The organism is Mycobacterium sp. Dal123C01 (assembly GCF_052566995.1).
The window spans coordinates 3,413,127-3,526,795 of the sequence record NZ_CP199580.1; the positions used below are offsets into that span (position 1 = coordinate 3,413,127).

Below are 113,669 nucleotides of genomic sequence, written 5' to 3' on the forward strand. Positions count from 1 at the left end.
TCTCCTACTGCGGTGAATTGGTGAAACATCGGCGCAAGCACGGGCTCACCGACGACATTCTGTCGGCGTTGCTGGCCGCCGAGGTCGACGGCGAAAAGCTCAACCGCGACCAGCTGAACGAGTTCTTCCTGTTGCTGGCGATTGCCGGCAATGAAACCACCCGCAATACGTTGAGCCACGGCATCTTGGCGCTATCCGAACACCCCGAGCAACAGGCCCTGCTCGCCCGCGACGCCGACGCCGTCAAGCCCGCGGTGGAGGAGCTGCTGCGCTGGGCAACGCCGGTGATGCACTTTCGTCGTACCGTCACCCGCGACGTCGATATCCGCGGGCAACACATCCCCGCCGGTGACTGGGTACTGCTGCACTATCTGTCGGCGAATCGCGACGAGGAGGTGTTCGATCGCGCCGACGAGTTCGACGTCACCCGCCCCGACGCCGGTCACGCCGCATTCGGTGGCGGGGGAGTGCACTTCTGTCTCGGCGCTCAGCTGGCCCGTCTGGAACTGCGTGTCCTGCTCGAAGAGCTGTACCCGAATGTGCCGGGCCTGACGGTCACTGGGCCTCCCGTCCGGCTACGCTCCTCGTTCTTCCACGGCATCAAACGTCTGCCCTGTAGTACCGGGTGACTCACCGGGCGAGGTCACGCTTTTCCAGCCACGAATGAATTCTTTCGGCCACAGCGGCCCAGCCGGGGTCGAGCATCATGTCGTGGCTCATTTTCGGGAAGAATTCTGCTTCGGTCCGGTATGCCGTTGCGGTCGAATGGACTTCCCGTTGCGTGAAGCAGAAGTCGTCTTCGGCCCCGAGAACCAACAGCGGGGCGGTGACAAGCTTTGGCTTGGGCAAGTTCAGCCACAACATGTCGAGTGCGATTTTGAACGCATACTCCTCGTCAAGCAGCGCGGTGTAGCGCGCCACGTCGGCGTCGGGAGCCAATGCCGAGAAGAAAGACTCGCGGGCCAATTCGGGCGTACCGCCAATACCGCGCAATGATCGCGTTCTGGCCAGGGCTGCCCCGGTGAGCCACGGGTGGCGTTTGAACCGGCGCAGCAAGAATCCGGTAATCCCGCTCGGGGGTGCGGAGGCGAGCAGGACAGCGGCCGGAGTGTCGTGCGATTCCAGATACTTTTGCACCACGAAGCCGCCCAGGGAGTGGCCGACCACGACCGGTGGTTCGGGAAGGCTGTTGGCAACCGATGCGACGTCGTCCACGAAGTCCGCGATTGAACACAACCGCATGAACTTTGGTGCAGAGCTGTTTCCGTGGCCGCGAAGGCTCAGCGCCAACGTCCGATAGCCCTTTTCGGCGAAGAAATCCAAGAAATATTCGTCCCAGCACCAGGCTCCGTGCCAGGCGCCATGCACGAACAGCACCGGCGGTTTTGCAGAATCGCGGCCCGGTCCCTTGTCGATCACCTCAAGCATGGGCAAACTCCTTTGTCGCGCGCTGAGACTAGCCCGTGGCCACCCCTAGCGAGGTAAGAAGGACGATACTGGCAGAGCGCCGCCGAACCCGAGGAGTTGCCCGACGTGACGGTGGATTCATCCGAACAGCGCACACTGGTCCTGACGGCCTTTCCCGCCGAGGCCGATGCGATGCTGTCCCACACCGCGCTGGATCCCAATCCGGTGGTGGTCGCCGAGCGTCGGCATTTCTATCTCGGCTCGGTCCGCGGCAGAAAAGTCATCGTGGCGATGACCGGCATCGGCATGGTCAACGCCACCAGGTTCACCGAGACCGCGTTAGCCCGTTTCCCCAGTGGTATTGACGCAGTGGTGTTTTCGGGTGTCGCCGGCGGTGCCGGGCGGACCGGTCTCGCCGATGTGGCCGTACCGGCGCGCTGGACACAGGACAACGGCACGACATTCCACCCGGTCGATCCCGGCATGCTGGCCGCTGCCGAGAACCTTGCCGTCGCACTGAAAAGCATCAGAGCCAGCTGGCACCAGCCGCAACTGGTGTGCGGCGGCGACGGCTGCAGTTACGACAACAACAACGGGCAAGCATTCCCGTGTATCCCCCACGGCGGCAAAGTGTTTGGTTGCCAGCCCCGAAAGGCGCCCGACCGCTCATTTTTCTACACCGGTAACTTCTTCCAGGCAGCGTGGCCGTGGCTGAAGCACGGTCTGATCAGTAACGCGAAGATCGTGTCGTCCGCGGATCCGGCCTTCGACGCGACGGACAACGAGACCGCGGCGGTCCAGGCCGTCGCCGACGCGCATGGCGTCCCGTTCCTCGGTATCCGCGGCATGTCGGACGGGCCGGGTGATCCGCTTCACCTGCCCGGCTTCCCGTTTCAATTCTTCGTCTACCAGAAGGTCGCCGCGGCCAACGCCGCGCGAGTGACGGCGGCCTTTCTGCAGAACTGGTCCGGAGTGTGACGTGCTCGCTATTCGGGGCCGCGCGCGACGGCGTGGCTCGGATCCGCAGACCACTCGGACCACGACCCCGGATACAGCGCCGCCTCGCGACCCATCGCCGCCAGCGCGGCGATCGCGATGGTGGCGGTAACTCCTGAGCCGCAGTAGGCGCCCAACGGGCCTGCCTGGTCGAGGCCGCGGTCGGCCAACTGCTGGGCGAGCGCGTAGTCACCCAAAAATGTGCCATCGGCCGCCAGGACGGAACCGCTGGGCAGGTTCCGCGCACCGGGGATGTGACCGGCCACCGCGTCGACAGGCTCAACGTCGCCGCGATAGCGTTCCGGTGCTCGCGCATCGAGCAGCGTCACGGCGCCCGCGCCGGCTTGTTCGGCCGTCAGGGTGGGCCGAGCTCCGGCATACAAATCATCATGCGGCACAGTCACATTCCCCGCCTGCGGGGTGACCGGACCCGTCTCGAGGGTTCGCCCGGCCGACCGCCACGCGCTCAGTCCGCCGTCCAGGATGCGTACCTTTGAGAGCCCAGCCGCGGTCAATACCCACCATGCCCGAGCAGAACCGGCACGATTCCAGTCGTCGTAGACCACGACCAGCGAGTCTTGCCGAATACCCCAGCGACGCGCCAAGGCCTCAAGGCTTCGCCCCGACGGCAACGGGTGACGGCCACGGCCGGCGACGGTGTGATCGCTGAGGTCCTCGTCGAGTGACACATACACCGCACCGGGTAGGTGACCTTCCAGATACGCCGGTTGACCGTCGGGCTCATCGAGTCGCCAACGGACGTCCAATATGGTCAGCGGATCGCCGGCCTCGATCAGGTCGGCCAGCTCCGTGGCGGTGATCAGCACTTGGTCGCGCGCTTCCACCGGCTCACCTCCTTGTTGTCTGTAACGAGCCTAGCCGCCTGATGGAAAGCGTTTCCGCGCAGCAAAGGGCGGCGTAATCTCCCGGGTAGGGGCCGAGCAAACAGGGAGTCGGCGTGGGTGGTGCATCGTGATGCGACGGGTTCTCACGGGGTGTCTCGTGGCGGGCGTCGCACTCGCTGCCGTCACGGCGATCCCGGCCAATGCGATGCCAAATACGCAATGCACGTTAGTGACACCCGTGCGGGAAGTGCACAGCATTTCTGAACTGCCGCCGACGCTCCTGAAACTGTTCCCGTCGATCGCGGACGTCGGTGCACCGTTCAACGCCACGGATGCGGTCAACGATCCGAGCCTGCCGTTCCGGCGGCTGATCCGTGCCGGTAATCGGGACGCGGACTGGTTCGTCTGGTACGAGCACGGTGGTGCCGGGTATTTCTGGCAAGCGGTGGTGGCGCGCGTCCTACCGGGTGGCGCGCCGACGGTGCTGGCGAACGCGGGAACCATTACCGACACACTGTGCAGTCTCACCGATGGCGCCTTCGCCGGCCACGTTCCGCCATATCCGCCGGGCGCTTGGGTCGCCTCCGACTTCTAGCGCCGACAACGAAGGTATGCCAACGGGTTTCGGGCCTATGCGGTGTGCTCGGAATCGTCTTCCGGTCCGCCGATGATGGGCCCTAACGTCGCCAGCATGCCGGCTGCGGCCCGCTGCCAGGTGAAGTTCTCCGCGCGGCGCCGCGCGCAGGTCCGGCGGTGATATTCGGGCAGGCTGATGACTGTGCCGACCGCCCTGGCGATGTCCTCGGGGTGGTTGTCGGCCGAGGCGCCGCTGTCCGGCGTGATGATCTCGGTGAGCGCGGAGGTGCGGGAAACCACCGCAGGTGTCCCGCATGCCAGCGATTCCAGCGCGGCCAACCCGAACGTTTCGTGCGGCCCCGGTGCCAGCGTGACATCCGCGGAAGCCAGCAGTCCGGCGACGGTGTGCCGGTTGGTGATGAACCCGGTGAAGTCGATGGGTAGCCGGGCGGCCTGTCGCTGCAGCTTGGCTCGCATCGGCCCTTCGCCCATGACGACCAGTCGGGCATCGACGCCGGAATCGCACAACGCGGCCAGCGCGTCGATGCTGCGGTCGACTCGCTTCTCCACCGACAACCGGCCGCAGTGGACCAGCAGGAGCTGCTGAGGGGTGGCCCATTCCCGACGAAGCAGGGGAGAGTGCCGGCTCGGATGGAAGGTCTTCAGGTCCACGCCCAGGGGCACGGTGACAACGTTCGTTGCACCGATGCGGTCGAATTCCTCGCGCGCGAATCCGGTGGTACACACCACGGTGTCGTAGTCGGCGGCGGTGCGGCTGTTAGCAAAGTCGGCGAGGCTACGCGCCGGTCGGCCCGGAAGTACTTGGCCGGCAAGGCGATCCAGACGCTCATGCGAGATCATCACCGTCGTGGCGCCGTGTTCGCGGCCCCACCGCCCCAGTGATCTGAGCGTGAGCCGGTCGGAGACTTCCAAGGCGTCGGGTTGCAGGGCTTCCAGCAGCGCCTTGACCGGACCCGGCATCACCGCGCGGTAGCCGCCGGTGAAGGGAATCAACCACGCCGGCATGGTGATTCGCACCACACCCGTCGGCAACAGGGCGCGTTCTGCACGCGGACCGGGAACGATCAAAAACACGTCGTGCCCGCTCGCGCAGTATTCCGCACCCAATCGATCCACCGCGGTGCGAAGGCCGCCGGACCGAGGGCCGTAGAAATTCGCGACCTGTACAACGCGCATAAGCAGAGGACACGCGGCGCTTGTGTGCAGTCAACGATGCAGACCTGACGCATGCCTTAACAGTCCATGAATTCCCCTGATTAACAGCCGTCTTCGCTTCGCTGGCCGCCTTCAGCTTTGCTGATCCGCTCGGAGAGGCCGTCTCCGGAAAGCTGCGCATCGAGAAACCCGCCGGAGGTCGGCAAGCTCAGATGCAATTGTGAGGCACCGCTGACCGCGGCCTGGCCCTCCTCGAGGGTGAAGTCGAGAACATGGCCCCCGCCAGTGCGCTCACTGTTGAGGAAGTGCAGGTGGTATCCGGCCACGGAAATGCCCTGTTGGAATTGTGGGGTCCGGAATCCGACCAGAACCCCGGTCACATCGGTGAATCGTTGTTCGGCCTGGCCTTCGGTCGCTTCCGTCAGCGTCGGATAGGGCCGCTGTTGCTCCATCACCGTGCGGGTGCGCAGCTCGGAAAAGCGCCCAGTGACCCGGATCGCATAGATCAGGTTGGCGCTTTTGATCTGGTGGTCGATCGCGCTGAGTACCTCCGCCTGGCGGGTGGGGGTTTGGATGCCAATGTCGAAATCGGTGTGAAATCGGGTCACCGCAGCGAACGGAGTGCGGTCGGTTGGCGCTGCGCGAGTGGCGGTTCCGTCAGCACGCAAGCGGTAGCAAATGTCGTCGAGGATGACCATCTCGCCGTCGAGGTGGTTGAAGGTGCCCAGACCGAAGTCGCCGTGGCGCAGGATCTCGGCGACGGTGACGTCGCCGTCGTAGACGCCCTCGAGGAGGGCGCTGATCGTCGAAAACTGGTAGACCTCGTTGTCGCGGCCTGCTTCCTCCTGTTGGCGGGTGTGCTGGTGTGCGAGAAGTGTTGCGGCCCAGTGGCGAAAGTGGTCGTACGCGTCCGATCTGCTGCTCATGGTGTTTGGCCTTCCCGGCTTATTCGAACGCGTCGTCGTGCAAGTGGGCAGCGAGTTCGGTGTTGCGGCTGTAGTCCACGGGGACATCGATCAGGGACGGGCCGTCCTCAGCCAGTGCTTGACGCAACGTGGTGATGAATTCGTCCAGGGTATTGACGCGGTAACCGTGGGCTCCGAATGCCGCTGCGTAGGAGACGATGTCGTAGTCGCCGAGCTGCACGCCGGACTTTCGCCCGTACTTCATGACCTCTTGAAAGCCCACCATGTCGTAGGTGTTGTCGCGCAGGATGATGTGGGTGAAGGTCAAGCCGAGACGGGTTGCGGTTTCGAGTTCCTGGGCGGAGAAGAGGAATCCGCCGTCGCCGGAGACAGACACCACGGGTGTGCCGGGCCGCACCAAGCACGCGGCGATCGCCCAGGGTAACGCGACGCCCAGCGTTTGTTGGCCGTTGGAGAACAACAGTCGTCTGGGTTCGTAGACCCGGAAGTGGCGGGCCATGTAGATGTAGACCGAGCCGACGTCGCAGGTGATGGTCGCCTCGTCGTCGAGTTCGTCGCGCAGCGCAAGCAGCACGGCAACCGGGTTGAGTCCGGGGCCGTCGGGGGTGTGGTTACGCTCGACTATATCGATGTCCGCCAACGCGTTTCGGTGCCGCGCGATCTCATCCTGGTAGCCGCTCGTCAGCGTCAGGCCGGTCAGGTTGTCGTTCAATGCGTTGAGGGTGGCCGCGACGTTGCCGAGCAGCTCCAGCGTCGGCTGATAGTGGTTGTCGATGTCAGCGGGCACCGAGTCGATGTGCACGATGGTGCGCTCGACGTCGTCGTTGTTCCACAGCACGGGGTCGTATTCGACGGCGTCGTATCCGACGGTGATCAAGACGTCGGCGTAGGCGAGGACGACGTCGCCGGGTTGGTTGCGGAAAAGACCCACCCGGCCTAAGAAGTTGTCCTCCAGCGCACGGGATATCACGCCGGCCGCTTGGAAGGTCTCCACGACGGCTAAGCCGGTTGCCGCGACCAGCGCGCGAAGTGCCCGCGTGCTGTCTTGGTCGGCGCCGCGGATTCCGACCAGCAACGCCGGGCGCCGCGCGGCGCGGATCAGCTCGCCTGCCTTGGCAATCGCCGCCGTTGGGGCGCCCCCCAGCGGGGGGACTGGCATTCGGGCCGCGATTCCCGCGGTAGTGGGTGCGGCCAGGACGTCGACAGGTAGCACGACGGCGGCCGCTCCGCGAGGCTGGCTGCTAGCGGCGCGGAAGGCGCCGACGATGGCCTCGGCGACGTTGTCGGGGTGGTTGACCTCGCCGGTGAACTTGGTGACCGTCCGCAGCACCGCCGCGGCATCCATTGACTGATGGGTGCGCTTGAGCCGGTCCTTGCGGCCGACCGCCCCGCACAGCGCGACGACGGGATCTTGTTCGGTGTTCGCGGTCAGCAGGCCGGTAACCAGATTGGTGGTGCCCGGACCGGACGTCACCAGCACGACACCCGGGGTGCCAGTGAGGCGACCGATCGCACCGGCGATGAACGCCGCGTTCTGTTCATGGCGGCACACCACCAGCTGCGGGCCGCCATCGACCAGGGCGTCGTATACGGCGTCGATCTTGGCGCCGGGCACACCGAAGATGTATTCGACCCCCTGGGCTGACAGCGCGTCGACAACCTTTTGCGCGCTGCGCACGGGCTTACCGGGGTTCGTGGACTCCATGCAGGCCAGTCTGGCCGTTAACGCTACTTTGCGCGAGGATCGCCGAACCAGCGCTGCAGCGCGGCGTGCAGACCGGCTTCCTCGGCCGTCCCGAATGTGTCCGTCGCCCAAGCGATGTAGCCGTCGGGACGGATCAGCATCGCCGCGGCCGGCGGGTCGGTGACTTTGGCGCTGACGGCATCGACACGATCGGTCCAGCCGTGCAGCGCGGGCGTGACGCTACCGTCGAGGTCGAGCAACACTGGACGGGCGTCGTGCAGCAGCTCGGCGACCCGTCGGCCGTCCTCGAGCGTCAGGTCAGGCACCAGGTGACCCGACAGCGGATGGTCGTCGCCCGTGTCGTACCTCACGTCGGAACCGGCCAGCAGCGCGGCCATGTGCTGCTGCGCGTCCGCGCTGGCGAAAAGTTCGCCCAACAGTGTTCGGAGTGCGGCGACTTCGGGCCCCGGCGACATGAGTGCGATTTGCGCCAGCGAGTGCATCATGACGCGCTGGCCCACCGGGTAACGCTCGGACTGGTAGCTGTTGAGCAATCCGGTCGGGGCTGTGCCGTTGATTTGGGCAGCCAGCTTCCAGCCGAGGTTCATGGTGTCTTGCAGGCCCAGGTTCAAACCGGGGCCACCCAGCGGGCTGTGCACGTGCGCGGCGTCGCCGAGCAGCAGGACTCGGCCGTCGCGGTAACGCTCGGCGATGCGGGTATTCTGCCCATTGATCCGGCGAAGGGCATGCGGCCCTGGGCCTTTCGGCTCTTCGAAGGGGATGTCGACATCCAGCACGCGGCGTGCGCTTTCGCGCAGTTCGGCCAGGCTCATCGGAACTTCCGCGACCGGCGGGCCGAATTCGATCGTGCCGAGCATCGACCGGCCCGGCTCGAACTCGGCGTAGATGATGCCACCACGGTCAAAGCAGCTGTGCCCGAAGGGAAGCAGGCCGAATCCCGGAATCTCGATGCTGCTGTTGGGTCGGCGGAGTTCATCGGGGATATGCACGTGGGCGAGTCGGCTGATCATCGGCGAGGTGAATCCGGGGAAGTCGACGCCCAGTATCTTGCGGACCAGGCTGCGTCCACCGTCGGCGCCGACGGCGTAGTTGGCTGCGATGCCGTACTCGTTCTCCGGCGAGGACACCGTCAGCGCAACGGATTCCGAGTCCTGCCGCAAGCCGACGAGTCCGTGCCCCCAGCGCAGGTCTACCCCGAGGTCGCGCGCACGCTTTTCCAGCAGTCGCACTAGCCGGGGTTGCTGCATGCGCAGCGCGTACATCGGATTGTCGGGAACGCCGGCGAAGTTCAGCGCCATGGCCGCGAACATCCACCCGGGGTTGGGTTGCGGCGGCCGGTCGTCGCCGGTGAACGCCTGATACAGGCCACGCATGTCGAGCAGCCGGACCACTTGTCCGACAAGGCCGTTGGCTTTCGGCTCGGCGCTGGGGCCGGGAAGCGTGTCGAGGACAACGGGCCTGACGCCGGCCAGTGCGAGCTCGCAGGCCAACAACAGCCCGTTGGGCCCGGCGCCGGCGATCACGACATCGGCATGTTCGTCAGCCATGGTGTGCCTTCTTTCGCGAGGGCTCGGGCAGTCCGGCGCTGACGGCGGCAAAGCCCGAGCGGATCAGTGTGGTGATCGCCACCGGCGGATCGGCACGCGCGTAGGCGTCCGCCGCGGCGTCGCCGACGGCGCGCACGACGGCCATCACCAATCGCGGGTACAGGTCGCGGTCCGGGTCGGTGCCGGTACGTTCGGCGATAACCTGGAGCAACTCGTCGAACAGGCTATGCGGCACAGAGTTTCGGACTTGCGGGTGCATGACCAGTTTCCGGACCTCGACGAGCTCCTGGCGGCTGGGCGCGCGGTTCTCGTCGCCGTACACATCGCCGAAATCGGCCGCCAAGGGCTCCAGCACGGCGTGGGTGATCGCCGTCCACAGCGGCTCGTCGGCGGGGCGCTGCCGCAGCACGGCGATGCTGCGGCGCACGCGTTCGGCTTGCCGGTAAGCCAGCGCCTCGTATTTGCCGCTGAAGTAGTTGTTGAATGTGCGCACCGAGACGCCCGCCAGGTTGGCGACGTCTTCGCGCGTCACGTTGTCCAGCCCGCGCTCAAAAGCCAACTGCAACGCGGCATCGCTGAGCGCGCGTTTGGTGTCGGCCTTCTTACGCTCGCGCAACCCTGTCATAGCTTCCAACATACGAGAATATTGCCCGGTAGGCAATATTGCCCGCTAGGCAATGTTCCGCCGAGTGTGCGTTCAGGGCGTTGAGCGTGCACCCAGGGTGGCGACACGCCGCGCGGCGCCGCCCAGGACGCACACTCAAGGGCGAGGTCGCACAGTCAACGCCCTAGCGCTTGCCCCAATCCCAGCGCGGCGTCGTCAGCAGGTCCTGGCCGGTGATGCGGGTTTCGCCCCAGTCTTTGTAGAGCTCGATCTCGACGGCTCCATCGGAATCGGCGTCGGTGACCGGCGCGGTGTCGAGGAACTCCAGCAGCGACCCTGAGTGGGTGACGACCACAACTTGAGTCTGAGTGGCCGCGGCACGGATCAGCGAGGCGAGCGGTCCGACCAGGTCCGGGTGCAGGGAAGTCTCCGGCTCGTTGAGCACCATCAGCGAGGGAACTTGCGGGCTCAACAGCGCGGCGGCCCACAGCAGGAACCGCAGTGTGCCGTCGGATAATTCGGCCGCGCGTAATGGACGCAGCATGCCGCGCTGGTGCAGCTGGAGGTCGAACAACCCGTCGTGAATGGCGACCGAGATCGTGGCGCCGTCGAATGCGTCGGCGACCACCCGGCTCAGCTCATCGGCCCCCGACTCGAGGATCGTTTGAATCGCGGCGGCCAGGTCGCTGCCGTCGTCGGAGAGCACCGGAGTGCGAGTGCCCACCTGCGGGTGCCGGGCGGGCGCTCCGCTGTCAACGCGAAAGCCGTCGTAGAAGCGCCACCCGCGTAGCCGCTCCCGCACGGCCGCGAGTTCGGGCAGGGCGTGCGGGTGGGCGTACTCGGCCAGCACGCTGCGATACAACGGCAACGACCGGCACAGCTCGTCGAAACCGGTGCCCGAGTTCGCCGACGCTTCGGCGAATACCCGTGACCGGCGCACCAGTGTCGCACTGGGCCGCAGCACCGGCCCCGCGAACAACACCTCCCGTTTGATTTCGGGATCGCGGACGAAGACCGACGGCCCGGCCGACTGCGGCATGCCCAGGTCGACGAGGTAGCCGAAATCGTCTGCAGCGAAGCCCATTTCGAGTGACACGGGCCGGTTGCGAAGGGTGCCCTCGGTCTTCTGCGAGCGCCGAGCGCCGCCGAGTGTCTCGGGCCCGGCCCACAGCACGGATTGCAGCCCACCCTCGCGGGCGAGCGAGCCGATCACCTCGCCGCGGCCGCAATCCGCCAGCAGCCGCAGCGCGCGGTACACCGACGACTTTCCCGCGCCGTTGGCGCCGGTAATGATCGACAGTCGGCCCAGCGGCAGGATTACCTCGCGCAGCGAGCGGTACCCGCGGATGGCGACCGTCTGCAACATGTCGCCGACTGTACGGTCGGTGTCTGACTGGTTATTCGCTGTCGGCTGTGTCGAGAAGTTGCACTTCCTCGAGATCCATCTCGCCCTGCAACTCGCGGAGCACGATGTCGTCGATGATCTTCTGATTCCGAAGCGACAGGATCTCGCGGCGCTTGTGCTCGAGCACCCGGAGACGTACTTGCCGCACTAGCTCGTTGCGTTTGGCCAGGCCGTGGACCCGGGAATCGTCGTCGTCGGCCATGATGATCGCGGCGTGTTCTTCGTATTCCTTTCGAATACGCCCCAATAGTTCGTCGCTGACCCCTAGTTCGGCGGCGATCATCGGCAAGGCCTCAAGAGCGGCCTGCGTACCCCGGCACCGCGCCAGTTGCACTTCTTCGGCGTAGGCAACGTCTTCGGGCATGTTCGCCCAGCGGACGACTGCCGGCAGCGTGCTGCCCTGGACGAGCACCGTCACGAGAATGACGAAGACAACGATGAAGATGAGGAGGCTGCGGTCCGGGAAGGGCGCGCCGCTGAGCGTCATCGTCGGAACGGCCAGCGCTGCGGCGAGCGACACCGCACCGCGGAAGCCTGCCCACGCGGTGACGACGCGCGCTCGCCAGCTGACCCGGCGGGCGCGCTGCGCCTCGCGTCGGTCGATGAGACGCAGCAGCAGGGTGGTGGCTTCGCCCCAGAAAATCCGGGACGCGATGACGACGCCGGTGACGGCAAGAGCGATGAATACGGCGTGGCGCACTCCGCCGTCGAAGCCGGCGATCCCGTGCAGTGCGCCCGGGATCTGGACTCCGACAAACACCCACAACGAGCCGTTGATCAGGAATGTCGCCATGTCCCAGAACGCGTAGGCCTGCAGTCGGGAGCGGGCCCCGATCACCACCGGCCCGGAGTAGGTGAGGATCAGGGCCGACACCAAGACCGCCACCACGCCGCTGGAATCCATACTCTGCGCCAGCAGGAACGCCGCGAACGGCGTCAACAGGCTCATGGCGCCTTCTTCGAGCGGTGAGTCGATTCGCTTACGCGCCAGGGTGACCAATCCGCCAATCAGCAGCCCCGCGACGATGCCGCCGAGATAGGAGCCGATGAACCGGATTACCAAATCACCCGGGCTGATCTCGGCTCCGCCGATTGCGACGTGGACGGTCACGGCGAACAAGACCAGCGCGGTTCCGTCGTTGATGAGGCTCTCGGCGCGCAGCACGGTGATGGTTCGGCGCGGCAACTTTTTCGCCAGACCGGCCACGGCGGCGGCGTCGGTGGGGGAGAGCACGGCACCCAGGACCGCCGCCGCGTGCGATTCCATGCCCAGCGCTCGGGCCGTCCACGACACCGCCACCGCGGTGACGATCACCAGGACGACGCTGAGCAAAACGATGATCCGCGCATTCGCTCGGATCTCGCGGATGCTTGCGTTCAGGCCCTCCCAATACAGGATGGCCGGCAGGAACAGCAGCAGCACGATCTCGCCATTGATGTGGACATGACCAAAAGCGGGGATCAGACCCAGCCCCGCGCCGAGAAAGATGAGCAGTACCGGGGGGCCCACGCGATAGCGCCGGCCCAGCACCGTCCCGATGATGACGGTGGAGACGAGCGCTACGACGAGAACGAGGCCAAACACCTGCCCATCCTGCCGTACGAGCCGGTGTCTAGCTGCGCGGGCCGAAACACGTCACAAAGACGTAATGGCGCAACGACTTCGATTGACGGCGTTACGTGCAGTCGCAGTCGCAGCAGTCTCCGCAGTCGCAGCAGCAGTCGCACCCATCGCAGCAGCAGATGCAGCTGTTGCCACCCCGGCCGCCTTTGCCCTTCGCGCCGGGGTCGGGTGTTTCGCCTTCGGGATATTCGCCCCCCGGGTTCGGGTAGCCCGCACCCATTGCTTGGTTGCCGAAGTTGATGGGGTCCTGCTGGCCGTGCGGTGTCCCGCTGCAGGTGGGATGGCCGGACCGGTTGAAGGTGCGCGAGATCGCTCGCCGCACCTCGCGGGTCAACAACTGCTGCGGCAGCCGGCCGTCGGTGAACTCCACGTCGGCCAGGGCCAGCTCGATGCCCAGCGCCGCATCGTCGCACAGGACGCGGGCTTGCTCCATTGGAGTTTCGGTGGCGGCCAACGGATTCCACTTGCCGCGCGCCAGGTCGTCGTCGTAATCCTCGACCGCGTCGAGCAGGTGCGCCACCCGCCCGAACAGCTGGCCCACTTCGCGCAGCGGCACCTGGTTACCCGGACGGCCGGCCAGCACCGCGGTGTAGGCGAATGCTTCGGCCACCGCGGTTTCGGTGGGCTCGGTCACCAGCAGCAGTGAGCTGCCCGGTCCGGCCGTCGCCTCGAGTTCGGCCTGCCGGTCCATCGCGGCGACGAGCACGCCGGTGTCGAATCCCAGCGTGTGACCCCTGTCGGTGCCTTGGCGCACCCAGCGCTCGGCGATCCGGCGGGCGGCCGGTCGCACGCCGGCCACACCGACCATGCCGTCGTGGTCGTCGACGTGATCGCGCACCCGGGCCGCGGCCAGGGCCAGCGACACCACGGCGGCCAGTCGTACGCAGTCGCCGGTGGCTACGTCGGCGCGCCGCATGCCGCGCAGCGGGCAGCGCCCGGCCTTGCGGCGGGTGGGCTGCCCGGGTGACTGCGCTTCGACCAGAAGCGAGACCACGAGGCCGTCATAGTTGGTGGCGATGCGCGCCGACTGGCCATAGTCGTCGCGCAGTGCCAGACAGAGTCCGCATAATTGGGCGGTCCAGGCTGCTGCGAGCTCGCCGCCAAGTCGATGACGGCAGGGCCGGATGATGCCGAACATGCACAGAAGCTACCCGACCCACAGCAAACGCGTGCCCGAAACGACGAGCTAGATCGCGCCCGTCTTCAGCACGCTGCGGCTAACTGCCCCGAACCGGGGCCGACCTGGAATTTCGGCCGCACGCCATAATGGAGGTGATGACTTTCGTGAAGATCAGGCTCTTGGTGACCGTTGCGATTCTCGTCTCGTCGATGTTGGTGGGCTGCCACTTCGAGAGCAGGAACCCGCCGACGTCCAACACCCTCGTGGTTCCGATGGAACAGGTGCTGAAGCAGAACAACATCACCCAGAACATCACTCTCACGGTGGGGAACACGCTGAAACTGCAGTTGGGCTCGAATTACAGCACCCCGTTCCGGTGGATGGCGGACACGAAGATCGGCGATCCATCCGTCGTCAAGCAAGACAGTCACGAGTATGTGCAGCCCAGCACCGACGCGCGGGGCGCGCCCGGCACGGAGGTGTGGACGTTCGCGGCGCTGAAGCCGGGGACGACGACGATTTCCACGTATTACTCCAGCTTTGTGGGCAAGAACAGCACGCCGGTGTGCCAGTACACGGCGATCGTGACGGTGCAGTAAAACACTGCGGCTGGGCGGCGCCTCAGCTACCGTCTGGCTGTGCTTGGCTTTCTCCGTAAGTTGTCGCAGTTGACCAATGTGCCTACCGAGCTTCACGAACAGCTCGAGGCCGAGGGGCTCATTTTTCTGGCCCCCAAGGTCGGCGTGGTGCGACACTTCAGCGGGCATGTTCCGGGTGTCTTTTCGGCCTCGGGTGTCTCGCGTTATCAGGGTGCGTTCGCGTTCAGCGCGGCGCGGGTTGTTGCCACGTTCCCGACGCGTGGGGACACTAATCTGCGGTCCATCGACTGCACGTGGGACGCCAACAAGGGTCCGGCCTCGGCGACGATCTCCAAGAAGGGTCTGCTGATCGATATCGACCTCCATGGCGTGGACCGTGCGTTCAGCGGCTCGATGAAGCTCCATTACAAGAGGGCGATTCCGGACGACGTGCTGGCGAAGCTGCCGACCACGACATTGCGGTTTCCGGTAGCGCCGGTGTTCGTGTATCGCGCGGCGGGAGTGCGTCCGAAGTCGGACTCCTGATGATCAAGGTTTTCGGATACCTGAAGCGTAAGTCCGGCCTGTCACCGCAGGAGTTCGCCGACTACTACGAGCACAATCACCTACCACTTGTGCTGAGCAAGGCATTCATGCCAATGGTCTACAAGCGCAACTACATCCAGCGGGGAGACGCCTTCAACATCGAAGGTGAGGAGATCGGCTTTGATTGCATGACCGAGCTCGTCTTCGCTGACCGGGACAGCCTGTCCGCCTGGATGGCCAGTCTCGGCGGCGATGAGATTGCGCGCGACGAAGAGAACTTCATCGATCGAGCCGCAACTCGGGCTTACGTGGTGGACGAGCGAACCAGCGCGGGCTGAGCGCCGTCACCGACGCAGCTGGCGGGCGACCTCGCCATACCGGCTGAAGCGCTCGTCGTCGCCCAGAGCGTTGTAAAGGGCGACGCGCGTGGCGATTTCGCCGTACTTCTCGGTCAGCGCGTCGGCCAGGCCGTCCCACGTCGACTCGGTGGCGAACGCCGCGATGTGCTCGTCGGTGATCTGGGCTGCCATGCCCTGGAAATCGCCGGCCTTCTGCTTTTCGCGGATGCGGGCGGTCGTGCCCTCGAAGCCGGCCTCGTCCCAGATGAACGCGTAGTTGGGGGTGCTGCCGTAGAAGGCCATGCTGGTGCGCACCGTGTCGCGTTGGGCGTCACGCTCTTCGTCGCTGTCGCCGACGATCGTCATCGCCGGCACGATGACGGCGATATCCGACACCGCACGCCCGGCCTTCTGGGCACCGGCGGCGACGTTGGGCAGCACGTGACGTTTGATATAGCCGAGCTCGCCCAGCGGATGGACGTGCACCCCGTCGGCCACTTCGCCCGCCATTCGCAGCATCCACGGATTCACTGCTGCGACATCGACTTTGGGATCGGGCGCGTCGATAGGACCCGCGCTCCACTGCGGCGTGATGAAGTCGAGGTCGTAGAACTCGCCGTGGTGATCAAGCTTCCCGGTGCGAAACGCCGAGAAGCACGCCTTGACCGCGAGTACGTAGTCGCGCAGCCGCGGGCCCGGGCGTTCGAAGGGGACACCGTAGCGGCGCACGACGTGCGTGCGGACCTGCGTGCCCAGGCCCAGCCGGAATTTACCGTCGGTCGCCTCCTGAAGCTCCCAGGCCTCGGCCGCGGTGACGAAGGGGCTACGCGGAAACGCGACCGCGACACCGGTGGACAACTCGAGCCCGGGTGCGGCTTGCGAGGCCACGGCGGCGTTGAGGTAGGCCGTGCGGCCGGTCTCGGTGAACAGCAGGCCGGAGAATCCCGCGGCCTGAGCGCGCTGGGCCAGGCCACCGATCTGACCCAGCGGTTGCGGGACCACCATCACGTCAATGTGCACGGCGCAACCCTATTCCTTGGGCAGCCGGCCGAGACTAGTGCGCCGCGAGCGCGGTGTGCTGGGGAACGTGCGGAATCTCGGCGGCAGGCAACGGGGGACAGAAGAAGTTGCCTTGTACGGCGTCGCAACCGTATTCCTTGAGCCGTTGGGCTGTTTCCTCGTCCCCGACGCCCTCGGCGACCGTGGCGATGCGGAATGTCGTGGCTAACTCGATCACCGATCGGACAATCGTGGCGGCGCGGTAATCGTGCAGAATCGGCGCGATGAATTGGGTGTCGAGTTTGACATCGTCGATGGGCAACTCGCGCAGATAGGTCAGTGTGGCGTAGCCGCTGCCGAAGTCGTCGATTGCCACCCGGATGCCGGACTTGCGGAGCCGATTGAGCACCGTGCGGGCCTTCGCGAGGTTGGCGACCAACAGGTCCTCGGTGATCTCGATCGTGAGCGAACTGGCGGACATGCCGTGGGCGTCGAGCACGGACATGATGCGGTCGGGCAGGGCGTCTTCGTCGAGGGAGGTCGCCCACAAGTTGATCGCGACGGGGATAGCGGCCCCTGCTGCGTACCAAGCCGACGCGTCGGCGACCGCCTGTGACAGCACCAGGTCGGTGACGGCGTCCATCAGCCCGTGTTCACGGACCAACGGCAAGAATTCGCTCGGCACCAGTGTGCCGAATTCGGGGTGCTGCCATCGCACGAGCGCCTCGGCACCACAGACGGAGCCGGTCGCCATGTCGAATTTCGGCTGGTACAGCAGCGTCAGCTGGCCTTCGTCAATCGCACGACGCAGTTCGCCGAGCAGTTGCAGACGGGCCATGCTGACGTCGTATGTCGGTTGCCTGTCGAGCCGAGCATCCATGTCCGGGGTGAATGTCTGCACGTTGGTTGAGCTCCCCTGTTGGGCCCAGCTCCGGGCCGCCTCGGCCTGCTCGAGAAGTTCACCCGGCGTCAGCAGGGATCCGGGTGTCGACGCAGCCGTGGCCAAGCCGATGTTGAGATGTACGTGTAGCCGGTGATTCTCGAGATCGAGAGGCTCGTCGAAGGACAGGGCCAACCCCTTGGCCACCCCTGCTGCGACCTCGGGGCGGTCTTCGACCAGGATGGCGAATTCGTCCCCGTTCATCCGCGCGACGGAGTCGTTGGAGCGGATGTTGCCCTGGAGCCGCTCCCCGACGGTGCGTAATAGTTCGTCGCCGACGACGTAACCGAGCGTGTCGTTGACCATCTTGAAGTCGCTGATATTCAGCGCAATGACGCTGACCGGGACAGCGTGGTAAATGTGCAACCGAACCGCATGGGCCAGCCGCTCACCAAAGAGCCTTTGGTTGGCTAACCCGGTGAGGGGGTCCCGCAGGGCGGCGTCAGACAGCGCGGCAAGGAGACGTCCCTTTCGGTCAAGGAGTACCAGGTGGCGGATCACCGTGGTGACGACCATCGCTACACACACGGCGAAGATGAACGCCTCGCCCGGGTACACGGGCCAAAAGTGCACGGCGCCAACGACAATCGCCAACAACACCGGCAGGTACGGCAGCCACAGCGATATCCTTGACGGCTGAGTAAAACCGAGGTCGAGATCCGGTCCCGGCCGAGACGCAAGGCCGGACAGCGCGACGAAGTAGATTCCGACGGCCCATCCCAGGATGACGAGGGCATTGGGCGTTTGGTCGGGGTGGCCGCCACCGATGCTGACGACCCCGGCCGCCCCGATCGCCACCCATCCCAGCGTCATCAGCGTCGGGGCGAGTTTGCGGCCCGGCTCGGCCTTCCGCACGGTGATGAACGACAGGACGACAAGCCCCAGGTACACGGCGGTGGCGGCGATTAACAACATCTGCGGAACGCTGACTGTTCGTTCCGGTTGTCCCGGGTGTCCCAGCGCCACGATGGCCAAGACGACCAACAACGCCGCTGCGACGACGATGCCGTCAAGCAGCAGCCCAACCCCAAATTGCGTGTCATCGCGGCTGGGGATGGCAACCGCGCAGCCCAACGCGCACAGCGGCAACACCAGGTAGCCCAAGTAGGCCGCCGAGAAATTCGCGATCGGCGGAATGCCGCCGAGGCTGACGTAACACCACACAAACTGGCCGGCTGTCCAGGCGGCCAGCCCGATACTCAACACCATCCACGCCAGACGCTGACGGCCTCGTCCCATGCGGGCGGCGTGGACCACGCAGCAGTTGGCGAAAATACTGAGAAACCACAGTCCTACCGGGACGGCTATCGGGCGACCCGAAGCCCCGCTTCTGGTGAACACCACCACGGCGAATACGAGCAAGCCGACAGTCGCCAACACGGCCACCGGAGTTCGGCGTCGTGTCAGTAAGAACATTTGCTGCCCTGTCTGCGCGGTTGTCGAGTGCAGGATAAGCCACAGGGCGAGCTGGCGTGCTCTCTGTAGGTGACTGTCCGACAATTTCGCCGAAACGTCTTCGGGTCGTTATGGGGTGGTTTCTTAGCTATACCCAACTGCGCGGATGCTAATAATCCGGTAAACGAATCCGAATCGGTGATGCCGACATGCCCAGGCGGTTGAGTTTACTGAGGTGCCACGGTGGCGAGCGCCTCGGAAAGGATGTCGGTGACGACGTCTGGCCGGGTGATCAGTGGTGCGTGATCGACCTGGTGGGTATGGGTGCGGGCATGCATGCGTTCGGCCATGAACCGTTGGGTGTCGGGGTTGATCATGCGGTCTTCTTCGGCGACGAGATACCAGGTCGGTAGGTCTTTCCAGCCGGGTCTCGGGACGGGCTGCTGAATGCACGGGACGGCGATCGGTCGTTGAACCGCGGCGAGCACGGGGTGTTCTTCGGCCGTGGCGTGGTGGGCGAATGCGTCGCCAAAGGCATTGGTGGGCAGCCAGATCCAGCCTTGGTCGTCGGGCTTGAGTTCGGGTGCCTGCGGATGCGGGGGATTGCGGTAGAAGACGTCGGCGACGGTTTCGCCCTCATCGGGAGCCAGGGCGGCGATGTACACCAGGGCCTTGAGGCGCGGGTGGCTGGTCGCGCCGATCACGCCACCGGCATAGGCGTGACCTGCGAGGACGACGGGTCCTTCGGTGCGGTCGATGGTTCGTTTCACCGCTTGCACGTCGTCGTCGAGCGTGGTGAGCGGAATGGGCGCGGCGACGACGGATATCCCAGCTTGCTGCAGGTCAGCGATGACGCGGCGCCAACTTGACCCGTCGGCCCAAGCCCCGTGGACAAGAACAACAGTGGCTTGGCTCGCTGAATTGGGATGCACAGCCCAAAATGCTGGCACGCCTGCGTCGGTGGGTCAACCGTTGCGCTCACTCTGCCGCGAAGACAACACCCGGGTTGAGAATCCCGGCCGGGTCGAAGCTCTGTTTGATTCGGCGGAGCAGGTCGATCGTGACCGGGTCTTCGAGCTCGAGCCAATAGGGGGCTTTGGCGCGGCCGAGGCCGTGTTCGCCCGAGATCGCGCCCCCCAATTCCATTGCCAGCGCGAAAATGTCCGTCAAGAGTTTCTTACGGGTGCCGGGATCCTGGCAAAAGATGGCCAGGTGCACATTGCCGTCGCCGGCATGCCCACAGCCCACCGCGCCACCCCCGACCGCCGTGGCCAGTCCACGCACGGCGGTAAGGAACTTCGGCATGGCGCCGCGCGGCACGACAGTGTCGATGAGGTCGTCGGCGCCGACCGCCTTCAGCGTCCAAAACGCGTTCTCGCGCGCCTCGATCAGCTTGCGTGCCGAACCGCCTTCGAGCACATAGGCGTCCAGGGCGCCCAACTCGGCGAGCAGCTCACCGGCTTGCTCGACATCCTCGTCCAGCCGTTCCTCGGTCCGGTTCTCAAGTCCCACAACGAGATACGCTTGACAGCTGTCGCGGATCTGGTCGGGAATGCCGAGTTCGAGATTCTGGGTGTGGACGAGTGCGGCCATCGTCACGTTGTCGATGTATTCCAGGATGTAGGGCCCCAGGCCGCTGGCGATGACCCGCGGCACCGCCTCCATGACCTGGTCGAAGTCGGCGAACGGGGCGAGCACAGTGGCGCTGTGGCCCAGCCGCGGGTGCAGCTTGACGATCACCTCGGTGGCCAAGGCCAGGGTGCCTTCGGAGCCGACGATGAGCTGGGTCAGGTCGTAGCCGGTGGACACCTTGGCGATTTTGCCGCCCGTGCGGATGATTTCGCCGGTCGGCAGCACCGCTTGCAGCCCGAGCACGTTGTGGCGGGCGATCCCGTACTTGACCGCACGCATGCCGCCGGCGTTGGTGCCGACGTTGCCGCCGACGCTGGAGGACAGCTCGCCGGGTTGGACCATGTAGCGCAGTCCGTCCGGGGCGGTCGCGGCATCCAGCTCGATCAGCGTCACGCCCGGTTGAACGACGGCGACCTGATTGGTCGTATCGACCTCCAGGACGGCGTTCATCCGCTCGAAGGAGATGACCAGCCCGCCCTCGCGCGGTGTCGCCGCGCCCGACAAACCGGTCCCGGATCCGCGCGCGGTCACCGGAATCTGGTGTTCGGTGGCCGCTTTCAGCAGCTGTGCCACTTCGTCGGCGGTGGCCGGTTTGGCGACGTAGGCCGGCTGCTGCGGCGGATGCGTCAGCTCCTCGTCGTGCCAGTAGTCGTCGGGGATCGCGTCGCCCGTCAGCAGGTTGTGGTTCCCGACGATTTCCGCGAGCCGCGCCGTGATGTCGCCCATGAAGGCACTGTAGGACTTGGTGGGCTTCGCGTGAGCCGACGCACGTTACGTCGACGCCGAAACGGGGAACCCCGCGGGCTGACCATCCTCGAATTGGCGGAAGGAAACTCGTTGTTCTCGTACCGCTCGCGGCTCGGCACCCGGTTGGGGCCCTACGAGCTGCGATCACTGCTCGGCACGGGCGACACGAGTGAGGTATTCAAGGCCTACGACACGGTTAACGACCGGATGGTGGCATTAAAGCTGGTGCGTGCGAAGATCGCGAGAGATTCTGGTTTCCAGCAACGCTTTTGGCGAGACATTCCGTTAGCGGCGCGATTGCAGGAGCCGCATGTCATCCCGGTGCAGAACTTCGGCGAGATCGACGGAGTGCTTTTCGTCGATATGCAGCTGGTCGAGGGGGGCAGCCTCAGGGACCTGCTGCGCGAGCAGGGTGCGCTGGAGCCCTCGCGCGCGGCGTCGATCGCCGGGCAGGTCGCGCGTGCACTAGATGCCGCGCATGCAGGCGGGCTGGTGCACGGCGCTGTGGCGCCGGAACATGTGCTGCTCACTCGCGACGACTTCGCTTACCTCGTCGACTTCGGCGTTGGGCGTTCGGGCTCATTGGCTTACACGGCGCCAGAACGGTTCAGCGGCGGGTTTGGGCCGCAGACGGACGTCTACTCCTTGGCGTGCGTGCTCTACGAGTGCCTCACCGGTCAAGCGCCGTTCGAGGGGGCGGAACAGGAGGTCAGGGACGCGCACCTGTTTTCGCCGCCGCCTCGGCCCAGCATCATGCGCCGGGGGATCGGCCGGGGTCTCGACGACGTCATCGCCGGCGCCATGGCAAAGCGGCCCGGGGCGCGGTATTCGTCTGCGGGGCAGTTCGCCCGAGCTGCCAGAGAAGTAGCGTCCCCGGCCTACGAGCCGGCGCCTGCCGGGGCTGGTGGCGGCCTTCCTCGGACGCGGCCGTTCCCTGCGATCTATCCGAATCCGGACGACTCGGGGTACAGCCCGTATGCGCCTTCGGAGGCTTCCGGACCAGCGCGTCGTGTCGTCCGGGTCCCTGTGCCGGTGGTGGTAGGCGCCGCGGCGGTGGTGGTGTTAGTCGCCGGTTTGATACTGGCGGTGATATCGGTCTTCGGCACTGATCACCATGGGTCGCCGCCCCAGACGCCGACGGCCGCACCGCCGGCTCCATCGGCTTCGCCTGCGCCCAAGACTCCGACGCTGTCATCACCCGTGCGGGGTGCCGACGGGCTGGGGTTCGTCGGCGAAACGGCCCGGTGCGACCCGGGGAATCCGCCGGCCGCTGTGGTGCGGACCGGCAAGTCGCTCGCCGTGGTGTGCCAAAACCTGAGCGGCACTTACTACTACCGCGGGGAACGCATTCGCGATGGCGCCCACATCGAATTGTCCAACGCGGAACGCGTCGCGGATGGATTCGATGTCACCAACCCGGTCGACGGCGTGCTCTACGAGATCCGTCCAAATCGGCTGCGAATCCTCAGCAACGGTCACGTCGATTCGTCAGAACGTGTGTTGCAGTACGCGACGGCGTCGTAACTACCACGGGCACAACGTGTTACGGCTGCGGCTGCTCTAACAACCGCAAGGGGTGCAAGCCATCGACTGCGCCGACGAACGGCGGATGGATGCTGTAGCCGATCATGCGTTGAATGTCATCGGAGACCGTTCGCGCGACGTCTCGCGGTATCGAGAGGGTGAAGGCCTCCATCGGTCGCAGCCACGGTTGGCAGTACTGGGCGGTGACGGCAAGCCGCGCGTCCTCGGTGGTGTTGGCGCCGCCGCCGTGCCACAGCGTTCCCACGAAGAAGACGCACGAGCCGGCGGGCATGACGACCGGCAGCGCGGCATCCTCGGGGCCGGGCGGACGTGCTTCCCAGCGATGGCTGCCGGGGAACAGCACCGTGGCGCCGTTGTCGGCGGTGAAGTCGTCGATGGCCCAGATCGTCGCTGCGGTCAATGGCGCCCGCGGCCGCGGAATCGGGTAGAACCCGTCGTCATGATGGGGCAGCTGCGCGGCCTCCCCGGGCTGAACGTTGATGGCCTGCAACGCCGAAAGCTGGTAGTTGGCCATCAGGAGCCGATCGAGCAGCGCCAGCACCCGCGGATGATCGACAAGTCGGTCGCACACGCGCGTCCTGCTCAGCACGCTGTAGATGCGCTGGGTGCGCCGTCCTTCAAAGGCGTTGCGTCCGGTATGACCGAGCCAGGGGCCGACCACCTCGCGGATCTGCTGACAGTCGTCCGCGCTGAGCAGGTTCTCCCAGATGACGTAGCCGTCGCGGTCGAGGGCCGCCATGTCGGCGTCGACGATCGCGGGGTCGACTGAGGCGCCGCTGCTCGGTGTCCACTTGTGCCGGCCCGCCAAGTCGCTTTTGAGGTCGTCCAGCGTCGTGACGGGGTCGTCATCGATGCTCATGTATTCGACAGTGGACCCAACTGAACCAGTGGTCAAGTGACGTGGCTTTGGGCGATGGCATGCTTCTCAACATGGCGACCGTCCCCGAAACGGTGTACGCGCGAGACGGCGATGCTCATCTCGCGTATCAGATCGTGTCCGACAACGGTCCAGATCTTCTCTTCATCCCAACCGGCAGCTTCCCGATCGACTTGCTGTGGGACGACCCCACCGTCGCCGGCCACCTGCGCCGGCTGGCATCGTTCAGCCGGCTGATCATGACCGACCTGCTCGGGGTCGGAAGCTCGGATGCGGTGCCTGTCCACGACCGTCCGGCGATGCAGGTGTGGACGGATGGGCTGGTCGCGGTGCTGGATGCCGTCGCGAGCGAGTGTGTGTCAGTGTTCGCGATGGCCGAGTCGGCGCTTCCTGTCATGCTGCTGGCCGCGAGCCATCCGGAGCGGGTGCGATCGTTGGTGTTGTGGAGTGCGTACCCGCGGTTTCTGCGAGCCCCCGACTATCCCGACGGGATGCCCGAACCGGCCTTCACCCGGTACATCGACTCCTTCGGCAACAACGCCGGGACTGGTGCATTGGTGGATTACTTGGCGCCCAGTTGGACAGGCGACGCCGTCAAGCGGCGCTGGTGGGGGCGTGGGGAGCGCCTGGCGGGCGGCCCCGGTTACTTCAAGGACATCCTCGACCTGTACCTGCGCACCGATGTTCGGCCTGCGGTCGAGAGCATTCAGGCGCCGACGCTGTTGCTGCGCCGCCGCGGTGACCGCCACGTGCTTGGCGGCCACGCTCGGTACCTCGCCGACCGCATCCCGCAGGCGCGGTTGGTGGAGCTCGACGGGGACGACGACATTTGGTTCGCCGGCGACGCCGACCAGGTGCTGGACGAGATCGAATCGTTCGTCACCGGCGCCCGTGCGGCCACGCCGACCAACCGCGTGCTGTCGACCGTGTTGTTCACCGACATCGTCGGGTCGACCGAACACGCCGAGGCTCTGGGCGATAAGGCTTGGGCGGCCGCGGTCGAAGCGCACAACGAGATCGTGGCCAAATATGTGGCCAGCGCGCGGGGCGAAGTCGTCAAGTTCACCGGTGACGGCGTGCTCGCGACCTTTGACGGGCCAGCACGAGCTATCAACTGCGCGTGTGCGATTCGAGACGCGGTGCAAGACCTCGGGTTCGAGATTCGCGCCGGCCTGCACACCGGTGAGGTGGAGATGGTCGACGGTGACGTGCGCGGGATCGCGGTCCATATCGCCGCGCGCATCATGGCGCTCGCGGGGCCGAAGGAGGTGCTCGTGTCGGGCGTGATTCCGCCGCTGGTTCTCGGGTCGAGGATCGCGTTCGATGACAGAGGCAGCCATACGCTCAAGGGCGTGAGCGATCCCTGGCCGGTGCTGGCGGTCGTTTAGCCTCGCTTGGCTCCGGGGGTGAAGGTGACCGGCAGCTCGCCCAGCCCCGTCATGCTCGGATTGCCCACGTATTGGCGAACGTTTTGGACGTCGACCTCGTAGTCGGGGATGCGGTCAAGGACCGCCCTGACCATCACTTCAGACATGAATCGCGCGAGATGCGAGCCGATGCAGCGATGCGGACCGAGACCAAAGGCCAAGTGGCGGTTGGGTGTTCGATCCAGAATGATTTCGTCGGGTCGCTCGAATTCTTTGTCGTCGTGGTTGGCCGCAAGCCAGCTGATGATGACCTGATCGTTTTTGCGTAGTTGTTGGCCTTTGAGTTCGACGTCTTTGGTGACCGTCCGACTCAGAGACGTGTTGACCGTGAAGTAGCGCAGGAATTCGTCGGTGGCGGTGCGGTAGAGCTCCGGGTGATCGATGAGTTGTTGTCTCAGGTCCGGGTGAGTGCCGAGATGTCTTAGCGTGAGCGCGGTTTGGGAGGTCGTGGTGTCGACGCCGCCGGCGATCAGGTTCCACAGAATGTTGAGCAGCTGGGCGTCGTCGAGGCGCTTGCCGTCGAATTCGAACTGGATGAGGAAGCTGGTCAGGTCTTGTTGTTCGTCGGCCCGGCGGGTCGCTGTGTGTTGGAGAACTTCCTCCATCATGGCCGGGACTTTGGCGATGGCGTCGGCGTATTCGGGGCTGTCCTGGGAGACGGCCATGACGGAGTGAAAGAGCTTGGCGTAGAGCTGCCAGTTGTCGAGAGGCAGGCCCATCATTTTCATTGTGAGGATGGCCGGAACCGGGCTGGCGTAGTCGAGGACGAGATCCATGTGGCCATTTTCGATGTGCTGATCGAGGAACTCCTGGGCTTTTTCCTCCATGAACGGCTTGAGTTTCAGGACAGCGCCGGGGGAGAAGAACGGGGCCAGCGCGTGCCGTAGGGCCAGGTGGTACTCGCCGTCGACCTCGCCAATACCGAGCGCCGGTTGGCCTTCCGGGCGGGGGACGCCCATCTCGCCCTGGTAATCGACACCGTCTTCAGCGTTGGGTTCGTATCTGTGGGAGAACGTGGCGTCATCGCGGGCCGTTTGGCTCACGGCGTCGTAGCTGCTGAGGTACCAGAACCCGTCGTAATTCGTGTTCCAGGCGACGGGGCAACGTTGCCTGACCTCGGCGTTGACCATCTGCTGGTGGAGATTGAAGGCGTCGGAGTGGTGGTCGAAGTCGACGATCGCGTCGTGCGCGATGCCGGGGCGTGTCGTCATCGAAAAGCCTTCTGGTGGCGGGGTCTCTGCATCAGCAGTGTGGTCGCTTATTAAGCTAACTTTGCAATTATTACGCTTTTGACTCCGCCGAGGCTACAGAGGTTGTAATGACTGATTACCGAACGGTTTTCAACCACGTTGGCTTATGCGTCGCGGATCGCGAGCGGTCGCGCCGGTTTTACGAGGGTGTGCTCGGCTTCCAGTTCTGGTGGGAACTGGAACCGCCGGACAATCTCACCGCCCAGGTGGTGCAGCTTCCCGAGCCGCTCGGGGTGCACGCGACCTATCTGGTGCGCGACGGCTTTGTGCTCGAACTCATCGACTACTCGAAGCGTGAAGTGCACGCCGGACCGGAGCGGGTCATGGATGCGGTAGGGCTGACCCATATCTCATTGTCAGTGTCCGACCTCGGTGCCGTGTTGGCGAAGGTTGTGGAGTTCGGAGGGACGATCATCGATGCGGCGGTGTCGGAAGCGATGGCGATGATCCGGGATCCGGACGGGCAACTCATCGAGCTGGTTACGGATGGATGGCTGGCGGCGTTGCCGCCGCGGCCGTAGGGCGAGTTACTTTAGCGCTGTGGCCGCGACGCTTTCGTGGCCATCTCGTCGCTTGCGAGCAACGACTAGTAGTCGGTCTGTGGCCGGAGCGGTTCGCGGGCCTGGAATCTTGGCCCGGTCGATTGTCGAACCCTTCCTACTCGGAATGCCTTGGTTCCAACGATTGGAAAAACTCGTACTCAACCGCGACATCTTCGACAGTGCGCAGTGTGACCGCCACCCCGAGTGAGTTTTCCTTTAGTAGCTCGCAGAGCCGGTCGCCGTCGATCAGGTCGATCGGTGGAGCGCCGTCACGTCTGGATTCTTTCCGAGCATCGCTTGTAAACGTCCCCGTGGTGATCAGCAGGCCTTTGTCGCCGCGACCTGCCATCGCTCCGCGGAAATCGCGAACGGCGGATGCACTGACACTGCCTGAGTAACGCTTGCACTGGAAGAACACTGGAAAGCTGAGTAGTGAAATTTGGTATACCCCAAGGCCATCGATTCCGCCGTCGCCGCTCCGACCTGTAACCACGGCGCTCGAGAAGCCTGACTCGCGGAGTAGCCGTTGTGTCAGATGCTCGAACGCTGATGGGGACATGGACAGCAGGGTCTCCAGCAGTTTGTCCTTCCAGTCGACCTCAGCCTCCACCTCAATCTGGTCGATCTGGTCACCTATATCGCGCTTTGCGTTAGATTTCCTGACCTTCGATTTCTTCCGGTTTTCGGCCACCAGTTCAGCATGTAAGGGCTTGATATCCGCCTCGGTTACCTCGCGGCCGTTCTCAGTGACGCTCCATACCGCCCGCTGGCTGTTAGTGAGTAGCCCCATCCCCTTGAGGTAGGTGCGTGCCCAAGCCAACCGGTACTGGATCTCGGTCGACGGGCCATCGCCATGGAGCACTCCTTGTACCTCTAGCGAGAAAGCTTCTCGGTCGGCAACCACCGCATCCAGTTCACCAATAGAAGCCGAGCCGCCTAATTCGATGACTGCCTGGAGTGCAGGCCAGAGTAGGTCGTTGTAGGACGGAACCTGAATCGGCAACATAGGGGCAGCATGCCAAAGGCCGAAGACCCGCTCTCATCGACCGGTAGATTCAGAGGTCGAGTCTGGCGGGCGTAGGTCGCACCCACTGTCGAGCCGGCCTGCGACAAACGATCTACACTTCACGCCGTCCCGCCTCCTCCAGTTTTGAGACCTCGATTTGTAAGCTGGGCGAGTCCGAGTACGAGCCCGTTGGCGGGAAGAGTTGGTGCGAATGAGCAACCGCGACGCGCCGGGCGGCGCCAGGATTTCCACCCGATCGATACTCCGCGCGAGCAATGGCAACCAAATCAAAACCCGCACCCGAGTGCGTGACCTCGCCGAGGTCTATACGCATGAGCGCGAACTCAACGCAATGCTTGACCTGATTCCGGACGTGTTCCCGTCAAGCGAGGACCCCGCCAACCACGACAGGACCTTCCTCGAACCGGCCTGCGGCTGCGGCAATTTTCTAGAGGCGATACTTCGACGCAAGCTCTGCACCGTTACCACGACGCGTTACGGCTGTGGAGAGCGTTACGAGCACCGTGTCCTTCGCTGCTTGGCCTCGATCTATGGCATCGATATTGATCAAGAAAACGTGCTGGAGGCTCGTGACCGACTGCGAGCTACCATCGTCTCCCACTTCTTCGAGGACTTAAACACGCAGCTGTCGCCCGAGCTAGCCACGGCGGTGGACGCGATCCTGAACACCAACATCGTCCGGGCCGACACCCTTGCTGATGCGCACAAGCTCGAACTCGTCGCCTACCATCCGGGCATCGGCGGCACCTTCACCCGTGAGTGGTCCTGCCTCGAAGAGCCCGAAGGTCAGCTTGATCTATTCGGCATTAGCCGCGGCGAGCCAGAGAGAGATGCGGTGCCCGTCCACTACCGCGACCTGGCCGCCCACCCAAAGCCCACGGTCGTTTCTGGAAGGTGACAGTGACCGGCGCGCTGCACACGAAGTTCGGGCCGCATGTCCCGGATATCCTCGACTGTCTCGCGCAGTTGTCGAATGACGAGGTGCCGACACCGCCTAAGGTTGCTCGGGCGATGCTGGACATCCTTCCGACAGAGGTGTGGGGTGAGCCCAACTACCGCTGGCTCGATCCGTGCTGCAAGTCGGGAGTTTTGCTTCGAGAGATCGCGGCGCGGCTGCTCGACGGGCTATCCGGTTGGCAGCCTGACTTTACGAGACGTCGCGACCACATTTTCCGCAACATGGTCTTCGGAACTTCGATCACGGCGATGACCGGCCATATCTCGCGTCGCAGTCTCTACTACTCCCGTGACGCTTCCAGTGACGTTTCGATCGTCAAGTTCGCTACCGAGTCGGGGAACATTCCATTTGTTCCGGCTCAGCACACATTTGTTAACACGCGTTGCTCGATCTGCGGCGCCCCTGACAGCCTCGAGCGTGAAGATCGAGAGAACTACGCGTACTCGTTCATTCACCAGGCGTACCCAACCAAGGAGCTGAAAGGCATGAAGTTCGACGTCATCGTTGGCAACCCGCCGTACCAGATCGGCACGGAGGGCTTTGGGGCCACGGCATCCACCATCTACCACCGGTTTGTCGAAGCTGCGATAGCCCTTGAGCCGCAATACGTTTTGATGATCACCCCTTCGCGTTGGTTCTCCGGCGGAAAGGGGCTAGACGACTTCCGCAATCGCATGATCAACGACCGACGCCTTGCAAAGATGGTCGACAACCCAAAGATCTTCGATTGCTTTCCAGGGGTCAAGATCAGAGGCGGTGTCAGCTATTTCCTGTGGGACCGCAATCACAGCGGCGACTGCGAATTCTCAACGCGGATTGACGGGAAAGTTGTGTCTGTTGAGACACGCGACCTGCGTGGGGGTGACGGCGTACTTCTTCGCGACAACCGCGCAATCGGAATCATCGAAAAAGCGACGTGCGGCGCGAGTGAGCGGGTAGAGGCTCGCTGCACGGTGACTAAGCCATTCGGTCTGACAATGCGTTCGAACTATCCTGGCAGCGTTACGGAGCCGTTCGACGGCGCGATTCCGCTCATATACGGAAACTTTGTCGGGTACAGCCGAACGGACCAGATTCAGCGCAATCATCAGTGGATTGACCGCTGGAAGGTTCTTCTGCCGCGAGCGTCGAGCGGCGACACCCCTGTCGATGACCAGGGACGCATCGTGGATGTCGTCCTTGGAGAGCCGATCGCTCTCGCGCCGGGCTCGGCGTGCGTGCAGACCTATTTCATCGCAGGCATGTTCGATACCAGGGAGGAGACGGAGAATTACGCACACTACCTGGCGACGAAATTCGTGCGATTCCTCGTCCTCCAGCGAAAGACCACCCAAGACGTCACCCCAGAATGCTTCCGTTTCGTCCCAATGCTCGACATGACGAAGCAATGGACGGACGCAAATCTCTACGACCACTTCAGTCTGACGGATGAAGAGATCTCTTACGTCGAGGCGAGCATCAAGCCACGGTCGGTCAACCTATCCCTCGGCTCGCCCATACCAGCATCGCATCTCCCGGGGGGGCACAAGTACCGCGTCACCACCGAGGAAATATCAGCCGAGGAAGAGGTCGACGAGTGACGACGGTGCCCGGGGAAGCCCTGCCGTCGGAGGAGATCGAGACGGTTGGCTCCGCAAGTGTCCCGCGCCGCATCTACGCCTACACGTTGCCGGGCAAGGACAATACGCAGTGGCAGCGGACCGTCGGGCAGGCCCACGTCACCGGAGTAGGGCTGATCAAGGTTGGTGAGACGACCAAGCCCAACGTCCTGGATCGCATAAAGCAGCAACTCGGCACCGCTTACCCGAATCTCGACGGCGTGAAAATATTGCTCGACACGGAGGCCAAGACAAACGGCGACGCCTTCTTTCGGGACCATGATGTCCATCGCGCCCTCGTCGCCAAAGGCATACGCAAGGACCATGAGTGGTTCGAAGCGACGCTGGATGAGGTGCAAGCGGCGGTAGTGGCAGTCCGTAACGGCACATCCTTCGATTCGAACCGGACCGCGGACTTCGGGATGCGTCCAGAGCAAGAAGAGGCGGTCGCGCGCACCGCCGGGTATTGCCGCTCCCATGCCCCAGACGAAATGCCTCCAAAGTTCCTGTGGAACGCCAAAATGCGCTTCGGCAAGACCTTCACTACCTACCAGCTCGCCCGTGAGATGGGTTGGACGCGTGTGCTCGTTCTGACCTACAAGCCTGCCGTACAGACAGCATGGAAGGAAGATCTGCTCTCGCACGTGGACTTTGAGGGGTGGAAGTTCGTTGACCGCGAGAGCTCCGGCACCGAACGGGACAATGCAGCGGACGATCCCGATCCCCTCGTCTGGTTTGCGTCCTTTCAAGACCTCAAGGGTCGGGATGCCGACGGGAAGATCAAAGAGCACAACGAGGCAATTCACCTGATCGATTGGGATTGCATTGTCTTGGACGAGTACCACTTCGGCGCCTGGCGAGACTCGGCCCGCGATCTATACGACCCCACTGACACGGCCCTTGCAGAAGAGGAGGAGCCGGAAGAGAGCGTCACCGAGGAAGACCTTGGCCTGAGGAGCGCCCACTACCTTTACCTCTCCGGCACGCCGTTTCGGGCCATCACCAACGGTGAGTTCACCGAAGACCAAATTTTCAACTGGACTTACACCGACGAGCAGCGTGAGAAAGAGGAATGGGACCCGTTACAAGGCACGAATCCCTACATCGACCTACCCGGCATGCAGATCTACTCGTACCAGATGGGCGACCAGGCCGAGGAATGGGCAGCGGACGGAGAGTTTAACGGCTTTGGCCTGACGGAATATTTCAGGGCGAAGAAGGTGAATCCCACCAGTCGGTCGACTGGTCCGGGTGCGTACGTCTTTGAGGACGAGACTCGTGTCGCCGACTTTCTAGAAATGCTCAGGGGAAAGCTGACGGACCAGATGAAGGTCCAGATCATCTCAGGTCAAAAACCACCGTTCCCGTACGAGGCACCGGTTTTCGCCAAGGCCACCACCCACTCGGTCTGGTACATGGCCGATGTCGCTGCTTGCTTTGCCCTGCGCGACGCGTTGGAGAATCATCCGTACTTCAGCGGCTTCGAGATTGTCGTCGCGGCTGGCAGCAGGGCTGGCCAGGGCGCCGCCGCCAAGCCACCGGTCGAGGACGCGATCGACAGAGCCACTAAGAACCACAGGTCCGGGTCCATCACACTGTCATGCGGCAAGTTAATGACCGGGGTGACGATCCGCGAGTGGGGCGCAATACTTATGCTCCGGTCACTGAAGTCACCGGAGTCCTATTTTCAGGCCGCGTTCCGCATACAGTCGCCGTGGGCCTACCGCCGGCCTGACGGCTCCGTGGATGTGCAGAAGGAGACCGTTTACGTTTTCGAGTTCGACCCGAACCGCGCGCTATCGCTCGTAGCCGAATACGGTATGCGGCTCGGCGCGCTCGGCGACATCACTCCGAAGGATGCTGTCGGACAGCTCCTCAATTACCTTCCGATCTTCGCCTTCGCCGGTGGCGCGATGACTCGGCTTGACGCGGCCGAAGTGCTCAACTGGGCCACCGCCGGCGTCGGCGCGACTGCGTTGGCGCAGCGGTGGAACTCACCCGTCCTCGTGAACATCAACGAGCACACCCTCGCTGCGCTCCTTGGACAGCAGAGTCTATTAGACGCTCTGGAGCAGATAGAGGACTTCCGGAACCTGGCACAGACTGCCCAGCAGGTCGTCACATCGTCCAAGTTGTTGAAGCAGGTCAAGAGGGCACAGGGGGGCAACCTTACTAGGCAGCAGAGGCAGGAGCAGACCGAGACCGCCAAGCGACGGAAGGAGATTCGGGAGAAGCTGCAGAAGCTGCTCGCCAAGATCCCAGTCTTTATGTATGTGACAGACTTCCGCGAGCAGGCCTTGAAGGACATCATCTTCGGCGCTGACAGCGCCCTCTTCGAGCGCGTCACCGGCATAACTGTGGATGACTTCGAGCTGCTCAACAGTATCGGCGTCTTTAACCCGATCCACATGCACTCCGCGATCTACCAGTTCAAAGCATTCGAGGACAGCAGCCTCCAGTACGCAAACGAACCAGGTGCCGCGGTCGAGAAAAGGCCAATCGGCCTGTGGGACAAAGTGCTCCAGCCTGGCGAGTTGTTGGAGAATGCGCTCGGCGACAATGATGCCGCAGCGGCCCCGTGACCGTGGGCGGCAATCTGCTCACGCATCGTGGGCAGCGGTCGCACCGTGCGCTTTATCGACAGAGCTGATCCGCATCCTGCGATCCAGAGGTTCGAGTCTATCGACGTAGATGTAGCGCGTCATTGAAATCTCCTTTCAATGCTTGTGTCCTGCCCTGATGCGATATCGGATGTTGAGCAGAGCGTTCGCGGTTCGCGGTCATCTGCCGCTGGAACGCTTCGGAAATATCTTTGGACACTTCGCTGACTACAGAAGAGTCGAGTCGCGATTTGGTTCACCGTGAAGCCACCGGCACGTAGTTCAAGTGCTTCCTCGGCGCGACGCGACGAATTGTGTTGTGGGGCAACCGATGTGAACGCGGACGCGATGATGTCCCGATCGCCGGGGCGAGGCCCCCGTACCAGCCAAAACGAACTTCTGGGTCTTCGAGTGTCGTCCCGTAGGCCAGGCACCCGAGCCGGACGGGACATCTGCTTGCTCAGCTAGTCATGCACGTACTCGAAGATCATCGTCGTCCCTGTCATGCTTTGCGAGATTCTGGCGCGCGCGTCGTATCACCAAATCAGTTGTATGCGGTGCTTCCCGCGACTGGATGAGTTGTGCTGATGATTTTGGCGGCGCAGTGATCTCGATCAAATCCCTGGCTTCTGCACCATGCCAGCGCACCCGCGGAGTCCTGAAATGTAACGCCTGCCACGGTGACCCAGAAGTCTGGCCCCGAAAAGGTCGACCAATCGCCCGACCAGAGCAATTTCACGCCCGGGTAACGCTGCCGGAGCTGCAAGTGTTCCTGCAGCGTCAGCGCGTTGTCCCATACGACACCGTTGTCGACGACCCCGGGACGCTTCGAGCTAAGTTGGGGGACCCAGCGGTCAGCGAGATTGGCGTATACAAATGGGCGGTCGTCACTGGCGATCTGCCGCAGTTGCTGCACGGGATCTCGGGGTGCAGATGTGACGGTGGTGGGCATTTGGGCCGGCCGCGTTGATGACGACGGCGTCTCGTACGCGGTTGGTACGGGGTTGGAGTAGGGCACCAGTGACGATGTTGATGGCTCCGAACTCGAATTTTGATTGGCGAGAAGGCCGATCACCACCCCAACACCGCCCAGCACAAGTGCTGCAGTGATTCCGATAACGGTCACGATTACTAACTGTCTTGAGCGCCCGTCTTCACCAGTGCCCACAGCGGTCGGACCTGTTGCCGGAGCCTCATGTTGGGCGTTAATGGGAGGGTAACTGGCTGGCCCGCTAACGTATTGAGGGGCAAGCAGTGTATCTGCCTGGGGCAGCGCGGGTCCTGATGAAAGTGCGCGCTTTGCGGCGCGTCCCAGTGCTCCGGCACTCCCGTAGCGGTCGTCAGGATGTTTTGCCATGCCGCGAGAAATGACGTCGTCAAACGATGACGGAATGCGAGCATTTACTGCACTGGGACGCGGGGGCTGTGATGACAGGTGAGCGCCGATAACTTGTTCTGCGCTATGAACCGGAAACGGTTTGGCGCCTATCAGCGCTTCGTAGAGCACGCAGGCCAGTGAGTAGACGTCGACAGCGGACGTCGCTTCCCCATCACCGAATCGTTCGGGAGCCATATAGTCAAAGCTGCCAACTTGATAACCCGCCATCGTCAAGCGCGTGTCACCCGTGAGCTCTGCAATACCAAAGTCCACCAAATATGCGAAGTCATCTGGCGTCACAATAATATTCTGCGGCTTCACGTCGCGATGGATTAGCCCTTGGGCATGAGCAGCATCCAGCGCCGCCGCGATTTGCCCGATGATTGCCACCGCGCGCTCAGGATCAAGCACCCCGGTTTTGATCAGGTCATGTAAGGTCTCGCCCCGGACCAGCCGCATGTCGATGTAGAGAACATTGTCGATTTCGCCCCAATCGTGGATTGGGATGACATGAGGCTCTTGAAGAACTGCGGCAGCACGCGACTCGCGCAAGAAGCGAGCGCGATACGCCCCGTCCTCTGTGTACTGATCCTTCAGGAGCTTCAATGCGACGGTTCTACCTTTGTCTGCGTCGTACGCCTCGTAGACCTCACCCATCCCGCCCCTGCCGAGTAGGCGCCTAATTTCGTACTTGCCGAACGTCCCGCCGACGAGCGACTTCACCGCACCTGATCCCTTCTTTGGTGCAGTCAGTATCCGACGAATGGCTCGGCTGCGCAGACGTTTGCCCAAGAAGGCTTGTACACATGTGGTGGGTGTGACGGCCACGTTGCGGTTGTGGCCGGCGCGTCCTCAAGGCAAACAGGCAAACTGTTGTGCGACAGTCATTCTGCGAGATACCCGGCGATCGCGCAGTCGGCGACTTCGTAGGCACTTGTGGTGTGCACCCCGGCAGCGGCGAAACCCGCATCGAGGCGTCGGCGGATTCCCACCCGCGCGGGAACTGAATAAAATTGTGCCCGTCGAGGTCGGAATGGGTGATGAGAGCTGCACTACTAACCCGCTCAATATTCGATTGTGTGCTCTCATGTCCCTGGGCCCAATCACGTGGGGAGTATGCAGTGGCGCTATCTGAATACGAGCGAGAACAACTCAAGAAGGTCGCCGCGCACAAGGAGCGCACCCTCAGGCGTAAGTCGCGTCGACTATTTCCCGTCACATTAGACGGCAGGGCTCCGAGGTTGTTCGGCAAGGTAGCGAAGCTGCCGGGCCTTCGCGAGGCGAAAGACCAGGGCGCGGCATTGTTGGACGCAACGGCCACGGGTGCGGGCAAGTTCATGACCAGAACGGCTCAACTGACGACTTCTGATACTCACGTCATCGGTGTCTATGCGAGGAAAGGTCATTCGGTAGCTCTTCTCGAAGACATCAGCAAGCTCGACCTGAGGACGATCGACGAGGTGGCTTCATTCGCTCTCCTGCATCACGCCTACTCGATATCTGCAGCGCTAGAAGGTGCAGCGGCTGGTCTCGCCATCAACAGCGGCGAGGTACTAGCCACTGCCGGTGCGGTCGCAACTGGCGGAGTTGCGGCTGCGCCGGGACTAGGAAGCGTCGTTGCGGCGATGGGTGTGGATGCCGCAGCGCTTTTGACCGCGTGTACCGGTGTAGTGGCGCGGGATGCTCTCTACTACGGTTACGACCCCCAGGATCCCGCCGAAGAGATCTTCATGATGCAAGTCATCGGGTTAGCGCTGGCAACGACAGCGCCAGCGAAAGCCGCTGCCTACCAACAGCTTGCGAAATTGACGGAAAGCCTTGCTCGACACGAGGTTTGGCATCAGCTCGATCAGCAGACGTTCGACAAGGTGGCTCAGAGGTTCGCCGTGGAGTTCAGCCACAAGCTGATGGAGAAAAGGCTTTTTCAGCTTGTCCCCGTCGTCGGCGTCGGGATTGGCGCCGCCTTGAACTGGAAGACGGTCGCCGAAATCGCCGATGCTGCGTACTGGGTGTACCGCGAGCGCTTCTTGTACGAAAAGGGCGGCGGTGTCGAGCCCATCGCGATCGATGTTGATGTCACCGGCGATGGCGAAGACTCTGACGACGGTGCGATTGATGTCATCGACATCCTGACGTCGGAAGGCGTCCAGATCGAAGGCGTCGATACCGACGAAGAGTGACCAAGCGAACGAAGGACGGGCGCACATGGACCCCATTGCAACGGCGGACGCGATTGCGGCCGAGGCACATGCGGGCCAGGTCGACAAGGCCGGTATGCCCTACGTGGGACACGTCCGCAGGGTGGCGTCCTACGTGGATCCCGCCGACACCGATGCCGTGGTGGCGGCGTTGCTGCACGACGCCCTTGAGGACACTGGCATCGACGCGGCGGAACTGAGCGATCGCGGAATCCCGCATGTTGCGATCGACGCGATCGAGCTGCTCACCCGCCGCAGTGACCAGCCCTCGGCCAGTTACTACCAGCGCATCAGCGAGCACCCGACCGCCCGGGAAGTGAAGCTCGCCGATCTGGCCGACAACACCGATCCCGATCGCCTGGCCACCCTGACCGAGTCCGACCGCGCCCGGCTGACGCAGAAGTACGGGGCGCTTACGCAGCGCTCGGCGCCGACTTCGACGACGGGGCCCGACGCAGATCCCCTGCAGCGCACTGATTTTCAGTTCTCGACGTAACGGGCGATGGTGTCGACGAGCGCCTTGACGGCGCCGGTCTGCGACTCGGCGGAGGCCAGATACAACGTCCACGTCAGCGCCGGGCTCAACGGTATGTCCTGACTTGGCTCACGATTTGGGGTTGGCGGTGGTCGCGGTGGGTTGACTTGAACGTCCGCACCGTGAAGACCGCTAAGGCGCATGACGATGTGGATCGTGCGCGGTCGAGCACTTCTTGGCAGTTGATGACCGCCAATTCCCGGCACGGTTTGGGCGGCCGAGATTTGTCGTACCCGGCTGCGATGATGAGGTCATGTCTGGGACCGCATCGTCTAGCGCCGTTGTATCGCGCCCTGATGAGCGGCTTGAGGTGTTGTTCGACGAGTTGGCGGAGTTGACCGGTCAGCGCAACGCCATCGACGGGCGCATCGTGGAGATCGCCGCCGAGATAGATCGCAACGAGCTGTGCGGCGCCACCGGCGCACGGTCGGTGGCGGCGTTGATGGCCTGGAAGACCGGCTCGTCATCGGCAAACGCGCACACGATCGGCACCGTCGCGCGCCGGTTGGCGGAGTTTCCCCGCTGCGCGCAGGGCATGAAGGAGGGTCGACTGTCGCTCGATCAGGTCGGCGTCATCGCGGCGCGGGCGGGCGAGGGATCCGATGCGCACTACGCGCAGCTGGCCGACGTCGCGACGGTCAGCCAGCTGCGAACCGCGGTCAAACTGGAACCGCGACCCGAACCCGATTCTGCTCGGCCGGACCCGCAGGCCTCGATCACCAAGACCTCCGACGAGGAGTTCAGCTGCTGGCGGATCAAACTTGCGCACCCCGACGCGGCGAAGTTCGACGCGGCACTGGCGTCTCATCGTGATGCCCTGATCGCCGAGTGGAAGCGCGATCACGACAATCGTGGCCGCGCCTGCGATCAGGTGCCCCCATTGCCGGGCACTGTGGAGGCGTTTATGCGCCTGGTCGAGACGGGATGGGATACGGAGGCGGCCCGCCGGCCCCACGGGCATCACACCACCGTGGTGGTGCACGTCGACGTTGAGCAGCGCGCTGCGGCGCTGCATCTGGGCCCGCTACTCAGCGAGTCTGAACGCCGATACCTGAGCTGTGATGCCACCTGTGAGGTGTGGTTCGAACGTGACGGCGAGGTCATCGGCGCCGGGCGAGCGACGCGGCTGATCAACCGGCGGCTTCGCCGCGCGCTGGAGTACCGCCACCCAACGTGTGCGGTTCCCGGCTGTGGCGCCACCCACGGTCTGCACGCACACCACGTCCGCCACTGGGAAGACGGCGGTCTGACCGAGTTGCCCAACCTGGTACTGGTGTGCCCCTATCACCACCGGTTGCACCATCGAGGCGTCATCACTATCACCGGACCGGCAGACGACCTCATCGTCACCGACAGCTCCGGCCGACGACTCAGTCCGGGATCGCTCGCGCGTCCGCCGAACCTTTCCCTGCCCGATGTCCCACCGTGCCCCGGGCCCACCGGCGAACGCGCCCACTGGTGGTGGTACGAACCCTTCCAGCCCCAACCACCACCAACCAACTAGGTAGCTCACCGCCGCCGTCATGACCAGCACCTGATCAAAGCTCAAACGGGTTGGGGCATCAAGAAATTCGTTCGCGATACGCGCAGCAACCGCATCTTGAAATTCAAGACTGACAACCAGACCGCACCGCCGCTGAACCGGTATCCAAGGCCCTCATCACAATCCGCGCCGACGTGTGTACTAGCGTGAGCCAACTCGGGCCGACTTTGACGCCGGGGCTCGGCGCAGATCTCATGCGGCACAGTGATTTTAGTTGTCGACATAACGACTGATCGTGTCGACAAGTGCCTTGACGGCACCCGTCTGAGACGCCGCGGAGGCCAGATACAGCGTCCACGTCAGCGGCGGGTCCAAAGGAATTACGCGTAAATCCGGAAACCGGTTGGCCGCGCTGATGGGCAGAACGGTGGCTGCCAGTCGGTGCCGAACAAGCTCGGCGGCGATCGCATAGTCGGCGACTTCGTAAGCACTCGTCGGCTGGACTCCGGCAGCGGCAAAACCCGCATCGAGGCGCTGGCGGATTCCCCACCCCCGCGGGAAGTGAATGAAGTCTTGCCCGGCGAGGTCGACGAGTTCCACGCTACGGCGATGCGCCAGCGAATGGCTGGATTCGCAGACGAACACCATGTGTTCGTGGGTCAGTTCCCGCACGGCAACCAGCCGCGACGGCGATGAGGAGATCGAGACCAGGGCCAGATCCATTTTGCCGTCGGCAATCGCGTCCAGATGTCCGGCCGACCCGGTGAGGCTTTGCCGCAGCTGCACAGTCACCAGCGGGTGCAGGCGACGGAACTCCTCCAGGACGGCAGCCAGGTCCAACGCCCCCCACGACATCAAGGTGCCCAGGGTGACGGTGCCGGTCAGCTGATCGCGGTAGTCCGCCACCGAGGATCGCGCCCGCTGAACAGTGTGGATGACTTCCCGCGCGTGCTGCAGAAAGACCTCGCCGGGCGCGGTGAGCACGATTTGTCGCTTCGACCGGTCGAACAGCTCGACACCCAGCTCCTTTTCCAGCCTGGCCACCGACGCCGACAGTGCCGATTGCACGACATGGATTCGCTGGGCCGCCCGGGAGAAGTTCAGCTCGCCGGCCACCGCAACGAAGTACTCCAGCTGCCGCAACTCCATCCGAGCAATCTATCGCGAATCACGATTGTTCTGATCGATTTCTGCCGTTGGACGCGATCGGTCTTTGGGTGTTGTGTTGAGGGCAGTAGCGGATGAGCATCAGTTCACAGGAGGACCCAAGATGAGGGCTTTACGCTTCAACCAGTTTGGTGACCCGGATGTCCTGCACATCGCGGATCTGCCCGACCCGCACGCCACAGCCCAGGAAGCGGTGATTCGCATCGAGGCCGCATCGGTCAACCCCTCCGACGTGAAAAACGTTGCCGGCCAAATGGACTGGACGGTGCTGCCGCGCACCCCCGGACGGGACTTCGCCGGGGTGGTCGTCAGCGGGCCGGCCGAATGGCAAGGCGCAAAAGTGTGGGGCACGGGCGGCGACGTCGGGTTCACCCGCGATGGCTCGCACGCGGAGCTAATAAAGGTGCCGGTCGAAGCGCTGGCCCGTAAGCCGGAAAAACTCACCTTCGACGAAGCCTCCACCGTCGGCGTCAACTTCGTCGTCGGCTGGCACGGCGCGGTCGAGACGGCGCAACTCAAAGCCGGCGAAACGATCGCGATCTTCGGCGTCTCCGGGGGAGTAGGCGGCGCCGTCGCACAGATCGCGCACGCGCTCGGCGCCACGGTGATCGGCGTGGATCGTCGCAAACCCGCCCCGGAAACACCCGCCGCGAGCGTCATCGACGACTTCGTCGTCTTCGATCCCGACGCCGACGTCGCTACCGAAATCAAACGACTCAACAACGGGAAAGGTGTCGAGGTCGTCTACGACGCGGTCGGCGGCGTGACCACAAAGGCGGCGCTCGCCTCATTGGCCCACCGCGGCCGGCTGGTGGTTATCAGCGCCGTTGGCTCGCCGACAGTCAACATCGATCTAAAAGATCTGTATCACAACGAAACTCGGATCCTGGGCGCCGACAGCGGCAAACTCAGCGTCGTCGACTCTGCGCAACTATTGCAGAAGATGTTGCCCTACTTCGAATCTGGAGAGTTCCGGCCGCTTCCCATCGCCGCCCGGTATCCCCTCGACGAGAGCGCAGCCGCCTACGACGCGGTCGCCGGCCACCTCGCCGGCCGCGTCGTGATCAACCCCTGAATCCTCAAGAAAGGCAAGGACATGTCGAGCAATCTGACCGAACAAACCATTACCGAGGCCGTGCAACGGACCTTTGACACGTCCAGCGACGAACGCTTTAAGCACCTGTTCGTCAGCCTGGTGCGGCACATTCACGACTTCGCCCGCGAGGTGCGGCTGACCGGAGATGAGTGGTTCACCGCGATGGACTTCATCGAACGGCTCGGCAAAATCTCCAGCCCGACGCGCCAAGAGGTGGTGCTGGCCTCCGACATCCTCGGTCTGTCCATGCTGCTGGACACGATGAACGAGAACCCCGGGGGATCGGCCACCGACTCGGCCCTGCTCGGCCCGTTCTACGTCGAAGGCCGCCCGACGGCGAACAACGGAGACGACATCTCCAATGGCGTTGCGGGCACACCGATGTTCGTCACCGGCCGAGTCGTCAACGAGCAGGGCGAACCGATCGCCGGCGCCCGCGTCGACACCTGGCACAGCGACGGTGAGGGGTTCTACGACGTTCAGCAGACCGAGCAGCTGCACAACGAGTTGGCGATGCGCGCCCTGCTGACCACTGATGACAAAGGCGAGTTCTGGTACCGCTCGATCACGCCGCGCTATTACCCGGTGCCCACCGATGGCCCCTGCGGGGAGATCATGCGCGCGGCAAATCGATCCGTCATGCGACCACAACACGTGCACTTCTGGTTCCACGCCGACGGTTACCACTCACTGATCACCCAGCTGTTCCTCAAAGACGATCCCTACATCGGGCGCGACGCGGTGTTCGCGGACCAGACCTCGCTGCAGGCCGACTTCGTGCGCCGCGAGCCGGGCATCGCGCCGGACGGAACGAACGTCGACGAACCCTTCGTCACGCTGGACTGGACGTTCACGCTCGTCGCCGAGTGAAAGGATTGCAACCATGACACGCATCGCGCTCGCCGACCTCGAACAGCAGCCCGACTCAATTCGCGAGTGGGCGGGCCGTCGCGGCAACCTCAATGTCTTCCGGCTACTGGCCAACGCGCCCAACGTGTTTCCCGGGTGGTCGCACATGGTCGACGAGCTATTCGCCAGCCCCACCTTCAGCGCGCGCATGCGGGAAGTGATCGTCCTGCGAGTGGCCCACCTGCAGGGCTCAGCCTATGAGCTCGCCCAGCACGTACCGCTGGGCCGCGCGGCCGGGCTCACAGAGCAACAGCTCGACGCCCTCGCCACCGGTGATCTCGACGGCGCCGGATTCAGCGCCGACGAAACCGCCGCCCTCGACGTCATTGCCGAGTTGTGCACCACCCACCACCTGCGCGACGAGTCCTTCGCCGCCGCCCGGGCCGCCTTCGGCGACGCGGCGCTCACCGAATTGCTGATGATCGTCAGCTGCTACTACGGGCTGGCATTGGTGCTCAACGCGGCCGACTTGGACATCGACACCACAGCCCGGTTCCAGGCCTAAGAGGGGAAGACGATGACTCGCATTCCGTACCGCCGGCCCGAAGACATGACCGAGCAGGCCCGCGAATTGACCGAGGAGCGCGGCAATCTCAACGTCTACCGCGCGCTGGCGAACGCGGAGAACGCCTTCACCGGCTGGATGCTGGCCGGCCGCGACGCCCTGACCAGCCCGGTGCTGTCGCGGCGGCTGCGCGAACTGGTGACCCTGCGCACCGCATACCTGATGGACTGCGCCTACGAGCTGGGCCAGCACCGAGACGTCGCGCGCACGGCCGGTGTGAGCGCCGACGAGATCAACGCCGTGACCACCGAGTCCGATTGGCAAACCGGCTATTTCGACTCGACCGAACTCGCGATCCTGCAACTGACCACCGAGCTTGTGACCACACGCGGGGTCGCGGCCCCGCTCGTCGATCAGGTGCACAAGGCCCTGGGCCCGGAAGCCACCGTGGAAGTGCTGATGGTCATCGGCAGGTACGCCGGTCTGGCGTTGATGCTCAATGCGCTCGACGTCGACCTCGACGAAACCGCGCGGCTACCGACGATCCCCAGCGACACCCGGAGTTAATTTCGCACAGGTCTAACGACGCGGTGCCGATTAGTCGTAACGTTACGACGTGGCCTCGCGGAATCCCTCGACGCGTCTCACCGCTGACGACTGGTTACAGGCCGGGTACGCCCTGCTCGCCGAGGAGGGGGCCCGCGCACTCAAGGTCGAGCGGCTCTGCCAGCAAGTCGGTGCCACCCGCGGGAGCTTCTACTGGCATTTCGAGGACATGGACAGCTACCGCGCCGCGCTTGTCGAATCGTGGAATGCGTTCCGGGATCAGGATAGGCAATCCTTGGCCGAGATCGACATGCTGCCGCCCCGGGAACGGCTGTCCGCCATGATGATTGCCTTAGTCGGGCCGCAACACTGGATCCTCGAACGTGCGATGCGGGAGTGGGCCCGCACCGACGAGGCTGCCGCCGCCAACATCCGCGACGCGGACCGACGCCTGCTTCGCTCCGTGGGAAAGGCCTACCGCGACTGCGGCTTCAGCCCCGACGACGCCAAACTGCGCGCGGAGCTGACCTTCGCGGCCGGAATCGGACTACTGCACCTCACCGGCTCGGCCAGCCAGGCGCAGAAGGCGGCCCAACACGAGCGCTTTCTGGACCTGATGCTGGCCGATCCGAAGTAGCGCACTCACACCATCGCGATCGGCGAAATCTTGGCTCCAATCGCCAACGCCCCGGCCAACTCCCGGCTCACGTCGTAGTCGAACACCACGTGGCCCGCGGCGATGTCCACATCGCGCTTGGCGCGTTGCAACGGGCTCGACAAGAAGTGTGCGCTGGCACCGGCGGCCTCCATCAGATCGGCGATGATCGCCCGGCACTCGTGCACGGTGTGCGCGGCCGCCAGCCGTGCGTTGGCCCGCACCGATCGCCGCACGCGTTCACCGCTGACGACGAGTTCGTCGATCCCCTCGGCGGTCTCGGCGATCAGCGCACGCAGCGCGCGCAGCCGCACCGTCGCATCGCCGAGCCTGATCTGCGCGGCGGGCTGATCCTTCTGCGCCACACCGCTATACGCCAGGACCCGGCCGCCGAGCCGCTCCGCGAAGAGCTCGGTCACCCGTTCGGCGGCGCCGAGCACCGGCATGGACGCCGTCAGCGCCAGGGCGGGCACCAGGGGCCACCGATACGTGGACACCCCATGGGCCGCCGCTCCCGGGGCGGTACCGCCATAGATGTCGGCCACGCTGGCGATGCGGTGTTCGGGGACGAAAACGTCGGTGACCAGGACATCGTGGGAGCCGGTTCCCCGCATGCCCGCGGTGTGCCACACGTCGTCGACCTCGACCCGGTCGGCCGGCACCACCACGAGCGCCGGAACGATGTCATCCGGTCGCTCGATCAGCGCGCCCACGATCACCCACTCGGCATCCATCGCGCCCGTCGCCCATGACCACCTGCCGGTCAGGCGCACGCCGCCGTCGGCCGCACTGCCATGTCCGGTCGGGGCCAGCGGAGCCGGCGCCAGCACCGGGCCCGAGGCGAAGACCTCCTCCTGAAGCCGCGGATCGAACAACGACAGCATCCAGTTGTGCAGCGCATAAAACCCCAACGTCCACGCACTCGACGCGCAGCCATGCGCCATCCGCCGAATCGGTTCCAGCACTTCGGGAAACGATGCTTGGATACCGCCGAACTGCGCGGGCAGCAACAGCCGGAACAGGTCCGTCTGTCTGAACTCGCTCACCGTTGCCGCGGGTAGCCGGCGCAGCCGCTCGGCCTCCTCGGCGCGCTGCGCTAACCGCGCGATGAATTCGTCGGTGATTCCGTGCAGCGGGCGGCTAGCAACCGCGGACATGCGGTCACCGTAACATACTATTTAGTATGGCAGCTTCCGTTACGAAAGGAGCTGGCACAGCGCAAAACAGGCAGCAAAAAGGCGGGCCGCAGCGAAGTGGGGTTCTTCGCCGCGGCCCGCCGATGTCGGTGCGGTTAGCTCGGCTTGATCAAGCCGAGCTGCTTAGTTGCCGAAGTTGCCGCCGCCAGGCGCGTGCGCGACTGTGGCGGGTCCGGCGGGTGTTGCGTTGATCTGGTTGGCGGCGAAGCTGGCGCCTTTGTCGATCCAGCTTGCGTCGTCGGCGTAGACGTTGTGGGCGGAGAAGTTCATGCCGTCCGAGCAGACCGGGTCGTCGGTGGCGCAGACCTTGATGGTCTTGGCTTGGTAGGTCGGTCCGATGACGACTTGCGGTTGGCCCAGGAAGTTCATCGCCCGCGTGTTGGGCGTGCCGAAGAGCACGACGGCGGCGACGTGGTCGGCGATCTCGGGGGCCAGTGGTTTGGGCACGGTGGCGGGGTCAACGCCATCGGGCACTGCTGCTGAGGTGACGAAGCCCATCACGGCTGCGCCTTGGGAGAAGCCGCTGAGCACCATCTTGGTTTTGGGGCAGCTGCCGGCCATCGAGATGACGTGGTTACTGGCGTCGCGGATGCCGTCGACGCCGGTTTCCCAGTCGTTGCTGGCGGGGTAGTTGACCGCATACACATCGACGGACTTTCCGGCCTCGCGCCCGCGCAGGTTGTCGATGAACGCTTGTCCGGTCGGGCCGACCCCCGGGTCCTCACCCGTGCCGCGGGCGAACACCACTTGAGCGTCCGGACATGGCTCGGCCGACGCCGTCGGGGAGACCAGGAGAGAAGTACCGAGGCCTAAGGCGGCTACTGCCGCCGGACCAACAAGACGAATGACGTGACCGGTGATCATGTCGCAATTAATGCCCATCGAAGCCCATCCCAAACTTATGAGTTCCTAGACCAGTTCACCACCATTGCCGAAGACCACAAAATCGACACGCAGACGATCAGAAGTGATCTTATTTGGCCTGTATCCCCGGTCAAATACCGAACGTTCGCTGGCCCTGTCCCGAAGTCGTGCCATAAGAATCAATCGGCTTGATGCCCAGGGTAGCAGGGTGATTGTTACCATCGCGCGGTGAGCGATCCGCCGGTGCCAGGTGCGTGCGGCCGGCCGAAATCTGTTTCTAGACGCGAAGTCTTGAAACGTGCCGCTGTCGTGCCGGTGCTTCTGGGCATGACAACGCTTGATGTCCCTCGCGCATCTGCCGGCGTCGCTGGAGCATCCGTCTTCCTCGACGCGGGTCACAACGCCGTCAACGACGCTTCGATAAACCAGCAAGTTCCGAATGGTCGGGGCGGCACGAAACCGTGCCAAACGTCGGGCGCCGCCACGAATAGCGGCTACCCGGAGCATGCGTTCAATTGGGCTGTCGTCGGACTCGTCAACGAGTCGCTGCGACAAATGGGCGTGAACACGGCGCTGTCTCGTGACAACGACAACTCTGTTGGACCCTGCATCGACCAGCGTGCTGCGCAAGCCAATGCGATGCACCCCGATGCGATCGTGAGCATCCACGCCGACGGTGGTCCTGCGTCCGGCAGTGGATTTCACGTCAACTACTCCAGCCCGCCGTTGAACGACGTCCAGGCTGTCCAGAGCGTGCAACTGGCGCACACGATGCGTGACGCCCTGGTCCAGGCGGGTTTTCACCCGTCCACCTACCTCGGGGCGGACGGCCTCTACGGCCGCGACGACCTCGCCGGGCTGAACCTGGCCCAGTACCCGGCGGTCCTCGTCGAGCTGGGCAACATGAGAAACGCGGACGACGCCGCGCGGATAGAAAGCGCGGACGGCCAGGCGAAGTACGCCGCGGCCGTCACGCGGGGGATCGTCGCGTTTCTGAATGCGAAAGCGCCGACCGGCTAGCGGGCCGCGGAGTTTTGGCCTGGGACAGCTTCTTTCGTGCGGCCGACTCGACTAGACCAGCTGCGCGACCGTGGCCATGACGATCAGCAGCAACGTTGCTACCCCGACGCTGAACACCTGGCGACGAGCAGTGATGCGCGCCGGGAGCGGTCGCTGCTGCAGTGTTTGTTGTCGCTTGAACGCGATCAGGTAGGTACACAACGCCGCGGCCAGAGCCAGGATCGCCGGGATCAGCGGCGTCAGCCCGTTCGCGCCGTGCACTTCTTTGATGGTCAACAGCACGCCGTTGGCCAGGAACGCGAACGACGTCCGGCTCCACGCCAGCGTGGTGCGTTCTGCCGACAACGTGCTCGACGACGGGTTGCGGGCCGCCGCCTGGGTCAACCCGAGACCGCCTTGAGAATGACCAACCCGAGCGCGATGAGCCCGACCAGGCCGAGGCCGACCGCGAGGTAGGCCGGTGAGGGGTGACGGGGCAACGGGTCGCCGCCGCGCATGGCGTGATCGGCTTGTTGCCAGCGCAGCAGGCCCATCCCACTGGTGAGGACGGCCAGCACCGCGAGCCCCACACCGAGCAGCCGGCGGGCGCCGGGCACCGTCATCTCGGGAACTAGCTGTTCCAGGGCGACCGCCGCCGCGAGCAGCCCCAGCGCGGTGCGCTGCCAGGCCAGGAAGGTCCGCTCGTTGGCCATGGTGAAGCGGTAGTCGGGTTCGGACTCCGCGCTGTCGGCCTGACCTGCGCCGGCGCGCGTGATGGTGTGATCGGCCACTGGATACCTCGCAAGGAGTATGCAAACAATAATTTAGATAGCCATGATTTTAACTCACCGCATGGCGCCGGCACGGCGCGGCCCGGAGCCTGACGGCATGATTGAGCCTGTGGTTAAGGCGTTGTTGTTCGACGTGCAGGGCACTGCGACCGATTTCCATTCGACCGTCTGCGGCGAGGCGCAACGAATCAGCGCCGGGCGTCACACGGGTATCGATTGGTCCGACCTGGTCCGGCGCTGGCGCGCCGGTTACTTCACGGCGCTGGAGGCTGCGCGAAGTCGCCACGACGGATGGGTGTCGGTGCACTCGGTGTATCGCGACGCACTGGAAACCGTCCTGCAGGAGTCGGGCATCACGGACTTTTCCGACGCCGAGCGCGAGGAGCTCACCCTGGCCTGGCAACGACTCGAGCCCTGGCCGGATGTGGCGCCCGGGCTGTCCTGGCTGAAGAGCGAGTTCACGTTGGCGACGCTGTCGAACGCCGACGTGTCCGCGGTCATCAATATCTCCAAGCGAGCGCGGTTGCCCTGGGATGCCATCTTTGCCGCGGAGATGGCCGGGGTGTTCAAGCCCGACCCGGCGATCTATCGGATGGCCGCGACCTACCTGGGCCTGGATCCCGGCGACATCATGATGGTGGCAAGCCACAAATACGACATCCGCGCGGCGGCCGGCCTCGGCTTTCGCACGGCCTTCGTCGCGCGCCCGCTGGAATTCGGGGCCGACGGCGACGCCGACGTCGCCTATTCCGACGAGTTCGACATCAACGCGTCCGACTTCCTCGACCTTGCCGATCAGCTGGGCGCGCGGTGGCCGTCGTAAAGCATCAGCGATGGGCGGACCCGGTCAGCGGTTGACCGTTGGCGGATTGCAGCAGGCAGATCAGGGTGCTCGGGGTCGGATCGGCTCCGGTGCGATCCTGGTTCGAGTCGATGAGATACGTGATCGAAAACGCGCTGCCGTCCAGGGGTTTGCCGGTGTAGGGAGCAAATCCGGCAGTGCAGTCCCGATTGGCGACGTTGGAGATGGCGGTGTCCACGGCCATCGGCGCGCGCAGATAGACCTCGGCCAAATGCGCTGTGGTGCAATCGATAACGGTGACCGTCACCCGGCTGAGATCGGCCGGCGGAAGGTCGGCGACGCAATCGCCGACTTGAAGGCTGATCCACTTCTCGGTGTGTGAGCCCAGTGGTGCGGCTTTGGCGATGGCGCCAGCGCCCAGCAGTGCGACGGCGGTCAGGCCGCAGACCGCATGAAGGCGTCGCATTCGCATGGCGGTCTTAGCCCGCTTCGCTGAACGCCGGCGGCGCGGTATTGGTCAGCGCCGGGTCCGGCTTTTCCGACGCCATCGACAGCAGCCCGCGCACACAGCGCGCGGCCAGCAACCAGTTCGACGGCTTCTTCATGTTCAGCCCGCCCAGCAGCTGCTTGATCATGGTCAGCGTGTCGAAGTAAATGCGTTCGGAGACAAGCGTTTCCGCGTCGTCGAAGACGAAGTAGGCGGTGATGCGGACCCGGAACCGGCTGCCGGTGGGCGGAACCTTGCCCAGATAGCCCCGATGTGTGCCCATCAACCAGAACTCGGCGATCACCGCGTCGGCGCTGTGCCGCAGCGCGATGATTTCGTGGTCCTGATCGGGGAACGCGGTGCGCGTGTAGTCGTAGTAGCCACGCACCGCGTCGTTTCCGTCGTGGATGACCATCTGCGGGATCAGCTCATAGTGGGGGTGCGGGAACGTCGACAACACGTCGTCCCAGTCTTGGCGGACCTCGTCATGGAAGTGGTCGAGCACGAGTTTCTGGCGCGCCGCCAGCACCTCGAGAGTGGGAAACGCGGGAATGGTCACGGTGTTCACGATAAGCCGCCGTTGCCACACGGCGGGTGGAGTCATCTCGGAATTCGATATCGCATGCGATATCGAGTTTGAAAGTGCAGCGTCCTTCCGGACAGCCACGACGGGAAGGGCTACCCGCCGCCGATGACTTCGGTAGCGGCCCGTTCACCGGAGCGGATCGCGCCGTCGATCCAGCCGCACATTTGCGGCGAGGTCTCGGTGCCGGCCCAGTGAATACGGCCGCACGGTTCACGCAGCGCATGGCCGAACTCGGTGAGCACCCCGGGCGGCGCGTGGCTGAGCATCCCGCCGCCGGAATACGGTTCGCGAGTCCAGTTCTGTTCGTGGTATTCGACGGGCTTGCCGGCCTTCGCGCCGAATCGCTCGACGAGGGCGTCGAGTACCGCTTGCCGGCGTTCACCCTCGTCGAGGCGCTCGTATTGCCGGGCGATGGGGCCCTCGATGATGACGCACAGGATGCCCGGCGTCCCGGTGTCGGTGCAGGCGTCGATGGTCACCGTCGCGATCGATCCCGGCGCCGCCGACTGGCCGCACAAACCGTCGGCCCGCCAGAACGGCTCGTCGTACACGATCGAAACTTTGACAATTGCGCCACTGGGCATCCGCTGGTGCAGGAATGATCGATCGGTGGGAAGCATTGGCTCGTAAATGATTTGGCTGGCTATCGCGATCGGGACCGCGACGATGGCGCGTCGCGCCCGGATGCTGTCAGTTTCGGACCGCACGGTTACCCCGTCGGCGTCCTGCGTGATGTAGCGGACCGGTTGCGAGAGCTGGATCGCATCGCCCAACTCGGCGGCCATCGGCTGGTAGATCGCACCCATGCCGCCGACGACGCGGGAGTCTTGCGAGGCGTCCTTGCCGCCGAGTACCCAGCTGGGACCGCCGGCGGATCCCATCTGAAAAAGCATGAACAGCATCGACACCTCGGAGGACGCCGACGTGTAGCAACCGGAGATCGCCGTGTCGAGGAGGGCGTGCGCCGCCTTGGAGGCGATGTTCTTTTCCAGCCACTGGGCCAGCGTCATGCGATCCCACTTCTGGGCATTCTTGGCTTCCCAGGGCGCGTCCAGGGGGATTGACTTGCACATCTGGCCCAGCTCGAGCATCGCCGCGCCCAGATTCAATGAGGCCCACGGGCTCATGGTCCAGGGGATCATGCCGCCGTAGCGATGCTGTTTGCCGTCGACGACCATCATGGCCTCGCCTTCGTGGTACTGCTTGAAGGTCTTGGCGCCGAACTCGTCCATCATCGCGTGGATCCGGTCCTGCGTCGGCCCGACCCAGGCGCCGCCCCTGTCGATCCACGACCCGTCGTCGCGGGGCACGGTGAAGGTCCGACCGCCGACCCGATCGCGTGCCTCCAGCAACGCCACCGAATGCCCGGCCTGCTTGAGTCGAAGCGCGGCAGTCAGACCCGCGAAGCCGGCACCCACCACGCACACGTCAACGTCAGTCATGCTGAGAATGCCTACCCGCAATCAACAGAGCAGTCAATCGAAAAGTTTGCTCAACCGCGGGTGTCAGGCCGGGGGAGTCCAAGCGACCGGCAGGCTCTTGATGCCGTGAATGAATTGCGACAGCAATCGCGCTGGTTTGCCGGTTACGCCAATGTCCGGGATTTCCCGGCGCAATTCGTCGAAGAGGACCCGGATCTCACGACGAGCCAGGTTGGCCCCCAAACAGAAATGCGCGCCTCCGCCGCCGAAGCCCAGGTGCGGGTTGGGGTTGCGTGCGACATCAAAAGCCCATGGATTGGCGAACTTTGACTCGTCGCGGTTGACCGAGTTGTAGAACATCGCGACCTTGTCGCCGGCGGCCATCTTGACGCCGCTCAACTCGAAGTCTCGGGTCAGGCTGCGGCGCATGTAGATCACCGGGGTGGCCCACCGCACGATCTCCTCGACCGCGGTGGGTGTCAGTTCCTCGAAGTTGGACCACCACTTCTTGCGTTGCTCGGGGAAGCGGGACAACGCCAGCACGCCGTGGCTGATCGCGTTGCGCGTGGTCTCGTTGCCGGCCACCACCAACAGGATGAAGAACGACGCGATCTCCTGGGAGGTAAGCCGGTCACCGTCGACCTCGGCTTCCACCAGAGCGGTGGTCAGATCGTCGTGATGATTGGACCGGCGGTCTTCGGCCAGCGCGGTGGCATAGGTGCCGATGTCCATAGACACATGCATGAACTCTTCGAAATCGGTGGTCAGATCGGGGTCACCAAACCCGAGAATCACGTTGGTCCAGTGGAAGACTCGCTGATGGTCCTCCTCGGGAATCCCCATCATGTCGCAGATGACCTGCAGCGGCAGCGGCCCGGCGAGCTCGGTGACGAGGTCGGCTTCGCCGTCGGGATGGTTGGCGGTCAGAGAGGCGACCAGCCGATGGGCCCGCTCCCGCACCGACGTCTCAATGCGGGCGACCACTTTCGGGGTGAAGGCCCTGCTGACGATCGCGCGCAGCCGCTGGTGTCGCGGGTCGTCGAGCACGATCATCGACCCGAAATACTCGGCCAAATCCGCTGTCTGGTCGTTGACGGTGATGCCGCCGGCGGAGCTGAAGATGTCGGGATGACGGCTGACGAAGTGGACGTCGTCGAGCTTGGTCAGCGCCCAATACCCGGTGCCCGATTCAAACCCCTCCATCTCGATCGGGGGCCAGAACGAAATCGGGGCTTCCCGGCGCAAGGTGGCGAAGGCGGCGTCGCGGATGTCGTCGTTCTGCACCCAGAAGTCGAGCGACTCGAGATGGATATCGGCAAGTGGGATCTCGGGCGGTGGCGTCCCATTCGGTCGCGTCGTAATGCCCGTCGTGAGGCTCACTTGGCCCTCCTTCGCCCTTGAAGAGGTGACACTGGCGTGCCTAGACCCGGATCAGTGCGTGCACGCGGTTCTGGCGGGCACGCCCGTCGTCGCCGTCGCGGCGCTCACCACGTTGCCGTCGACGAAAATCTTGCAGGTGAGGGGACCCGGCCCCTGCGCGCTGAGGGCGAACACCTGGCCCCCGAAGCCGGTGAACTCAATCGACCACGGCAGGGGCGCATTGACCTGGTGCAGCTGACCGGCCTCGGTCTGGTAGTAGATGAATTGGGCGACCGCGGGCCCATTGACCTCGTAGCGGACCTGAGGCATCTCGGGCAGGGCGTGGGCGATGCCGCAGGCATTTGCCAACCCGATACCGATAGCAAACAGGGCCGCGGGTCCGCTGAGATGCTTCGTCATGATTTGCATCGTGTCACTGCGAGCGTCCGTAGGGAAGCGGTTCGCACCTAGACGTTGGGCGCTAGGTGCACCGATTCCACGGTGTAGAGCTGCGGTTCGAAGCTCGTCGCGATCTCGGCGGCCACGCTCATGTGTTCACGCGCTCTCGGATCTTCGAACATCGCTTGGTACGCCTCGACGCTTTGCCACTGCGCGTAGTTGGCCACGCGGGTGCCATCGGTGCTGACGTGGATGTTGGCCGAGATGAAGCCGGGGACGAACCGCATCGTCTCTTCGGTGGCCCGGCCCAGCAGTTCAGCCAGTTCCGACGCGCGCTCGGGTGCCACGGTGAAGACATTGATCAGGGTGGCGATGGGGGCGTGCTCTTGGATCGTGGTCATGGTCGGACCTCTCGATTGTCAGGAACCTTACAATCCACCGTAACATGATGTAAGGTTCCTGTCATGAGTCAAGCGCCGATCGAGAGTGGCGCAGGCTATTTGGTGAAGCGGGTTCAGCAGGCGCTGCGACGCCAGTGCGACGCGGCGCTGAAAGCCACCGGGTTGTCGATGTCGCAGTACGCGCTGTTGCGTGCTCTGCACGATCATCCCGACGCGTCGGCCGCCGAACTCGCGAGGCTGTGCTTCGTCACTCGTCAGTCGCTGGGTGACGTTTTGAGCGGGCTGCGAACCGGGGACCTCGTTGCCCCGTCGGATGCGCAGGGGCGGGGTCGCGCCCGCGCACTGGTCCTGACCCCGCTTGGGCTGGCGCGCCTCAAGAGCAGCCACGCCGCCGTCGAGGACGTGGAAGCCGGGATGTTGCAGGGGATGTCAGCCGCGCAGCGCCGTGAGCTCGCCACCCTGTTATTGCGATGCGCGCAAAACCTGGAAGCGGTGCCGAACTACTGAGGGCTTAGTGTGAATCCCGGAGCGGGGGGCTGCTGATCGAGAAAGTGAGTTTCGAGAATGGGCAAGCCGGAACATGGCTCAAAGCGGGTAGTGGTTTATGGCACTGGCTTCGTCGGCAGGATGGTGATCCCCGAGATCGTCAAGCACCCGCTGTTTGAGTTGGTCGGCGTCGGCGTCAGCAACCCGAACAAGGTTGGCCGCGACGTCGGCGAGATCTGCGGCTTGCCCGAACCGGTGGGCGTTCTCGCCACCGACGACGTCGACGCGCTCATTGCTTTGAAGCCCGACGCGTTGGTGCACTACGGCCCGACGGCGATGCACGCCAAAGAGAACATCTCGCTGATCACCCGTTTTCTGCGGGCCGGGATCGATGTGTGCTCGACCGCGATGACGCCGTGGGTGTGGCCGACGATGCACCTGAACCCGCCGAACTGGATCGAGCCCATCACCGAAGCCTGCGAGCTGGGCGAGTCGTCCTGCTTCACCACCGGCATCGACCCCGGATTCGCCAACGACCTGTTCCCGATGACGCTGATGGGCCTGACCTCGGAGGTACGGAGCGTCCGGGCATCGGAGCTGCTCGACTACACCAACTACGAGGGCGACTACGAATTCGAGATGGGCATCGGCCGCGAGCCCGAATTCAAGCCGATGCTGGAAGACCGCGACGTGCTGATCTTCGCGTGGGGCGCCACCATCCCGATGATCGCGCACGCCGCGGGCATCATGCTCGACGAAATGACCACCACCTGGGACAAGTGGGTGACACCCACTGAGCGCAACTCCGCCAGAGGTGTCATCAAACCCGGTCACGTCGCCGCCGTCCGGTTCACCATCAATGGCGTCTACAAGGGCGAAACCCGCATCCAGCTCGAGCACGTCAACCGCATCGGGCTTGACGCCGCCCCCGATTGGCCGACGGGCCACGACAACGACGTCTACCGGGTGGACATCGAAGGGACGCCGAGCATCTTCCAGGAGACCGCGTTCCGGTTCACCGACGGCTCCGGCCGGGACGCGGCCGCGGCCGGGTGCCTGGCGACCGGGCTGCGGGCATTGAATGCCGTGCCGGCGGTCAACGACTTGCCGCCCGGCTGGGTCACGCCGCTGGATCTTCCGCTGATCGCCGGGGCCGGCAGCATACGGTGACCAGCGCGGACAATGTGGCCGATTCGTTACCCAGCTGGCGCATAGCCAGCGCAGAGATTGGCTATAGGTATAACCGACAAAATTGGGGCTAAGCGGGTGCGGGGGCATTCCGCTCGATAACGGGGATTGGACCATGTCAGACGGAGCTACGCCCGCGCTGGGGCTCGCGATTGGCGCGACCAACTTCGCCGCGGTCACCGCCGACCACGCCATCACCCGTAAGCCCGTCATGACGCTCTATCGCGACCGCGTGCCCGAGCTCGGGGTGCCGTCCGAGAACCCCCGGTTGGACCAGCCGGGCCTGGTGATCACCGACTTCGTGGACCGCGTCGGCGATCCGATCGGCATCGTGGCGGCCGACGGCTCCGTGCACCGCAGCGAGGTATTGGCCGCCGACGGGTTGCGGGCACTGGCCTACGCCGCCACCAACGGGGGCGCGCTGCCGGAAAACGTCGCGGTGACCCACCCCGCGCACTGGGGATCGAACGCGGTCGAGGCCCTGGGTTCCGCGCTGAGCCGGGTGCCCGAATGGTCACATCGCGCCCCGCCGCTGACCTTGATCCCGGATGCGGCCGCGACGCTGTTCGCGGTGCGGGCCAACCCCGGCATACCGGCGCGGGGGACCGTGGCGGTATGCGACTTCGGCGGCAGCGGCACCAGCATCACGCTGATGGACGCCGCGGGTGACTATCAGCCGCTCGCCGCGACCGTGCGGCACCTCGACTTCTCCGGTGACCTGATCGATCAGGCGCTGTTGACGACGGTTCTGGCCAACCTGCCCAGCGCCGATTCCTTTGATCCGTCCGGCACTTCGGCGATCGGACCGCTGAGCCGGCTGCGGACCGGATGCCGAAACGCCAAGGAGCAGCTCTCGTCGAGCACCGTTGCCACGCTCGCCGAGGAGTTGCCGGGGATACCCGGCGAAATCCGGATCACCAGGAACGAACTCGACGACGCGATCCGTGCGTCGCTGGCCAAATTCGTGGCGGTGCTGGATGAAACGTTGGCGCGCAACGGGATTCGTGATCTGGTCGCGGTGGTTTCGGTCGGCGGAGGCGCAAGCATCCCGGCGGTCACCACGATGCTGTCTGGACATCTGCGCGTTCCGGTCGTGACGACGCCGCGTCCGTACCTGGCCCCGGCCATCGGCGGGGCGTTGCGCGCGACGCGTGGGCCGGGGGAGACCAGCGCGACCCTGCTGACCCCGGCTGCGCTCGGAGCGGGGGCAGTGGCGGCGGCGGTAGCGCCGGTGGCGGTAGAGGAGCGAAAGTCGGTGCTGACCCAGGCGCCGCCCTCGGAGCCGGTGTCCAGCCTGATGCCGGCGCTGGCCTGGTCGGAGACCGACGACCATTCGCACGCGATGCCCATCGCTGCCGCGCAGGCCCCGAATCATGGCGGCGGGTCCGGCTATACGTCGGCGCGCCCCGCATTGAATTTCCAACAGCCCGCGCAGCCACGCCGGGAGAAAAAGGAACCGGTCATTCCCTGGTATCGGGTGCCGGGCCTGTTCATCATCGGCACGGCGGTCGCGGTGCTGCTGGTGGGCATCGCGTTGGCGATCGGCCTCTCCGACGACAAACCGGCGCCGGCCCCGGGCGTGAGCACGACTCCGGCTTCCGCACCGCCGGCCAATGGTGGAGCTCCGCAACCCGCACCGCCGAGCCAGGCGCCGATCACCGGCCAGGCCGCGACTCCGGCTCCGGCCGCGCCGCCGCAACCGGCTGACGCTCCTGCTCCTGCTCCTGCTCCCGCTCCCGCTCCTGCTCCCGCTCCCGTAGATGTGCCTCCGCCCGCGGCCGTGGATACGCCGGTCCCCGAGGCGCCCCCGCCGCCCCCGGTGGAGGCTCCGGCCCCGCCGCCGGTGCCCCAAATACCAGCTCCGGCACCTCGCGGCCCGGGAATTCCACCGATTCCGGGCATTCCGCCCATCCCGCGTATCCCTGGATTCAGCTTGCCAATTCCCGGTTTTGGTGGCCCGTAAGGGCTAATCGGCGCCGGGTCCCTTAGTGCCGGGTCCGCGCTTTTCGCCCTTGTTTTCCTCGGCCGCGAGTTCCCGGAGTTTGTCGTTCAGAGCCATGTCTTTCTTGACTTGCTCCTGCTTGTCTTCGTCGTCGCGGTCGGAGTCTTCGCTGTTCTTCGGACTGCCGTCGTCGTCCAGCCACGCACCGATCGCCGTGCCCGAAACAGCCCCGCCGGAACCGGGGAGCACCAATGTGGGCTTGTCCTCGTAGGCCGTCATCATTTCGGCGGCTTTTTCTTTGGCGCCGTCGTCCGGCTCTGGCTTCTCGGTGAGTTGCTGATCGCCGTCTGCGCGATCGTTGTCGTCTTCTCGACCAGCTGTCTCGTCTTTCTGACCAGCTGTTTTGTCGTCCTGCACGCTCATTTAGCTACCCCCTGTTGAGTTGCAGCTTCGACTGCAGCTTGCTGACGGTTACCCCCTGCCGCGCTGTGTCGAAACTCTCGTTACCGCAATCTTTTATGCCTGACCAGCGGTCACAAGGAGGGTGAGACGGGAAAAGCTGTGTGCCAGTTGCTAGTTGGGCCCCGGATAGCCGGTACCGGCGAGCTTTTCGGAAATCTCCCACAGCCGCCGGCAGTCATCGTCGTTGCGAGCACGCTTGGGCGTGCTGGCTACTTTGACACCGCCGCCGGCGAGCTCCATGAATCCGCGTGGTCCATAGAATTCGCCGCCGTCGGCCTGTGGCGTCGCGGCCGCATAGAGAGCGGGCAGGATCCCTTCGTTGATGTCCTGCCACAGGAACGGCGTGAAACGCCACGACGCCTTGTACAACCGCTCCATCAGCGCCGGCTTTTCGCGCCCGTAGGAAGGTCCGCTGACCTGCAGGTTGGTCTTGGTCAGGCCGGGGTGCGCCGCATTGGCGACGATGCCCCAGCCACCGGCGCGGCTGCGCTTGTCCAACTCGCGAGCGAACATCAACACCGCCAGCTTCGACTGGCCGTAGGCCGCCATCGGCGCGTAGGACTTCTCGAACTGAAGGTCGTCGAAGTGGATCTTGCCGCTTTGGCTGGCCGCGAGGCTGCTCAAGGAGACGACGCGGGAACGCTGCGCGGCGCGTAGCAGCGGCAGCAGATGCGCCGTCAGCGCGAAGTGCCCGAGATGGTTACTGCCGAACTGCAATTCGAAGCCGTCGGCGGTGGTGTCGCGTTCCGGCGGCGTCATGACTCCGGCGTTGTTGATCAGGATGTCGATCGGGCGGCCCTCGGCGTTGAGCTGTTCACCCAGCGCGGCGACGGAGTCCAGCGACGACAGGTCGAGGGACTTGATGGTCAGCTTCGCGTCGGGCACGCCGCTGCGGATCTCGTCGATCGCCGCCTCGCCCTTGGCCCGATTGCGGATCGCCATGACCACATCGGCGCCGGCCGCCGAGAGCCGCTTGGCCAGACCGAAACCCAGACCGCTGTTGGCTCCGGTGACGATCGCCAGCTTGCCGGACAGGTCTGGCACGGTGGCAACGAGATCGTTGGCCATGCGTATCACTCCTTCTTAGGTATGAGTTCCGTCCTAGTGTGCTCTTTGTGTCGCCGTCAGCGAACCCCCTCGGCAGATTGCGTCGCTGGCACGGAGGTGGCTCGCAGTGACACACTGCGTGGATGAGCAGCAGACGGCGTGCGAAGATTTCGCTGACTGCTGCCGTCGTGATGATGATCGTGTCGGTCGGCGGTTTCATCTTCGCGTTGGTGCTCAACACCTTTTTCCTGGACAAGTACAACGCGTACGGCGAGGTGCCGATCCCGGGGTCGGGCAGCCTGTACTTGCCCGCCGGTGAAGTCACCGTCAGCTTGCACACCGTCGTGATCAGCGGTCCCGACGGCGGCGGTCTGCCAGTGCCGCCGCTTGGGGTCACGATCACCCCGCCCGACGGACTGGCGCAGCCGACGATGAGCGAAAACATCGGCAGCACAACAACAGTCAACAATGACGCGCACGTGCGGGTGTGGGTGGCTCAGATCCCCACCGCGGGAACGTACAACATCACCACAGACGGACAGGTCAACGGATTCATCGCGCCTCGACTGGCCTTCGGTCACTCGAGTTCCCATGGCTATCTGGTGTGGTTGTTCGTGGCGATGTTCGTTGTGGGCCTGGTCGATTCGATCGTCTCGGGGTGGTGGCTGGCCCGCACCCGGCGCAAGGCGGGGGCCGCGGTGGTGCAGGCGGCTCAGGCACTAGCGCCCACGGTGGTGCCGGTCGTGCCGGTGCCGTCGCCCTATACGCCGCCTGTCAGCGCGCACGAACCCACCGACGAGGGCGTCCGGCTCGAGCGGCTCAAAACGCTGGCGGCGCTGCGGGATTCCGGAGCGTTGACCGAGCAGGAGTTTCAGACCGAGAAGCAGCGGATCCTCGAAGGGCACTGAGCGCGGGTCAGTGACCCCGCGCGTCAGTGGCCCCGCGCCACGAGCAGCTACCCGCGAGCCTAACGTGGCTGCGAATTTGGCCGCCGAATTTCGCAGTGGGGTTAGATACGCGAGCGGGCGACGCGAGCGGGCGACGCGAGCGGGCGACGCGAGCGGGCGACGCTCGGCCGCCAGCTGAGGGCGGGTCAGTGACCCCGCGCCACCCACTCTTCGTAATGCACAATCTCGTCGCCGATGGTGGTGGTGTCTCCGTGGCCGGTGTACACGATCGTGTCCCCGGGTAGCACACCCAGTCGCTCCGAGATGGAGTTCAGGATCGTCGGGAAGTCGGAGTACGAGCGTCCCGTCGCGCCGGGGCCACCGGAGAACAGCGTGTCGCCGCTGAACACCACTCCCAATTCGGGGGCGTACCAGCACACGGATCCAGGGGAGTGGCCCGGGGTGTGCAGTGCCTGCAGGGTGGTGCCCCCGACGCTCAGCGTGTCCCCGTCGGAGTAGGGACGAAAGTCCTTGTCCGGATGCGTCATTCGCCACAACACCTCGTCGCCCGGGTGCAGCAGCACCGGTGCGTCCAGTGCCTTGCCCAGCTCGGGAGCGACGGTGACGTGATCGTTGTGGCCGTGGGTGCAGACCACGGCCACCACATTGCGACCGTCGACGGCCTCGATGATCGGCTCGGCGGTGTGGGCGGCGTCGAAGACCACGACATTGGAGTTATCGCCGATAAGCCAGATGTTGTTGTCGACTTCCCAACTGCCACCGTCGAGTTCGAAGGTTCCGTGGGTGACGACTTTGTCGATGCCGGTCACTTCAACACCACCACCGAGCGCAGCACCTTACCGGCATGCATCTTCTCGAACGCCTCCTCGATGTCGTCCAGCCCGATGCGTTCCGAGACGAACAGCTCCAGCGGAAGCCGGCCCTGCAGATAGAGATCGATCAGGGTGGGGAAGTCGCGTTCGGGCAGGCAGTCGCCGTACCACGACGACTTCAGCGACCCGCCGCGGGAGAAGAAGTCGACCAGCGGCATGTCCAGGCGCATATCGGGTGTCGGCACACCCACCAGCACCACGGTGCCGGCGAGATCGCGGGCGTAGAAGGCCTGCTTCCAGGTTTCGGGGCGACCGACCGCATCGATCACCACGTCGACGCCGCAGCCGCCGGTGAGGTCCTGGATGGTCTCGACGACATCGAACTCGCGGGCGTTGAGGGTGTGGGTGGCCCCGAACTTGCGGGCCCAGTCCAGTTTGGCGTTGTCGGTGTCGACGGCGATGATCTGCTTCGCGCCGACCAGCGCGGCCCCCGCGATCGCGGCATCCCCGACGCCGCCGCAGCCGATCACCGCGACGGTGTCGTTACGGTCCACGGCGCCGGTATTGATCGCGGCGCCGATCCCGGCCATCACGCCGCAGCCCAGCAATCCGGCGACCGCGGGGTCGGCCTCGGGGTTGACCTTGGTGCATTGGCCGGCGGCCACCAGCGTCTTGTCGGCGAAGGCCCCAATGCCCAGCGCGGGCGTGAGCTCGGTGCCGTCGGTCAGGGTCATTTTCTGGGTGGCATTGAACGTGTCGAAGCAGTAGCTCGGCTTGCCGCGTTTGCATGCCCGGCACTGGCCGCAGACCGCGCGCCAGTTGAGGATGACGAAGTCGCCCGGCTCGACCGCGGTGACGCCCGGCCCGACCGCTTCGACCGTGCCGGCGGCCTCGTGACCGAGCAGGAACGGATACTCGTCGTTGATGCCGCCATCGCGGTAAGTCAGGTCGGTATGGCATACCCCGCAGGCGATGACATCGACGAGGGCCTCTCCGGGGCCGGGATCCGGGACGACGATGTCCACCAGTTCGACCGGTTGGCCCTTCTTGCGTGAAATCACTCCGCGCACTGTCTGACTCATGGGTTCCAACCTACTGTTCGCCGCCATACATCTCTTGGCGGCCCGTCCACCCATCGGCCTGCGTGTAGCGTCCGTGGGCGTGACGGCTTTAGAGACTGCCGAACAATTCGCCGAACGATTGGTCGCGACCCTCGACGGCGCCAGCCTGGTGATCCTGCTGAGCATCGGGCACCAGACCGGCCTGCTGGACACGATGGCCGAACTCGGGGCATCCACCAGTGCGCAGATCGCCGAGGCCGCGGGCCTCAACGAGCGCTACGTCCGGGAGTGGCTGGGCGGCATGACCACCGGGCACATCGTCGACTACGACGCCGACTCCGGAACCTATTCGTTGCCCGCCCACCGCGCCGCCCTGCTGACCCGTGCGGCCGGTCCCGACAACCTCGCGGTGGTGGCCCAGTTCGTCCCATTGCTCGGCGAGGTCGAGCAGAAAATCATCGGCTGCTTCCGGGCCGGCGGCGGCTTGCCCTACAGCGAATTCCCGCGCTTCCACAAGCTGATGGCCGAGGAGAGTGGCGCGGTGTTCGACGCCGCGCTCGTCGACGTCGTGCTGCCATTGGTCGACGGCCTTCCCGAACGCCTGCGGTCGGGAGTGGACGTCGCCGATGTCGGCTGTGGCAGCGGCCATGCCATCAACGTGATGGCGCGGGCCTTCCCGGCGAGCCGGTTCACCGGTATCGACTTCTCCGACGAGGCCATCGCCACGGGCGTGCAGGAGGCGGCACGCCTCGGCCTGACGAACGCGACCTTCGAGAGCCACAACCTGACCGAGTTGGCCAAGGCCGACAGCTACGACGTGATCACCGTGTTCGACGCGATCCACGATCAGGCCCAGCCGGCCCGGGTGCTGGAAAACATGCATCGCGCGCTGCGGCCCGGCGGGGTCTTGCTGATGGCCGACATCAAGGCATCGAGCCGACTCGAAGACAACGTCGACGCCCCGATGAGCACGTACCTCTACACGACCTCGCTTATGCACTGCATGACGGTGTCACTGGCGTTCGACGGTGCCGGGCTGGGCGCGGTGTGGGGACATCAGCTGGCCACCTCGATGCTGAGCGACGCCGGGTTTGCCGACGTGCGGGTGGCAGAGATCGAGTCGGACCCGATCAACAACTACTACATCGCCACGAAGTGACGAGCCCGAACGCTCTGGACGTCCTTGTCGATTGGCCGGTGGCCAATGCCGCCGCCGCGGTGATCGGACCCGCCGGCGTGCTGGCCACGCACGGCGACACCGAGCGAGTGTTCGAGCTGGCGTCGGTCACCAAACCGTTGGTGGCCCGGGCCGCGCAGGTCGCCATCGAAGAGGGCGTCGTCGATCTGGACACCCCGGCCGGGCCGCCCGGATCCACGGTCCGGCACCTGCTGGCGCACGCCTCGGGTCTGGCGATGCACTCCGATCGGGTGCTGGCCGCGCCCGGCACCCGACGCATGTATTCCAACTACGGCTTCGCCGTGCTGGCCGAGACCGTGGAGGGGGAGTCGGGCATCGAGTTCGGCCGCTACCTCACCGAGGCGGTCTGCGAGCCGTTGCGCATGGGTTCGACCCGGCTGGACGGCGGCGCTTCGACCGCAGGTTACGGGGGCACCTCCACGGTGAGCGATCTGGCGGCGTTCGCGGGCGAACTGCTGCGTCCGGCGCTGGTCTCGGGGCAGATGCATGACGACGCGACGACCGTGCAGTTTCCCGGGCTGGACGGGGTGCTGCCCGGCTACGGCGTGCAGCGGCCCAACGACTGGGGGCTGGGCTTCGAGATCCGGGATTCGAAATCGCCGCACTGGACGGGGGCGCGCAACTCGGCGCGGACGTTCGGGCATTTTGGCCAAGCGGGTGGCTTTATCTGGGCCGATCCCGACGCTGAGCTTGCCTTTGTCGTGCTGACGGACCGCGATTTCGGCGACTGGGCGCTGGATCTGTGGCCGGAAATCTCGGACCGAGTGCTCGGTGAGTGATTTTAAGGAAAATGCACACTAGCGCAACACAGGCATCACAGGGCACAATAGACACGCAAGACACAAAATTTGATGCGAGCATGCCGCTCGTCGGGTTCACCAGGTCGTTGGGGAAGACGTCCCTCGTGGAACCGAAGGAGCAACAATATGCGTGCGACGAATCAATTCGCCGACGTGACGGCTGGTGTGGTGTACGTCCACGCCTCGCCCGCGGCGGTATGCCCGCACGTTGAGTGGGCGCTGTCGTCGACCCTGCAGTCCAAGGCCAACCTGGTCTGGACACCGCAGCCGGCGATGCCCGCACAGCTGCGCGCTGTCACTAACTGGGTCGGTCCGGTGGGTACCGGTGCCCGGTTGGCCAATGCGCTGCGGTCCTGGTCGGTGTTGCGGTTCGAGGTCACTGAGGATCCGAGCCCCGGAGTCGACGGTTTCCGGTTCAGCCACACCCCGCAACTGGGCTTGTGGAGCGGCGCGATGAGCGCCAACGGCGACATCATGGTCGGCGAGATGCGGCTGCGGTCGATGATGGCGCAAGGTGCTGACACTCTGGCCGCCGAAATGGATTCCGTGCTGGGAACCGCGTGGGACGAGGCGCTCGAGGTCTACCGCGATGGCGGCGACGCCGCCGAAGTGACCTGGCTCAACCGGGGCACCGGCTAAACGCCGATCAAACGGTTGGCGGGTTCGCCGGGGCGGCAGACACCGGCATATCGACGTTGCCTTTACACGCACCGCTGGTGATATCGGTATGAAAGACGCCGGTGAGGACGCCGTTCAGCCCCGGGGTATACGCCGTGATGGATTTCGCCGCGTCGTATTCAGTGGTGCCGTCGGCTAGCAGGCAGTCCCATTTCCAGGTCATCTCGCGCACCCACTGCGCCCCATTCCAGGTGAATTCGACTGACTGCGGCATGAACTGATTTTTGGGAGGCGGAGGGTCGTTCACCGTGGCGGTGCACACGCCCGCCGAGCACTTCGAGGTAATCGAATAGCTGGCCCGGTGGGCGTATTCCGGCTGGCTGGCCGCGATGCTGGTCCCGTTCTTTGCGTTGGCGGACAGCGTCAGGACGTACTGCCCGTTCCAGAGCGGGTCACCGGCGAACGCCGTGGGGGCGAGCGCCAACGAGCCGCCCAGCGACATGGCCGCCAGGGTGATAACCGCGGTGTTGCGGCGACCCGACATCGTTCCTCCCAGGGCAGCGCTCGGACGGCGCGTCTGCCCAGATGTCGCGTTTGTCGGACGAGTTGTTACACAGCCCGCAGAATCTGCAATGCCCCAGGTACCGTGCCCCTTCCCGAGCAGGTGCGCCGTCCGCTAGCATTTATCTAAATGCGTTTGTGAAAATAAAAGTAAGTGTGGGATGACGTGGCCGAGGACGTACTGGGGTATCGCACCGAGCTGCGCGCTGCTGAAGACATCGTCGACCCGGAGACGTGGGCCGGCGGCTTAGAGGACAAGCGGGCTATCGCGCCCCGGCTGCGGGTAGGCCGGGACAAGTGGTTCAACCTACTGTGGCTGATTCCCATTGGATTCGCCGTACTGGTAGCGGCGGTGGCCGTGGGCAAAGGCCTGCACAATATGCCGTCCGTACAGGCATTCATCCAGCGTCATCCGGGTACCGAGGTGCCTTCCGGGGCCACCCCGGGCATCCCCGCGTGGATCGGGTGGGCCCACTTTTTCAACCTGTTCTTGATGACGTTCATCATCCGGTCCGGGATCCAGATCCTCTGCGATCATCCGCGGCTCTACTTCAGTCGCAACGCGACGCCCGGCAAGGACGAGTGGCTCAGGGTGGCCAAGCCGGTCCCGGACGACCCACTGTGGACGGCCAAGGACGATTCGGTTGGGCTACCCGGTCAGTTGGGATTGCCGGGGCTTCGCCATTCCATTGGACTGGCTCGGTGGTGGCACCTCGGCGTCGACGTCTTGTGGCTGCTCAACGGCGCGGTCTTCTACGTCCTGTTGTTCGCTACCGGGCAGTGGCGCCACATCGTGCCGACCAGCTGGGACGTGTTTCCCAACGCGGTATCGGTGGGCATTCAATACCTTTCGCTGGATTGGCCGACCGACAGTACGTGGGTGGCCTATAACGGCATGCAGTTGCTGGCGTACTTCGTCACCGTCTTCATTGCCGCACCGCTCGCGGTCATCACCGGGCTGGGGATGTCGCCGGCGCTGTCGATGCGCCTCACTGTGATCAGTAAGCGCTTGAGCATCCAGGCCGCGCGCTCACTGCATTTCCTGGTGCTGGTCTATTTCCTGTTCTTCATCGTTGTCCACGTCACGCTGGTCTTCGCCACCGAGGCGTTGCGCAACCTCAACCACATGTTCGCCGCCCGCGACGACAACAGCTGGGTCGGGTTCTGGATCTTCGCGGCGGCCATGGTGGTGGTGGCTGTCGGCTGGGTGGCCGCCACCCCACTCACCTTTCGCCACCCACGGGTGGTGCAGCGGGTCGGCTACGCACTCGTCGGACCGCTGCAGCGGCTGTTCGAGTACACCAACCCGAAGCCGGGCGCGTTCACCGAGAAAGACATCTCGCCGTACTTCTGGCACAACGGCACCTACCCGGAAACCGTTGAGTACAAAGAGTTGGAGAAGAACCACTTCGTGGATTGGCGGCTACGGATCTACGGCCTCGTCGAGCACCCAACCGAGTTCTCGCTGGGCGAGTTGCATGACCTGCCGTACCACGAACAGATCACCCAACACTTCTGCATCCAGGGCTGGTCGGGTGTCGCCAAATGGGGTGGCGTGTCGATGCGCACGATCATGGACATCGTCGAACCGCTGCCCGATGCCAAATGGGTGGTGTTCTACTCCCTGGGCCCCGGCGCCGACGGCGGGATCTACTACGTCGCGCACCCGATCGAGCAGATGAACAACCATCTGACCATGCTGGCCTACGACATGAACGGCGAACCGGTGAGCTACGGGCACGGGGCGCCACTGCGGCTGCGCAACGAATTACAGCATGGCTTCCGGCATATTAAGTGGCTCAAGGGTATTGAGTTTGTGGCGCACTACTCCGAGATCGGTAGCGGGTACGGTGGTTACAACGAAGACCACGAATTCTTTGGACGCCACCAGACCATCTAAGGCCCGGATCGTCAGCGGCCGGGACGCAAAATCTGCAATGCCCCAGGTACCGCGGAGAGTTCGGCGGGCAGCGGACACGCGAAGTCGCCGTCGGCGTAGACGTTGATACCGGGGCATTCGACGTGGATGGTTTTGGCGCGCGCCGTGGTCACCTCGTCGCGCTCGACGTGGGTGCCTTTCAGCACGGTCGGAAACAGGCGGATCAGTTTCGTGCGGGATCCGCTGTGGGCCATGGTGATGTCGAGCAGGCCGTCGGTGTAGTCGGCGTTGGGACAGACCAGCAGCCCGCCGCCATAGCTTCGGGTATTTCCGAAGGCCGCCAGCGTGATATCGGCATCGATCTCCTTGGTGCCGTCGAGTACCAAGCGGAACGGCAACATCCGCAGTTGCGAAAGCTCGGCGAGCATCGCGACGTAATAGCGCAGCCGCCCATGCGGCCAGCTCATCCGGTTGGCGCGATCGGTCACCAGGGAATCGAATCCGGTGGCTGCCACGGTGCCGAACCACTTGTCGACACCGTTGGCATCCCGGATGCGGCCCAGGTCGATAGTCTGGGTCCAGCCGTCGGCGACGATGTCCGCGGCGGCCTCGGGATCCTTTGTGGGGATACCGAATTCACGCGCATGATCGTTGCCCGTGCCGGCCGGGATGATGCCCAGCGGAACGTCGGTACCCGCCAGGACTTGCAGCGCGTTGGAGATGACGCCGTCGCCGCCGGTGGCCACCAGCGCGTCGGTGCCGCGTTCGAGGGCCGCGGCCGCGAGATGACGGGCGTCTTCGGCGTCGTCGCCGATGATCTCGACCACCTCGATGCCTCGAGCGTGTAGCCGGGCGATGGCGGCCTGCGCCGCGTGGATGGCGGTGCCGTGCCCCGACAGGGGATTGGTCAGCACGGTCACCTTGCTGATCTCGCGCCGGCGCAGTTGGCCTGCCGCGGGTGTCACGGAATCAGCTTGCCGGGGTTGAGGATTCCCGCCGGATCCAGAGTCGCCTTGACCGCGCGCAACACCTGCACGCCCAGATCGCCCACCTCGTCGCGCATCCAGGGCCGGTGGTCGGCGCCGACCGCGTGGTGATGGGTGATGGTGCCGCCGGTGGCGATGATCGCGTCGGATGCGGCCTTCTTGGCGGTGTGCCACTGCTCGATCGGATTGCCGCGCTGCCCGGCCACGACGGTGAAGTACAACGACGCGCCGGTGGGGTACACGTGCGAAATGTGGCACATCACCAGCGCCGGTGTCCCGGTTTCTGCCAACGCGGTGGTGAGTGCTTCGGTGACGGCGGCCTTGAGCGTCGGAATGTTGGACCAGTCGGTAGCGGTCTCCAGGGTCTCGCAGAGCGCGCCAGCGGCCAGCAGCGAGTCGCGCAGATACGGCGCGCCGAACCGGCCGCGCTCCCAGGCCTGCGCGGGACCGTCACCCAACGACGTGCCGCCCTGGGCCGCCAGCAGTGCGCTGGTCTCGGCGAGCCGGCTCTCGACGTGTTCGGTGGAGCCCTCGAACACGGTGATGCCCAGACAGCCGCCGGTGATCTGGTTTTCGCCGATCGACTCGGTGGTGGCCAGATTCACCCCGGTCTCGACCTCGTCGGAAAGCCGAACGACGGTGGGGCCGGTCGCATTCTGGATGATCGCGCGCAGGGCCGCCGCGCCGGTCGTGAAATCGGGGAACGACCAGGCTTCGTAGCGCACGGCTTCGGGTGCCCGGTGTACCCGCAGCCGCACCTGCGTGATGACGCCGAAGGTGCCCTCCGACCCGATCAGCAGCTGGCGCAGGTCGGGGCCGGCGGCCGATTCGGGTCCACGGCCCAGGTCCAACGTTCCCGCCGGAGTGATCATCCGCAGCCCGCGGACCATGTCGTTGAACCGGCCGTAGCCAGCCGAGTCCTGACCGGAGGAACGGGTCGCGGCGAAGCCGCCGAGCGTCGCGTATTCGAAGCTCTGCGGGAAATGCCCGAGCGAGAAGCCGCGTTCGCCGAGCAGACGTTCGGCGTCCGGGCCGGTGACTCCGGCGCCGAAGACCGCTTGCCCCGACACTTCGTCGAGCGAGACGAGCTGGTCGAAGCGATGCAAGTCGAGTGAGACCACGGCGCCGAAGTCGCCGCGGGTGGGATTGAGGCCGCCGACGACATTGGTGCCGCCGCCGAACGGGATGACGGCAATGCCGTGCTCGGAGCAATAGCGCAGGATCGTGGCCACGGCATCGTCGTCGCCGGGCAGCAGGATGGCGTCCGGTGCGTCTTGGATGCCGGTGTCCTTGCGCCGCAGCAGGTCGATGGTGGATTTGCCGCCGGCGTGCAGCAACCGATCGCGATCGTCGGTGCGGCAATACTCGGCGCCGACGATCGCGGCGAGCGCGTCCTGATGCGCCTTCGGTAGCGCCGACGGGCGCAGCTGTACCTGGTCCGGGGCGAGTTCGCCGCGCGCCGAATCTTCCAGTCCGACAGCCTGTTTCAACAACGACCGGATGCCTTCGGAGAGTGGTTTGGCGCTGGCGGGATCTCCCCACGCGTTCCACTTCATCGGGGGAAGGAGTTGCTCGGGCTGCGTCATGCGTTACAGTATTACACATGCTGTCAATCAGTAACGCAGGATTGGACGTCGGCGACCGGATCCTGGCGGCGGCGGCCAGTTGCGTCGTCGACTTCGGGGTGGACCGGGTGACCCTCGCGGAGATCGCGCGGCGCGCGGGGGTGAGCCGGCCGACCGTGTACCGCCGCTGGCCGGATACGCCGTCGATCGTGGCGTCGCTGCTGACGCAGCGCATCACCGATGTGATGCGCGATGCGCCGTTGCTGGGAGATGACCGCGAATCGCTGGTGCGCCAGATCGTTGCCGTGGCCAACCTGCTGCGTCGCGACGAGCTGATCATGTCGGTGATGCACTCGCATCTCGCGCCGATCTACATCACCGAACGCCTCGGTTCCAGCCAGCAGATGTTGATCGAGGCTCTTGCCGACCGGTTGCGGGCGGCCCAGCGCCACGGCAGCGTGCGCGCGGGTGACCCACGGCAGATGGCCACCATGGTGTTGCTGATCGCCCAGTCGACCATTCAGTCCGAGCAGATCGTTCGCCCGATCCTCGATGCCGACGCGCTGGCCACCGAACTCGCCTACTCGCTGAACGGATACCTGTCCTGATGACCGCCTTGAACGCCGCGCGCCGCACCGCCGACCTGAACGCCCTCGCCGACGGCGAGCCGCTGGACGTGCTCGTGATCGGAGGCGGCATCACCGGGGTCGGGATCGCCCTGGACGCCGCTTCGCGCGGCCTGCGGGTGGCGCTGGTGGAGAAGCACGATCTGGCATTCGGCACCAGCCGATGGAGTTCCAAACTGGTGCACGGCGGTCTGCGCTACCTGGCGACCGGCAACGTGGGAATCGCTCGGCGCAGCGCCATCGAGCGCGGAATCCTGATGACGCACAACGCCCCTCATCTCGTGCACGCGATGCCGCAATTGGTCCCATTGCTGCCGTCGATGAGTCACCCCAAGCGTGCGATGGTGCGCGCGGGGTTTGTCGCCGGTGACGCGTTGCGGATGCTCGCGGGAACGTCGTCCTCGACCCTGCCCCGATCCCGCCGGGTGTCCGCGCAGCGGGTGGTGGAGATGGCGCCCACGGTGCGCCGCGACGGCCTCGACGGCGGTCTGCTGGCCTACGACGGGCAATTGATCGATGACGCGCGACTGGTCACCGCGGTCGCGCGCACCGCGGCCCAGCACGGTGCCCGGATCCTCACGTACGTCGCGGCATCCGAGGCCACCGGCACTTCGGTGCGGCTGACCGATCAGCGCACCGGGCAGTCGTTCGACGTCTCGGCCGGTGCGGTGATCAACGCCGCCGGGGTGTGGGCGGGTGAGATCGACGGTTCGTTGCGGTTGCGGCCCAGCCGCGGGACCCACCTCGTCTTCGATGCCAGTACCTTCGGCAATCCGACTGCGGCACTGACTATTCCGATTCCCGGTGAGCTGAACCGTTTTGTGTTCGCCATGCCCGAGCAACTGGGCCGCGTCTACCTCGGTATCACCGATGAAGCCGCCCCCGGTGCGATTCCCGATGTGCCGGAACCGTCTGACCAGGAAATCACCTTCCTGTTGGACACCGTGAACACCGCGCTGGGAACTGCGTTGCGGGACACCGATATCGTCGGCGCCTACGCGGGGCTCCGGCCGCTGATCGACAGGGGTGAGGGTCGCACTGCCGATGTCTCGCGCGAGCACGCCGTCATCGAATCGCCGTCCGGGGTCATCAGCGTGATCGGCGGCAAGCTGACCGAATACCGCTTCATGGCTCAGGATGTCCTGGATAAGGCCGTTAGCCTGCGGCACCTGCAGGCCGCGAGCTGCCGGACCCGCAATCTGCCGTTGATCGGGGCGCCGTCCAACCCGGGATCGGGCGCGACTTGGCGGGCTGAACTGCCGGCGTCGCTGGTGGCTCGCTATGGCGCCGAGGCGCCCAACGTTCCGGCCACCGCCACCTGCGAGCGCCCGACCGCGCCGGTCGCCGAGGGCATCGATGTGACCCGCGCGGAGTTCGAATACGCCGTCACCCATGAGTGCGCGCTCGACGTCGACGACATCCTCGATCGCCGGACGCGGATCGGCCTGGTGTCCCGCGATCGCGAGCGGGTGGTGGCCGTGGCGGCGGAGTTCCTCGCGGGCGTTGGCTAACCCCGGTCTGCTGACTAACCCGGTCTGCGGGTGGTTCGACCCGGTGAAGTTCGGGTAACACCGGTGTCGATGGACACCGATGGCGCTCAGCAAAAGTGGGCTCGCGACGAGATCACGGTCACCGATCCGAGCGTGCTGACCCAAGCCATTATGGGCACCGCGATCGGCAACGTCATGGAGTGGTACGACTTCGCGGTCTACGGCTACATCGCCACCACCATCGCGCAGGTGTTTTACCCCGGGAACAGCGTCAGCGCTGTCCACCTGATCGCCACCTTCGGCACCCTGGCGGCGGCGTTTGTGGTGCGCCCGTTGGGCGGCATGATCTTCGGCCCGCTCGGTGACCGCATCGGTCGCAAGCGGGTGCTGGTGATCACGATCCTGATGATGACGGCCGGTACGACGATGAGCGGCCTGCTGCCTGTTTACAGCGCCATCGGAATCTGGGCGCCCATCTTGCTCGTCGTCGCCCGGGTCTTCCAGGGCTTGTCGACCGGCGGCGAATTCGTCGGTGCCATGACCTATCTGGTGGAGCAGTCACCGGACCGTAAGCGCGGCATGCTGGTCGGGTTCCTGCCGCTGGGTAACCTGATCGGCTTTGTGATCGCGGGCTTCTTGGTGACTGGGCTGCAGGCCTGGCTGCCGATTCACGACTGGTTGGCTTGGGGCTGGCGGGTTCCCCTGCTGCTGGCTGCACCGTTGGGCCTGATCGCGCTCTACATGCGACTGCGACTCGAGGAGTCACCGGCTTTCACGCAGATGAGTCAGAGTGCGGATGGCGCCGAAGAGGGCGGCCGCCGCCAGTTCCGGCACACCGTCGTCGAGCAGTGGCGGCCGATGCTGATCTGCGCCGCGCTGGTGCTGACCTCCCAGGTTACCGATTTCATGGTCACCGGCTACTTGCCGACCTATCTGAAAACGGTTGTGCACCTTGGAGAAACGGCCGCACTGGTGCTGATCGTCATCACCTTGGCCATCCTGATGGCCACGATCGTATTCGTCGCGAAGTTGTCCGATCGTATCGGTGTCAAACCGATCATGCGGACGGGCTGCGTGCTGCTCATCGTGGCTTCAATCCCGGCGTTTCTGCTCATCCGCCTCGGCGGCGTCTACCCGGTGATCTTCCTCGGTGTGCTGCTGATCGGGCTGATGGAACTCTGCTTCGACAGCACGACACCCTCGGCGTTGCCGGCGTTGTTCCCCACCAGGGTGCGGTACGGGGCGCTGGCCATTTCCTACAACCTGTCGATCTCCACCGTCGGCGGCGTCACCCCGTTGATTGCTGAAGCGCTGGTATCGACCACCGGCAATGAGATGGTGCCGGCCTACATGCTGATGGGCGCGGGCCTGGTCGGCGTCATCACCCTGCTGTTCACGCCGGAGGTCGCCGGCAAGCCGCTGCCCGGGTCCGGTCCCGCGGTCGAGACCGAGGAGGAGGCGCGGGAATTGGCCAGCGACTCGCGAGCCTAACCGTACTGCGAGATTCTGCAAGAGAATTCGCAGCCTGGTTAGGCTCGCGGGGGAGGGGGCAGGCGGGCGGTTTACAGCGGAATGTTCTTGTGGCGCCCGCGACGTGCCGGTGCCTCGGCCAGCGCCTCGGTAAGCCTGCTGCGGGTGTGCGCCGGGTCGATCTTTTCATCGACCACGCCGATCTCGATGGCGCTGTCCACGCCGCCGGCGATCCGCTCGTGCTCGGCGGCCAACTCTTCGTGCAGCGCTTCGCGCTCGTGGTCCGGCGCGGCGGCCAGCTTGCGCTTGTGCAGGATGCCGACCGCGGCTTTGGCGCCCATGACCGCGACCTCGGCGTCCGGCCAGGCGAACACCTTGGTGGCGTTCAATGAACGCGAGTTCATCGCGATGTAGGCCCCGCCGTAGGTCTTTCGGGTGACCAGCGTGACGCGAGGAACGGTGGCCTCGCCGAAGGCGTGCAGCAGTTTGGCGCCACGACGCACCACGCCGCCCCACTCCTGGTCGACACCCGGGAGGTAGCCGGGAACGTCGACAACCACAATCAGCGGAATCCCGAACGCGTCGCACATCCGCACGAAACGTGCTGCCTTCTCGGCGCTTTCGGAGTTCAAGCAGCCGCCCAGCCGTAGCGGGTTGTTGGCCAGCACGCCGACCGTGCGGCCGGACAGCCGGCCGAGACCGACCACCATCGACGGGGCCCAGTTGGCCTGGAACTCGTCAAACGGTGCGTCGTCGTCGAGGATCGCGGTCACGATCGGGTGCACGTCGTAGGCGCGCCGCGCCGATTCGGGCAGCAGCGCGTGGATGTCAGTGTCCCCGGCCTCGGCCTTGTTGCGGTCGAAATGCCCTTGCTGGCAGAACAATCCGACCAGCCGACGGCCGCGCTCGTAGGCGTCGAGCTCGTCGTCGGCGACGATGTGGCACACGCCGGACTTCTTGTGGTGGGTTTCTGGACCACCGAGCGAGCACATGTCCACGTCTTCGCCGGTGACACTGCGCACCACGTCCGGCCCGGTGACGAACACCCGGCTTTCCGGCGCCATCACGATGACGTCGGTCAGCGCCGGGCCGTAGGCGGCACCGCCGGCGGCGAAGCCGACGACCACCGAAATCTGCGGAATGTAGCCGGACGCCCGGATCATGGCCTCGAACACCAAGCCCACCGCGTGCAGTCCCTTGACGCCTTCGGCCAGCCGGGCTCCACCCGAGTGCCAGATGCCCACGATCGGGCTCTGCTCCTCGATGGCGGTGTCGTAGGCGTTGACGATGTGCGTGCAGCCCTCGATGCCCATCGCGCCGCCCATCACGGTTCCGTCCGTGCAGAACGCGATGGTGCGCAGACCGTTCACGGTGCCCGCCGCGGCAAGCACACCCGAGCGGTCACGCTCGTGCAACAGCACGATGGTGCCGTCGTCGAAGAAGTTGCTCAGCCGCAGCAGCGGGTCGCGCGGGTCGAGCGATTCGCCGACCGCATCGGGGGCCATGAGTGTCATCGCAGGTCTCCTGTTTCAGGTGAGCTCGGGATCAATACCGCTGGGTTCTAATACCGTCCAAAGGTGATCGCCACATTGTGACCGCCGAATCCGAACGAATTGTTGACTGCGTACTGGTAGTTGCCGGACCGTGGCTTACCCGCGACCACGTCCAAATCGATTTCCGGATCGAGGTTTTCCAAATTCAGTGTTGGCGGGATTACCTGCTCTCGCAACGCCAGGACCGTCAAGATCGACTCCAACGCACCGACCGCACCCACCGAGTGGCCGAGCGCCGCCTTGGGCGCGTAGACCGCGGGGTAGTGGTTGCCCAAAGCCCGTTTGATGGCCTTACTTTCGGCGAGGTCGCCGACCTGGGTGCCAGTGGCGTGGGCGTTGATGTGGTCGATTTCGGCAGGGGTGATGCCCGCGAGCTGGATCGCCCGCGTTATCGCATGCCCGGCACGTTCCCCGTTGGGGTCCGGGGCCACCATGTGGAATCCGTCCGAGGTCACGCTGGCACCCATGATCCGGGCCAGGATGTTGGCGCCCCGTGCCTTCGCGTGCTCTTCGGTCTCGATGACCATGAGCGCGCCGGCCTCGCCGAACACGAAACCGTCCCGGTCCCTGTCGAATGGGCGACAGGCACCGGGGGGGTTGTCGTTGTTGGTCGACATCACGATGCGCATCGCGGCGAACGCCGCAATCGGCACCGCCTCGATTTTGGTCTCGACGCCGCCGCAGATCGCCATGTCGGCCTCACCCAGCACGATCTGCTGCCAAGCCCGGGCGATGCCCTCGCAACCGGACGCGCACGCCGAAATCGGGGTCATCACACCGGCTTTGGCATGCCGTTCCAGGCCGACCGCCGCGGCCGCACCGTTAGGCATGTACTTCTGCACGCCCAACGGGGAGACCGCCTTCATGCCGCGGGTGCGCATGTCGTCGTAGCTGAAGACCAGTTCCTCGGACGAGCCGAGGCCGGTGCCGATCGACACCGCCAACCGGTTGGTGTCGACTTCAGGTGAACCCGCGTTCTCCCACACGCGGCGGCCCAAGATGGTGGACATTCTCTGCAGGTAGCTGGTGCGACGCAGCTCGACACGCGTGAGCTGACTGTCGAACTCCTCCACGAGATGGCCGCCGATGTGAACTGGCAGGTTGTACAGCTCAACGAACGGATCGGTGAGGGTGCGGATCCCGCTCTGGCCGTCTAGCAACAACTTCCAGGTGTTTTCCACGTCGGGTGCCAGGGCAGTCGTCATGGCAACGCCGGTGACGACCACGTTGGGGAAAGCTTTCCCCGTAACCAGTTCTGTCATGGGAGTGACGAACGTTCCTCTCGTGCTCAGTAACGCCCGAAGGCGAGGGCCACGTTGTGGCCGCCGAACCCGAATGAGTTGTTGATCGCATAACGGAATTCGCCGGAGCGGGGTTCGCCCGCGACGACATCCAGCGCGATCTCCGGATCAGGTGTTTCGTAGTTGAGGGTTGGCGGGATAACGCCATCCCGTAGTGACAGCACTGTCAGCACCGACTCGAGCGCCCCGACTGCGCCGATAGAGTGTCCCAGCGCCGATTTCGGCGCATACACGGCGGCGTGGTCGCATCCGGCGACCCGGATGGCGTTGGCCTCTGCGGTGTCGCCGATTGGCGTCGCCGTCCCGTGTGCGTTCACGTGGTCGATGTCCTTGGGGGACAAGCCCGCCAGCTCCAGCGACCGGGCCATCGCCCGACCGGCGCGAATGCCGTTGGGGTCTGGCGCCACCATGTGGAAAGCGTCCGAGGTGATACCGGCACCCATCAACCGGGCCAACGGCTTGGCGCCGCGGGCCTTGGCGTGCTCTTCGGTCTCGATGAGCATGAGGGCCCCGGCCTCGCCGAACACGAAGCCGTCGCGGTCTTTGTCGAACGGCCGCGACGCACGCTCTGGCTCGTCGTTGCGGGTCGACATGGCCCGCATCATCGAGAACGCCGCGATGGGCAGCGCCTCGATCGGTCCCTCGACACCGCCGCAGACGGCGACTTCCGCGTCACCCATGACGATCTGGCGCCAAGCGTGGGCAATGGCCTCGGATCCCGACGAACAGGCCGACACCGGGGTGATTACCCCGGCGCGTGCCCCGAGCTCGAGACCCACCACAGCGGCGGCGCCATTGGGCATGATCATCTGAACGGCGAGCGGCGACACCTTGCGGGGGCCGCCCTCGTTCATCAGGTCATAGCTCTCGACGATCCGCTCGGCACCACCCAGACCGGTGCCAACGACGACGCTGAACCGGTCCGGATCGACCTCGGGGTTGCCTGCCGACTCCCACAGCTGGCCGCTGAGATATTTGGCCAGGCGCTGGACATACGACATGCGGCGCATGTCCAGCCGGGTCATGTGGGTATCGATCGGCTCCTTGAGGTGCCCACCGATCTTGACCTGCAGATCCCACTTGGTGACGAATTCGTCTTCGAGTACGCGGATGCCGCTTTCGCCGGCCAACAAAGCCTTCCACGTGCCCTCGATGTCCGGCGCGACTGATGTCGTCGCCGCGAGGGCGGTTACCACAACGTTGGGGTAACCGCCATTAGCAGTGGAAGGCTTGCTCACTTGCTGTCCGCTTCTAGCCTCGCCTTGACGTTGGCAACCGCGTCAGGGTTCTCGGTCTCCAGCTTCGCGCGCAGCGCGGCGGCGGCCTCGGGGTCTTCTTCTTCGAGCTTCTGGATGTAGGAGACGACGTCACCGACGGTACGAAGACCGGCGAGGTCCTCGTCGGGGATCTTCACGCCGTACTTGTCCTCGGTCTGCACGGCGATCTCGACCATCGACAGCGAGTCGATGTCCAGGTCGTCGACGAACGACTTCTCCGGGGTGACCTCGGAAGGCTCGATACCGGTGACCTCTTCGATGATCTCGGCAATACCGGCAATGATTTCTTCTTGACTAACAGACACAGCCTTTGTTCCCTTCGTAATATGTTGTGTGCAAATCGGTTTGATGTGCTCTTATGTGGTTGTACTGGCCGCTAACCGCGTTAGATGTCAGCTAGCGCGTCCAGGTCTGCGGGCGACTTGACGGCACGTACCGTCACCCCCCGAAGCTCGCGTTTGGCGATGCCGGCGAGAGTGCCCGCGGGGGGGAACTCCACAATCGCTTTGACATCGTGCTCGGCCAGCGTCGCGGTGCACAGGTCCCAGCGCACCGGCTGGGTGAGCTGAGCGACCAGCGTGTCCATCGCCGCGGCGGCCGTGGTGACCGGCTTTCCGTCGCGGTTGGACAGCAGCGTGGCAGTGGGCTCGGCGGTCGCGATGGCCGCGGCTGAGGCGGCGTAACCGTCCAGCGCGGACGCCATGTACCTCGTGTGGAACGCTCCGGCCACACCGAGAGCGCGCACCCGGGCCTTGGCCGGCGGGTCTTCGGCGAGCTTTTCCAGCGCGGTCAGCGGGCCGGCGGCGACAATCTGCCCGGCAGCATTGCGGTTGGCGGCGACCAGGTCGAGCTGCTCGAGGCGAGCCAGGACTTCGGTCTCGTCTCCGCCCAGCACCGCGGACATGCCGGTCGGCTCGGCGGCGCACGCCTTGGCCATCTCGGCGCCACGGGTGGCGGCCAGCGCGACGGCGTCATCGGCGGCCATCACACCGGCGATCGCGTAGGCGGCGATCTCGCCGACCGAGTGGCCGGCCACGATGAAGTCTTCGCCGGCGAGCACGCCGCGCTTGGTCAGCTCCTGATGCGCGAGCAGGGTGGCGGCGACGACCAGTGGCTGGGTGACTGCCGTGTCGGTGATCTCTTCGGTCGACGCGGTGGTGCCCAGGCGCACCAGGTCCAGGCCGCTGGCCTTCGCCCACAGGGTCAACTGCTCGCTCGCGCCGGGCATTTCCAGCCACGGCGAGAGCATCCCCTCGGTCTGCGAACCCTGTCCGGGCGCAAGTAATGCGATCACGTGTCTAAGAGAACACTGTGGAAACGGTTTTGGCGGGTGTAACAGATTATGAACCTGGTCTTAGGTTTTTGTAGGTAGTCCACAAAACCGCTCCACAAGCTACGTATTTGATACCGCGCCGCGATCTGTTGCTTGGATCACTATCGCACAGACGGCGCTGCGGAACCCCCTCTGACCGGCAGTGGAACCGCCGTTATCGCGCTGTTACCAACACCAGAGGGGTGGGTGGGGTAGTTGAGTTGGCCGACCGTTGCGGCCACTCGCAACACGTAGGCGTCGCGCGGTTGAGTGGGATCACGCCCGGTGAAGTCGGTGATGCGCTTGAGCCGATATCGCACAGTGTTTGGATGAACGAACAACTTGCGGGAGCAGGCCTCAATCGCGCCGCCACAATCTAAGTAAGCGCCAAGAGTTTCGATGAGCGTGGGCCCGGCGTCGGCCAGCGGCCCCATCACGTCGGTGTGCAATGCCACGATGGCCGACGCATCTCCCATGAGGGCGCGTTCCGGCAACAGTTCTCGTGCCAGCACCGGCCGCGGCGCTCCGGCCCAGCCGGCCACGGCATTCATCCCGGATATCGCCTCGCTGGCGCTGTGATAGGCCGCCGTCAGCATCGGCGCGGTGGGCCCGATGACCACTGGACCCTCGGAAAACGCGCTCAGTAGGTCGCCCAGGAACTTGTCGGTCGGTGACAACTGTCCCGACACGATCGCCACCAACCAGGTGCCGTGCACGTCGGTGAGCGCCGCGCGGCCGTGACGAGCGGCGGTGTCGCGGACGATTTGGCTGGCCCGCTCGCTGGCGCCCTCGCCATTTGTCTTGTCGCGGCCCGGGGCCGGGATTCCGACCACGACCGTCGCCGGCGCGGTGGTGTCCCAGTTGAGCGCGGCCGCGCGGGACAGCAGCTCAGGGCCGGTGTCGCCGCGGACCACGGCGTCCACGACGCTGGCCTCCATCCGGCTGTCCCAGGTGCCGCGGGCTTCGGCGGCCTCGGCGTGGGCCGAGGCCAGGGTGAACGCGAGGTCGCGGCTGTACTTCAAAATGCCCACCGTGAGGGCGGTCAGCTGTTCTTCGGAGCGGGCCACCAGCGGCACGACCTCCTCGAAGAACTCCATCGCGACGCGCACCATCTCGACGCTGTGGCGGAGGGGGATGCGTCGGGTCAGCTCCTGGGGGACCAGCTCGAATGCCTGCGCGGTGTAGCTGACGTTGCTGTGCGGGTCATTCATCCACTCGACGAAGTTCACCACCGCGGTCTGCACCACCAGCGACACGCTGGCCCGCTGGGAGGCTTCCAGCTCGGCGAAAAAGGGCAACCGCTCTTGCATGGCCGAGACGGCCTCGGTGGCCAGCCGGCCCGAATGTTGCTTCAACCTGCGCAGCAGCGTCTCCGGCACCGAGTCCAGCAGCTCGAGCGGCGACCTTGGCTTGGCGAATGGGCCAGCGAAGGGGTTGTCATTCACCCCTAAAACCTACGCCTGGTTTATGGAACTTTCCCCAAAGCAGGTCGGGGGTCTAAGTGGTGTCTCAAGGGGCTCGCCTGCCGAACGTGAAGCTGGCCGCACACTCGGCGGGCCGGGTTGGGTAAGCCGGCGGGCCGGCTTGGGTAAGCCGGCGGCCGGGTTGGGTAAGCCGGCGGGGTTGGGCAAGCGGGGGCCTTGGGGGGTGTCAGGAGACGCCGGGGTCGGACGTCTGCTTGGGCGCGGCCAGCACGTCGTCGATCTTGTACTGGCGGGCCGCCGCGACCGGCACGGACGGGTCGATTTCGCCGTCGCGCGCCAGCGCCTCGAGCACCGCGACCACCTGCGACTCGGCATCGGTGTTGAAGAAGCGCCGTGCCGCGGGACGGGTGTCGGAAAAGCCGAACCCGTCGGTGCCCAGCGTGACGTAGGTGCCCGGCACCCACGGCCGGATCTGCTCGGGGACCGCACGCATCCAGTCCGACACCGCGACGACCGGTCCGGTGATCCCGGACAGCACCTTGGCCACGTACGGCACACCGGCCGGTTGGTCGGGGTGCCGTAGCTGCTCCCGCTGAATGGCTACGCCGTCGCGGTTCAGTTCGTTCCAACTGGTCACCGACCACACGTCGGCGGCAACATCCCACTCGGCGGCCAGCAGCTCGGCGGCCTTGAGCGCCGACGGCATCGCTACCCCGGACGCCAGAATCTGCGCCTTGTTGGTGCGTTGCTCGGTAGCTGCGTGGTACCGGTACATGCCGCGCAGTACGCCTTCGGGATCGAAGTTCTCCGGCTCCGGCGGCTGCACGTACGGCTCGTTGTAGATGGTGATGTAGAAGTACACGTTCTCTGGGTTCGGTCCGAACATCCGGGCCAGCCCGCTCTCGACGATGTAGGCGATTTCGAAGGCGAACGCCGGGTCGTAGGCGACTACCGCCGGATTGGTGGCAGCCAACAGCATCGAATGGCCGTCGGCGTGCTGCAGACCTTCGCCGGTCAGGGTGGTGCGCCCTGCCGTGGCGCCCAGCACAAAGCCGCGCGACATCTGGTCGGCCGCCGCCCACAAGCCATCGCCGGTGCGCTGGAACCCGAACATCGAATAGAAGATGTAGATCGGGATCATCGGCTCGTTGTGCGTCGCATACGAGGTGCCCGCGGCGGTGAACGACGCCGTCGAGCCCGCCTCGTTGATGCCCTCGTGCAGGATCTGGCCGATCTCACTTTCCTTGTACGCCAACATCAAATCGGCGTCCACCGCGGTGTAAAGCTGACCGTTCCGGTTATAGATCTTCAGCGACGGAAACCACGAGTCCATACCGAACGTGCGGGCCTCGTCGGGAATGATCGGTATGATCCGCGGTCCAAGTTCCTTGTCCCGCAATACTTCTTTGAAGGTGCGCACGATCGCCATCGTGGTGGCGACCTCCTGGTGCCCGGATCCCTTCTTCAGCGGGGCGTAGATCTCGCGCCCGGGCTGCTTCAGGGTCCTGGTCTTGGTCCGGCGCTCGGGCAGAAAGCCGCCCAGCGTGCGGCGCCGGTCCAGCATGTAGCGGATCTCCGGGGTGTCGGGGCCGGGGTGGTAGTACGGCGGGAGATAGGGATCCGCTTCCAGCTGCGCATCGTCGATCGGAATTCGGATGGCGTCGCGGAAATCCCTGAGGTCTTGCAGGGCAAGCTTTTTCATCTGATGCGTGGCATTGCGGCCCTGGAAGTGCGCGCCCAGCGAGTAGCCCTTGATGGTCTTGGCCAGGATCACCGTCGGCTGTCCCTTGTGATCGACGGCGGCCCGGTAGGCGGCGTAGACCTTGCGATAGTCGTGGCCACCGCGCTTGAGGTTCCAGATCTCGGGATCGGTCATGTTCTCGACGAGCGCCTTGGTGCGCGGGTCGCGGCCGAAGAAGTGGTCGCGGACGTAGGCGCCGTCGTTGGCCTTGTAGGTCTGGTAGTCGCCGTCGGGCGTGGTGTTCATCAGGTTCACCAGCGCACCGTCACGGTCGGCGTGCAGCAGGGCGTCCCACTCGCGGCCCCAGACCACCTTGATGACGTTCCAGCCCGCACCGCGGAAGAACGACTCCAGCTCCTGGATGATCTTGCCGTTGCCGCGTACCGGGCCGTCGAGGCGCTGCAGGTTGCAGTTGATGACGAAGGTCAGGTTGTCCAGTGCCTCGTTGGCGGCCACCTGGATCAGCCCGCGGCTCTCCGGCTCGTCCATCTCGCCGTCGCCGAGGAACGCCCACACGTGCTGATCGGAGGTGTCCTTGATGCCGCGGTCGTGCAGGTAGTGGTTGAAGCGGGCTTGGTAGATGGCGTTCATCGGGCCCAGGCCCATCGACACCGTCGGGAACTCCCAGAAGTCGGGCATCAGCCGCGGGTGCGGGTAGGACGGCAACCCGCCGCCGGGGTGGCTGTGTTCCTGCCGGAAGCCGTCGAGCTGGTCGGCGGTCAATCGGCCTTCGAGGAAGGCGCGCGCGTAAATCCCCGGGGACGCGTGGCCCTGAATGAACACGTGGTCCCCGCCGCCTGGATGCGCTTTACCGCGGAAGAAGTGGTTGAAGCCGACCTCATAGAGCGCCGCCGAGGACGCATAGGTCGAAATGTGGCCGCCCACACCAATTCCCGGCCGCTGGGCGCGGTGCACCATGATGGCGGCGTTCCATCGGATCCAGGCCCGGTAGCGGCGTTCGACGTCCTCGTCGCCGGGGAACCACGGTTCCAGCTCGGTCGGGATGGTGTTGACGTAGTCGGTCGACGTCAGTGCCGGGATGGCCACCCGCTGCTCGCCCGCTCGTTCCAGCAACCGCAACATCAGGTAGCGGGCCCGCGCCGGGCCCGAGCGCTCCAGCAGGTCGTCGAAGGACTCCAGCCACTCCGACGTCTCCTCGGGGTCAATGTCGGGCAGATATGACGCCACGCCCTCCCGGATCACCCGGACGCGATCGGGTTCGCTTCCGTTGCTTGGGTTTTTGGCCAGATCGTGGCGCGTGAACTCGGTCGTCACTTGCGCTCCTGCTGTTGGCGGTTACCTGCATGCGTGTTCGTCTCCTATCGTGCCGTACCGGCGCCTCGGGCAGGTAGGCGCAATCCCCTCGCGCGCGAAGGTGCACCTGCGGGCACCAAACCTCGGTGCGTCGGGGGCGCCAGCTATCGCCACCCGGTAACGTCAGAAACCGTGCTCATCGGATGGAAAGTCGTCCCGCGCACGCATGGGGGAGAGTTCCCCAGGCGTGGCGTGCTGGCGCTCGGCTGCATCGCGACCGTGCTGATGGGCATCGTGGGGTGTACCACCGTCACCAACGGCTCAGCTACGCCCGATACGAAGATGGCTCCGGCCTACCGGCAGTCGGTGTCGTCGTCGGTGTCTGCCTCAATAGCGACGTCGAGCGTCCGGGAGTCCCAGCGACAACAGTCGCTGACGACCAAGGCGGTGCGCAGCTCGTGCGAGTCGCTGGCTACCACCAGCAAGGACGCAATCGACAAGGTGAACGCGTTCGTCGGCGCGTTCAACGGGGGCCGCGGCACCGGACCGCTCGAGGGCCCGGCCGTCGCTGCCCTCAACAACAGCGCCTCGACGGTGAGCAACAGTTTCAGCGATGCGTTGTCGTCGCAGCTGAAGGACGCGTTCAACGCCTATATCGACGCGGCCCACGGGGTGGCGAACGCGATCGGCACCCACGCGGCGACCGGCGAATTCAACCGGCGGGTCGATCAGCTCAACGACACCAAGACCAAGGCGCTGAAACTCTGCCTGTCGTCCTACTGAGGCGGCTTATGGACCGGGTTCTGGCTGTGCGACGATAATCCCCGTCGCATGGCGCGCAGGGTTGTTGTGTTGTAAGGAGGCTCCACGGTGGTCGAGGCGGACGACGCCCCGAACTTTGCTCGCAAACTGGGCGTCCAACGAGACCAGGTTGTCCAGGAGTGGGGCTGGGACGAAGACACCGACGACGACATCCGCGGTGCGGTCGAGGAAGCCTGCGGCTCCGAATTGCTCGATGAAGACACCGACGAGGTGGTCGACGTCGTGCTGCTGTGGTGGCGAGATGGTGATGGCGATCTGGTGGACACCCTGATGGACGCCATCACTCCGCTGGCCGAGGATGGCGTGATCTGGGTGTTGACGCCCAAGACCGGCAAGCCCGGACACGTCCTGCCCGCCGAGATCGCCGAGGCGGCTCCGACCGCCGGCCTGATGCCGACCTCATCGGTCAACCTGGGTGATTGGAGCGCCAGCCGCCTGGTTCAACCGAAGTCGCGCGCCGGGAAGCGTTAATGCTGCCCGTCGGGACGACGGCACCGGATTTCACTCTGCGCGACCAGAACCAGCAGCGCGTCACCCTGAGCGGCTACCGCGGCGACAGGAACGTCCTGCTGGTGTTCTTCCCGCTGGCATTCACCGGGATCTGCCAGGGTGAGCTGGACCGGCTGCGCGATCACCTGCCTGAATTCGACAACGACGACAGCGTGGCGCTGGCGATCTCGGTGGGGCCGCCGCCCACGCACAAGATCTGGGCCATCGAGAGCGGGTTCACGTTTCCGGTGCTGTCGGATTTCTGGCCGCACGGCGAGGTCAGCCAGGCCTACGGCGTGTTCAACGACCATGCCGGCTACTCCAATCGCGGCACCTTCGTCGTCGACCGCACCGGAGTCATCCAATTCGCCGAGATGAAAGAGCCCGGCGAAGCGCGCGATCAGCACTTGTGGACCGATGCGCTGGCGGCCTTGCGGACCTGACGTTTTGAGTGCTTGGCCTGCAGGCGTGTAACCTGCCTCCGGCATGGGGCGCGTAGCTCAGTGGTAGAGCTCTGGTTTTACACACCAGCGGTCGGCGGTTCGATACCGTCCGCGCCCACCATTGTTGAGGCGGCTGCGAGAGGCCACTTTTCGGCTTTCAAGGCCAGCATCCGCTGACCCCCCGGTGGGCCAGCAATGGGCCAACGGGTCGGTACCGCCACCAAACGCATGCGTATTGGGACTGCGTGTCGGCTCGTTGCTTGGCCGCGATCTGCCATTAGCGTCATAAGCCGTGAGCAGCAAGGGTCCGACCAATCTGACCGGCTCGCGGTTCGAGGAGATTCTGATCCACCTTGAGACGCAGTTGCTGGCCGAACTGCCAAAGGCGCGAGCGGCGACCAATCATCGCGGCGATAAGGGAGCGAAGGTCGAGGCCGCAACACGGGAGTTGCTGAGTGATCGTCTGCCATCGAATCTTTGGGTCGGCTGCGGCAAGGTTTACGACGCATTCGGCGGCGAGTCAGGACAGAGCGACATCGTCATTGCGAATCAAGATCAGCCGTTTACGTACCCCAAGCACGTACCCGGCGAATATCTCATCGAAGGAGTGTCAGCGGTCGGTGAGATCAAGTCGAAACTGACGGCTTCCGAACTCACCAGTCGGTCGCTCTCGCGAGCAAATACAAGTCGTTGCGCCCAATTCGTCGGTCTACCGACAAACCGAGCAACTGGTCTCGGTACATGGATGAGACCGACGAGATACCGCCATTCTTTCTTCTGGCATTCGAGAGCACGGTTTCGATCGCTAGGTTCACCGAATTGCTTCGCGCTGTGCCTGACGTGCCGCCTCCGCCAGATAAGAGCTTTCCTGACGATCATCCGCAACCCCCGATCGATGCCGTGTGCATCCTCGGCAAAGGCGTTCTTTGGAATCTCAGGTGCGGGGACGGGGCGATCAAGTTCAAGTCGTCCAGCGGCCCCGACGAAGGAAAACTGTGCACCGGCTGGTTCGGTTTCGAGACGGCCGCTCCTTTGGCGTGGACGTTGAGTTGGCTACACCTAGCGATACCGAGGATCGTGCGCAGTTATCCGGTTCTTGGCCCGTACATCGTGCCGGGCAACCGCGTCGTGACATTCGATCCGAGCGACTCTGGTGCAGCCACTTTGCAAGACTCGATCATCAAAGGCACCGCGCGCCAAGCGGAGTCCTAATTGATCTGGCCTTCGGCGTTGCTGCGTGAGCGGCTTAGCAGCGCATCGCGAATATTTTGTGTGAGTCACTGCGACGTGTCCCCTTCCTGGAATAGCTTTAGCCGACGCAAACGTCGGTGAGATGGAGAGACATGCTCGGGTTCGCAATCGTTGATCGGCAACCGAAGGCAAACGCAACTGCTGTGTGGCTTACAACCCGTGTTGAAGGATCTCTGCAGGTCAACCACACCAACGCGGCCGTAGTCCAGCACGACGATGAACGGCACGATGCCAAGGTCTGGGCTTTAACGGCCGACCGGGTTGTCGTCCTCACCCAGGGCACCACACCGCCGATTTCGTTCGCGCACGCGCTCGGCATCGAAGCGTTCGACGGCCTCTTGGACGAGACAGCGGCGCGCCAGCAACTAATCGCCGATGCGGTGACCGCCTATGCGCAAAAAACCCGTAGCCGGAACCTGGTGATACCCAACTTCTCAACGGACCGGCCAAAGCTCACGATTGATGAGCGCGACGAACCCCAGTTCCGTGCACTGTCTGTTGCCAACTACGTCGCCAAGGTATGGCGGGCTTGGATTACTACCGACGAGCAACGTGTCCGCCGCACCATTAACCCTCGCACGAAAAAGCCCCCGTGGATTATGCCCGAGGAACTCGGTGATCCGGCGGTCGCGGAGTTTCCACCAGTGTTCGCAGAACTCGCGAAACCGGAACCCACGACGCGATGCTCAACTACGTAGCTATCGACTTCGAGACCGCAAATTCCTATCGCGGCTCGCCGTGCGCAGTCGGTCTCGTTCGTGTCCGCGACGGACTGCCAGTCGCGGAACACAGTTGGCTGATCAGACCTCCCGAAGAAGTCGATTACTTCGACGGCTTCAACACATGGATTCATGGCATCACTGCCGACATGGTTGCGGACAAACCCCGTTGGAAAGAAGTCCTGCCCTACCTGGTGGACTTTGTCGGAGATGACGTAGTGGTCGCCCATAATGCCGGGTTCGACATCGGTGTCATCCGGTACGCCTGTGCAGTCGATAACATCGAGTGGCCAGAGATGCGGTTCCTGTGCACGATGGTTCTCGCGCGTCGGGCGTTACGACTTCCCTCCTATCGCTTGCCGTTTGTCCTTGACGCGCTAGGCGGTTCCATCGACGACCACCACGACCCCGCCGCGGATGCTCGTGCCGTCGTAGATATCGTCCGTGGGCTCTCCGCCCTTGGCGGTGTCGATGACCTCGATCAGCTAGCCAGGTCGGTTGGTGTGTGCATCGGCCGCATGAGCCGCGGTATCTACAAGGGCAGCGTGTCAGTGGGGGGCGGCGGATCACGCCCTGTCCGGTGCGAATTGAACCCCGACGCCGACCCTGACGGCTATTTATATGGTCGAGTCGTCGTGTTTACCGGCACGCTTATGTCGATGACTCGTCAACTTGCGTGGAACGAGTGCTCCGCCATCGGGGCAGTCGCCGAACAGGCGACCACCAAACGAACCAACGTGCTTGTCATCGGCGATATCAACCCCGCCGTCCTCCGGCCTGGCGCGACGTTAACCAAAAAGGCGGAGATGGCGTTTCAGCTCCAACGCAACGGCCAACGCATCGAAGTGATGGCTGAGGACGACTTCCTTCGATGCTTAGAAGGGAAGCCCCTGGGTGGTGCAGACGCCCTACTGGTTTCCGGCGAAGCATCGGAGAAACCACCCGTCGTGGCACCCATCCCCAGCCGCCTCCGAAAGGTGCCGCTGGCTGAACGTCCGAAGCCCAAGCCGCCCAAACCCCCCAGGCCGCTCCGGCGGGAACGCCGCGCGCTAACGGATCAAACGTGCTCCGTCGACGGATGCACCATCACTGCCGCATTCTTGACTCGATCGAAGCCGACATGGTGCGACGAGCACATCATCGCGTTGCAACGACTCGGTGGGGTCAAGCCTCTGGAGACGTTCACCCATCCCGACGATTGGCAGCTCACGGAATGCCTGACGTGCAGCGTCCAGGCGCATTACAGGTTCAACTACACCCTCGATTTAAATAAGTACGGCGAGGCGACCTGCCGGGCCTGCTACTGGCGGAAGTGGGCCGCAGACGGGCGGGCGAGACAGGGAACGTGGGCCAGTGTCGAAGCGGTTCCTTACGAAGAAGCTCGGACGTTCGCGGAGGAGCATGGATACGACTACTTCGGACCCCTGACGGCTCCGTCGCTGCCCAGCGACCCACACCGCGTCCGTTGCCGTAGATGCGGAAAGATCAGCGCGGAACGCCTCGCCGACATCGCGTTCGGCTGCACATGCGTGCCACGAACATAGGCCACTTGGCGGTTACCGCCTTCCAGGCCGACAATGGGTCAAGACCTGAGATAACGCGCCGATGCGAGACGACACCAGAAGATGTGAAAAGTGCTCTGCTAGAGGCAGTTTCGTAGACAAGGCGACACGGCAAGATATGCCATAGACATGTCAATATAGATTTACACACCAGCGGTCGGCGGTTCGATACCGTCCGCGCCCACCAAAATCTTTGCAGTTCACACCCATAGTTAGCGGAGTCGTTACGCGGTGCCTGACGCCACTCTGGGGCTCAAGTTGCCAACGGTTGCCAAGAGGGTTATCGGTTGACGGCGGACACTGCTACTGGTCGGCATTTTCGACAGTGTCGGTGGGGCGGGCCCCAACGTCCCGAGAGGCTGATGGGCAGATCCGTCGTCGCGACGTCAGCGCCTAGTCAGGCATCCGGACGACCCATGGCGGTGTGTCGTCGGCCATCAATTGCGCTACGGCCTCTCGTCCGGCGCGGTCGTGTGCAGATTCATCCCGACCTGCGTTGATCCGCTGCTCGTCGGTCTCGCCGTTATCGCTCAAGTCGACATATCGCGGCAGCGCTGGATTGGCGGGCGCACCCGTGACGAGCTTGGGAATCAAGACGTCCGCGACGAACCCGTGAATCTGGGACAGCTCCGATCCTGGGCCTACCCATACCTGGCCGTCCGGACGCTGGATGCACACCGCCGTCCGTGATGCGACCTCCACCGGATTGCCTTCTCGTACACCGCTAGACACGACATCGCCGACCTGGACCTCTTGCCATTGCAGGTTTTGGGTCATGAACGGCTGGTCATCACGCGTCACAACTGCACGCCAGAGAGCGGGACGGATGATGCGGTGCTTGTCCTCGTTCGAGTAGCCCTGGAGCAACAGCAACGGGTGTACGCCGTGAAGGTCGGTCAGACCCATCACTGTCGCGAGTTCGATGGGCAGCGAGGTCACGACGGCCAGGCTGCGGTACGGCTGTAAGCTCTCGATCCGCGTGAAAAGGGTTGTGCCGGTTCCCAGTTCGGGGACGTGCTTTGCCGTTCGGTTCGCCCAATTGGTCAAGTCGGCGGCGGACTGCCATATCGGCATCGCCACCTTCCGCGCCTGCTCCGGCGGCAACGCCGATCCGCGCGCCTGCTCAACCAGATAGAACACCACGTTGTCGATCGCCGCCCGCATGTGGTTGACGGCCTCGCTGACGAGCATCGGGATCGCGGGCGGAATAGGCCGGATCGCGGATACGACGAGATCAAGCAATCCGTCGTCGGTCCGCACCTGCTCGAAATCGAAGGCATGGTGCGACCATGCGAAGCACAAGTCCGCGAGGTCGTACTGGAGTTCGTCGGCGCGCGCGAGCCGCATCGCTACCGGTGCGAGTTCGGCGGGTAACCAGTCGAGAGCCGAGGGGGTCTGCGTCACTGGTGAATAGTCAACACCGTCGTCGTTCGTCGCGGCGGATTGATCGCCGCGATCTGCACGTCTAGCTAACTTCGTCGGGTCCGTGTCGGGATGTTAGGACTGGACTCGGCTGAGGATGTTCCTTGCGAGCCGTTCGGCGTTTTGACCTGCAAGTTCAGGGTCGGCAACGGTCGCGCTTATCGGAATGTCGGGCGGGTCAAGGCAACTCCGTACTCCGACGACTACGTTCGCGCGAACACCGAGTGCCTGTTGACAGGCGCTGTTGCCGCTCTCCCTGTTAATACCTGCCATCGAGACAGTTAGAAGGTTATCGCGGAGCCGAACTCCGCCGAAGTTGTAGCTCCATCCGACTTCATTGTTCGTATTCGGCACCCTGTAGGACACAAGGCCGCGTGCACAGTCTTGCCATTGCCGTTGGGTCGATGTCAATATCGCCTGGGCTTGATCCGACGTGCGAAATACGACGACAGTTTGTTCCACCTGTGTCGGTGAGGTCGAATTGTACGGATAGGCTTCGGCCTGCAATGTTTGATCGCGAACTCCCGCGAAGCCCGAATCCGCGTATACAGCACGTTCGTCGCCGAAAATGACGCCAACGCACGTCGACGGTGTCACGAGGCTTGAGTTTTCCGACAACTGATCGGTCGCAATCTTAATTTTTAACGGGGGTGCGCCTAAGACGCGGCTGACTGCCGTGGCATCAGGCAGAAGAGTGTCGATCGCCGACGCTGAGATCGGGCCAGTGGTCGGCGGAGCGGTTGTCGACTCATTCACTGCTCCTATGCGCCCAGACCCATCAAGCAGCAGCGCGCCATTCACCAATGTCATTCTCAGCCATCGGTCTTCCGTACTGGGCTGACCGCTGCGTGGGATGTACCTGACACGAGCGATCACGCTCGTGTCGTCTCGGGGAGAGACTGAAACGAGAGTCACCGAATTTATGGTCGCCCAAAAATTCAGAAAGTCCTGGTAACCGGTTTGCTTCTGCCACTGGGAGTCAACTTTTGTCCAGGCATTCGTAGGATCCGTCGGCAGATCGGCGTAGTACCCTTCGACAAAGTTGCGCATGCCATCAAAGGTGGTTGATCGCGCCGCCGTTGTGGGCGGTCCGGTGGGCGCGGATGCGTGTCGCTCCCACGGCCGTAGCCACAGCACTAAAGCAGCGACAGTTACCGCTACGCCAAGGACTGCCGAGAGCCTGTAAAGCGTGTTCGCTCGATTTCTCTGCCGACTTCCCACGTTGACAAGTTGCGGCGCGTGGACGGTTGACCTCTCTGCCAGGGGTGCAGGCATTGTCGGTTGTGCAGTGGTTTCTAACTTTGTGCGGTCTACCGCCGGCACTTTGGCTCTGCCGCGGGTTTGGTTCACCTGGGCGAGCGCCAAGGCACGTGCAAAGTCCTTGCAGTGTGGAAAACGGTCACCGGGCTTTTTCGCCAGAGCGGCCGCCAGAACCGCGTCAAGGGCAGCAAGTTCGCGTTTTGTCTCTGCGAGCGCTGGCGGTGGAGTGTTGAGGTGTCGACCGATGACGACTGCGGGATTTGAATGCGGAAACAGGTGCGAGCCTTTGAGCAAGTGAAAAGCGGTTGCGGCCAACGCATACTGGTCGGCGCGGCCATCGAGTTCTTCGCCCGTCAATTGCTCGGGTGCGGCGTAAGCCACCGTGCCCAGTGTGAAACCCGTGGCCGTCAGTGAGCCGGTATCCGAGACGCTGCGAGCGATGCCGAAGTCGGCCAATAGGATTCGCTGCTTGTCGTTGGCGATCATGATATTGGCCGGTTTGATATCGCGGTGCAATAGGCCGCGATCGTGTGCATGGTCAAGTGCGCTGGCCACTGCGGTGACGATCTTGATGACTTGATGCGCAGGCATGCCGTCCGGGAACTTGTCGGCGAGGAGGCGCGCCGCGTCGAGGCCGTCAACGTAATCCATCGAAATCCATAGCTGGCCGCCATCTTCGCCTCGGTCATGCACACCGACGATATGGGGGTGCCACAGTGTTGAAGCGAGGTCGGCTTCGCGGGCGAAGCGGGCGCGATACTCCTGGTTGGCGGACACGTCCGCGCCCAGGACCTTAAGCGCGTCCGTTCGTGGCAGCCTGGGGTGTTGGGCGAGATATACCTCGCCCATACCCCCAGACCCGAGCATTCGCAGGATTTTGTACCCCGCGAATGTTTGACCGTCAGCTAACGGCATGCGCGAAATCGTACCGAGGCTCGCCCGCCCTTTCCCAGGATCGACAGATAGCTATTCCACCGGCTCGCCGGGGGCAGCCTATTACCTGGGCGCTCGGTCGGAGCTTTTCGCGGGCCGTCAGCGACATCCCGCGTAGCTCGACGCCCAAAACCCCGTGGTGCCAAGAGTGTGCCAAGACGGACTTAACAGGTCGATAAGCTATAGACCGCCTGCACGAGAAAAGCCCTGTGACCTCGGCTTTCGGAGACGTTACGTAACGGTGAAAACGCCATCGACGGTCGGGCTGCGATTTACACACCAGCGGTCGGCGGTTCGATACCGTCCGCGCCCACCATTGTTGAGGCGGCTGCGATCCGGTCGGTTCCGGTCGCTTGTAGACGCTCGTGCGGCGCTGGGCCGGTGAGGTGTACCTCGGCGAGTTTGCGAAAGGCCGCCACCAGGCGGCTGCGGTCCCCGGCGCGGCTCGCCAAGACCACATGGCCGGGTTCGACGCCTTCCAAGGGGACGGTGGTGAGGTCGGGTCGCAAGCGCTCGTAAAGACCGGACGTGACGGCCACCGCCTGCCCGGCGGCGACGAGTTCCAACCCGTCCTCGAGGGTGTCGAGGAGTGGACCCTCGGGTGCTGCGCGCCCGTCGGGCCGAGGATCGATGCGCCAGAAGTCATGCCAGGCCGCGTCGCAGTCTCGAAATTTCGGTACGGGTTCGTCGGCGATGTCGTCGATGGTGACCGATTGCTTGCCCGCGAGGCGATGGTCGACAGGTATGAGGACCACCCGGGGCTCGTCGTAGAGGATCGTGACGTGCAGCTGGTCGGTGGAAAAAGGCAGTACGCAAACCACCGCGTCCACCCGATGGTCGAGCAGTGCATCGCGTGGCTGGTTCCAATCCAGATGCAGGGTGTGTACGTCCGCGTCGGGATGCTCGCGACGCAACTCGCGCACCACCGGGGTGATGATCCTCGTTGTCGTGTAGCCGATGGTGATGCGGCCGGGCTGGGCGGCGTCGCGGGCCTGTGCCGTCGCTTGGGCGGCCGAGCGCAATAGGGCCTTCGCCCGAGGCAGGAACACCTCGCCGGCCTCAGTGAGCCGGGTGCTTTGGGGAGTGCGGTCAAACAGGCGGACACCCATCTGCTGCTCCAGACGGCGGATCTGCCGGCTCAACGATGGCTGCGCGACGCGCAGCTCAGCCGCGGCGCGGCCGAAGTGCCGGTGTTCGGCCACCGCGACGAAGTATCCGACTAGTCGCAGGTCGAGGTCCACGGCCCGCGATGTCAAATCAGTCATCAGCTCACTGTAGGCCTCGGGTGCCTTCGGCGGATAGGACAGTCATGATGCCTAATTTGCATCGCGCAATGTGGAACAGGTCTTGGACACACAACACAATGCGGCATTGACTCGATGACATGAGCAGGAGCGATCAGAAGAGATCTTCCATGCAGGTATTTGGTACCAGCGCGGCCGGGGGGAGCAAATGAAATTCGGGGTCGCCACCGTCATCACCGACGACGGCATACGCCCAGACGTACTCGCAAAAGCATTGGAAGAACGAGGATTTGACTCGCTCGTCGTGGCTGAACATTCACACATCCCCTCAAGTCGGACGACGCCGTTCCCAGCGGGCGGCGAGTTGCCGCGTGAGTATTACCGGTCCTACGACCCTTTCGTCGCGCTGACAGCGGCCGCTGTCGCGACATCCAAACTCCTGATCGGGCCGGGAGTACTTCTTCTGCCGCAACGGGACTCGATTCACACGGCGAAGGCGGTTGCCAGCCTCGATCAGATATCTGCGGGGCGATTGCTGCTCGGTCTGGGTCTGGGCTGGAACCTCGAAGAGGCCGCCGATCACGGCGTTCACGCCACGTTGCGAGGCAAACTGCTCGACGAGAAGCTCGCCGCGATGAAAGAGCTGTGGACCAACGACGAAGCCGAGTTTCACGGCCGGTACGTCGATTTCGAGGCAATCTACTGCTGGCCCAAGCCCGTACAGAAGCCGCATCCGAGGATGTACTTCGGCGGATTCACGAGGGCCACGGTATCCCGAGCACGACGACATCAGGGTGGATGGATGCCCATGGGCGTTCCGGCCGCGGAGATGGTCCCCGCACAGCTGAGCCTTCTCGAGGGTGCCACCGACATTCCAGTCAGCGTCATAGTCCCCGAAGGCGTAGAAGTCGCTGTCCTGGACGCTTACCGCCGGCATGGTGCAGAGCGAGCGTTCATCCTGCTCTCCAACAAGCCCGAATCGGAAACGCTCCGACTGCTCGACAGCATCGCGGCATTCACCGACGTTCACGGCTGGGCCGGATAGGGCCGCGAAAGCCGCCAACTGAAGCCGCTGTCTGGTAGCACCTGCGCCAGCATCCCTCTAGGACAACGATTTTCGACGTCGGCCACTACGGCCGGTGCAGACCGAAAGGCAACCCCATGACAAGCAATGAATCTCGAGAGTTCTCGCAGTCCTGGGCCGCTCTGCGCGAGCGAATGTCGGATCCCGATCTTGATCTTGCCACCGTTCGGGACATCATCGAGACGGTGCACATCGCGGCGAAAGAACCCGAAGGCGTCACATATACAGAAGTCGATGCCGGCGGGGTCGAGGCCCTCTGGTGTGTTCCCGCCAATAGCGAGCCCCGCACCGTTCTGCTGCACAACCACATGGGTGGCAGCGTCCTCACATCGATGCACTGCGACCGGAAGCCAGCCGCCCATATCGCCAAGGCCGCCGGCATGCGGTCGCTGGTGATCAACTACCGGCGTTCGCCGGAGCACAAGTTCCCCGCGCAAATCGAAGACGTTGAGAAGGCCTACGATTGGCTGCTTGGCCAGGGCTACCGACCCGAGAACATCGCCAGCGTCGGGCACTCATTCGGCGGCAATCTCGCTGTCAGTCTGGCCCTGCGGTTGCGCGACAAGGGGGCCGAACTGCCCGGCGCGATTCTGTCCATCTCGCCCTGGTGCGATCTGACGCTCTCAAGCAGGTCGATCGACACCCATGCCGATCTGGATATGGTGCTGACGCGCGGGTCGCTGGAATTCTTCCGATCATGCTGGCTCGATGGAACGGGCGTGTGCTGGACCGATCCGCGGGTGAACCTGCTTGAAGCGGACCTACGCGGCCTTCCTCCGATGGCAGTCTTCTACGGCACTGACGAGTTGCTCGCGGACGAGGCGGTGCAGTTCGCGTTGCGGGCGCAAGCGGCTGGCAACGACCAATATTTGCGGTCCGTTGAGCGCGGTCAGCACTCGTTCATCATGGGTGCCGGCCGTGTGCCCGAGGTTGATGACGCCATCACGGAAATGGGGAAGTGGCTGCGTAGGAAGCTTCTAGTGAGGGCGGCGCCGTGATCGAGGGGTCGGCGCAGTTCAACCGAAACCGTGTGCCGTCCAAGCGAAAGGAGCTAACGGTCCATGTCTGTACCCGTCGTGGATCCCGGCCACTCAATTGTCCATCGGATCGTCGCTCAGGTGGCTCGTTCGCCACTGGGTCTTCGCTTCCTCCGCGACATCGGCTCCCGAGTCGACCCGACGCTGCTCCGGCGCACGCAGGGGCTCGTTTCCTGCGTGTGGCCATTCGCTGCCATCGTTTTGACGCACGTTGGCGCCAAGTCCGGCATAACCCGCAACAGTGCGCTGGTGTACTTCACCGATCGAGGGCGGGTCATCCTCATCGCCTCGAACTTCGGTGAATCCCGAAATCCGGCCTGGTACCACAACGTTAAAGCGAATCCGACCGTCACGTTGTACGGCCGCCGTATCTGTGGCCAATTCATGGCCGAGGAGATCTACGGTGCCGAACGCGCCCGGGTGTTGCGGCGCGCTACAGACGCCCCCGGGCCGTACGGCCAGTACGAGGCGGCCGCTGCCACCAAATCCAGATACCTTCCTGTCGTTGGGTTTACGCCGCACAACCGTGGGCACTCAGCCGGCCGAATGACACCGGGAGCAAGACGATGATGGTCGATTCCGACGGTCCGGTTCAGTCATCCTCTCCGCGAGAGAGCGCGAGTGAGGCTGACCTTGCGGTGCGCTTCGAGCGCGAGGCTCTCCCATTGCTCGACACGCTCTACCGGGGTGCGTTAGCGCTAACCGGGGATCGACTAGAGGCAGAGAATCTCCTGGAAGAGACGATGATGAACGCCCACAGGCAGTTCGGCTCACTTTCCGAGAGCACCAACCTGAGGGCCTCGTTGTATCGGCTGTTGACCAACGCCAATTGGCGATTGGCGTTGGCTCGGGAGCACCCAGCGACACGGCTGAGCTTGGCGGAGGTGGAGGCGCTCGAGGCGTTGCCCGCCGCAGTGTTCACCAAAGCCCTGCAGGCGTTGCGACAAGACGCCCGCATGGTGGTGTACTACGCCGACGTGGAGGGCTTCTCTTACGCGGAGATCGCCGACATCACCGACCGCTCGGTCAGCGCGGTGATTTCACTGCTGCACCGCGGCCGCCATCAATTGCGGCACGTGCTGCTCGCTTGCCGCGAGCAGGCAGCATGCCAGTTTCTGGGGGATGCGTCGAACAACACGGCTCGGGTACGACGCCCGAAGCCGCAACGCGCGAAGCCGAAATACGTGCCGCTCCACCGGTTATCCGAGGGAGTCACTTGCGCAGATCAACTTGACTGGTTCGATCGTGAGATCGTTCGCTACGTTCTGTTGTGGGCGCCCAACGGTGAGGGGTGGGGCGAGGATGTCTATCCCACGTTCGGCTTGACCGTCGAGCAGCTACTAGAAAGATTTCACCGGATCATCGACACATCCGTGCCTCGCTTGGGTCGCCTCGCCAAGTCCGATCGCGAACTCATGGACAAGGCCCGCCAGCTCCCAAGGATCTTCGGGCAAGCGCGGTAGGACATATCCGCCGACCTGGTCGGCCGAGAACTCGAAATCGGCTCTGTAGCAATGTTGCTCAGGCTCAAGAGACAATGCGTTCGCCGCGGCGGTTGCGATCGCTTGAGACGCTAGTTCGGCGCTGGGGCGGTGAGGTGTACCTCGGCGAGTTTGCAAAAGGCCGCCACCAGACGGCTGCGGTCCCCGGCGCGGCTCGCCACAACGACATGACTGGGTTCGACGCCTTCCAAGGGGACGGTGGTGAGGTCGGGTCGCAAGCGCGCGTGAAAGCCGGTCGTGATGGCGACCGCCTGCCCGGCGGCGATGAGTTCTAGCCAGTCCTCGAGGGTTTCGACGAGTGGACCGTCGGGTGCCGCACGCCCGTCGGGCCGGGGATCGATGCGCCAGAAGGCATTCCAGGCCGGGTCGCAGTCTCGCAGTTTCGGTATGGGTTCGTCGGCGATGTCGTCGAAGGTGACCGATGGCCTGCCCGCGAGGCGATGGTCGACGGCTACGAGCAACACCCGGGGCTCGTCGTAAAGGACCGTGACGTGCAGCTGGTCGGTGGAAAACGGCAGCCGGGCCACCACCGCGTCCACCCGGTGGTCGAGCAGTGCATCGCGTGGCTGGTTCCAATCCAGGTGCAGGGCTTGTACGTCCGCGTCAGGGTGCTCGCGGCGCAACGCGCGCACCGCCGGGGTGATGAGCAGACTTGTCGTGTAGCCGACGGTGATGCGGCCGGGCTGGGCGGCGGCCCGGGCCTGGGCCGTGGCTTGGGCGGCCGAGCGCACTAGCGCCTTGGCCCGAGGCAGGAACACCTCGCCGGCCTCAGTGAGCCGGGTGCTTTGCGGAGTGCGGTCAAACAGGCGGACACCCATCTGCTGCTCCAAGCGACGGATCTGCCGGCTCAACGATGGCTGGGCGACGCGCAGCTCAGCCGCGGCGCGGCCAAAATGCCGGTGTTCGGCCACCGCAACGAAGTATCCGACTAGTCGTAGATCGAGGTCCACGACACGCGGTGCCGAATCAGTCATGGGCTCACCAAGTGACGCATTCGCGAACCTCTTGGCTGTGGGGTTTGACTGAAGGACTTTCGGACAGCGCAGCTACTCACGGTTCAGTCAGTTCAGTTGTGTCACGATGTCGGCTACTTGACGCGGCATCGACAAGAAAGGCGAGTGCGACGCGTCGAGCGTCACTACCGAAGTCGGATTGTTTGGAAAGGCCGCATCCGCATCTCTGATGAAGCGGTTTTGGAGCGGCGGCCTCACTGCCATGTCGCGTGAGCAGACAACGTAGGTGCGTGGGACTGCTCCCCAGCCGTCAGCTGTCAGCGACGTTTCTCCTAGCGCGATTTTGGCCGGAGCGTCCGGCGTCAACAGCCCGATTGCGGCATCGGCAATCGCCGGTTCCACGTCACCGAAGAAGGTGCGGCGTAGCCCTATTCGGTAGGCCAGGTCGTTCGACCCGGGGTCAAGGCGCAGCGCACCAGTCACCAATAGGTCCGCTTGTAGCACGCTGGCGACGAGCTGGCCATCGTTCTCGGGCGCCGTCATGTACACGCCGGCTGGGGTGTCAGACGCCGGCATGAACGCGGCGAGGTACACCGCATGCGCCACGAGCTGGGGAGACCGCTGAGCTACTCGGGTCAACACCGTGCCGCCCATGCTGTGGGCGATGACCGTAACCGGCTGACCACGGCCGATTAGCTCTATCTGTGCAATCAGGCGGTCAGCGGCCTGGTCAAGCGTGATGTCGGCGACTGGGGAGTCGTCGAATGTTGATGTGCCGAAATCGCGTGTACGCGTGGTGAGTAGATCTGGGCGGCGGGCGTCAAGCCCATGCCCTGCCATGTCGACGGCGACAGCGATCCGACGTGCGGCCGCGACGTTGGTAAGTACATCACTCCAGCACCAACAGCCGTGCCACCAACCATGAATAAAGACAAGTGGTGTGCGATTGCCAGACATATTCATCCCCCTATTTCCGTGTGCGACGGAATCCGTTGCCCTGCTTAATGAATGGTCTGTCACTCGGCAATGGCAACGACGTCCTTCGCCGCGATCGCTCTGGCTTGCGATGTGAGATCGGCTGCGGTGCTTCCAATGTGGATCTCAGCCGGCATGGTTTCTACTCATCCGTTCGCCCTTGAAGTAAACGATCTGGTGCGAGGTAGCCAGCAGTGCCCGGTCGCGAGTCCACAGCTGTGCGCTCTGGTCGAAGTACCCGCCGGAGAATCGATTGGCGCGGGCGGTTCCTAAGACGTAGTCACTGCCCAGAGCGTCAAGCTGCTGCTGATCGGCATGGAAATAGGTAGTCAACGAGATGGTTCCGGACGGGACGAATCCGCCGCGACGCAAGAACACTCGCGGGTAGAACATGTCGCACAGGGCGGCCAGGGCCGGGTAGTCGACAGGGCGTTGTGCGTTGTCGCGCATCCACAAGGTGCTCGTCGATAACCCGTTGGGTTGCGCGTGTTCGTCGGGAAAGGCGCCTGCAACGTAGCGCGCGTCGTAAAGGCCTCCCCAGACGATGAAGTCGTCCGGACCAGGAATACCGGGGATGAGCTGTTCTGGCGGCGGCGCGGCCGGGGGGTGCGCTTCGGTACTAGCCCAGGTATCGCGGCGGACGCCGAACACCGCGGTCGCGGTGGTTGTGACCGCGCCGTCCTGACTGAGTTCGGCGATCCAGTGTTGAGTCGTGCGGTTGGTGCACGCGGCCCGAAGCGAGATGTCGAAATCGCCGTCGGCGATGGGCGTCGTGAAGTTGACGGTCAGCGCCAGTGGCTCACCGATGCGGTCGGGCTGCGTTTCAATGGCACGCAGCAAGACGGCGGCGGTGATCCCGCCGAACGGGCCGACCATGTTGGCCCACTCCGGGTGGGTACGGCCGCGCCTGACGTTTCCGTCGATGGTGTCAAGGCGGATGGCATTGTCGAACGGGTGTGGTGGGGCTGACATCAGGCGGTGAGGCGGACCGGTAGCAGTCGCAACATATTGGTCAGGTTGGACCGGGTTCTGACAGGTTCGCCATTGAGATCGATCGTGCGGAACGCGTCGAGCAGTTCCTCGAAGAAGACCTTGCCTTCAAGGCGTGCGAGGTGAACCCCGAGGCAGAAATGGCCGGCGATCCCGAAGGATAGATGCGGGTTGGGGCTGCGGTGGATGTCGAACGCGTGTGGATCGGCGAACACCGCTTCGTCGCGGTTGGCGGACGTGTAGTACATCGCCACCTTGTCGCCGGCAGCGATGCGGGTGCCCGAGAGTTCGGTGTCCGACAACGCGGTCCGCCTGAGGCAGTGGAGCGGATTGTCGTAGCGGATGATCTCTTCGACCGCCCCCGGGATCAGGGAGGGGTCGGCCCGCAGCTCGGCCAGCTGCTCCGGGTGCCGGACCAGGCGAAGAAGCCCCGACGAGAGCATCCCCTTCGTCGTGTCGTTACCCGCGATTATCAGAAACACGAAGAAGCTGCCGAAGTCGATATCGCTCATCGGCTGGCCGCCGAAGTCCGCCCGCAGGATGATGCTGGTGAGGTCGTCGGCCCGGTCGTCTTGGCGGCGGGCCGCTGCGAGTCCGATCCCGTACATGGCCAACTCGATGGTGGCGGCGCTACCGTCGTCTTCTGCCCCAACGAGTTCCGGGTCCTGGTTCGAGGCGACGCGCTCGGACAACGCATGGATGTGGTCCCAGTCTTCAGGCGGCAAGCCGAACAACTCACCGATCACCTTCGTCGGCAGTGGCGACACGACATCATGGACGAACTCCACCTCCTGACGCTCCCGCGCCTCGGCCATGACGGTTCGGCAGATCTGTCGCACCCGGTCCTCGATCCCGGCCATCACTCGCGCCCGGAAGTGCGGTGACAGCGCCGTGCGATGCACGGTGTGGACGGGGGGGTCCATCGCCGGCAGCATGTTGCGCATCATTGCTAGCTGTTCGGGTACGAGATCCTGGAGGGTGAAGCCGCCTTCGCTTGCGGAGAAGATCTCCGGGTGGCGGGCAACATGAGCCACGTCGGCGTGGCGCAGTACCGCCCAAAACCCGGGCTGCCCCGCCATGGGCTGCCAGTGCACCGGGTCAGTACGCCGCAGCTCCGTCAGCGCGTCGTGCGGTACACCGTTGACGAAGGTGTCGGGGTTCGCCAGGTCGACGTCGCCTGCCGCTGTGGGCGTCACGACTCAGCCCACCAGCACGTTCGGGGAGGAACCGGTCTCCGCTGTGGTGAGCACCACCCGGAAGCGGGCCTGGTTGGCCAGCATTCGCTGGTAGCCATCGGCGGCCTTCTCCAATGGCAGGACCTCGACCATCGGCTTAATGCCCTGCAGCGCAGCGAAATTGAGGGTGTCCTCAAGGTCGTTCGAGTCGCCGACCGGATGGCCGCGGACAGTGCCCGAGATATTGATCAGCTGGATCGGACTGACCTGCACAGGGTCGGTCAAGAGAGCCAGCAGCAGCAGTTCACCGTGCAGCCCCAGCCCGCCGATCGCGGCGGAGATCGCCTCGGCATTGGTGGCGGTGGCCGCGATGACCCGCGCCCCACCCAGGTCCTGCAGTTCGCTGGCCACGTCGCTGGTTAGCGAGTCGATGTAGTGATGAGCGCCCAATTGTGTAGCGAGGTCGCCTTTTTCACTGCCGCGCGCGATCGCGACGGTGCGAAAACCCATCTTGACCGCGAACTGAACCCCGAGATGACCAAGGCCACCGATCCCGAGGATGGCGACCAGATCGCCGGGCCCAGCGCCGGTGCTGCGCAGCGAATTGAACATGGTCAGTCCCGCGCATGCGAGCGGCGCGGCGTCAACCGCCGATAGTTCATCGGGAATACGGGCGAGCGCGTTCGCCGGCGCCACGACGTATTCGGCGTATCCGCCGGGAAACGTCGCGCCGGTGAGCATGCGGGCCTCACAGTGCACCAAAACGCCGCGCCGACAGCTACGGCACTGCTCGCAATAGCCGCCCGACGCACCGATCGCCACGCGTTCACCCTCGCGCCAACCCTGCACACCGTCGCCCAGCGCGTCGATGCGCCCGGCGATCTCGTGACCGGGCGTGAGTGGGAACTGCAGGCCCGGCCATTGGCCGTCGACGAAGTTCACGTCGGAGTGGCAGATGCCACAAGCTTCCACGGCGACCCGCACAGTGCCGGGGCCAGGATCGGTCATAGTTCGATCGATAACGGCCAGTTGTCCTCGTGGAGAGGCGACTTGGGCCGCGCGAAACGTTGTCATGATGCGCCTTCTTTAGTTCGGTGCGATATGCGGCGGCCAGACCGCTTGGCCCGCACTAGATCAGCGCCCTTTTCGCCGATCATGATGGTGGTCGCGTTGGTGTTGCCGCCGATGATGGACGGCATCACCGAGGCGTCGATCACCCGGAGGTTGTCGACTCCGCGCACCTGGAGTTCGGCGTCGACGACGGCATCGCCATCCACGCCCATCGCACAGGTACCGACCGCGTGATATTGGGTTTGTGACCAACGCCGGATGTATTCGGTGAGCGCGGTGTCGTCGGGAACGCTGTCGGGTAGCCGCAGCGCACCGAGGTTGGCCTTAAGAGGTTGGTGGTCGGCTATTTCCAGTACCGCGCGCACGCCTTGCATGACGACCTTGAGGTCGGCGGGCTCGCTGAAGTAGCCGGCGTCGATGCGGGGTGCGCTGAGCGGATCGCTGGAACCCAAGGTGAGTCGACCTCGGCTGCGCGGACGCGTACCTGCCACCAGCATCGTGAAGTTCGCCAGCGGCAGGCTGAAGCGGCCATGGTGCACGAATGCGGTTGGACCACAGATCAATTGAATATCGGGGACGTCATTGCCATTGGTGCAGAGAAAAGCGCCGACTTCGCCACCGTTCGAGCTGAAGGGACCACCGCCGCGCTGCTGCCAGCGGGCCATGTTTTCCGGGGTGGCCAGTTGCAGCAGATCGGTCGAGTCCTTCGTCGCCCAGACGACAGGCGTCATGGTGTGGTCGTTGAGGTTGGCTCCGACGCCGGGCAGGTCGACGTTGACCGCGATGTCGTGTGCGCGCAACTGCTGGGCCGGGCCGATGCCCGAGAGCATCAGCAGCTGTGGGGAATTAATCGCTCCTGCGCTCAGGATCACCTCGGCATCGGCGCGCGCAGCGGTCTCGACGCCGGCGTGCACATACGCCACCCCGCAGGCCCGCTGACCATCCAACAGGATCCGCGTGGCCGGCGAATTGGTCTGCACCGTCAGGTTGGGCCGATCGTGTACAGGCTTCAGATACGCGTCGGCCGCCGACCATCGCCGCCCCTGATGACACGTCACTTGGTAGGTGCCCACACCGATTTGGCCCGATCCGTTGAAGTCGTCGTTGAACGGCAGACCCCACTCGACGGCCGAGCTGATACAGCCCTGCGAGAGCTCGTGGGTAAACAGTAGGTCCTCGACGCGCAGCGGGCCTTCTTTGCCGTGAAATGGTGCTGCGAGTCGGCTATTGCTCTCGGCCTTGACGAAGTAGGGCAGTACCGCGTCGTAATCCCATCCGCTGCAACCTTTCTCGCTCCAGCCGTCGAAGTCGGTGCGGTGACCGCGAATGTAGATCATGGTGTTGATCGCCGACGATCCGCCCAGTGTCTTTCCCCGGGGGTACAGGTCAGATCCGGCGTAATGCGGTTGGGGTTCGAGACGGTAATCCCAATCGACTTCCGAACCGATCAACCCGCTCCACAGCGCGGGCACCCGAATGGTGTCCAGGGTGTCGGGCGGCCCAGCCTCGAGCAACAACACTCGGACCGACGGATCCGCTGAGAGCCGATTGGCCAACACGCAACCCGCGCTGCCGGCGCCGACGATGACGTAATCGAACGTGTCCTGCGATGAGGGAACGTTCTTGTCGTCGTACCCGCTCATCTCGGCGATCTCTCTTCTCTCGTTGCTGCCTGTGCCTCCGAGTCTTTGGCAGTCCGTTACGCGCGTCCAAGACCTGTTCCGCACCCCGCGATGCTGAAATGACATCGACCGAGGCAGTCGAACCTGTGACAACAGAAGTTGTATGCGCTTACCGCTGTTGGGTATTGCGGCGCTAGAGCTGAAATCTTGGCCGAAGGTGCTGCCGCCATTCGCCGACTAGCATGGGTTTTTGAGTGGCCATCGCGGCGGGTAGGGAAGGGCTCCGTCACGACGAAGGTGCGAGCAATCGCCGAGCAGCTCTGGCCATTCACCAAAGTGCGCTCACGACGTGTGTCGCACTGGGAGACGATCGCATACGCCAGCAGGAGTGAAAATGGGCACCGTAAGCACCCACTCACAGACCAAGGCCGGGTGGGCAACCGTGGATCATCCACTGGTCCCGTTGACCGCCGACGAGATTCGCACGGTCCGACACATCATCGACGGATACGGCCTGTTGGGCGAGAGCGTCCGGTTCGTCTACCTCGGGCTCGACGAACCGCATAAAGACGTGGTGCTCGCCTTCTCGCCTGGCGACCCGATCGATCGCTGCGCCCGAGTCCTGTTGCTGGACAGGGCAACCGGCCTCGGCACCGACCTTTTGGTGTCGATCACCGAGGACCGGGTGGTGGCACAGCAGTCGATCGACGCCGGGACCGAGGGCCACGTACCAATCCTCGACGAGGAGTTCGAGGACATCGAGGCTTTCCTGCTTGAAAGCTCCGCATGGCTGGATGCGATGCGCAAGCGGGGGCTGAACCCGCGGGACGTCCGCGGGGTTCCGTTGTCGGCCGGCGTGTTCGGTCACGAAGACGAGGTGGGCAGGCGCGTAGTGCGCGTGCTCGCCTTCTATCAGTGCGACGACGCCGACCTGCCTTGGGCGCATCCCGTCGACGGGGTGGTGGCCTACGTCGATCTCACCGCGCGCCGCGTGACGAAGGTGATCGACGAATTCGACCTTGCGGTGCCGGCCGAACGGGGGGAGTGGGACGCCGAACCCCATGCCGTGCTAGCGCGTACCGATTTGAAGCCCATCGAGATCACTCAGCCCGAAGGCCCGAGCTTCTCGGTTGACGGCAACCAAATCAAATGGGCGGATTGGACATTCCGATTCAGCTTTGACGTCCGCGAAGGGCTGACCCTCCATCAGATTTCGATTGGCCAGCGGCCGGTCGTTTATCGGGCATCAATTGCCGAGATGGTGGTGCCCTATGCCGACCCGTCGCCGGTGCGGTACTGGCAGAACTACTTCGACCAGGGTGAGTACCTGTTCGGCCGCTACACGAACTCGCTCGCGCTGGGCTGTGACTGCCTCGGGGAGATCAAGTATTTCGACGTGACTATCGCCGACGAGCGGGGCGAGCCGAGGGTGCTGAAGAACGCGATCTGTCTGCACGAAGAAGACTTCGGCGTGTTGTGGAAGCACACCGACATATTCAACGGCATGGCCGAGACCCGTCGGTCTCGGCGGTTGGTGATTTCATTTTTCTTGACCATCGGCAACTACGACTACGGGTTCTACTGGCACCTCTACCTTGACGGGACGATCCAGCTCGAAGCGAAGGCGACCGGTGTCGTATTCACGTCGGCGTATCGGGGTCCCGACGGCTTCGCCACCGAGATTGCGCCGGGGCTCGGTGCACCGTTCCACCAGCACCTGTTCTCGGCGCGTTTGGACATGGCTGTCGACGGCAACGTCAACGTCGTCGAGGAGGTCGATGCGGTGCCTGTGCCGGTCGGCCCGGACAACCCTTGGGGCAATGCGTTCCGCGCCCGGAAGACCAAGCTCACCCGTGAGTCGGAGGCGATGCGGGTGGCGGACAACCTCAAGGCGCGGGTGTGGCACATCACCAACCCGACCAAGCAGAACCGCCTGGGCCAGGACGTGGGTTATGCACTGTATCCCGAGGGGCAGCCGGTACTGCTCGCCGACCCGTCCAGCTCGATCGCAGGTCGGGCCGCGTTCGCGACCAAGCACTTATGGGTAACGAAATACGATCCAGCGGAACGATATCCGGCGGGCCAGTTCGTCAACCAGCATCCCGGCGGTGCGGGATTACCTGCTTTTACCGGAGGCGACCGTGACATCGACGGCGAGGACATCGTCGTGTGGCACACCTTCGGGCTGACGCACTTCCCGCGTCCGGAGGATTGGCCCGTGATGCCCGTCGACTACGCGGGCTTCAGGCTCAAGCCGCAAGGTTTCTTCGACCGCAACCCAGCATTGAATGCGGGCGGGTGAGCGGCGAAGCTGCTTCGGGGGCGCTGACGATGAGACGCGTGGATTGGGTGCGGACCGTTCGCGGTTGACGGGTCGCCCAGTGTGAGATCGCCGGGGCCGTACCTGCCCGAGATCCCCAGCGATATGGCTCGTTCGCCCCCAACCATCCCACCAGCGCGTTTGAATAAGCGAGTGTGGAAAAGCGTGCTGCGTCGCGTGCTCGTGGCTGTGTTCGTGCTCGCGACAACGCTCGTCGGGTGTTCGGCCTCCCGGCCATGGTGGCAGCAGCTCAAGCCGGCTGAGTCTGGATCCTGCCCGACAGTGGCGCCGCCGCCGGGCGCGGCAGGCAAGGTCACTTTTGACCCATCCGAGCTCGTCGCCGGAGACGCTTCGAACCCGGACGTTCGGCACGTCATGGACACCGTCGTGGCATTGCACCAGTCGTGGATCGGTGCTGATGCGGCGGCATACGTGGATCGAGTTACCTCGGACGTGACGCGGTCGACCTGGTGGTCCGACGGTATCCAGTCCGGCCCGCAGCAGGTGGCGCAGGGGTTGCCGAACGAGTGGGGCTTCCTGGAGCTCGCTCCGGACGGTCACACGCGCTCGGCGAACATGACCATCCGTCGCGCCGAAATCTCCGTCCGAGGCCAGACCGCCACGGCGCTCTATTGGGCCGATCTGGTCTCCGGTGAGACGACGAGCATCGCCCACCATGTCAGCGATTGGGCCTACGGCAACCGTGGCCTGATCCTGCAGGCGTTCGTGAAAGTGGGCGGTTGCTGGAAGCTCTCGCACGAGTCGGACTCTTGGTGGCTCGCCTACGACCCGGTGGCCAAGATGCCGGCGAAGTCGGGCACGGCGAGCTTTCGCTACGACTTCACCTATCCGGTAAAAGATCTCGCGCGCGCTGTCCGGTTCTACTCAACGTTCGTTGGGGAACCGGAGGTCCAGACTCCGACATACGCCGCGTTCGACATGGGCGGCCCGCGCCTGGTCCTCGACAACACCGGCCTCGACGGATTCGCGCCGATCCGGCCGGGCCTGCCGAACGGATACAGCACGTTTTATGTGGACGATCTCGCCAAAACCGTTGCGCACCTTGAGGTCGCGGGCACCGGGTTTCTCACCAAGATTCGCAATCGAGGCTCTGACCTTTACGCGGTTGGAAGCGACCCTGCCGGAAACGTCTTCGTGCTCGTGCAACGGGTCTACCCCGTCGGTGCCTATCCCGCGCCGGGCCCGGCCTCGGTGCAGGCGGAGGATGGCACGCCTGCGGGCGCCGTCGCCGCGGTCCAAGAGCTCGAAAGCGCTTGGCTGCAAACCGATGAACGCGCCGTCATGGCCGCGGGCATCGGGAACGACAGCCGGTGGTTCGACAGCAGCCGGCTCAACACCCGCGGCATTGATCGCGGCCCAAACGGCATCCGTGACGGTTTTGCCGCGAACTGGAATCAGTACGATCGCTCGACGTCCGGTCTGGCCGCAACCATGTCCATCCGGTCGCTGCGCGCCAAGCGCTTCGGCGCAGGCGCGATCGTGACTTACCAGCGAGAGCTTTCGGGTCAGGGTGAGCATCCCTTCAAGCAAGTCGCCTTCGTGACGCATGTCTTCGAACAGGGCGCCGAGGGCGGCATGCAACTGTCCGAAACGTTCATCACCAAGCTGCACCACCCCACGGGTGAGGTGCAGAACTTGGACTACGTCGAAACACCGGAGCCTGATCTCGAAGCCGCACGGAGCTCCTACGGCGACACGATGAGCTTCGGGAAGCCGTACTCTGACGAATCCTGGTACGGCTTCTGGGGTATCAAGTCCGTATTTGGTATCTATGCCGCGGATCCCGCGGAGGGCGCCCAGCCCGGGCGGGCCAACAGCTCCGCCAGCTTGGTCATCAACTCGGTCGAGGATACGCACGACCGGCTCGAGTCGATGGGATCGACATTTCCGGTGATCCCATCCATCAATTCGAGGGGCGGAACCGACGACGAGGGAAACTACTTGACTCTGCTCGCGACCGATAGCGAAGGCAACGCGGTCGTCTTCTCCGAATACAACAACTACTAGTACTCCTCGACGATGCGTGGTGACGCGTCTCACCGTACGCGCCATCTGACTCGGCATCAACGGCGTTGGCAGTAGTCTGCCCGTCGCTGCTGGAGTCGAAATCGACTGTGCTGTAACTACTGTCATAGCGTGCTGGCGGCCCGCTCGATACTGCGTCGAGTGACCTCCTTTAGTTGATGTTTCACAATCCGGAAGACGTCTTCCGCTGGTCGGATAACGGCCACCCGACACAGAACGCCGGCAGTACGATTTTGATATGCCGTCATACCGCGGCGATCTAATTGCTGGTCCCGGCAACCTGCGGCTGCTGGGATGTGTTGGGATGGGCGAGGTTTACTTCACCCAGCGTCCCCGTTTGCCCGGCAGAGCGTCCCAAGAATTGAGCACCGGCGTCTGCGCGGGCGACGCCCACTGTCGATGTCTCGTGAGAGAGACGGATCCGGCCGCCGTGCTAGGGCGTCTCAACGTGGTGTGCGTCAGCGACCGTGGCGAGTTCCGATTATCCGAAGTCCGTACGGGACGGGCTCTTGCAGAACGGAAGTCCTGTGATGTTTGCTGGCACCTCCAGATTTACCGGCATCACCAGCTACGCGGGTGTTGTGGCAACCGCCATTGTGTTGCTGAGTGGCGCTGCAATTTTGCGCGGCGGCGCAGCAGCAGCTGACTCAAACGACGACAACCAATTCCTGGCACTGCTCGCTGACGAAGGCATCCCCGCCGTCGAAGGCGTGCCAAGCCTCGTCGACACAGCTCACAAGGTGTGTCACGCACTGGATACCGGCATGCCGGCGAACCGCGTCGTGGACGCGCTGGTCGACTATGCGGTGAACACTGATCCGACCCAGCGCCAAATCGCCCCCGGCCGCCTCGCACGCACCGAAGGGCGATTCCTCGTTGCGGCAGTGGGGGCCTACTGCCCATACAACAAAGCCAAGCTCGCGGTCCTCGTCACCCGTCCCAAAGCGGGATGGAATGAGTCGACGGGCCGGGCGGCCGATGGCATTCGCCCTTCGGGTTTTGAGGTGCATGGGACAGCGCCCGCCACACTGATCGGCGCGGTTCCGCCCGCAGGGATCGCCGATCCGAATCCGCCGGCGATTCCGGAACCACCGCCGTTGGTGCACCTCCAGACACCACCGCTGCCGATCGCGGCACCGCCTCGACCACAGCGGCCGTTACCGCAACAGTTGCCGGCGCCTCTTCAACAGCTGCCTGCGCCTCCGCCGCAACAGCCGCCGCCTCCGCAACAGCCGCCGCCGCCTCCTCCTCAACAGTTGCCGCCGCCACCCTCGCCGCCTTCGCCACCGATGGCGCCGGGGTACGTCAAGCTCGCACCCTGAGCTGGCACCGAGATGGGGCGGCTGTCGGCGGGTTCATCCGCGGCGGCACTATGAACGGGTGAAGCCATTTCGAATCGACGTTCCCGACGACGTACTCGATGATCTGCGGTCGCGTCTAGCGCGCACCCGATGGCCGGAAGCCGAATGCGTGGACGACTGGAGTCAGGGCATTCCGCTGGCTTACACCCGCGAGCTCGCTGACTACTGGGCGAACGAATACGACTGGCGGTCTCGTGAGGCCGCGCTCAACCGCTTCGACCAGTTCATCACCGAAATCGACGGGCTGGACATTCATTTCATTCACCAGCGATCCCCACACGAGGACGCGTTCCCGCTGGTGATCACGCATGGCTGGCCGGGCTCAATTGTGGAGTTCCACAAGGTGATTGAGCCGCTGACCAATCCTGCCTCCGGACGCGCCGAGGACGCCTTTCACGTCGTGTGTCCGTCGCTTCCCGGTTACGGCTTCTCCGGCAAGCCCGCCCGCACCGGGTGGGGAGTGGAAAAGATCGCCGAGGCCTGGGAGCAGCTGATGCTTCGTCTTGGCTATCAAAGCTACGGCGCCCAGGGCGGCGACTGGGGTGCGGCGGTCACCACGCAGATCGGCCGAAACGGCGGGCACTGCGCGGGGATTCACCTGAACATGCCGATCGGCGCGCCGGGAAATCTGGACAATCCGACCGAGGCCGAGAAGGCGGCCTTGGCGGCTCTGGCCAACCACCGTAAATGGGGCACCGGCTATTCCAAACAGCAGTCCACCCGACCCCAGACGCTGGGTTACGGTCTGGCCGATTCACCGGTCGGACAGCTGGCCTGGATCGTCGAGAAGTTCTGGGACTGGGCCGATTGCGATGGGCACCCCGAGAACGCTGTTAGCCGAGACGAGCTCCTCGACAACGTGATGGTGTACTGGGTGACCGGCACCGCCGCCTCGTCGGCTCGCCTGTACTGGGAGAGCTTCCGGGTCTGGCGTGGGGGGGATCGGGTCGAATTGCCTACCGGCGTCGCCGCTTTCCCCGGTGAGTTGCTGAAGTCACCGCGGAACTGGTGCGAGCCGAACTACAACATCACGCACTGGACCGACATGCCGCGCGGTGGTCACTTCGCCGCGTTCGAACAACCGGAGTTGTTCGTCGACGACGTCCGCGCGTTTTTCGCCACCGTCCGCTAAGTCCTCAGCCGGGAGGTCTCAGCGGTCCAGCTCCGAGTCGAGCGCACCGGCGGCCAGCGCGGCGATGTTGATACTGGTGAGCACCTCGCGCAGATGCTCGAGCTCGGCCAGCTCGACGCCGAGGCGCTCAACTACCGTCGGGGGAACTTTCAGCGCCCGCCGTCGCAGATTGCGGCCTTCGGCCGTCAGCTCCACCTGAGTGGTGCGCTCGTCGGCCGCGCTGCGTGAGCGGGTGATCAGGCCCTGCGTCTGGAGCCGTTTGAGCATCGGCGAGAGCGTGGCCGAATCCAACTGCAACAACCTAGCGATGTCCTTGACCGTCAGCGGCTCCCCGCCGGCTTTGGCCTCGTCCCACAGGGCGAGCATCACGAGATATTGCGGATGGGTCAACCCGAGCGGCTCGAGCAACGGCCGGTACACCGCGAGCACCGCCCGGTTGGTGACGGCCAGCGCGAAGCATACCTGGCGTTCCAGCGAGAGCGGATCAATGTCCGCAGCGACTCCTTTGCTCATAGCGCGATCGTACACTCTTGATTAGCCGACTAATTAATAGTAGGCTAACTAATAGCACACTATTTACTAGTAAATAGTTGTACTTGGATGGCGGTGGTTCTTTCACCTACGCGACGGTCGGTTGGCGATAGCTCATTCCGAAAGCCGTGCAGTACCAGCCATTAAGCCTCGGCGCTGCCGAGGCCAGGTTTTGCAAATGACAACGCCGACAACTTGATCGTGTCGATGTACCACGCGAAGAGGGCTCAACGGCGTCTCGTCCAACGCGAAGGGATATCGAGATGACAATCGTCAAAGCCGCAGCCGTTCAAATGAGTCCGGTGCTCTACAGCCGTCAGGGAACGGTGGAAAAGGTTGTCGAGAAGATCATCGCGCTTGGTCACCAAGGTGTGCAGTTCGCCACCTTCCCCGAGGCGATCGTGCCGTATTACCCGTACTTCTCCACCTTGCAGCGGCCCATTGAACTAGCCGACCAACAACTGCTTTTGCTCGACCAGTCGGTGACTGTTCCTTCGGAGGCGACCCATGCCATCGGGGATGCCTGCGCTCAGGCGGGAATTGTGGTGTCCATCGGCGTCAATGAGCGGGACGGCAGCACCATCTATAACACGCAGCTGCTGTTTGACGCCGACGGCAGCTTGATCCAGCGTCGCCGCAAGACGACGCCGACGTTCGCCGAGCGCATGATCTGGGGGCAGGGCGACGGCTCCGGTCTTCGGGCCGTGGACAGCGCGGTCGCACGCATCGGCCAACTGACGTGCTGGGAGCATTACAACCCGCTGGCGCGGTACGTGATGATGGCCGACGGGGAACAGATCCACTCCGCCATGTGGCCCGGGTCGTTCGCCGGTGATCTCTTTGCCCGGCAGATCGAGGTCAGTGTCCGCAATCACGCGCTGGAATCCGGCTGCTTCGTGGTGAACGCGACAGGGTGGCTCGATGCAGACCAACGGGCACAGATCGGAAAGGACACCGGCGCCCCCGTCGATTTCATCTCCGGAGGGTGCTTCACGGCGATCGTTTCGCCGCAAGGCGAGATCATTGGCGAGCCGCTGCGCTCCGGCGAAGGTGAGGTCATCGCCGACCTCGACTTCTCAGAGATTGACCGGCGTAAGGCGAAGATGGACTCCCGCGGACACTACAGCCGCCCGGAGCTGCTCACCTTGTTGGTCGATCACACACCGGCCGCTCATATGCGTGAACGGGCCACGGCTGCAGCGGTTTTCGGCCGAACCGAATGGTGACCACAACGAGTCTCCGGGAACTTCACCTAACCGAAATGCACGAAACGATGGCCAGCGAGAGGACCTGCCATGTATGACGTCATCACCGAAGCTCGGATCGCACGCGCGCTGAAATCAGGCCCACCGGCAATTCGTGCCGGCGCAAAAGTCATCGACATGGACGCCGACGGCAACATCACTGTGCTCCGCGAGGGCACCAACGGTTGGACGTGTATGCCTGGCGTCGAGATCGCAAAAGCCGACATGTGTGCCGATGAGATGGGCATGCAATGGATCATGGATGCCTGGGCTGGAAAACCGAAGCCCACCAACACATCACCGGGTCTGATCTACATGCTCAACGGTGCTGTGCAGCACAGCTATACCGACCCGTTCGACCGCACGAGCCCGCTGATTCCCATCGGACCGCACTGGATGCTCATGTGGCCGTTCACCGCCGAGGCCACCGGCCTGTCCACCGCGATGCGCGACGCGGGCACGATGATCATGTACGCCGGCACGCCGTACGCACATCTGCACATCTGTGGGGATCCCTGGGAGGGCAACGAGTATCACCCCGACTCCGAGGCGGTCTGGACTATGACCTACCGCCGCGCGGGATGACGTCGACCGCGTGACGCAACCTGCGACTACGTCCGTCAATGTCCGCCGCCGAGTGTCAGCCGGGCGGGGCGAAGAACTCCAACGCGATGCCGTCGGGGTCGCGGAAACTCAGGCCCGAGCCGTAGGGCGCGTCCACGACGCCGCCGTGCGTGATCCCGAGGTCGTTCAGCCGCGCGACCCAGTTCTCCAGCTCGCCGCGGTTGGCGCAGCCGAAACCGACATGGTCCAGGCCGACGCGATGTTCGCTGAATTCCTCGTCGGGTGCCCCGTGGTCATGCTGATGGATGCCGAATACCGTGCCGCCGTCGAGCAGCCACACCTGATGCCGGAAACCGGCGTCGGTGTGTTCGTCAAGCATGGGATCGGCGCCGAGAAGGTTGCGGTACCAAGGACCGCTGACGTCGATGTCACGCACCGTGACCGCGACATGGTTGAGTGCAGGGAAGGTCATGTGCCGACTCTATCCCTAGACGATGCGCCAGCCGCGGCGCGCTCGAAAGCGCATGTCCCACAGGTAAAGCTGATAGCCGAAGATCCACGCGCGGTGCGGAATCACCAGATCGGCCAGCCGCAGGGCAGACACCAGCCATTCGAACCGGCGCTGCTGACGCTTCGACCAGTCCAGCTGCATCAGCGACCGAAACTCCGGGGCCAAGAAACCCGTCGTCGCGAACAGGTTGAGCGGACCTGCCAGCGCTCGCAGCGGCCACGGCAAAAACACCAGGGCAGCCACGCCGCGCAGATGCTCGCGTACCGGCTGGTCGATGTGCAGGTCGTCGAGCGAACGCTTCCAGTACTCGTCGAACGCGACCCGGTCGCGCGGCCACAGGCGCTCGGGCACCTGCAGGGTGGTGCCCAGCCGCTTGGCGTCGCGATAGACCGCGTCGGCGCTGGCCTCGTCGAGCGGGCCATGCAGAAACTCGTGCTGGTCGACGAAGTAGCGATACAGGCAGGCGGCCACCCACAGCTGCAACTTTGGGTCGAAGGCGTTGTAGGAGACCGGGCTGGACGACGTGGACCGGACCTGGCGGTGTGCGACGTCGACGGCATCGCGGATCAGCGCCCGGTCGGACTCGGTTCCGATGGTCGCCACCGCGAGGTAGGTGCCGGTGGTGCGGGCTCGTTTGAACGGGTGCTTGTAGACGTTGCCGCTATTCACCGGGCTTTCCACAACGCCGTAACCGACGCCCGGCAAGGACAGCTGCATGATCACGTTCGCGGCAGGCAGGAGCGGCGCCGCCGCGTTGAGCAGGTCCGCGACCCGGGTCACGGGCCGCTTCACTGCCGCCTCCTGCCCCATAGGATCGAGTAGACCACTTATGAGACGCTGCCGGAGTGTTTGAGACGCCACGGCACGCCCGAATCGTCGGCGTGCTGATCGGCTATCTGACCGACCTCGCGCTGAGTGACCCCGGCACGGGGCATCCGGTCGCGGTATTCGGCCAAGCGGCCGCCGAGCTGGAGGGATTCACCTACCGCGACGCCAAGATCGCCGGCGCGCTGCACGTCAGCCTCGCGGTCGGCACGGTGGGAGTACTCGGCACGGCGGTGCAGCGGTCCGCGGCCCGCCGGGGCCCGTTCTGGTCGATCGCCGCCACCGCCACGGCCACCTGGGTGGCGCTGGGCGGAACGTCGTTGGCGCGCACGGGCCTGGAAATGGCGAAGCTGCTCGACCGCGACGACATCGAGGCCGCGCGGCGACTGCTGCCGTCGTTGTGTGGACGCGATCCGGCCCGGCTAGATGGTTCAGGGCTGACCCGGGCGGCGCTGGAATCCGTCGCCGAGAACACCTCCGACGCCCAGGTGGCGCCGCTGCTGTGGGCGACGGCGGGCGGGGTGCCCGCTGTGCTGGTATACCGCGCTATCAACACGCTGGACGCGATGATCGGCCACCGCTCGCCGCGCTATATCCGATTCGGTTGGGCCGCAGCACGATTGGATGATCTGTCCAACTATGTCGCTGCCCGGATGACCGCGGCGCTGGTGGTTCTCTGCGCACCGCTGGTCGGCGGATCGCCGTCGGGCGCGGCGGGAGCCTGGCGCCGCGACGCGGCCCGTCATCCCAGTCCCAACGCCGGGGTCGTCGAGGCGGCCTTCGCCGGGGCGCTGGGCGTGCGACTGGGTGGGCCCACGCAGTATCAGCACGAGCTGCAGATTCGCCCTACTCTCGGCGACGGCCGGCAACCCACCGTGGCCGATCTGCGCCGCGCGGTGGCCCTGTCGCGGAT

Annotated in this window: 104 protein-coding genes, 1 tRNA gene and 3 pseudogenes (2 of these 108 cut by a window edge); 52 read left to right on the top strand and 56 right to left on the bottom strand. The window is 64.5% G+C overall.

The window, feature by feature from the left end; translation table 11 throughout:
• Positions 1–629 carry the 3' portion of a cytochrome P450 gene (locus ACTXG5_RS16095; protein ID WP_445159755.1) on the top strand. The gene continues 631 nt to the left of window position 1, outside the view, so the window shows 629 of its 1,260 coding nt (coding positions 632–1,260); its start codon lies beyond the left edge, outside the window; its stop codon occupies positions 627–629.
• A 1-nt stretch (position 630) separates the two neighbouring features.
• Here the strand turns inward: ACTXG5_RS16095 and ACTXG5_RS16100 are convergent, their stop codons facing one another.
• On the bottom strand, positions 631–1,428 hold the full coding sequence (locus ACTXG5_RS16100) for an alpha/beta hydrolase (RefSeq protein ID WP_445159756.1): 798 nt from the start codon (positions 1,426–1,428) through the stop codon (positions 631–633).
• Between the two features lie 105 nt (positions 1,429–1,533).
• Between ACTXG5_RS16100 and ACTXG5_RS16105 the strand changes: the two genes are divergently transcribed.
• Complete coding sequence (locus ACTXG5_RS16105) at positions 1,534–2,385, top strand: 5'-methylthioadenosine/S-adenosylhomocysteine nucleosidase family protein (RefSeq protein WP_445159757.1); 852 nt, start codon at positions 1,534–1,536, stop codon at positions 2,383–2,385.
• A gap of 8 nt (positions 2,386–2,393) precedes the next feature.
• On the opposite strand, the gene ACTXG5_RS16110 is transcribed toward ACTXG5_RS16105, so the two are convergent.
• Positions 2,394–3,248: a sulfurtransferase gene (locus ACTXG5_RS16110; RefSeq protein ID WP_445159758.1), complete on the bottom strand. Its 855-nt coding sequence runs from the start codon at positions 3,246–3,248 to the stop codon at positions 2,394–2,396.
• A 157-nt stretch (positions 3,249–3,405) separates the two neighbouring features.
• Between ACTXG5_RS16110 and ACTXG5_RS16115 the strand changes: the two genes are divergently transcribed.
• Positions 3,406–3,843, top strand: a complete 438-nt coding sequence (locus tag ACTXG5_RS16115; RefSeq protein WP_445159759.1) for a hypothetical protein — start codon at positions 3,406–3,408, stop codon at positions 3,841–3,843.
• Between the two features lie 35 nt (positions 3,844–3,878).
• On the opposite strand, the gene ACTXG5_RS16120 is transcribed toward ACTXG5_RS16115, so the two are convergent.
• The 8 genes from ACTXG5_RS16120 to ACTXG5_RS16155 form a co-directional block, all read right to left on the bottom strand.
• The gene (locus ACTXG5_RS16120; RefSeq protein WP_445159760.1) at positions 3,879–5,021 is read right to left on the bottom strand and encodes a glycosyltransferase; all 1,143 of its coding nucleotides are present in this window, start codon (positions 5,019–5,021) and stop codon (positions 3,879–3,881) included.
• A gap of 80 nt (positions 5,022–5,101) precedes the next feature.
• Positions 5,102–5,926, bottom strand: coding sequence for an acetolactate decarboxylase (gene budA / locus ACTXG5_RS16125; RefSeq protein WP_445159761.1), 825 nt, complete (start codon positions 5,924–5,926; stop codon positions 5,102–5,104).
• A 19-nt stretch (positions 5,927–5,945) separates the two neighbouring features.
• Positions 5,946–7,631, bottom strand: a complete 1,686-nt coding sequence (gene alsS / locus ACTXG5_RS16130) for an acetolactate synthase AlsS (RefSeq protein ID WP_445159762.1) — start codon at positions 7,629–7,631, stop codon at positions 5,946–5,948.
• 23 nt (positions 7,632–7,654) lie between these two features.
• Complete coding sequence (locus ACTXG5_RS16135; protein WP_445159763.1) at positions 7,655–9,178, bottom strand: FAD-dependent monooxygenase; 1,524 nt, start codon at positions 9,176–9,178, stop codon at positions 7,655–7,657.
• Complete coding sequence (locus ACTXG5_RS16140) at positions 9,171–9,803, bottom strand: TetR/AcrR family transcriptional regulator (protein ID WP_445159764.1); 633 nt, start codon at positions 9,801–9,803, stop codon at positions 9,171–9,173. Before ACTXG5_RS16140 ends, ACTXG5_RS16135 begins: the two co-directional genes overlap by 8 nt.
• Positions 9,804–9,966: 163 nt before the next feature.
• Positions 9,967–11,148: an AAA family ATPase gene (locus tag ACTXG5_RS16145; protein WP_445159765.1), complete on the bottom strand. Its 1,182-nt coding sequence runs from the start codon at positions 11,146–11,148 to the stop codon at positions 9,967–9,969.
• Between the two features lie 31 nt (positions 11,149–11,179).
• A complete protein-coding gene (locus ACTXG5_RS16150) occupies positions 11,180–12,772 on the bottom strand; it encodes a Na+/H+ antiporter (protein WP_445159766.1) in 1,593 nt (530 codons plus the stop codon).
• Between the two features lie 91 nt (positions 12,773–12,863).
• Positions 12,864–13,949 carry a DUF5685 family protein gene (locus ACTXG5_RS16155; protein ID WP_445159767.1) on the bottom strand — a complete coding sequence of 362 codons (1,086 nt, stop codon included), beginning with the start codon at positions 13,947–13,949 and terminating at the stop codon, positions 12,864–12,866.
• Between the two features lie 146 nt (positions 13,950–14,095).
• On the opposite strand from ACTXG5_RS16155, the gene ACTXG5_RS16160 reads away from it, so the two are divergent.
• From ACTXG5_RS16160 to ACTXG5_RS16170, 3 genes are read left to right on the top strand one after another with little or no spacing between them, the layout of a single operon-like run.
• Positions 14,096–14,530 carry a protease inhibitor I42 family protein gene (locus ACTXG5_RS16160; protein ID WP_445164448.1) on the top strand — a complete coding sequence of 145 codons (435 nt, stop codon included), beginning with the start codon at positions 14,096–14,098 and terminating at the stop codon, positions 14,528–14,530.
• 39 nt (positions 14,531–14,569) lie between these two features.
• Positions 14,570–15,055: a hypothetical protein gene (locus ACTXG5_RS16165; protein WP_445159768.1), complete on the top strand. Its 486-nt coding sequence runs from the start codon at positions 14,570–14,572 to the stop codon at positions 15,053–15,055.
• Positions 15,055–15,393: an EthD domain-containing protein gene (locus ACTXG5_RS16170; protein WP_445159769.1), complete on the top strand. Its 339-nt coding sequence runs from the start codon at positions 15,055–15,057 to the stop codon at positions 15,391–15,393. The genes ACTXG5_RS16165 and ACTXG5_RS16170 overlap by 1 nt, the downstream gene beginning before the upstream one ends.
• Positions 15,394–15,399: 6 nt before the next feature.
• Here the strand turns inward: ACTXG5_RS16170 and ACTXG5_RS16175 are convergent, their stop codons facing one another.
• The 4 genes from ACTXG5_RS16175 to ACTXG5_RS16190 all read right to left on the bottom strand — a co-directional run bounded on the left by ACTXG5_RS16175 (position 15,400) and on the right by ACTXG5_RS16190 (position 21,085).
• Positions 15,400–16,413 carry a TIGR03617 family F420-dependent LLM class oxidoreductase gene (locus ACTXG5_RS16175; protein ID WP_445159770.1) on the bottom strand — a complete coding sequence of 338 codons (1,014 nt, stop codon included), beginning with the start codon at positions 16,411–16,413 and terminating at the stop codon, positions 15,400–15,402.
• A gap of 34 nt (positions 16,414–16,447) precedes the next feature.
• The gene (locus tag ACTXG5_RS16180; protein ID WP_445159771.1) at positions 16,448–18,748 is read right to left on the bottom strand and encodes a putative bifunctional diguanylate cyclase/phosphodiesterase; all 2,301 of its coding nucleotides are present in this window, start codon (positions 18,746–18,748) and stop codon (positions 16,448–16,450) included.
• Between the two features lie 206 nt (positions 18,749–18,954).
• The gene (locus ACTXG5_RS16185; protein WP_445159772.1) at positions 18,955–19,659 is read right to left on the bottom strand and encodes an alpha/beta fold hydrolase; all 705 of its coding nucleotides are present in this window, start codon (positions 19,657–19,659) and stop codon (positions 18,955–18,957) included.
• Positions 19,660–19,705: 46 nt separating this feature from the next.
• On the bottom strand, positions 19,706–21,085 hold the full coding sequence (locus ACTXG5_RS16190) for an FAD-binding oxidoreductase (protein WP_445159773.1): 1,380 nt from the start codon (positions 21,083–21,085) through the stop codon (positions 19,706–19,708).
• A 93-nt stretch (positions 21,086–21,178) separates the two neighbouring features.
• Here ACTXG5_RS16190 and ACTXG5_RS16195 point away from each other — a divergent pair, with 93 nt between their 5' ends.
• Positions 21,179–22,630: a serine/threonine-protein kinase gene (locus ACTXG5_RS16195; RefSeq protein WP_445164449.1), complete on the top strand. Its 1,452-nt coding sequence runs from the start codon at positions 21,179–21,181 to the stop codon at positions 22,628–22,630.
• Between the two features lie 19 nt (positions 22,631–22,649).
• Here ACTXG5_RS16195 and ACTXG5_RS16200 read toward each other — a convergent pair whose 3' ends face one another.
• The gene (locus tag ACTXG5_RS16200) at positions 22,650–23,510 is read right to left on the bottom strand and encodes a phytanoyl-CoA dioxygenase family protein (RefSeq protein ID WP_445159774.1); all 861 of its coding nucleotides are present in this window, start codon (positions 23,508–23,510) and stop codon (positions 22,650–22,652) included.
• A 71-nt stretch (positions 23,511–23,581) separates the two neighbouring features.
• Here ACTXG5_RS16200 and ACTXG5_RS16205 point away from each other — a divergent pair, with 71 nt between their 5' ends.
• The gene (locus ACTXG5_RS16205; protein WP_445159775.1) at positions 23,582–24,916 is read left to right on the top strand and encodes an adenylate/guanylate cyclase domain-containing protein; all 1,335 of its coding nucleotides are present in this window, start codon (positions 23,582–23,584) and stop codon (positions 24,914–24,916) included.
• Here the strand turns inward: ACTXG5_RS16205 and ACTXG5_RS16210 are convergent.
• Positions 24,913–26,166, bottom strand: coding sequence for a cytochrome P450 (locus tag ACTXG5_RS16210; RefSeq protein WP_445159776.1), 1,254 nt, complete (start codon positions 26,164–26,166; stop codon positions 24,913–24,915). The genes ACTXG5_RS16205 and ACTXG5_RS16210 overlap by 4 nt on opposite strands.
• Before the next feature lie 107 nt (positions 26,167–26,273).
• On the opposite strand from ACTXG5_RS16210, the gene ACTXG5_RS16215 reads away from it, so the two are divergent.
• Positions 26,274–26,726: a VOC family protein gene (locus tag ACTXG5_RS16215; RefSeq protein WP_445159777.1), complete on the top strand. Its 453-nt coding sequence runs from the start codon at positions 26,274–26,276 to the stop codon at positions 26,724–26,726.
• Positions 26,727–26,862: 136 nt separating this feature from the next.
• Here the strand turns inward: ACTXG5_RS16215 and ACTXG5_RS16220 are convergent, their stop codons facing one another.
• A complete protein-coding gene (locus ACTXG5_RS16220; RefSeq protein WP_445159778.1) occupies positions 26,863–27,753 on the bottom strand; it encodes a restriction endonuclease in 891 nt (296 codons plus the stop codon).
• A gap of 211 nt (positions 27,754–27,964) precedes the next feature.
• Here ACTXG5_RS16220 and ACTXG5_RS16225 point away from each other — a divergent pair, with 211 nt between their 5' ends.
• Genes ACTXG5_RS16225 through ACTXG5_RS16235 form a run of 3 tightly spaced genes read left to right on the top strand, consistent with a single transcriptional unit; the run spans position 27,965 to position 32,912 of the window.
• Positions 27,965–28,672 carry a type III restriction endonuclease subunit M gene (locus ACTXG5_RS16225; RefSeq protein ID WP_445159779.1) on the top strand — a complete coding sequence of 236 codons (708 nt, stop codon included), beginning with the start codon at positions 27,965–27,967 and terminating at the stop codon, positions 28,670–28,672.
• Between the two features lie 2 nt (positions 28,673–28,674).
• Entirely contained in the window at positions 28,675–30,312 is a 1,638-nt protein-coding gene (locus tag ACTXG5_RS16230) for an Eco57I restriction-modification methylase domain-containing protein (RefSeq protein WP_445159780.1), read from the top strand.
• Positions 30,309–32,912 (top strand): DEAD/DEAH box helicase, encoded by a 2,604-nt coding sequence (locus tag ACTXG5_RS16235; protein WP_445159781.1) that lies wholly within the window; start codon positions 30,309–30,311, stop codon positions 32,910–32,912. Before ACTXG5_RS16230 ends, ACTXG5_RS16235 begins: the two co-directional genes overlap by 4 nt.
• Before the next feature lie 562 nt (positions 32,913–33,474).
• On the opposite strand, the gene ACTXG5_RS16240 is transcribed toward ACTXG5_RS16235, so the two are convergent.
• The gene (locus ACTXG5_RS16240; protein ID WP_445159782.1) at positions 33,475–35,031 is read right to left on the bottom strand and encodes a serine/threonine-protein kinase; all 1,557 of its coding nucleotides are present in this window, start codon (positions 35,029–35,031) and stop codon (positions 33,475–33,477) included.
• Between the two features lie 398 nt (positions 35,032–35,429).
• Between ACTXG5_RS16240 and ACTXG5_RS16245 the strand changes: the two genes are divergently transcribed.
• The 3 genes from ACTXG5_RS16245 (at position 35,430) to ACTXG5_RS16255 (ending at position 38,545) form a co-directional block, all read left to right on the top strand.
• Positions 35,430–36,488: an EcsC family protein gene (locus tag ACTXG5_RS16245; protein WP_445159783.1), complete on the top strand. Its 1,059-nt coding sequence runs from the start codon at positions 35,430–35,432 to the stop codon at positions 36,486–36,488.
• A 25-nt stretch (positions 36,489–36,513) separates the two neighbouring features.
• On the top strand, positions 36,514–37,002 hold the full coding sequence (locus tag ACTXG5_RS16250; protein WP_445159784.1) for an HD domain-containing protein: 489 nt from the start codon (positions 36,514–36,516) through the stop codon (positions 37,000–37,002).
• Between the two features lie 292 nt (positions 37,003–37,294).
• Entirely contained in the window at positions 37,295–38,545 is a 1,251-nt protein-coding gene (locus ACTXG5_RS16255) for an HNH endonuclease signature motif containing protein (protein ID WP_445159785.1), read from the top strand.
• Between the two features lie 249 nt (positions 38,546–38,794).
• On the opposite strand, the gene ACTXG5_RS16260 is transcribed toward ACTXG5_RS16255, so the two are convergent.
• Positions 38,795–39,673 carry a LysR family transcriptional regulator gene (locus ACTXG5_RS16260; protein WP_445159786.1) on the bottom strand — a complete coding sequence of 293 codons (879 nt, stop codon included), beginning with the start codon at positions 39,671–39,673 and terminating at the stop codon, positions 38,795–38,797.
• 121 nt (positions 39,674–39,794) lie between these two features.
• Between ACTXG5_RS16260 and ACTXG5_RS16265 the strand changes: the two genes are divergently transcribed.
• The 5 genes from ACTXG5_RS16265 to ACTXG5_RS16285 are packed head-to-tail and all read left to right on the top strand — an operon-like array spanning position 39,795 to position 43,384.
• Positions 39,795–40,766, top strand: coding sequence for a quinone oxidoreductase family protein (locus tag ACTXG5_RS16265; RefSeq protein ID WP_445159787.1), 972 nt, complete (start codon positions 39,795–39,797; stop codon positions 40,764–40,766).
• A gap of 21 nt (positions 40,767–40,787) precedes the next feature.
• On the top strand, positions 40,788–41,657 hold the full coding sequence (locus ACTXG5_RS16270; protein ID WP_445159788.1) for a dioxygenase family protein: 870 nt from the start codon (positions 40,788–40,790) through the stop codon (positions 41,655–41,657).
• A gap of 13 nt (positions 41,658–41,670) precedes the next feature.
• Positions 41,671–42,201 (top strand): carboxymuconolactone decarboxylase family protein, encoded by a 531-nt coding sequence (locus tag ACTXG5_RS16275; protein ID WP_445159789.1) that lies wholly within the window; start codon positions 41,671–41,673, stop codon positions 42,199–42,201.
• Positions 42,202–42,213: 12 nt separating this feature from the next.
• Positions 42,214–42,768 carry a carboxymuconolactone decarboxylase family protein gene (locus tag ACTXG5_RS16280; RefSeq protein ID WP_445159790.1) on the top strand — a complete coding sequence of 185 codons (555 nt, stop codon included), beginning with the start codon at positions 42,214–42,216 and terminating at the stop codon, positions 42,766–42,768.
• A 49-nt stretch (positions 42,769–42,817) separates the two neighbouring features.
• On the top strand, positions 42,818–43,384 hold the full coding sequence (locus ACTXG5_RS16285; RefSeq protein ID WP_445159791.1) for a TetR/AcrR family transcriptional regulator: 567 nt from the start codon (positions 42,818–42,820) through the stop codon (positions 43,382–43,384).
• A gap of 5 nt (positions 43,385–43,389) precedes the next feature.
• Here ACTXG5_RS16285 and ACTXG5_RS16290 read toward each other — a convergent pair whose 3' ends face one another.
• The gene (locus ACTXG5_RS16290) at positions 43,390–44,559 is read right to left on the bottom strand and encodes an acyl-CoA dehydrogenase (protein WP_445159792.1); all 1,170 of its coding nucleotides are present in this window, start codon (positions 44,557–44,559) and stop codon (positions 43,390–43,392) included.
• Between the two features lie 162 nt (positions 44,560–44,721).
• Entirely contained in the window at positions 44,722–45,480 is a 759-nt protein-coding gene (locus ACTXG5_RS16295) for a cutinase family protein (protein ID WP_445159793.1), read from the bottom strand.
• Positions 45,481–45,789: 309 nt separating this feature from the next.
• Between ACTXG5_RS16295 and ACTXG5_RS16300 the strand changes: the two genes are divergently transcribed.
• On the top strand, positions 45,790–46,482 hold the full coding sequence (locus tag ACTXG5_RS16300) for an Rv3717 family N-acetylmuramoyl-L-alanine amidase (RefSeq protein WP_445164450.1): 693 nt from the start codon (positions 45,790–45,792) through the stop codon (positions 46,480–46,482).
• A 51-nt stretch (positions 46,483–46,533) separates the two neighbouring features.
• Here the strand turns inward: ACTXG5_RS16300 and ACTXG5_RS16305 are convergent, their stop codons facing one another.
• Together ACTXG5_RS16305 and ACTXG5_RS16310 are read right to left on the bottom strand one after the other, a co-directional pair.
• The gene (locus ACTXG5_RS16305; RefSeq protein WP_445159794.1) at positions 46,534–46,866 is read right to left on the bottom strand and encodes a DUF202 domain-containing protein; all 333 of its coding nucleotides are present in this window, start codon (positions 46,864–46,866) and stop codon (positions 46,534–46,536) included.
• A complete protein-coding gene (locus ACTXG5_RS16310) occupies positions 46,863–47,174 on the bottom strand; it encodes a YidH family protein (RefSeq protein WP_445164451.1) in 312 nt (103 codons plus the stop codon). Before ACTXG5_RS16310 ends, ACTXG5_RS16305 begins: the two co-directional genes overlap by 4 nt.
• Before the next feature lie 175 nt (positions 47,175–47,349).
• Between ACTXG5_RS16310 and ACTXG5_RS16315 the strand changes: the two genes are divergently transcribed.
• A complete protein-coding gene (locus tag ACTXG5_RS16315; protein WP_445159795.1) occupies positions 47,350–48,075 on the top strand; it encodes a haloacid dehalogenase type II in 726 nt (241 codons plus the stop codon).
• 4 nt (positions 48,076–48,079) lie between these two features.
• Here the strand turns inward: ACTXG5_RS16315 and ACTXG5_RS16320 are convergent, their stop codons facing one another.
• The 6 genes from ACTXG5_RS16320 to ACTXG5_RS16345 form a co-directional block, all read right to left on the bottom strand.
• Positions 48,080–48,526: a hypothetical protein gene (locus tag ACTXG5_RS16320; protein ID WP_445159796.1), complete on the bottom strand. Its 447-nt coding sequence runs from the start codon at positions 48,524–48,526 to the stop codon at positions 48,080–48,082.
• A gap of 7 nt (positions 48,527–48,533) precedes the next feature.
• Entirely contained in the window at positions 48,534–49,100 is a 567-nt protein-coding gene (locus ACTXG5_RS16325) for an ester cyclase (RefSeq protein WP_445159797.1), read from the bottom strand.
• 119 nt (positions 49,101–49,219) lie between these two features.
• The gene (locus tag ACTXG5_RS16330) at positions 49,220–50,569 is read right to left on the bottom strand and encodes a flavin monoamine oxidase family protein (protein WP_445159798.1); all 1,350 of its coding nucleotides are present in this window, start codon (positions 50,567–50,569) and stop codon (positions 49,220–49,222) included.
• Positions 50,570–50,632: 63 nt separating this feature from the next.
• Positions 50,633–51,928 (bottom strand): cytochrome P450, encoded by a 1,296-nt coding sequence (locus tag ACTXG5_RS16335; protein ID WP_445159799.1) that lies wholly within the window; start codon positions 51,926–51,928, stop codon positions 50,633–50,635.
• A gap of 51 nt (positions 51,929–51,979) precedes the next feature.
• The gene (locus ACTXG5_RS16340; RefSeq protein ID WP_445159800.1) at positions 51,980–52,327 is read right to left on the bottom strand and encodes an MmpS family transport accessory protein; all 348 of its coding nucleotides are present in this window, start codon (positions 52,325–52,327) and stop codon (positions 51,980–51,982) included.
• A gap of 47 nt (positions 52,328–52,374) precedes the next feature.
• On the bottom strand, positions 52,375–52,707 hold the full coding sequence (locus ACTXG5_RS16345; RefSeq protein ID WP_445159801.1) for an antibiotic biosynthesis monooxygenase family protein: 333 nt from the start codon (positions 52,705–52,707) through the stop codon (positions 52,375–52,377).
• A 63-nt stretch (positions 52,708–52,770) separates the two neighbouring features.
• Between ACTXG5_RS16345 and ACTXG5_RS16350 the strand changes: the two genes are divergently transcribed.
• The 3 genes from ACTXG5_RS16350 (at position 52,771) to ACTXG5_RS16360 (ending at position 56,344) form a co-directional block, all read left to right on the top strand.
• Positions 52,771–53,214, top strand: coding sequence for a MarR family winged helix-turn-helix transcriptional regulator (locus tag ACTXG5_RS16350; RefSeq protein WP_445159802.1), 444 nt, complete (start codon positions 52,771–52,773; stop codon positions 53,212–53,214).
• Positions 53,215–53,271: 57 nt separating this feature from the next.
• Entirely contained in the window at positions 53,272–54,363 is a 1,092-nt protein-coding gene (locus tag ACTXG5_RS16355; protein WP_445159803.1) for an NAD(P)H-dependent amine dehydrogenase family protein, read from the top strand.
• 133 nt (positions 54,364–54,496) lie between these two features.
• Positions 54,497–56,344: an Hsp70 family protein gene (locus ACTXG5_RS16360; RefSeq protein WP_445159804.1), complete on the top strand. Its 1,848-nt coding sequence runs from the start codon at positions 54,497–54,499 to the stop codon at positions 56,342–56,344.
• Between the two features lie 3 nt (positions 56,345–56,347).
• Here ACTXG5_RS16360 and ACTXG5_RS16365 read toward each other — a convergent pair whose 3' ends face one another.
• Together ACTXG5_RS16365 and ACTXG5_RS16370 are read right to left on the bottom strand one after the other, a co-directional pair.
• The gene (locus ACTXG5_RS16365; RefSeq protein WP_445159805.1) at positions 56,348–56,746 is read right to left on the bottom strand and encodes a hypothetical protein; all 399 of its coding nucleotides are present in this window, start codon (positions 56,744–56,746) and stop codon (positions 56,348–56,350) included.
• Positions 56,747–56,896: 150 nt separating this feature from the next.
• Positions 56,897–57,853, bottom strand: a complete 957-nt coding sequence (locus tag ACTXG5_RS16370) for an SDR family oxidoreductase (RefSeq protein WP_445159806.1) — start codon at positions 57,851–57,853, stop codon at positions 56,897–56,899.
• 122 nt (positions 57,854–57,975) lie between these two features.
• On the opposite strand from ACTXG5_RS16370, the gene ACTXG5_RS16375 reads away from it, so the two are divergent.
• On the top strand, positions 57,976–58,740 hold the full coding sequence (locus ACTXG5_RS16375; RefSeq protein ID WP_445159807.1) for an SHOCT domain-containing protein: 765 nt from the start codon (positions 57,976–57,978) through the stop codon (positions 58,738–58,740).
• A 185-nt stretch (positions 58,741–58,925) separates the two neighbouring features.
• Here ACTXG5_RS16375 and ACTXG5_RS16380 read toward each other — a convergent pair whose 3' ends face one another.
• Together ACTXG5_RS16380 and ACTXG5_RS16385 are read right to left on the bottom strand one after the other, a co-directional pair.
• On the bottom strand, positions 58,926–59,549 hold the full coding sequence (locus ACTXG5_RS16380; protein WP_445159808.1) for an MBL fold metallo-hydrolase: 624 nt from the start codon (positions 59,547–59,549) through the stop codon (positions 58,926–58,928).
• On the bottom strand, positions 59,546–60,634 hold the full coding sequence (locus ACTXG5_RS16385) for an S-(hydroxymethyl)mycothiol dehydrogenase (RefSeq protein ID WP_445159809.1): 1,089 nt from the start codon (positions 60,632–60,634) through the stop codon (positions 59,546–59,548). The genes ACTXG5_RS16380 and ACTXG5_RS16385 overlap by 4 nt, the downstream gene beginning before the upstream one ends.
• A gap of 79 nt (positions 60,635–60,713) precedes the next feature.
• Here ACTXG5_RS16385 and ACTXG5_RS16390 point away from each other — a divergent pair, with 79 nt between their 5' ends.
• From ACTXG5_RS16390 to ACTXG5_RS16400, 3 genes are all read left to right on the top strand, one after another.
• Positions 60,714–61,772: a class I SAM-dependent methyltransferase gene (locus ACTXG5_RS16390; RefSeq protein WP_445159810.1), complete on the top strand. Its 1,059-nt coding sequence runs from the start codon at positions 60,714–60,716 to the stop codon at positions 61,770–61,772.
• On the top strand, positions 61,769–62,590 hold the full coding sequence (locus ACTXG5_RS16395; protein ID WP_445159811.1) for a serine hydrolase domain-containing protein: 822 nt from the start codon (positions 61,769–61,771) through the stop codon (positions 62,588–62,590). The genes ACTXG5_RS16390 and ACTXG5_RS16395 overlap by 4 nt, the downstream gene beginning before the upstream one ends.
• 147 nt (positions 62,591–62,737) lie before the next feature.
• A complete protein-coding gene (locus ACTXG5_RS16400; RefSeq protein ID WP_445159812.1) occupies positions 62,738–63,250 on the top strand; it encodes a DUF3145 domain-containing protein in 513 nt (170 codons plus the stop codon).
• A 7-nt stretch (positions 63,251–63,257) separates the two neighbouring features.
• On the opposite strand, the gene ACTXG5_RS16405 is transcribed toward ACTXG5_RS16400, so the two are convergent.
• On the bottom strand, positions 63,258–63,773 hold the full coding sequence (locus ACTXG5_RS16405) for a hypothetical protein (protein WP_445159813.1): 516 nt from the start codon (positions 63,771–63,773) through the stop codon (positions 63,258–63,260).
• A gap of 171 nt (positions 63,774–63,944) precedes the next feature.
• Here ACTXG5_RS16405 and ACTXG5_RS16410 point away from each other — a divergent pair, with 171 nt between their 5' ends.
• A complete protein-coding gene (locus ACTXG5_RS16410; protein ID WP_445159814.1) occupies positions 63,945–65,690 on the top strand; it encodes a molybdopterin-dependent oxidoreductase in 1,746 nt (581 codons plus the stop codon).
• Between the two features lie 11 nt (positions 65,691–65,701).
• On the opposite strand, the gene ACTXG5_RS16415 is transcribed toward ACTXG5_RS16410, so the two are convergent.
• Entirely contained in the window at positions 65,702–66,634 is a 933-nt protein-coding gene (locus ACTXG5_RS16415; RefSeq protein WP_445159815.1) for a diacylglycerol kinase, read from the bottom strand.
• Positions 66,631–68,211 (bottom strand): FAD-binding oxidoreductase, encoded by a 1,581-nt coding sequence (locus tag ACTXG5_RS16420; protein WP_445164452.1) that lies wholly within the window; start codon positions 68,209–68,211, stop codon positions 66,631–66,633. Before ACTXG5_RS16420 ends, ACTXG5_RS16415 begins: the two co-directional genes overlap by 4 nt.
• Before the next feature lie 47 nt (positions 68,212–68,258).
• On the opposite strand from ACTXG5_RS16420, the gene ACTXG5_RS16425 reads away from it, so the two are divergent.
• The 3 genes from ACTXG5_RS16425 (at position 68,259) to ACTXG5_RS16435 (ending at position 71,827) form a co-directional block, all read left to right on the top strand.
• Positions 68,259–68,828: a TetR/AcrR family transcriptional regulator gene (locus ACTXG5_RS16425; RefSeq protein WP_445159816.1), complete on the top strand. Its 570-nt coding sequence runs from the start codon at positions 68,259–68,261 to the stop codon at positions 68,826–68,828.
• On the top strand, positions 68,828–70,357 hold the full coding sequence (locus tag ACTXG5_RS16430; protein WP_445159817.1) for a glycerol-3-phosphate dehydrogenase/oxidase: 1,530 nt from the start codon (positions 68,828–68,830) through the stop codon (positions 70,355–70,357). The genes ACTXG5_RS16425 and ACTXG5_RS16430 overlap by 1 nt, the downstream gene beginning before the upstream one ends.
• Before the next feature lie 135 nt (positions 70,358–70,492).
• Positions 70,493–71,827, top strand: a complete 1,335-nt coding sequence (locus ACTXG5_RS16435) for an MFS transporter (RefSeq protein WP_445164453.1) — start codon at positions 70,493–70,495, stop codon at positions 71,825–71,827.
• A 71-nt stretch (positions 71,828–71,898) separates the two neighbouring features.
• Here the strand turns inward: ACTXG5_RS16435 and ACTXG5_RS16440 are convergent, their stop codons facing one another.
• From ACTXG5_RS16440 to aceE, 7 genes are all read right to left on the bottom strand, one after another.
• On the bottom strand, positions 71,899–73,320 hold the full coding sequence (locus ACTXG5_RS16440; protein ID WP_445159818.1) for an acyl-CoA carboxylase subunit beta: 1,422 nt from the start codon (positions 73,318–73,320) through the stop codon (positions 71,899–71,901).
• Between the two features lie 47 nt (positions 73,321–73,367).
• A complete protein-coding gene (kasB, locus tag ACTXG5_RS16445) occupies positions 73,368–74,621 on the bottom strand; it encodes a 3-oxoacyl-ACP synthase KasB (RefSeq protein WP_445159819.1) in 1,254 nt (417 codons plus the stop codon).
• 26 nt (positions 74,622–74,647) lie between these two features.
• Positions 74,648–75,898, bottom strand: coding sequence for a 3-oxoacyl-ACP synthase KasA (kasA, locus tag ACTXG5_RS16450; RefSeq protein WP_445159820.1), 1,251 nt, complete (start codon positions 75,896–75,898; stop codon positions 74,648–74,650).
• On the bottom strand, positions 75,895–76,242 hold the full coding sequence (gene acpM / locus ACTXG5_RS16455) for a meromycolate extension acyl carrier protein AcpM (protein WP_445159821.1): 348 nt from the start codon (positions 76,240–76,242) through the stop codon (positions 75,895–75,897). Before acpM ends, kasA begins: the two co-directional genes overlap by 4 nt.
• Positions 76,243–76,322: 80 nt before the next feature.
• Positions 76,323–77,231, bottom strand: a complete 909-nt coding sequence (locus tag ACTXG5_RS16460; RefSeq protein ID WP_445159822.1) for an ACP S-malonyltransferase — start codon at positions 77,229–77,231, stop codon at positions 76,323–76,325.
• 140 nt (positions 77,232–77,371) lie between these two features.
• Positions 77,372–78,694, bottom strand: a complete 1,323-nt coding sequence (locus ACTXG5_RS16465) for a PucR family transcriptional regulator (RefSeq protein ID WP_445159823.1) — start codon at positions 78,692–78,694, stop codon at positions 77,372–77,374.
• Positions 78,695–78,899: 205 nt separating this feature from the next.
• Positions 78,900–81,689, bottom strand: coding sequence for a pyruvate dehydrogenase (acetyl-transferring), homodimeric type (aceE, locus tag ACTXG5_RS16470; RefSeq protein ID WP_445159824.1), 2,790 nt, complete (start codon positions 81,687–81,689; stop codon positions 78,900–78,902).
• A gap of 171 nt (positions 81,690–81,860) precedes the next feature.
• On the opposite strand from aceE, the gene ACTXG5_RS16475 reads away from it, so the two are divergent.
• From ACTXG5_RS16475 to ACTXG5_RS16510, 8 genes and pseudogenes are all read left to right on the top strand, one after another.
• Positions 81,861–82,451: a hypothetical protein gene (locus ACTXG5_RS16475; RefSeq protein WP_445159825.1), complete on the top strand. Its 591-nt coding sequence runs from the start codon at positions 81,861–81,863 to the stop codon at positions 82,449–82,451.
• 87 nt (positions 82,452–82,538) lie between these two features.
• Positions 82,539–82,961, top strand: coding sequence for a DUF3052 domain-containing protein (locus ACTXG5_RS16480; protein ID WP_445159826.1), 423 nt, complete (start codon positions 82,539–82,541; stop codon positions 82,959–82,961).
• The gene (locus tag ACTXG5_RS16485) at positions 82,961–83,422 is read left to right on the top strand and encodes a peroxiredoxin (RefSeq protein WP_445159827.1); all 462 of its coding nucleotides are present in this window, start codon (positions 82,961–82,963) and stop codon (positions 83,420–83,422) included. The genes ACTXG5_RS16480 and ACTXG5_RS16485 overlap by 1 nt, the downstream gene beginning before the upstream one ends.
• A gap of 46 nt (positions 83,423–83,468) precedes the next feature.
• A tRNA-Val gene (locus tag ACTXG5_RS16490) sits at positions 83,469–83,543 on the top strand.
• Positions 83,544–83,714: 171 nt separating this feature from the next.
• A pseudogene (locus tag ACTXG5_RS16495) lies at positions 83,715–84,071 on the top strand (DUF6602 domain-containing protein); the annotation flags it as partial.
• 92 nt (positions 84,072–84,163) lie between these two features.
• Positions 84,164–84,634, top strand: a complete 471-nt coding sequence (locus ACTXG5_RS16500) for a hypothetical protein (protein WP_445164627.1) — start codon at positions 84,164–84,166, stop codon at positions 84,632–84,634.
• A gap of 131 nt (positions 84,635–84,765) precedes the next feature.
• On the top strand, positions 84,766–85,371 hold the full coding sequence (locus ACTXG5_RS16505; protein WP_445159828.1) for a hypothetical protein: 606 nt from the start codon (positions 84,766–84,768) through the stop codon (positions 85,369–85,371).
• Entirely contained in the window at positions 85,356–86,936 is a 1,581-nt protein-coding gene (locus tag ACTXG5_RS16510; protein WP_445159829.1) for an exonuclease domain-containing protein, read from the top strand. The genes ACTXG5_RS16505 and ACTXG5_RS16510 overlap by 16 nt, the downstream gene beginning before the upstream one ends.
• Positions 86,937–87,347: 411 nt before the next feature.
• Here the strand turns inward: ACTXG5_RS16510 and ACTXG5_RS16515 are convergent, their stop codons facing one another.
• The 4 genes and pseudogenes from ACTXG5_RS16515 to ACTXG5_RS16530 all read right to left on the bottom strand — a co-directional run.
• Positions 87,348–88,358 (bottom strand): hypothetical protein, encoded by a 1,011-nt coding sequence (locus ACTXG5_RS16515; protein ID WP_445159830.1) that lies wholly within the window; start codon positions 88,356–88,358, stop codon positions 87,348–87,350.
• 93 nt (positions 88,359–88,451) lie between these two features.
• A complete protein-coding gene (locus ACTXG5_RS16520) occupies positions 88,452–89,426 on the bottom strand; it encodes a sensor domain-containing protein (protein WP_445164454.1) in 975 nt (324 codons plus the stop codon).
• A 9-nt stretch (positions 89,427–89,435) separates the two neighbouring features.
• A pseudogene (locus tag ACTXG5_RS16525) lies at positions 89,436–90,551 on the bottom strand (serine/threonine-protein kinase); the annotation flags it as partial.
• 392 nt (positions 90,552–90,943) lie between these two features.
• Positions 90,944–91,834: pseudogene (locus tag ACTXG5_RS16530) on the bottom strand (LysR family transcriptional regulator); the annotation flags it as partial.
• A 187-nt stretch (positions 91,835–92,021) separates the two neighbouring features.
• Here ACTXG5_RS16530 and ACTXG5_RS16535 point away from each other — a divergent pair.
• From ACTXG5_RS16535 to ACTXG5_RS16550, 4 genes are all read left to right on the top strand, one after another.
• Positions 92,022–92,858 (top strand): TIGR03619 family F420-dependent LLM class oxidoreductase, encoded by an 837-nt coding sequence (locus ACTXG5_RS16535; protein ID WP_445159831.1) that lies wholly within the window; start codon positions 92,022–92,024, stop codon positions 92,856–92,858.
• A gap of 173 nt (positions 92,859–93,031) precedes the next feature.
• Positions 93,032–93,895, top strand: coding sequence for an alpha/beta hydrolase (locus ACTXG5_RS16540; RefSeq protein WP_445159832.1), 864 nt, complete (start codon positions 93,032–93,034; stop codon positions 93,893–93,895).
• 63 nt (positions 93,896–93,958) lie between these two features.
• Positions 93,959–94,504, top strand: a complete 546-nt coding sequence (locus ACTXG5_RS16545) for a nitroreductase/quinone reductase family protein (protein ID WP_445159833.1) — start codon at positions 93,959–93,961, stop codon at positions 94,502–94,504.
• Positions 94,501–95,397 carry a sigma factor-like helix-turn-helix DNA-binding protein gene (locus ACTXG5_RS16550; protein ID WP_445159834.1) on the top strand — a complete coding sequence of 299 codons (897 nt, stop codon included), beginning with the start codon at positions 94,501–94,503 and terminating at the stop codon, positions 95,395–95,397. The genes ACTXG5_RS16545 and ACTXG5_RS16550 overlap by 4 nt, the downstream gene beginning before the upstream one ends.
• 110 nt (positions 95,398–95,507) lie before the next feature.
• Here ACTXG5_RS16550 and ACTXG5_RS16555 read toward each other — a convergent pair whose 3' ends face one another.
• The 6 genes from ACTXG5_RS16555 to ACTXG5_RS16580 all read right to left on the bottom strand — a co-directional run bounded on the left by ACTXG5_RS16555 (position 95,508) and on the right by ACTXG5_RS16580 (position 102,243).
• Positions 95,508–96,410 carry a LysR family transcriptional regulator gene (locus ACTXG5_RS16555; protein ID WP_445159835.1) on the bottom strand — a complete coding sequence of 301 codons (903 nt, stop codon included), beginning with the start codon at positions 96,408–96,410 and terminating at the stop codon, positions 95,508–95,510.
• Between the two features lie 87 nt (positions 96,411–96,497).
• Positions 96,498–97,409, bottom strand: coding sequence for an alpha/beta fold hydrolase (locus ACTXG5_RS16560; RefSeq protein ID WP_445159836.1), 912 nt, complete (start codon positions 97,407–97,409; stop codon positions 96,498–96,500).
• Between the two features lie 81 nt (positions 97,410–97,490).
• The gene (locus tag ACTXG5_RS16565; RefSeq protein ID WP_445159837.1) at positions 97,491–98,336 is read right to left on the bottom strand and encodes an acyl-CoA thioesterase; all 846 of its coding nucleotides are present in this window, start codon (positions 98,334–98,336) and stop codon (positions 97,491–97,493) included.
• Positions 98,336–99,550, bottom strand: coding sequence for a cytochrome P450 (locus ACTXG5_RS16570; protein WP_445159838.1), 1,215 nt, complete (start codon positions 99,548–99,550; stop codon positions 98,336–98,338). Before ACTXG5_RS16570 ends, ACTXG5_RS16565 begins: the two co-directional genes overlap by 1 nt.
• 3 nt (positions 99,551–99,553) lie before the next feature.
• Positions 99,554–100,603 carry an alcohol dehydrogenase catalytic domain-containing protein gene (locus tag ACTXG5_RS16575; RefSeq protein ID WP_445159839.1) on the bottom strand — a complete coding sequence of 350 codons (1,050 nt, stop codon included), beginning with the start codon at positions 100,601–100,603 and terminating at the stop codon, positions 99,554–99,556.
• Positions 100,600–102,243 (bottom strand): GMC family oxidoreductase, encoded by a 1,644-nt coding sequence (locus ACTXG5_RS16580; RefSeq protein WP_445159840.1) that lies wholly within the window; start codon positions 102,241–102,243, stop codon positions 100,600–100,602. The genes ACTXG5_RS16575 and ACTXG5_RS16580 overlap by 4 nt, the downstream gene beginning before the upstream one ends.
• Positions 102,244–102,616: 373 nt before the next feature.
• On the opposite strand from ACTXG5_RS16580, the gene ACTXG5_RS16585 reads away from it, so the two are divergent.
• From ACTXG5_RS16585 to ACTXG5_RS16600, 4 genes are all read left to right on the top strand, one after another.
• On the top strand, positions 102,617–104,524 hold the full coding sequence (locus ACTXG5_RS16585; protein ID WP_445159841.1) for a primary-amine oxidase: 1,908 nt from the start codon (positions 102,617–102,619) through the stop codon (positions 104,522–104,524).
• Positions 104,525–104,695: 171 nt separating this feature from the next.
• The gene (locus ACTXG5_RS16590; protein ID WP_445159842.1) at positions 104,696–106,570 is read left to right on the top strand and encodes a VOC family protein; all 1,875 of its coding nucleotides are present in this window, start codon (positions 104,696–104,698) and stop codon (positions 106,568–106,570) included.
• 548 nt (positions 106,571–107,118) lie between these two features.
• On the top strand, positions 107,119–107,910 hold the full coding sequence (locus ACTXG5_RS16595; protein WP_445159843.1) for a DUF732 domain-containing protein: 792 nt from the start codon (positions 107,119–107,121) through the stop codon (positions 107,908–107,910).
• Between the two features lie 58 nt (positions 107,911–107,968).
• The gene (locus tag ACTXG5_RS16600; protein ID WP_445159844.1) at positions 107,969–109,081 is read left to right on the top strand and encodes an epoxide hydrolase family protein; all 1,113 of its coding nucleotides are present in this window, start codon (positions 107,969–107,971) and stop codon (positions 109,079–109,081) included.
• Between the two features lie 18 nt (positions 109,082–109,099).
• On the opposite strand, the gene ACTXG5_RS16605 is transcribed toward ACTXG5_RS16600, so the two are convergent.
• A complete protein-coding gene (locus tag ACTXG5_RS16605) occupies positions 109,100–109,594 on the bottom strand; it encodes a MarR family winged helix-turn-helix transcriptional regulator (protein WP_445159845.1) in 495 nt (164 codons plus the stop codon).
• Positions 109,595–109,875: 281 nt separating this feature from the next.
• Here ACTXG5_RS16605 and ACTXG5_RS16610 point away from each other — a divergent pair, with 281 nt between their 5' ends.
• Positions 109,876–110,838 carry a nitrilase-related carbon-nitrogen hydrolase gene (locus ACTXG5_RS16610; protein WP_445159846.1) on the top strand — a complete coding sequence of 321 codons (963 nt, stop codon included), beginning with the start codon at positions 109,876–109,878 and terminating at the stop codon, positions 110,836–110,838.
• 69 nt (positions 110,839–110,907) lie between these two features.
• Positions 110,908–111,441 (top strand): hypothetical protein, encoded by a 534-nt coding sequence (locus ACTXG5_RS16615; RefSeq protein ID WP_445159847.1) that lies wholly within the window; start codon positions 110,908–110,910, stop codon positions 111,439–111,441.
• A 55-nt stretch (positions 111,442–111,496) separates the two neighbouring features.
• On the opposite strand, the gene ACTXG5_RS16620 is transcribed toward ACTXG5_RS16615, so the two are convergent.
• Both ACTXG5_RS16620 and ACTXG5_RS16625 read right to left on the bottom strand, forming a co-directional pair.
• Positions 111,497–111,892 carry a VOC family protein gene (locus ACTXG5_RS16620; protein ID WP_445159848.1) on the bottom strand — a complete coding sequence of 132 codons (396 nt, stop codon included), beginning with the start codon at positions 111,890–111,892 and terminating at the stop codon, positions 111,497–111,499.
• A gap of 15 nt (positions 111,893–111,907) precedes the next feature.
• Complete coding sequence (locus ACTXG5_RS16625; RefSeq protein WP_445159849.1) at positions 111,908–112,723, bottom strand: oxygenase MpaB family protein; 816 nt, start codon at positions 112,721–112,723, stop codon at positions 111,908–111,910.
• A 53-nt stretch (positions 112,724–112,776) separates the two neighbouring features.
• Between ACTXG5_RS16625 and ACTXG5_RS16630 the strand changes: the two genes are divergently transcribed.
• Positions 112,777–113,669: the 5' portion of a cobalamin biosynthesis protein gene (locus ACTXG5_RS16630; RefSeq protein WP_445159850.1), read on the top strand. 61 nt of this gene lie beyond the right edge of the window; 893 of the gene's 954 nt are visible here — the first part of the coding sequence; its start codon is at positions 112,777–112,779; its stop codon lies beyond the right edge, outside the window.

What these genes read in the sequence shown, in the direction of transcription:
- ACTXG5_RS16170 (WP_445159769.1), top strand. Translation starts at nt 15,055, where the DNA reads ATGATCAAGGTTTTCGGATACCTGAAGCGTAAGTCCGGCCTGTCACCG.
- ACTXG5_RS16580 (WP_445159840.1), bottom strand. Translation starts at nt 102,243, where the DNA reads ATGAGCGGGTACGACGACAAGAACGTTCCCTCATCGCAGGACACGTTC.
- ACTXG5_RS16405 (WP_445159813.1), bottom strand. Translation starts at nt 63,773, where the DNA reads ATGTCGGGTCGCCGCAACACCGCGGTTATCACCCTGGCGGCCATGTCG.
- ACTXG5_RS16250 (WP_445159784.1), top strand. Translation starts at nt 36,514, where the DNA reads ATGGACCCCATTGCAACGGCGGACGCGATTGCGGCCGAGGCACATGCG.
- ACTXG5_RS16260 (WP_445159786.1), bottom strand. Translation starts at nt 39,673, where the DNA reads ATGGAGTTGCGGCAGCTGGAGTACTTCGTTGCGGTGGCCGGCGAGCTG.
- ACTXG5_RS16265 (WP_445159787.1), top strand. Translation starts at nt 39,795, where the DNA reads ATGAGGGCTTTACGCTTCAACCAGTTTGGTGACCCGGATGTCCTGCAC.
- ACTXG5_RS16345 (WP_445159801.1), bottom strand. Translation starts at nt 52,707, where the DNA reads ATGACCACGATCCAAGAGCACGCCCCCATCGCCACCCTGATCAATGTC.
- alsS (WP_445159762.1), bottom strand. Translation starts at nt 7,631, where the DNA reads ATGGAGTCCACGAACCCCGGTAAGCCCGTGCGCAGCGCGCAAAAGGTT.
- ACTXG5_RS16145 (WP_445159765.1), bottom strand. Translation starts at nt 11,148, where the DNA reads ATGTTGCAGACGGTCGCCATCCGCGGGTACCGCTCGCTGCGCGAGGTA.
- kasB (WP_445159819.1), bottom strand. Translation starts at nt 74,621, where the DNA reads ATGACAGAACTGGTTACGGGGAAAGCTTTCCCCAACGTGGTCGTCACC.
- ACTXG5_RS16135 (WP_445159763.1), bottom strand. Translation starts at nt 9,178, where the DNA reads ATGGCTGACGAACATGCCGATGTCGTGATCGCCGGCGCCGGGCCCAAC.
- ACTXG5_RS16140 (WP_445159764.1), bottom strand. Translation starts at nt 9,803, where the DNA reads ATGACAGGGTTGCGCGAGCGTAAGAAGGCCGACACCAAACGCGCGCTC.
- ACTXG5_RS16545 (WP_445159833.1), top strand. Translation starts at nt 93,959, where the DNA reads ATGTCTGTACCCGTCGTGGATCCCGGCCACTCAATTGTCCATCGGATC.
- ACTXG5_RS16385 (WP_445159809.1), bottom strand. Translation starts at nt 60,634, where the DNA reads ATGAGTCAGACAGTGCGCGGAGTGATTTCACGCAAGAAGGGCCAACCG.
- ACTXG5_RS16290 (WP_445159792.1), bottom strand. Translation starts at nt 44,559, where the DNA reads ATGTCCGCGGTTGCTAGCCGCCCGCTGCACGGAATCACCGACGAATTC.
- ACTXG5_RS16500 (WP_445164627.1), top strand. Translation starts at nt 84,164, where the DNA reads ATGGATGAGACCGACGAGATACCGCCATTCTTTCTTCTGGCATTCGAG.
- ACTXG5_RS16425 (WP_445159816.1), top strand. Translation starts at nt 68,259, where the DNA reads ATGCTGTCAATCAGTAACGCAGGATTGGACGTCGGCGACCGGATCCTG.
- ACTXG5_RS16180 (WP_445159771.1), bottom strand. Translation starts at nt 18,748, where the DNA reads ATGTTCTTACTGACACGACGCCGAACTCCGGTGGCCGTGTTGGCGACT.
- ACTXG5_RS16100 (WP_445159756.1), bottom strand. Translation starts at nt 1,428, where the DNA reads ATGCTTGAGGTGATCGACAAGGGACCGGGCCGCGATTCTGCAAAACCG.
- ACTXG5_RS16510 (WP_445159829.1), top strand. Translation starts at nt 85,356, where the DNA reads ATGCTCAACTACGTAGCTATCGACTTCGAGACCGCAAATTCCTATCGC.
- ACTXG5_RS16605 (WP_445159845.1), bottom strand. Translation starts at nt 109,594, where the DNA reads ATGAGCAAAGGAGTCGCTGCGGACATTGATCCGCTCTCGCTGGAACGC.
- ACTXG5_RS16370 (WP_445159806.1), bottom strand. Translation starts at nt 57,853, where the DNA reads ATGGCCAACGATCTCGTTGCCACCGTGCCAGACCTGTCCGGCAAGCTG.
- ACTXG5_RS16485 (WP_445159827.1), top strand. Translation starts at nt 82,961, where the DNA reads ATGCTGCCCGTCGGGACGACGGCACCGGATTTCACTCTGCGCGACCAG.
- ACTXG5_RS16280 (WP_445159790.1), top strand. Translation starts at nt 42,214, where the DNA reads ATGACTCGCATTCCGTACCGCCGGCCCGAAGACATGACCGAGCAGGCC.
- budA (WP_445159761.1), bottom strand. Translation starts at nt 5,926, where the DNA reads ATGAGCAGCAGATCGGACGCGTACGACCACTTTCGCCACTGGGCCGCA.
- ACTXG5_RS16225 (WP_445159779.1), top strand. Translation starts at nt 27,965, where the DNA reads ATGAGCAACCGCGACGCGCCGGGCGGCGCCAGGATTTCCACCCGATCG.
- ACTXG5_RS16550 (WP_445159834.1), top strand. Translation starts at nt 94,501, where the DNA reads ATGATGGTCGATTCCGACGGTCCGGTTCAGTCATCCTCTCCGCGAGAG.
- ACTXG5_RS16620 (WP_445159848.1), bottom strand. Translation starts at nt 111,892, where the DNA reads ATGACCTTCCCTGCACTCAACCATGTCGCGGTCACGGTGCGTGACATC.
- ACTXG5_RS16610 (WP_445159846.1), top strand. Translation starts at nt 109,876, where the DNA reads ATGACAATCGTCAAAGCCGCAGCCGTTCAAATGAGTCCGGTGCTCTAC.
- ACTXG5_RS16355 (WP_445159803.1), top strand. Translation starts at nt 53,272, where the DNA reads ATGGGCAAGCCGGAACATGGCTCAAAGCGGGTAGTGGTTTATGGCACT.
- ACTXG5_RS16255 (WP_445159785.1), top strand. Translation starts at nt 37,295, where the DNA reads ATGTCTGGGACCGCATCGTCTAGCGCCGTTGTATCGCGCCCTGATGAG.
- ACTXG5_RS16200 (WP_445159774.1), bottom strand. Translation starts at nt 23,510, where the DNA reads ATGAGCATCGATGACGACCCCGTCACGACGCTGGACGACCTCAAAAGC.
- ACTXG5_RS16205 (WP_445159775.1), top strand. Translation starts at nt 23,582, where the DNA reads ATGGCGACCGTCCCCGAAACGGTGTACGCGCGAGACGGCGATGCTCAT.
- ACTXG5_RS16575 (WP_445159839.1), bottom strand. Translation starts at nt 100,603, where the DNA reads ATGACAACGTTTCGCGCGGCCCAAGTCGCCTCTCCACGAGGACAACTG.
- ACTXG5_RS16615 (WP_445159847.1), top strand. Translation starts at nt 110,908, where the DNA reads ATGTATGACGTCATCACCGAAGCTCGGATCGCACGCGCGCTGAAATCA.
- ACTXG5_RS16155 (WP_445159767.1), bottom strand. Translation starts at nt 13,949, where the DNA reads ATGTTCGGCATCATCCGGCCCTGCCGTCATCGACTTGGCGGCGAGCTC.
- ACTXG5_RS16440 (WP_445159818.1), bottom strand. Translation starts at nt 73,320, where the DNA reads ATGACACTCATGGCCCCCGATGCGGTCGGCGAATCGCTCGACCCGCGC.
- ACTXG5_RS16375 (WP_445159807.1), top strand. Translation starts at nt 57,976, where the DNA reads ATGAGCAGCAGACGGCGTGCGAAGATTTCGCTGACTGCTGCCGTCGTG.
- ACTXG5_RS16220 (WP_445159778.1), bottom strand. Translation starts at nt 27,753, where the DNA reads ATGTTGCCGATTCAGGTTCCGTCCTACAACGACCTACTCTGGCCTGCA.
- ACTXG5_RS16505 (WP_445159828.1), top strand. Translation starts at nt 84,766, where the DNA reads ATGCTCGGGTTCGCAATCGTTGATCGGCAACCGAAGGCAAACGCAACT.
- ACTXG5_RS16300 (WP_445164450.1), top strand. Translation starts at nt 45,790, where the DNA reads ATGACAACGCTTGATGTCCCTCGCGCATCTGCCGGCGTCGCTGGAGCA.
- ACTXG5_RS16270 (WP_445159788.1), top strand. Translation starts at nt 40,788, where the DNA reads ATGTCGAGCAATCTGACCGAACAAACCATTACCGAGGCCGTGCAACGG.
- ACTXG5_RS16520 (WP_445164454.1), bottom strand. Translation starts at nt 89,426, where the DNA reads ATGCGCAACTTTGTCGAAGGGTACTACGCCGATCTGCCGACGGATCCT.
- ACTXG5_RS16310 (WP_445164451.1), bottom strand. Translation starts at nt 47,174, where the DNA reads ATGGCCAACGAGCGGACCTTCCTGGCCTGGCAGCGCACCGCGCTGGGG.
- ACTXG5_RS16315 (WP_445159795.1), top strand. Translation starts at nt 47,350, where the DNA reads ATGATTGAGCCTGTGGTTAAGGCGTTGTTGTTCGACGTGCAGGGCACT.
- ACTXG5_RS16420 (WP_445164452.1), bottom strand. Translation starts at nt 68,211, where the DNA reads ATGAAGTGGAACGCGTGGGGAGATCCCGCCAGCGCCAAACCACTCTCC.
- ACTXG5_RS16210 (WP_445159776.1), bottom strand. Translation starts at nt 26,166, where the DNA reads ATGACGACACGCCCCGGCATCGCGCACGACGCGATCGTCGACTTCGAC.
- ACTXG5_RS16275 (WP_445159789.1), top strand. Translation starts at nt 41,671, where the DNA reads ATGACACGCATCGCGCTCGCCGACCTCGAACAGCAGCCCGACTCAATT.
- ACTXG5_RS16340 (WP_445159800.1), bottom strand. Translation starts at nt 52,327, where the DNA reads ATGACGAAGCATCTCAGCGGACCCGCGGCCCTGTTTGCTATCGGTATC.
- ACTXG5_RS16215 (WP_445159777.1), top strand. Translation starts at nt 26,274, where the DNA reads ATGACTGATTACCGAACGGTTTTCAACCACGTTGGCTTATGCGTCGCG.
- ACTXG5_RS16400 (WP_445159812.1), top strand. Translation starts at nt 62,738, where the DNA reads ATGCGTGCGACGAATCAATTCGCCGACGTGACGGCTGGTGTGGTGTAC.
- ACTXG5_RS16365 (WP_445159805.1), bottom strand. Translation starts at nt 56,746, where the DNA reads ATGAGCGTGCAGGACGACAAAACAGCTGGTCAGAAAGACGAGACAGCT.
- ACTXG5_RS16120 (WP_445159760.1), bottom strand. Translation starts at nt 5,021, where the DNA reads ATGCGCGTTGTACAGGTCGCGAATTTCTACGGCCCTCGGTCCGGCGGC.
- ACTXG5_RS16535 (WP_445159831.1), top strand. Translation starts at nt 92,022, where the DNA reads ATGAAATTCGGGGTCGCCACCGTCATCACCGACGACGGCATACGCCCA.
- ACTXG5_RS16595 (WP_445159843.1), top strand. Translation starts at nt 107,119, where the DNA reads ATGTTTGCTGGCACCTCCAGATTTACCGGCATCACCAGCTACGCGGGT.
- ACTXG5_RS16540 (WP_445159832.1), top strand. Translation starts at nt 93,032, where the DNA reads ATGTCGGATCCCGATCTTGATCTTGCCACCGTTCGGGACATCATCGAG.
- ACTXG5_RS16565 (WP_445159837.1), bottom strand. Translation starts at nt 98,336, where the DNA reads ATGTCAGCCCCACCACACCCGTTCGACAATGCCATCCGCCTTGACACC.
- ACTXG5_RS16295 (WP_445159793.1), bottom strand. Translation starts at nt 45,480, where the DNA reads ATGGGCATTAATTGCGACATGATCACCGGTCACGTCATTCGTCTTGTT.
- ACTXG5_RS16350 (WP_445159802.1), top strand. Translation starts at nt 52,771, where the DNA reads ATGAGTCAAGCGCCGATCGAGAGTGGCGCAGGCTATTTGGTGAAGCGG.
- ACTXG5_RS16585 (WP_445159841.1), top strand. Translation starts at nt 102,617, where the DNA reads ATGGGCACCGTAAGCACCCACTCACAGACCAAGGCCGGGTGGGCAACC.
- ACTXG5_RS16360 (WP_445159804.1), top strand. Translation starts at nt 54,497, where the DNA reads ATGTCAGACGGAGCTACGCCCGCGCTGGGGCTCGCGATTGGCGCGACC.
- ACTXG5_RS16320 (WP_445159796.1), bottom strand. Translation starts at nt 48,526, where the DNA reads ATGCGAATGCGACGCCTTCATGCGGTCTGCGGCCTGACCGCCGTCGCA.
- ACTXG5_RS16190 (WP_445159773.1), bottom strand. Translation starts at nt 21,085, where the DNA reads ATGGGCGACATCACGGCGCGGCTCGCGGAAATCGTCGGGAACCACAAC.
- ACTXG5_RS16555 (WP_445159835.1), bottom strand. Translation starts at nt 96,410, where the DNA reads ATGACTGATTCGGCACCGCGTGTCGTGGACCTCGATCTACGACTAGTC.
- ACTXG5_RS16430 (WP_445159817.1), top strand. Translation starts at nt 68,828, where the DNA reads ATGACCGCCTTGAACGCCGCGCGCCGCACCGCCGACCTGAACGCCCTC.
- ACTXG5_RS16330 (WP_445159798.1), bottom strand. Translation starts at nt 50,569, where the DNA reads ATGACTGACGTTGACGTGTGCGTGGTGGGTGCCGGCTTCGCGGGTCTG.